At 66.9% G+C, this 115343-nt stretch carries 104 protein-coding genes, 1 tRNA gene, 3 pseudogenes and 1 riboswitch (2 of these 109 running past the window's edge); of the genes and pseudogenes, 55 read left to right on the forward strand and 53 right to left on the reverse strand.

What is annotated here, in order from left to right; genetic code table 11:
* Together FOE78_RS08550 and FOE78_RS08555 are read left to right on the forward strand one after the other, a co-directional pair.
* Positions 1 to 1143: pseudogene (locus tag FOE78_RS08550) on the forward strand (Rne/Rng family ribonuclease); it begins 1802 nt to the left of the window's first position.
* A 9-nt stretch (positions 1144 to 1152) separates the two neighbouring features.
* Positions 1153 to 2655 carry an FAD/NAD(P)-binding protein gene (locus FOE78_RS08555; protein WP_143985908.1) on the forward strand — a complete coding sequence of 501 codons (1503 nt, stop codon included), beginning with the start codon at positions 1153 to 1155 and terminating at the stop codon, positions 2653 to 2655.
* Here FOE78_RS08555 and FOE78_RS08560 read toward each other — a convergent pair.
* Positions 2637 to 3134 (reverse strand): anthrone oxygenase family protein, encoded by a 498-nt coding sequence (locus FOE78_RS08560; RefSeq protein ID WP_143985909.1) that lies wholly within the window; start codon positions 3132 to 3134, stop codon positions 2637 to 2639. The genes FOE78_RS08555 and FOE78_RS08560 overlap by 19 nt on opposite strands.
* Positions 3131 to 4012: an NmrA family NAD(P)-binding protein gene (locus FOE78_RS08565; protein ID WP_143985910.1), complete on the reverse strand. Its 882-nt coding sequence runs from the start codon at positions 4010 to 4012 to the stop codon at positions 3131 to 3133. The genes FOE78_RS08560 and FOE78_RS08565 overlap by 4 nt, the downstream gene beginning before the upstream one ends.
* 92 nt (positions 4013 to 4104) lie before the next feature.
* Here FOE78_RS08565 and FOE78_RS08570 point away from each other — a divergent pair, with 92 nt between their 5' ends.
* Positions 4105 to 5040: an AraC family transcriptional regulator gene (locus FOE78_RS08570; protein ID WP_143985911.1), complete on the forward strand. Its 936-nt coding sequence runs from the start codon at positions 4105 to 4107 to the stop codon at positions 5038 to 5040.
* A gap of 59 nt (positions 5041 to 5099) precedes the next feature.
* Here the strand turns inward: FOE78_RS08570 and FOE78_RS08575 are convergent, their stop codons facing one another.
* A complete protein-coding gene (locus FOE78_RS08575) occupies positions 5100 to 5477 on the reverse strand; it encodes an ArsR/SmtB family transcription factor (protein ID WP_228266109.1) in 378 nt (125 codons plus the stop codon).
* A 110-nt stretch (positions 5478 to 5587) separates the two neighbouring features.
* Between FOE78_RS08575 and FOE78_RS08580 the strand changes: the two genes are divergently transcribed.
* Entirely contained in the window at positions 5588 to 6829 is a 1242-nt protein-coding gene (locus FOE78_RS08580; protein ID WP_143985913.1) for a sodium/calcium exchanger protein, read from the forward strand.
* Here FOE78_RS08580 and FOE78_RS08585 read toward each other — a convergent pair.
* Genes FOE78_RS08585 through FOE78_RS08595 form a run of 3 tightly spaced genes read right to left on the reverse strand, consistent with a single transcriptional unit; the run spans position 6816 to position 9064 of the window.
* Positions 6816 to 7847, reverse strand: a complete 1032-nt coding sequence (locus FOE78_RS08585; protein WP_143985914.1) for a phosphotransferase enzyme family protein — start codon at positions 7845 to 7847, stop codon at positions 6816 to 6818. The genes FOE78_RS08580 and FOE78_RS08585 overlap by 14 nt on opposite strands.
* Positions 7848 to 7889: 42 nt before the next feature.
* Positions 7890 to 8276 carry a DUF3037 domain-containing protein gene (locus FOE78_RS08590; RefSeq protein ID WP_143985915.1) on the reverse strand — a complete coding sequence of 129 codons (387 nt, stop codon included), beginning with the start codon at positions 8274 to 8276 and terminating at the stop codon, positions 7890 to 7892.
* Complete coding sequence (locus FOE78_RS08595; protein ID WP_228266110.1) at positions 8273 to 9064, reverse strand: HipA family kinase; 792 nt, start codon at positions 9062 to 9064, stop codon at positions 8273 to 8275. Before FOE78_RS08595 ends, FOE78_RS08590 begins: the two co-directional genes overlap by 4 nt.
* A gap of 116 nt (positions 9065 to 9180) precedes the next feature.
* Here FOE78_RS08595 and FOE78_RS08600 point away from each other — a divergent pair, with 116 nt between their 5' ends.
* Positions 9181 to 10734 carry an arylsulfatase gene (locus tag FOE78_RS08600; protein WP_228266111.1) on the forward strand — a complete coding sequence of 518 codons (1554 nt, stop codon included), beginning with the start codon at positions 9181 to 9183 and terminating at the stop codon, positions 10732 to 10734.
* An 8-nt stretch (positions 10735 to 10742) separates the two neighbouring features.
* Here FOE78_RS08600 and FOE78_RS08605 read toward each other — a convergent pair whose 3' ends face one another.
* Genes FOE78_RS08605 through FOE78_RS08615 form a run of 3 tightly spaced genes read right to left on the reverse strand, consistent with a single transcriptional unit; the run spans position 10743 to position 18651 of the window.
* Complete coding sequence (locus FOE78_RS08605; RefSeq protein WP_143985917.1) at positions 10743 to 12665, reverse strand: six-hairpin glycosidase; 1923 nt, start codon at positions 12663 to 12665, stop codon at positions 10743 to 10745.
* Positions 12662 to 15001 (reverse strand): glycoside hydrolase family 2 protein, encoded by a 2340-nt coding sequence (locus FOE78_RS08610; protein WP_143985918.1) that lies wholly within the window; start codon positions 14999 to 15001, stop codon positions 12662 to 12664. The genes FOE78_RS08605 and FOE78_RS08610 overlap by 4 nt, the downstream gene beginning before the upstream one ends.
* Positions 14998 to 18651, reverse strand: coding sequence for an ATP-binding cassette domain-containing protein (locus FOE78_RS08615; protein ID WP_143985919.1), 3654 nt, complete (start codon positions 18649 to 18651; stop codon positions 14998 to 15000). Before FOE78_RS08615 ends, FOE78_RS08610 begins: the two co-directional genes overlap by 4 nt.
* Positions 18652 to 18886: 235 nt before the next feature.
* Between FOE78_RS08615 and rplU the strand changes: the two genes are divergently transcribed.
* The 9 genes from rplU (at position 18887) to FOE78_RS08660 (ending at position 28907) form a co-directional block, all read left to right on the forward strand.
* On the forward strand, positions 18887 to 19195 hold the full coding sequence (gene rplU / locus FOE78_RS08620; RefSeq protein ID WP_143985920.1) for a 50S ribosomal protein L21: 309 nt from the start codon (positions 18887 to 18889) through the stop codon (positions 19193 to 19195).
* 10 nt (positions 19196 to 19205) lie between these two features.
* Positions 19206 to 19490, forward strand: coding sequence for a 50S ribosomal protein L27 (rpmA, locus tag FOE78_RS08625; protein WP_143985921.1), 285 nt, complete (start codon positions 19206 to 19208; stop codon positions 19488 to 19490).
* Positions 19491 to 19618: 128 nt separating this feature from the next.
* Positions 19619 to 21133: a GTPase ObgE gene (gene obgE / locus FOE78_RS08630; protein ID WP_143985922.1), complete on the forward strand. Its 1515-nt coding sequence runs from the start codon at positions 19619 to 19621 to the stop codon at positions 21131 to 21133.
* 11 nt (positions 21134 to 21144) lie between these two features.
* Positions 21145 to 22302 carry a glutamate 5-kinase gene (gene proB / locus FOE78_RS08635; protein WP_143985923.1) on the forward strand — a complete coding sequence of 386 codons (1158 nt, stop codon included), beginning with the start codon at positions 21145 to 21147 and terminating at the stop codon, positions 22300 to 22302.
* 75 nt (positions 22303 to 22377) lie between these two features.
* On the forward strand, positions 22378 to 23316 hold the full coding sequence (locus FOE78_RS08640; protein WP_143985924.1) for a phosphotransferase: 939 nt from the start codon (positions 22378 to 22380) through the stop codon (positions 23314 to 23316).
* Between the two features lie 52 nt (positions 23317 to 23368).
* Positions 23369 to 24292, forward strand: a complete 924-nt coding sequence (locus FOE78_RS08645) for an NADP-dependent oxidoreductase (RefSeq protein ID WP_143985925.1) — start codon at positions 23369 to 23371, stop codon at positions 24290 to 24292.
* 22 nt (positions 24293 to 24314) lie between these two features.
* Positions 24315 to 26459, forward strand: a complete 2145-nt coding sequence (locus FOE78_RS08650; protein WP_143985926.1) for a right-handed parallel beta-helix repeat-containing protein — start codon at positions 24315 to 24317, stop codon at positions 26457 to 26459.
* Positions 26460 to 26580: 121 nt separating this feature from the next.
* Positions 26581 to 27729 carry a mandelate racemase/muconate lactonizing enzyme family protein gene (locus tag FOE78_RS08655; RefSeq protein ID WP_143985927.1) on the forward strand — a complete coding sequence of 383 codons (1149 nt, stop codon included), beginning with the start codon at positions 26581 to 26583 and terminating at the stop codon, positions 27727 to 27729.
* A 59-nt stretch (positions 27730 to 27788) separates the two neighbouring features.
* Positions 27789 to 28907, forward strand: a complete 1119-nt coding sequence (locus FOE78_RS08660) for a carbohydrate ABC transporter substrate-binding protein (protein ID WP_143985928.1) — start codon at positions 27789 to 27791, stop codon at positions 28905 to 28907.
* 4 nt (positions 28908 to 28911) lie between these two features.
* Here FOE78_RS08660 and FOE78_RS08665 read toward each other — a convergent pair whose 3' ends face one another.
* Positions 28912 to 30402 (reverse strand): mannitol dehydrogenase family protein, encoded by a 1491-nt coding sequence (locus tag FOE78_RS08665; protein WP_143985929.1) that lies wholly within the window; start codon positions 30400 to 30402, stop codon positions 28912 to 28914.
* 85 nt (positions 30403 to 30487) lie between these two features.
* Between FOE78_RS08665 and FOE78_RS08670 the strand changes: the two genes are divergently transcribed.
* Together FOE78_RS08670 and FOE78_RS08675 are read left to right on the forward strand one after the other, a co-directional pair.
* Entirely contained in the window at positions 30488 to 31363 is an 876-nt protein-coding gene (locus tag FOE78_RS08670; RefSeq protein ID WP_143985930.1) for a GNAT family N-acetyltransferase, read from the forward strand.
* 121 nt (positions 31364 to 31484) lie between these two features.
* Entirely contained in the window at positions 31485 to 32837 is a 1353-nt protein-coding gene (locus FOE78_RS08675) for a DUF4232 domain-containing protein (protein WP_168207429.1), read from the forward strand.
* Here FOE78_RS08675 and FOE78_RS08680 read toward each other — a convergent pair.
* The 3 genes from FOE78_RS08680 to FOE78_RS24115 are packed head-to-tail and all read right to left on the reverse strand — an operon-like array spanning position 32794 to position 34716.
* On the reverse strand, positions 32794 to 34110 hold the full coding sequence (locus FOE78_RS08680) for a HAMP domain-containing sensor histidine kinase (RefSeq protein WP_143985932.1): 1317 nt from the start codon (positions 34108 to 34110) through the stop codon (positions 32794 to 32796). The two genes, FOE78_RS08675 and FOE78_RS08680, sit on opposite strands and share 44 nt — an antisense overlap.
* Before the next feature lie 6 nt (positions 34111 to 34116).
* A complete protein-coding gene (locus FOE78_RS24110) occupies positions 34117 to 34497 on the reverse strand; it encodes a winged helix-turn-helix domain-containing protein (protein ID WP_228266112.1) in 381 nt (126 codons plus the stop codon).
* Between the two features lie 27 nt (positions 34498 to 34524).
* Entirely contained in the window at positions 34525 to 34716 is a 192-nt protein-coding gene (locus tag FOE78_RS24115; protein WP_228266113.1) for a response regulator, read from the reverse strand.
* 175 nt (positions 34717 to 34891) lie between these two features.
* On the opposite strand from FOE78_RS24115, the gene FOE78_RS08690 reads away from it, so the two are divergent.
* Positions 34892 to 35374, forward strand: a complete 483-nt coding sequence (locus tag FOE78_RS08690; protein ID WP_143985933.1) for a hypothetical protein — start codon at positions 34892 to 34894, stop codon at positions 35372 to 35374.
* Here the strand turns inward: FOE78_RS08690 and FOE78_RS24120 are convergent.
* Together FOE78_RS24120 and FOE78_RS08705 are read right to left on the reverse strand one after the other, a co-directional pair.
* Positions 35365 to 36180: pseudogene (locus FOE78_RS24120) on the reverse strand (VTC domain-containing protein). The gene FOE78_RS08690 and the pseudogene FOE78_RS24120 overlap by 10 nt on opposite strands.
* Positions 36177 to 36758, reverse strand: a complete 582-nt coding sequence (locus FOE78_RS08705) for a DUF4956 domain-containing protein (protein ID WP_143985936.1) — start codon at positions 36756 to 36758, stop codon at positions 36177 to 36179. The pseudogene FOE78_RS24120 and the gene FOE78_RS08705 overlap by 4 nt, the downstream one beginning before the upstream one ends.
* A 358-nt stretch (positions 36759 to 37116) precedes the next feature.
* Here FOE78_RS08705 and FOE78_RS08710 point away from each other — a divergent pair, with 358 nt between their 5' ends.
* The gene (locus FOE78_RS08710) at positions 37117 to 38355 is read left to right on the forward strand and encodes a hypothetical protein (protein WP_143985937.1); all 1239 of its coding nucleotides are present in this window, start codon (positions 37117 to 37119) and stop codon (positions 38353 to 38355) included.
* A gap of 454 nt (positions 38356 to 38809) precedes the next feature.
* On the opposite strand, the gene FOE78_RS08715 is transcribed toward FOE78_RS08710, so the two are convergent.
* The 4 genes from FOE78_RS08715 to FOE78_RS24410 all read right to left on the reverse strand — a co-directional run bounded on the left by FOE78_RS08715 (position 38810) and on the right by FOE78_RS24410 (position 44503).
* Positions 38810 to 41512, reverse strand: a complete 2703-nt coding sequence (locus tag FOE78_RS08715) for an ABC transporter ATP-binding protein/permease (protein ID WP_228266114.1) — start codon at positions 41510 to 41512, stop codon at positions 38810 to 38812.
* A gap of 171 nt (positions 41513 to 41683) precedes the next feature.
* Positions 41684 to 42775, reverse strand: coding sequence for an ABC transporter permease (locus tag FOE78_RS08720; RefSeq protein ID WP_143985938.1), 1092 nt, complete (start codon positions 42773 to 42775; stop codon positions 41684 to 41686).
* A 136-nt stretch (positions 42776 to 42911) separates the two neighbouring features.
* A complete protein-coding gene (locus tag FOE78_RS24405) occupies positions 42912 to 43895 on the reverse strand; it encodes an ABC transporter substrate-binding protein (RefSeq protein WP_323125722.1) in 984 nt (327 codons plus the stop codon).
* A complete protein-coding gene (locus tag FOE78_RS24410) occupies positions 43805 to 44503 on the reverse strand; it encodes an ABC transporter substrate-binding protein (protein ID WP_266095030.1) in 699 nt (232 codons plus the stop codon). Before FOE78_RS24410 ends, FOE78_RS24405 begins: the two co-directional genes overlap by 91 nt.
* A 293-nt stretch (positions 44504 to 44796) precedes the next feature.
* On the opposite strand from FOE78_RS24410, the gene FOE78_RS08730 reads away from it, so the two are divergent.
* Both FOE78_RS08730 and FOE78_RS08735 read left to right on the forward strand, forming a co-directional pair.
* Positions 44797 to 45369 carry a methylated-DNA--[protein]-cysteine S-methyltransferase gene (locus tag FOE78_RS08730; protein WP_228266115.1) on the forward strand — a complete coding sequence of 191 codons (573 nt, stop codon included), beginning with the start codon at positions 44797 to 44799 and terminating at the stop codon, positions 45367 to 45369.
* Between the two features lie 135 nt (positions 45370 to 45504).
* Entirely contained in the window at positions 45505 to 48705 is a 3201-nt protein-coding gene (locus FOE78_RS08735; RefSeq protein WP_143985939.1) for a DEAD/DEAH box helicase, read from the forward strand.
* A 54-nt stretch (positions 48706 to 48759) separates the two neighbouring features.
* Here the strand turns inward: FOE78_RS08735 and FOE78_RS08740 are convergent, their stop codons facing one another.
* A complete protein-coding gene (locus FOE78_RS08740) occupies positions 48760 to 49800 on the reverse strand; it encodes a LacI family DNA-binding transcriptional regulator (protein WP_168207431.1) in 1041 nt (346 codons plus the stop codon).
* Between the two features lie 148 nt (positions 49801 to 49948).
* On the opposite strand from FOE78_RS08740, the gene FOE78_RS08745 reads away from it, so the two are divergent.
* The 5 genes from FOE78_RS08745 (at position 49949) to FOE78_RS08765 (ending at position 56628) form a co-directional block, all read left to right on the forward strand.
* Positions 49949 to 51454 carry an ABC transporter substrate-binding protein gene (locus FOE78_RS08745; protein WP_143985941.1) on the forward strand — a complete coding sequence of 502 codons (1506 nt, stop codon included), beginning with the start codon at positions 49949 to 49951 and terminating at the stop codon, positions 51452 to 51454.
* The gene (locus FOE78_RS08750) at positions 51451 to 52416 is read left to right on the forward strand and encodes a carbohydrate ABC transporter permease (protein ID WP_210414888.1); all 966 of its coding nucleotides are present in this window, start codon (positions 51451 to 51453) and stop codon (positions 52414 to 52416) included. The genes FOE78_RS08745 and FOE78_RS08750 overlap by 4 nt, the downstream gene beginning before the upstream one ends.
* On the forward strand, positions 52413 to 53330 hold the full coding sequence (locus FOE78_RS08755) for a carbohydrate ABC transporter permease (RefSeq protein WP_143985942.1): 918 nt from the start codon (positions 52413 to 52415) through the stop codon (positions 53328 to 53330). Before FOE78_RS08750 ends, FOE78_RS08755 begins: the two co-directional genes overlap by 4 nt.
* Before the next feature lie 191 nt (positions 53331 to 53521).
* Positions 53522 to 54403: a MurR/RpiR family transcriptional regulator gene (locus tag FOE78_RS08760; protein ID WP_228266116.1), complete on the forward strand. Its 882-nt coding sequence runs from the start codon at positions 53522 to 53524 to the stop codon at positions 54401 to 54403.
* Positions 54400 to 56628 (forward strand): FAD-dependent oxidoreductase, encoded by a 2229-nt coding sequence (locus FOE78_RS08765; RefSeq protein WP_143985943.1) that lies wholly within the window; start codon positions 54400 to 54402, stop codon positions 56626 to 56628. The genes FOE78_RS08760 and FOE78_RS08765 overlap by 4 nt, the downstream gene beginning before the upstream one ends.
* A 24-nt stretch (positions 56629 to 56652) precedes the next feature.
* On the opposite strand, the gene FOE78_RS08770 is transcribed toward FOE78_RS08765, so the two are convergent.
* Entirely contained in the window at positions 56653 to 57687 is a 1035-nt protein-coding gene (locus FOE78_RS08770; RefSeq protein WP_143985944.1) for an ABC transporter substrate-binding protein, read from the reverse strand.
* A gap of 683 nt (positions 57688 to 58370) precedes the next feature.
* Here FOE78_RS08770 and FOE78_RS08775 point away from each other — a divergent pair.
* From FOE78_RS08775 to FOE78_RS08795, 6 genes are all read left to right on the forward strand, one after another.
* Positions 58371 to 59114, forward strand: a complete 744-nt coding sequence (locus FOE78_RS08775; protein ID WP_143985945.1) for a hypothetical protein — start codon at positions 58371 to 58373, stop codon at positions 59112 to 59114.
* Between the two features lie 74 nt (positions 59115 to 59188).
* A complete protein-coding gene (locus FOE78_RS08780; RefSeq protein ID WP_228266117.1) occupies positions 59189 to 60442 on the forward strand; it encodes a glutamate-5-semialdehyde dehydrogenase in 1254 nt (417 codons plus the stop codon).
* 28 nt (positions 60443 to 60470) lie between these two features.
* Complete coding sequence (locus tag FOE78_RS23565; protein ID WP_168207276.1) at positions 60471 to 60629, forward strand: hypothetical protein; 159 nt, start codon at positions 60471 to 60473, stop codon at positions 60627 to 60629.
* A gap of 130 nt (positions 60630 to 60759) precedes the next feature.
* Entirely contained in the window at positions 60760 to 61428 is a 669-nt protein-coding gene (nadD, locus tag FOE78_RS08785; RefSeq protein ID WP_210414978.1) for a nicotinate-nucleotide adenylyltransferase, read from the forward strand.
* A 160-nt stretch (positions 61429 to 61588) separates the two neighbouring features.
* Complete coding sequence (gene rsfS, locus FOE78_RS08790) at positions 61589 to 61870, forward strand: ribosome silencing factor (protein WP_407662633.1); 282 nt, start codon at positions 61589 to 61591, stop codon at positions 61868 to 61870.
* On the forward strand, positions 61867 to 62502 hold the full coding sequence (locus FOE78_RS08795) for a histidine phosphatase family protein (protein WP_143985948.1): 636 nt from the start codon (positions 61867 to 61869) through the stop codon (positions 62500 to 62502). The genes rsfS and FOE78_RS08795 overlap by 4 nt, the downstream gene beginning before the upstream one ends.
* Before the next feature lie 107 nt (positions 62503 to 62609).
* Here FOE78_RS08795 and FOE78_RS08800 read toward each other — a convergent pair whose 3' ends face one another.
* Positions 62610 to 63272, reverse strand: a complete 663-nt coding sequence (locus FOE78_RS08800) for an SGNH/GDSL hydrolase family protein (protein WP_143985949.1) — start codon at positions 63270 to 63272, stop codon at positions 62610 to 62612.
* Between the two features lie 248 nt (positions 63273 to 63520).
* Between FOE78_RS08800 and FOE78_RS08805 the strand changes: the two genes are divergently transcribed.
* A tRNA-Ala gene (locus FOE78_RS08805) sits at positions 63521 to 63593 on the forward strand.
* A gap of 269 nt (positions 63594 to 63862) precedes the next feature.
* Here the strand turns inward: FOE78_RS08805 and FOE78_RS08810 are convergent.
* Together FOE78_RS08810 and FOE78_RS23570 are read right to left on the reverse strand one after the other, a co-directional pair.
* On the reverse strand, positions 63863 to 64291 hold the full coding sequence (locus tag FOE78_RS08810) for a Rieske (2Fe-2S) protein (protein WP_168207432.1): 429 nt from the start codon (positions 64289 to 64291) through the stop codon (positions 63863 to 63865).
* 311 nt (positions 64292 to 64602) lie between these two features.
* Positions 64603 to 64749, reverse strand: a complete 147-nt coding sequence (locus FOE78_RS23570; protein ID WP_168207433.1) for a hypothetical protein — start codon at positions 64747 to 64749, stop codon at positions 64603 to 64605.
* A gap of 35 nt (positions 64750 to 64784) precedes the next feature.
* Here FOE78_RS23570 and FOE78_RS08815 point away from each other — a divergent pair, with 35 nt between their 5' ends.
* The 3 genes from FOE78_RS08815 (at position 64785) to FOE78_RS08825 (ending at position 66291) form a co-directional block, all read left to right on the forward strand.
* Complete coding sequence (locus FOE78_RS08815; RefSeq protein ID WP_143985951.1) at positions 64785 to 65333, forward strand: GrpB family protein; 549 nt, start codon at positions 64785 to 64787, stop codon at positions 65331 to 65333.
* 129 nt (positions 65334 to 65462) lie between these two features.
* Entirely contained in the window at positions 65463 to 65792 is a 330-nt protein-coding gene (locus FOE78_RS08820) for an ester cyclase (protein WP_266095010.1), read from the forward strand.
* A gap of 238 nt (positions 65793 to 66030) precedes the next feature.
* Complete coding sequence (locus tag FOE78_RS08825) at positions 66031 to 66291, forward strand: hypothetical protein (RefSeq protein ID WP_143985953.1); 261 nt, start codon at positions 66031 to 66033, stop codon at positions 66289 to 66291.
* 228 nt (positions 66292 to 66519) lie between these two features.
* Here the strand turns inward: FOE78_RS08825 and mgrA are convergent, their stop codons facing one another.
* Both mgrA and FOE78_RS24125 read right to left on the reverse strand, forming a co-directional pair.
* A complete protein-coding gene (gene mgrA, locus FOE78_RS08830) occupies positions 66520 to 67548 on the reverse strand; it encodes an L-glyceraldehyde 3-phosphate reductase (RefSeq protein WP_143985954.1) in 1029 nt (342 codons plus the stop codon).
* A 53-nt stretch (positions 67549 to 67601) separates the two neighbouring features.
* Positions 67602 to 67841 (reverse strand): annotated as a pseudogene (locus tag FOE78_RS24125) (CorA family divalent cation transporter); the annotation flags it as partial.
* Positions 67842 to 67879: 38 nt separating this feature from the next.
* Here FOE78_RS24125 and FOE78_RS24130 point away from each other — a divergent pair.
* Complete coding sequence (locus FOE78_RS24130) at positions 67880 to 68425, forward strand: amidohydrolase family protein (RefSeq protein ID WP_143985955.1); 546 nt, start codon at positions 67880 to 67882, stop codon at positions 68423 to 68425.
* A gap of 490 nt (positions 68426 to 68915) precedes the next feature.
* Here FOE78_RS24130 and eno read toward each other — a convergent pair whose 3' ends face one another.
* From eno to FOE78_RS08865, 5 genes are all read right to left on the reverse strand, one after another.
* On the reverse strand, positions 68916 to 70268 hold the full coding sequence (eno, locus tag FOE78_RS08845) for a phosphopyruvate hydratase (protein WP_456082824.1): 1353 nt from the start codon (positions 70266 to 70268) through the stop codon (positions 68916 to 68918).
* A 9-nt stretch (positions 70269 to 70277) separates the two neighbouring features.
* A complete protein-coding gene (locus FOE78_RS08850; protein WP_143985957.1) occupies positions 70278 to 70988 on the reverse strand; it encodes a histidine phosphatase family protein in 711 nt (236 codons plus the stop codon).
* Complete coding sequence (locus FOE78_RS08855; protein WP_143985958.1) at positions 70985 to 72481, reverse strand: MutS-related protein; 1497 nt, start codon at positions 72479 to 72481, stop codon at positions 70985 to 70987. The genes FOE78_RS08850 and FOE78_RS08855 overlap by 4 nt, the downstream gene beginning before the upstream one ends.
* Positions 72478 to 74106 (reverse strand): MutS-related protein, encoded by a 1629-nt coding sequence (locus FOE78_RS08860; RefSeq protein ID WP_143985959.1) that lies wholly within the window; start codon positions 74104 to 74106, stop codon positions 72478 to 72480. The genes FOE78_RS08855 and FOE78_RS08860 overlap by 4 nt, the downstream gene beginning before the upstream one ends.
* A gap of 18 nt (positions 74107 to 74124) precedes the next feature.
* Positions 74125 to 74187: riboswitch (Fluoride riboswitch) on the reverse strand.
* Positions 74188 to 74196: 9 nt separating this feature from the next.
* A complete protein-coding gene (locus FOE78_RS08865; protein ID WP_210414889.1) occupies positions 74197 to 75438 on the reverse strand; it encodes an MFS transporter in 1242 nt (413 codons plus the stop codon).
* A 390-nt stretch (positions 75439 to 75828) separates the two neighbouring features.
* Between FOE78_RS08865 and FOE78_RS08870 the strand changes: the two genes are divergently transcribed.
* Positions 75829 to 76032, forward strand: coding sequence for a hypothetical protein (locus FOE78_RS08870; RefSeq protein ID WP_143985960.1), 204 nt, complete (start codon positions 75829 to 75831; stop codon positions 76030 to 76032).
* Positions 76033 to 76091: 59 nt separating this feature from the next.
* Here the strand turns inward: FOE78_RS08870 and FOE78_RS08875 are convergent, their stop codons facing one another.
* Positions 76092 to 76547, reverse strand: coding sequence for a universal stress protein (locus FOE78_RS08875; protein ID WP_168207434.1), 456 nt, complete (start codon positions 76545 to 76547; stop codon positions 76092 to 76094).
* A 538-nt stretch (positions 76548 to 77085) separates the two neighbouring features.
* On the opposite strand from FOE78_RS08875, the gene FOE78_RS08880 reads away from it, so the two are divergent.
* A complete protein-coding gene (locus tag FOE78_RS08880) occupies positions 77086 to 77283 on the forward strand; it encodes a hypothetical protein (RefSeq protein ID WP_143985962.1) in 198 nt (65 codons plus the stop codon).
* Positions 77267 to 77605 (forward strand): type II toxin-antitoxin system PemK/MazF family toxin, encoded by a 339-nt coding sequence (locus tag FOE78_RS08885; protein ID WP_143985963.1) that lies wholly within the window; start codon positions 77267 to 77269, stop codon positions 77603 to 77605. The genes FOE78_RS08880 and FOE78_RS08885 overlap by 17 nt, the downstream gene beginning before the upstream one ends.
* A gap of 141 nt (positions 77606 to 77746) precedes the next feature.
* Here FOE78_RS08885 and FOE78_RS08890 read toward each other — a convergent pair whose 3' ends face one another.
* Together FOE78_RS08890 and FOE78_RS08895 are read right to left on the reverse strand one after the other, a co-directional pair.
* Entirely contained in the window at positions 77747 to 78073 is a 327-nt protein-coding gene (locus FOE78_RS08890; protein WP_143985964.1) for a hypothetical protein, read from the reverse strand.
* Between the two features lie 445 nt (positions 78074 to 78518).
* Positions 78519 to 78893, reverse strand: a complete 375-nt coding sequence (locus FOE78_RS08895; protein WP_143985965.1) for a hypothetical protein — start codon at positions 78891 to 78893, stop codon at positions 78519 to 78521.
* Between the two features lie 312 nt (positions 78894 to 79205).
* Here FOE78_RS08895 and FOE78_RS08900 point away from each other — a divergent pair, with 312 nt between their 5' ends.
* On the forward strand, positions 79206 to 79712 hold the full coding sequence (locus FOE78_RS08900) for a flavin reductase family protein (protein WP_210414890.1): 507 nt from the start codon (positions 79206 to 79208) through the stop codon (positions 79710 to 79712).
* Positions 79713 to 79721: 9 nt separating this feature from the next.
* On the opposite strand, the gene FOE78_RS08905 is transcribed toward FOE78_RS08900, so the two are convergent.
* Both FOE78_RS08905 and FOE78_RS08910 read right to left on the reverse strand, forming a co-directional pair.
* Positions 79722 to 80045, reverse strand: a complete 324-nt coding sequence (locus FOE78_RS08905) for a CDGSH iron-sulfur domain-containing protein (protein WP_143985966.1) — start codon at positions 80043 to 80045, stop codon at positions 79722 to 79724.
* On the reverse strand, positions 79979 to 81022 hold the full coding sequence (locus tag FOE78_RS08910; RefSeq protein ID WP_143985967.1) for an iron-containing redox enzyme family protein: 1044 nt from the start codon (positions 81020 to 81022) through the stop codon (positions 79979 to 79981). The genes FOE78_RS08905 and FOE78_RS08910 overlap by 67 nt, the downstream gene beginning before the upstream one ends.
* A gap of 145 nt (positions 81023 to 81167) precedes the next feature.
* On the opposite strand from FOE78_RS08910, the gene FOE78_RS08915 reads away from it, so the two are divergent.
* Complete coding sequence (locus FOE78_RS08915) at positions 81168 to 81899, forward strand: methyltransferase (protein WP_228266118.1); 732 nt, start codon at positions 81168 to 81170, stop codon at positions 81897 to 81899.
* On the forward strand, positions 81884 to 83251 hold the full coding sequence (locus FOE78_RS08920) for an ADP-ribosylglycohydrolase family protein (RefSeq protein ID WP_143985969.1): 1368 nt from the start codon (positions 81884 to 81886) through the stop codon (positions 83249 to 83251). Before FOE78_RS08915 ends, FOE78_RS08920 begins: the two co-directional genes overlap by 16 nt.
* A 192-nt stretch (positions 83252 to 83443) precedes the next feature.
* On the opposite strand, the gene FOE78_RS08925 is transcribed toward FOE78_RS08920, so the two are convergent.
* The gene (locus FOE78_RS08925; protein ID WP_168207435.1) at positions 83444 to 83734 is read right to left on the reverse strand and encodes a DUF3040 domain-containing protein; all 291 of its coding nucleotides are present in this window, start codon (positions 83732 to 83734) and stop codon (positions 83444 to 83446) included.
* Positions 83735 to 84019: 285 nt separating this feature from the next.
* Here FOE78_RS08925 and FOE78_RS08930 point away from each other — a divergent pair, with 285 nt between their 5' ends.
* A complete protein-coding gene (locus tag FOE78_RS08930) occupies positions 84020 to 84259 on the forward strand; it encodes a hypothetical protein (RefSeq protein WP_143985971.1) in 240 nt (79 codons plus the stop codon).
* 81 nt (positions 84260 to 84340) lie between these two features.
* Positions 84341 to 84868, forward strand: a complete 528-nt coding sequence (locus tag FOE78_RS08935; protein ID WP_143985972.1) for a DMT family protein — start codon at positions 84341 to 84343, stop codon at positions 84866 to 84868.
* Positions 84869 to 84919: 51 nt separating this feature from the next.
* Here FOE78_RS08935 and FOE78_RS08940 read toward each other — a convergent pair whose 3' ends face one another.
* Entirely contained in the window at positions 84920 to 85804 is an 885-nt protein-coding gene (locus FOE78_RS08940) for a phytanoyl-CoA dioxygenase family protein (RefSeq protein ID WP_143985973.1), read from the reverse strand.
* Between the two features lie 66 nt (positions 85805 to 85870).
* Between FOE78_RS08940 and FOE78_RS08945 the strand changes: the two genes are divergently transcribed.
* From FOE78_RS08945 to gvpC, 4 genes are all read left to right on the forward strand, one after another.
* Positions 85871 to 86725 (forward strand): helix-turn-helix transcriptional regulator, encoded by an 855-nt coding sequence (locus FOE78_RS08945; RefSeq protein ID WP_143985974.1) that lies wholly within the window; start codon positions 85871 to 85873, stop codon positions 86723 to 86725.
* Between the two features lie 255 nt (positions 86726 to 86980).
* Positions 86981 to 87337: a YciI family protein gene (locus tag FOE78_RS08950; protein WP_143985975.1), complete on the forward strand. Its 357-nt coding sequence runs from the start codon at positions 86981 to 86983 to the stop codon at positions 87335 to 87337.
* Positions 87334 to 87828, forward strand: a complete 495-nt coding sequence (locus FOE78_RS08955; protein ID WP_210414891.1) for a DinB family protein — start codon at positions 87334 to 87336, stop codon at positions 87826 to 87828. The genes FOE78_RS08950 and FOE78_RS08955 overlap by 4 nt, the downstream gene beginning before the upstream one ends.
* Before the next feature lie 158 nt (positions 87829 to 87986).
* On the forward strand, positions 87987 to 91067 hold the full coding sequence (gvpC, locus tag FOE78_RS08960) for a gas vesicle protein GvpC (protein ID WP_143985976.1): 3081 nt from the start codon (positions 87987 to 87989) through the stop codon (positions 91065 to 91067).
* A 64-nt stretch (positions 91068 to 91131) separates the two neighbouring features.
* On the opposite strand, the gene FOE78_RS08965 is transcribed toward gvpC, so the two are convergent.
* A complete protein-coding gene (locus FOE78_RS08965) occupies positions 91132 to 91560 on the reverse strand; it encodes a hypothetical protein (RefSeq protein WP_143985977.1) in 429 nt (142 codons plus the stop codon).
* 152 nt (positions 91561 to 91712) lie between these two features.
* Here FOE78_RS08965 and FOE78_RS08970 point away from each other — a divergent pair, with 152 nt between their 5' ends.
* The gene (locus FOE78_RS08970; protein WP_143985978.1) at positions 91713 to 93104 is read left to right on the forward strand and encodes an MFS transporter; all 1392 of its coding nucleotides are present in this window, start codon (positions 91713 to 91715) and stop codon (positions 93102 to 93104) included.
* Here the strand turns inward: FOE78_RS08970 and FOE78_RS08975 are convergent.
* Positions 93037 to 94701, reverse strand: a complete 1665-nt coding sequence (locus FOE78_RS08975; RefSeq protein ID WP_210414892.1) for an MFS transporter — start codon at positions 94699 to 94701, stop codon at positions 93037 to 93039. The genes FOE78_RS08970 and FOE78_RS08975 overlap by 68 nt on opposite strands.
* Positions 94702 to 95030: 329 nt before the next feature.
* Here FOE78_RS08975 and FOE78_RS08980 point away from each other — a divergent pair, with 329 nt between their 5' ends.
* Together FOE78_RS08980 and FOE78_RS08985 are read left to right on the forward strand one after the other, a co-directional pair.
* On the forward strand, positions 95031 to 96209 hold the full coding sequence (locus FOE78_RS08980; RefSeq protein ID WP_210414893.1) for a glycosyltransferase family 39 protein: 1179 nt from the start codon (positions 95031 to 95033) through the stop codon (positions 96207 to 96209).
* A 137-nt stretch (positions 96210 to 96346) separates the two neighbouring features.
* On the forward strand, positions 96347 to 97432 hold the full coding sequence (locus tag FOE78_RS08985) for a COG4280 domain-containing protein (protein ID WP_228266119.1): 1086 nt from the start codon (positions 96347 to 96349) through the stop codon (positions 97430 to 97432).
* A 16-nt stretch (positions 97433 to 97448) separates the two neighbouring features.
* Here the strand turns inward: FOE78_RS08985 and FOE78_RS08990 are convergent, their stop codons facing one another.
* The 3 genes from FOE78_RS08990 to FOE78_RS09000 form a co-directional block, all read right to left on the reverse strand.
* Positions 97449 to 98021, reverse strand: coding sequence for a Chromate resistance protein ChrB (locus FOE78_RS08990; protein WP_210414894.1), 573 nt, complete (start codon positions 98019 to 98021; stop codon positions 97449 to 97451).
* A gap of 49 nt (positions 98022 to 98070) precedes the next feature.
* Complete coding sequence (locus tag FOE78_RS08995; RefSeq protein ID WP_168207437.1) at positions 98071 to 99381, reverse strand: chloride channel protein; 1311 nt, start codon at positions 99379 to 99381, stop codon at positions 98071 to 98073.
* A gap of 156 nt (positions 99382 to 99537) precedes the next feature.
* Complete coding sequence (locus FOE78_RS09000) at positions 99538 to 99894, reverse strand: VOC family protein (RefSeq protein WP_143985982.1); 357 nt, start codon at positions 99892 to 99894, stop codon at positions 99538 to 99540.
* 32 nt (positions 99895 to 99926) lie between these two features.
* On the opposite strand from FOE78_RS09000, the gene FOE78_RS09005 reads away from it, so the two are divergent.
* From FOE78_RS09005 to FOE78_RS09015, 3 genes are all read left to right on the forward strand, one after another.
* Positions 99927 to 101051 carry a flavin-containing monooxygenase gene (locus tag FOE78_RS09005; RefSeq protein ID WP_143985983.1) on the forward strand — a complete coding sequence of 375 codons (1125 nt, stop codon included), beginning with the start codon at positions 99927 to 99929 and terminating at the stop codon, positions 101049 to 101051.
* Positions 101052 to 101266: 215 nt separating this feature from the next.
* Positions 101267 to 101554 carry a hypothetical protein gene (locus FOE78_RS09010; protein ID WP_143985984.1) on the forward strand — a complete coding sequence of 96 codons (288 nt, stop codon included), beginning with the start codon at positions 101267 to 101269 and terminating at the stop codon, positions 101552 to 101554.
* 151 nt (positions 101555 to 101705) lie between these two features.
* The gene (locus FOE78_RS09015; RefSeq protein ID WP_168207438.1) at positions 101706 to 102512 is read left to right on the forward strand and encodes a helix-turn-helix transcriptional regulator; all 807 of its coding nucleotides are present in this window, start codon (positions 101706 to 101708) and stop codon (positions 102510 to 102512) included.
* A gap of 3 nt (positions 102513 to 102515) precedes the next feature.
* Here the strand turns inward: FOE78_RS09015 and FOE78_RS09020 are convergent, their stop codons facing one another.
* Positions 102516 to 104012, reverse strand: coding sequence for an alpha-L-fucosidase (locus FOE78_RS09020; protein WP_168207439.1), 1497 nt, complete (start codon positions 104010 to 104012; stop codon positions 102516 to 102518).
* Positions 104013 to 104139: 127 nt separating this feature from the next.
* Between FOE78_RS09020 and FOE78_RS09025 the strand changes: the two genes are divergently transcribed.
* Positions 104140 to 104481: an L-rhamnose mutarotase gene (locus FOE78_RS09025; RefSeq protein ID WP_143985987.1), complete on the forward strand. Its 342-nt coding sequence runs from the start codon at positions 104140 to 104142 to the stop codon at positions 104479 to 104481.
* A gap of 43 nt (positions 104482 to 104524) precedes the next feature.
* Here the strand turns inward: FOE78_RS09025 and FOE78_RS09030 are convergent, their stop codons facing one another.
* The 9 genes in view from FOE78_RS09030 to FOE78_RS09070 are tightly spaced (at most 32 nt apart) and all read right to left on the reverse strand, a layout consistent with a single transcriptional unit that may run on beyond the window.
* Complete coding sequence (locus FOE78_RS09030) at positions 104525 to 105496, reverse strand: sugar-binding transcriptional regulator (protein ID WP_210414895.1); 972 nt, start codon at positions 105494 to 105496, stop codon at positions 104525 to 104527.
* On the reverse strand, positions 105493 to 106155 hold the full coding sequence (locus FOE78_RS09035) for an aspartate/glutamate racemase family protein (RefSeq protein WP_143985988.1): 663 nt from the start codon (positions 106153 to 106155) through the stop codon (positions 105493 to 105495). Before FOE78_RS09035 ends, FOE78_RS09030 begins: the two co-directional genes overlap by 4 nt.
* A gap of 16 nt (positions 106156 to 106171) precedes the next feature.
* Positions 106172 to 108160 carry a glycoside hydrolase family 127 protein gene (locus FOE78_RS09040; protein ID WP_168207440.1) on the reverse strand — a complete coding sequence of 663 codons (1989 nt, stop codon included), beginning with the start codon at positions 108158 to 108160 and terminating at the stop codon, positions 106172 to 106174.
* Positions 108160 to 109434: a four-carbon acid sugar kinase family protein gene (locus tag FOE78_RS09045; RefSeq protein ID WP_143985990.1), complete on the reverse strand. Its 1275-nt coding sequence runs from the start codon at positions 109432 to 109434 to the stop codon at positions 108160 to 108162. Before FOE78_RS09045 ends, FOE78_RS09040 begins: the two co-directional genes overlap by 1 nt.
* Entirely contained in the window at positions 109434 to 110678 is a 1245-nt protein-coding gene (locus FOE78_RS09050) for a RuBisCO large subunit C-terminal-like domain-containing protein (RefSeq protein WP_143985991.1), read from the reverse strand. Before FOE78_RS09050 ends, FOE78_RS09045 begins: the two co-directional genes overlap by 1 nt.
* Before the next feature lie 32 nt (positions 110679 to 110710).
* Positions 110711 to 112384 carry an ABC transporter substrate-binding protein gene (locus tag FOE78_RS09055; protein ID WP_143985992.1) on the reverse strand — a complete coding sequence of 558 codons (1674 nt, stop codon included), beginning with the start codon at positions 112382 to 112384 and terminating at the stop codon, positions 110711 to 110713.
* Positions 112381 to 113445 (reverse strand): ABC transporter ATP-binding protein, encoded by a 1065-nt coding sequence (locus tag FOE78_RS09060; protein WP_143985993.1) that lies wholly within the window; start codon positions 113443 to 113445, stop codon positions 112381 to 112383. The genes FOE78_RS09055 and FOE78_RS09060 overlap by 4 nt, the downstream gene beginning before the upstream one ends.
* Complete coding sequence (locus FOE78_RS09065; RefSeq protein WP_143985994.1) at positions 113445 to 114530, reverse strand: ABC transporter ATP-binding protein; 1086 nt, start codon at positions 114528 to 114530, stop codon at positions 113445 to 113447. Before FOE78_RS09065 ends, FOE78_RS09060 begins: the two co-directional genes overlap by 1 nt.
* Positions 114527 to 115343, reverse strand: partial view of an ABC transporter permease gene (locus tag FOE78_RS09070; protein ID WP_143985995.1) — the 3' portion only. The gene runs 134 nt beyond the window's last position; 817 of the gene's 951 nt are visible here — the last part of the coding sequence; the start codon falls outside the window, past its right edge; its stop codon occupies positions 114527 to 114529. The genes FOE78_RS09065 and FOE78_RS09070 overlap by 4 nt, the downstream gene beginning before the upstream one ends.

Consider the following 115343-nt stretch of genomic DNA (forward strand, 5'->3'; position numbering starts at 1 on the left):
GGCGCCAAGGGCGCCCGGCTCACCAACCACGTCTCGATCCCGGGCCGGTACGTCGTCTACGCACCGGGCGGTCACCTGTCCGGCATCTCCCGCAAGCTGCCGGAGAACGAGCGCAAGCGGTTGAAGGACATCCTCGACGGTGCGGTCGCCGAGTCGGCGAGCGTGATCGTCCGGACCGCTGCCGAGGGAGCCTCCGAAGACGAACTCACCCGCGACGTCAACCGGCTGCAGGCGCAGTGGGAGGACATCGAGAAGAAGGTGAAGAGCGGCAACGCCCCGCAGCTGCTCTACGCCGAGCCCGACCTGACCCTGCGGATCGTCCGCGACCTCTTCACCGAGGACTTCGCGGAGTTGATCATCCAGGGCAACGGGTCGATGTCGGATGCCTACGACGCGATCGAGGCGTACGTGCAGCATGTCGCGCCACATCTGGCGCAGCGGATGAAGCACTGGAATGCGGAGGCCGACGGTGATCTGTTCGGTCACTACCGGCTGGACGAGCAGATCGCCAAGGGGCTGGAACGCAAGGTGTTCCTGCCGTCCGGTGGATCGTTGATCATCGATCGCACCGAGGCGATGACCGTGATTGATGTGAACACCGGCAAGTTCACCGGCTCCGGCGGCAACCTCGAGGCCACCATCACCTCCAACAACCTGGAGGCGGCGGAGGAGATCGTCCGGCAGCTGCGGCTGCGCGACATCGGCGGCATCATCGTGATCGACTTCATCGACATGGTGCTGCCGAACAACCGGGAGCTGCTACTGCGCCGCCTGGTCGAGTGCCTCGGCCGGGATCGGACCCGGCATCAGGTCGCCGAGGTCACCAGTCTCGGCCTGGTGCAGATGACCCGGAAGCGGATCGGAACCGGACTGCTCGAGGCGTTCAGCACCGAGTGCCCGCACTGCCACGGCCGCGGGGTCGAGCTGCACGACGTACCGGTGGCCGACGCGAAGCTCGCCGACGGCGGCGCCCGCGATGATCACGGCGGCGGCCGCAAGCGGCGCAACCGTGGTGGCCGCAAGGGCAACGACAAGTCCAGCGACAACAAGACCGGCGACACCAAGGGCGGCGACACCAAGGGCGGCGAGCACAAGGGCGAGGATCACAACAGCGAGGAGAGATCCGAGCAGCCCGCCCTCTAGATTGGCCCCATGAAGCCACTGGTGGTTGCAGTCGTCGGAGCCGGGCCGTCGGGGATCTACGCCGCCGAGGCGTTGACCCAGCAGAGCGAGATCCCGGTGCAGGTGGCGGTGATCGACAAACTGCCGGTGCCGTTCGGGCTGGTGCGGTACGGGGTGGCGCCGGACCATCCGAGCATCCGCTCCATCCGCAACACCCTGGAGCGGACGCTGGATCGCGACGACGTCAGCTTCTTCGGCAACGTCGCGATCGGCCGGGACCTGAGTGTCGAGGAGTTGCGTGGGGTCACCGATGCGGTGATCTACGCGTACGGCGCGGCCAGCGATCGGCATCTGGAGGTGCCGGGTGAGGAACTGGTCGGCAGCATCGCCGCCCCGGACCTGGTCGCCTGGTACTGCGGCAATCCGGACGTCCATCCGGAGACGTCGCCGAGCGGTCGGCAGTCGGCAGCCCCGATCGCCGAACACACCCGGTTCGCCGAACACAACCCGATCGAGGACCTGATCACCGACACCACCCAGGCCGTGGTGGTCGGTGCCGGCAACGTGGCCCTGGACGTACTCCGAGTGTTGATCAAGAACACCGACGAGCTTGACAGCACGGACATGGCCGACGAGGTGCTGGGCGTGCTGGCCAAGAAGTCGATCACCGACGTGCACCTGCTGGCGCGCCGTGGTCCGGCCTGGACCGCCTTCACCACCAAGGAACTACGCGAGCTGGGCAAGCTGGACGACGTCGATCTGATCTTGGACCCGGCCGAATTCGATCTTGATCCGGCCAGCCAGGACAAGATCAACACCGACAAGATCGCCACCCGGAACCTGGCCGCGATGCTGGACTGGCTGCAGCGCACGCCGAGCGGCGCCGGACGTCGGATCCACCTGCACTTCTGGACCCGGCCGACCAAGATCATCGGCACCGATCGCGTCGAGCGGGTCGAGCTGGAGCGGACCGAACTGAACGCCGAGGGTCGACTGGTCGCGGCGGGCCCGTTGTCGCCGATCGACGCTCAGTTGGTTGTCCGCTCGGTCGGCTATCGGGGCACCCCGCTGGACAGTGTCCCGTACGAGGCTGCGACCGGTCGGGTGCCGCACGCCGGCGGGCACGTGATCCGCGACGGCGAATTCTCGCCGGACGAGTACGTGACCGGCTGGATCAAGCGCGGCCCCACCGGGGTGATCGGAACCAACAAATCCGACGCGGTGGAGACGGTGCACGCGCTGCTGCGGGATGTCGCCGACGAGGCACTGGCCGCCGATCACGACATCAACGAGTTAAGGGACCTGCTGGCCGCCCGCGGTGTGACACCACTCGATCTTGTGGCTTGGCATCGGATCGACGCCGCCGAGCTGGCCCGCGGTCAGGGTCACGGCCGCGACCGCACCACCATCGCCCACCGCTCCGAACTCCTCGCCGCCGCCGAAGGAGCCGACTTGTCAGTCGGTGGTTTGCCTATAGCCAAACCACCGACTGACAACTCGGCGGAGGACGCGGGTCAGGGGCGGATACGGTAGGCGAGTAGCGCGATGCAGCCGGCGACGAAGGCGGCGGTGTGTAGCCCGGCGCGGATCACGTTGGCCTTGTTCCACGGCGCCTCGAAGTGTGCCCGGGCGGCTGCCAGGGCGCCGGGGTCAGCGGTCGCGGCAACGGTCGCCAGGCCGTTGTTCAGCGGGACGTTGATCACCGAGGTGACGATCACCGCGGCCAGGAAAAGCACCGCCGAGGCAATGGCCCACGGCATTGCCGCGGTGTTCCGGGAGATCAGCACCATGATCATCGCGATCACCGCGAGCGCCAGTCCGCCGCCGAAGCAGAAGCCGAACCAGCCGTTCAGGATCACCACGTTGATCTTGTTCATCACGGTCACGAAGGTCTTGTCGTCGACCGTTCGCAGGGCCGGCATCACCGAGTAGGCGTAGCCCCAGAACAGACCCGCGGTCAGGCCGGAGGTGATCGCGGCCAGCACCAAACTGATCTTGGTCAGCGCGTTCATCGGGCCACCTCGTCCCAGACGCCGGTGCCAGCGGTACGACCCGCGAAGTCGGCGAAGCTGGTCGCCTCCCGCCCCAGCGCCTGGCGGACGCCGTCGACCGGCTCAGCGTTGCGGCCGTCCAGCACGGTGCCGAACAGGTAGCCGAGCAACTGCCCGACCTCGTCGGGTACGCCGTACGTCGCCAGCTGAGCAAGGTAGTCGTCCAACGGCACGGTGATGTAGTTGATCTTGCGTCCGGTGGCCCGGGTTGTCTCCCGTACGGCTTCGGCGAACGTGATCGACCGCGGCCCCGTCAGCTCATACAACTGATTCTTGTGGCGATCCTCGAGCAGGGCCGCTACCGCGACGTCGGCGATGTCGTCGGCGTCCACGAACGGCTCGGGCACCTCCGTCGCCGGCAGCACCACCTCGCCCGCCAGCACGCCGTCCAGCAGGTAGTCCTCGCTGAAGTTCTGCATGAACCAGCTGCAGCGCAGGATGGTGTGCTCGATGCCGGACTGCTCGACGACCTGCTCGCAGGCCCGAGCCTCCGGCTCACCCCGACCGGAGAGCAGCACGATCCGGCGGACACCTGCGAGCTTGGCCTGCCGACAGAATTCGGTGATGTCACCGACCGAACCCGGCACCGCTAGATCGGGTTGATAGCTGAGGTAGACGGCGTCGCAACCGGCGAGGGCTGCGGCCCAGCCGGCCGGCTCGGTCCAGTCGAAGGACGGTTCGGCCCGCCGGGACCCGATCCGTACCGTGAGGTCGTCGTGGCGACGGAGTCGATCGGCGACCCGGCGACCGGTCTTGCCGGTGCCGCCGAGGACGAGGACGGTACGGGTCGCGGTCGAACCGGCGGTGCCGGCGGTATTTGTCGTGGTGGTGTTCGTCATGGCCCTAACTCAACCAAGACTCCGAGCGTTGCGACATGGTTGTGCCGCTCAGCTTCATCATCGAAACGCTCACTTGCGGTAGGGTGGCGCTCATGGATGCCTTGAGCAGTCTGTTGAACGGCCCGCGGGCGCGGGGCGCCTTCCTGCTCCGGTCGATGATGAGCGGGCCGTGGTCGATGCGGATCGAGGACGAGGCCCCGCTGACCGTGGTGGTGCTGTTGACCGGCTCGGCCTTCCTCACGCCGGAACGAGGTGAACCGGCCCGCCTGGAGCCGGGGGACGCGGTGGTCGCGCTCGGACCGGACCCGTACCTGGTCGCCGACCGGCCGGACCGCAGCCCGCAGGTGAAGATCCTGCCCGGGCAGCGCTGCGTCACGCTGGAGGGTGAGGATCTGGCCGATCAGCTGAGCCAGGGGATCCGGAGTTGGGGCAACAGTGCCGACCCGGAAACGATCATGATCACCGGCACCTACACCAGCGCGGGCGAGGTGAGCCGCCGGTTGTTGGACGCGCTGCCGCAGTTGGTGGTGCTGCCGCGGACGCAGACGCCGAGCCCCATCGTCGACGTGCTGTCGGCGGAGATGATCAAGGAACGGCCCGGCCAGGAAGTGGTCCTCGATCGGCTACTGGACCTGCTGTTGATCGACATCCTGCGGAGCTGGTTCACCGCCCAGCACGATCACGCGCCGGGCTGGTATCGCGCCACCGACGATCCGCAGCTCGGCCCGGTGCTCGGGCTGATTCATGATCATCCGGCCGAACCGTGGACGGTGCCCGGTCTGGCCGCCGCGGCGGGCATGTCCCGGGCGGCGTTGGCCCGGCGATTCACTGCCCTGGTTGGAGAATCACCGATGAGTTACCTCAGCGGGTGGCGACTGGCGCTGGCCGCCGACCTGCTGCAGGAGTCCGACCGGACCCTGGAATCCATCGCCCGCGAGGTCGGCTACGGCAGCGCCTTCGCCCTCAGTACCGCCTTCAAGCGCCACCACGGCCTCAGCCCCCGCGACTACCGCACCCAAGCCGCATAACCCCGCCGACTTGTCAGCGTTAGAAGGCGCCATAGCGCGTCCTAACGCTGACAAGTGGGTCAGCGGGAGCCGTCGGAGGGACGGGACTCCGATTGGGTGAGCATCTGGCGCAGCGGCATCGGCGGGTCGGGGGCGAGGGTGCCGTCGGGGGCGATGTGCTCGAAGATCTGCTCGACCATGGTGATCACGTGCGGGTCGTCGACGGTGTAGATCTGTCGGCGGCCGTCCCGGCGGCTGCTCACCACGCCCGCCAACCGCAGCTTGGACAGGTGCTGGCTGGCGGTGGCGATGGAGACGCCGACCCGCTCGGACAGGGTGCCCACGTCGTACTCGCCCTCGGAAGCAAGGGCGACCAGATGCAGCCGCACCGGTGCCGACAACAACGCGAAGGTACGCGCCGCGGTGTCGAGTTGCGGGCCGGTCGGGTCGGGGATCACCGGGTCATTCTCTCTTGAGTACGGCGACCGCGGGCCAAGGTCCGCACCGTGTCCGACGTTTCGGCACTTCCTCATTTGCGTAACTGACGAAATAACGGCAGGATGGCCCGGTGCAGCGAGCTCTCCGGCCGGTCCTGATCTGTCTCGCGGTTGCCGCCCCGGCGGTGATCGTGCGGCTGGTCGGCGTCCACATCCCGGCACCGCTGGCGCTGGTGCTCTTCGGCGCGGCGGTGGTCGGCGCGTCGTTCATGCTCGCCTGGGCCGCGGAGGCCGCCGAGCACGACATCTCCGGCGGACTGGCGATCGCCATCCTGGCCGTGATCGTGGTCCTGCCCGAGTACGCGGTCGACCTCTACTTCGCCTACACCGCCGGCAGCAATCCGGCCCACGTGGCCTACGCCGCGGCCAACATGACCGGCTCCAACCGCCTGCTGCTCGGCGTCGGCTGGGCGGTGGTGGTGATCGTCGCTCTGGCCGTGGCCAGCAAGCGGACCGGTCGGCCGGTTCGGGCGGTGATCCTGGACGTCGGCTACCGGCTGGAACTGGGTTTCCTGCTGATCGCATCCCTGTTGTCGTTGATCATCCCGATCACCGGCGAGATCAATCTGCTGCTCGGCGTCGTGCTGCTCGCACTCTTCGTCTACTACCTGGTCCGGGTCGCTCAGGGCGAGGGCGACGACGACCCGCAGCTGATCGGTCCGGCCGCGCGGATCGGTGACCTGCCGGCCGGCCAGCGGCGCCCGCTGGTGATCGGCCTGTTCGTGGTCGCGGCCGGGTTGATCCTGTTCTGCGCCGAGCCGTTCGCCAACGGGTTGGTGGAAACCGGGTCGGTGCTCGGCATCGATCAGTTCCTGCTGGTCCAGTGGCTGGCTCCACTGGCCTCGGAAGCGCCCGAGCTGATCGTCGCGGTCATCTTCGCGGTACGCGGCAAGGCCGGTCCGGCGATCGGAATGCTGATCTCGGCCAAGGTGAACCAGTGGACGCTGCTGGTCGGGAGCCTGCCGATCGCCTACCTCGCCGGGGGCGGTTCGACCGCGCTGCCGATGGACGGCCGGCAGATCGAGGAGTTCCTGCTCACCGCAGCCCAGACCCTGCTCGGCATCGCCGCCCTGCTTGATCTGAAGTTCTCCCGCTGGCTGGCCTGGACGCTGCTGGGACTCTTCGCGGTGCAGTTCGTGGTGCCCGGTACCGAAGGCCGATTGATCCTGGCCGCCGTCTACGCCGCGATGGCGATCGGCGCGATGGTCTACAACCGGCGCCAACTGCTGCCGACGCTGACGGCGCCCTTCCGCCGACACGCCGTGATCACCGCCTCGGACACCGAACGCACCCGCCAGCTCACTTCTCGGTGAGTGCCCGCTGCCAGTCGTCCAGGTCGGCCAGCACCTTGGCCGCGACCGGGAACTCCCGCGCCGACGACCGGGCATGCGAACGGGCTTGATCATCGTCGAGGCCGAGCACCCACCGGCCGACTGACCAGGCAGGCTGCCGGGCGATCGCCAGCGGCAGTGCCAGGCGCTCGGCGCGGGACAGCGGCAGCTCGGTGCCGGAGTCGTATGCGTCGACGAACGTTCGAGCCTGTTGTTGATCATGCTCGTCCGGCAGACCGCGTCCGGGCTCGAGCAACCAGAAGTAGATGGTCAGCGCCAGGTCGTCGATCCGCCAGCGGGACGCCATGAAGTCGAAGTCGATCACCGCGGCCAGTCGATCACCGGCGAAGAGAACGTTGTTGTCCCAGAAGTCACCGTGCGCGAGCTGGCGGAGTTGATCATCGGCCAGTTCGGCTTCCCGTGCAGTGACCTGGTCGATGTGCCGGACCACATCGTCGGCGAATCGGTGCAGCTCATCGTCCTGCCACCAGTGCATCCGGTCGGCGCCGAGCTGGGTCAGCTCCGCCGCCCGCCAGGAGTGCACGTGGTTGGCGTAACGGACCGACTCCGCGGCCTGCGGCACCGGCGTCGTACGCAGCACGTCGTGCACCCGGCCGAGCACCGGGAACCCGATCCGGAACAGCTCGGGCGTGTTCATCCGAGTGTCCCAATCCACGTAGGGTTCCAGCTCGACCAGCCGATCCTTGCCCAGCCGGTTGAAGGTGTTTCCCCGCTGATCTCGGATCGGCAGCACCGTCGGCACTCCACCGGCGTGGACCGCCGACCGGGCGACCTGCAAAGCGTGCAACCTGCTCGCCGAGGTCCAGTGCCGATGGATCCTCGCCACCACGACCCGGTCCGCCGTGTCGATCTTGATGTTGGTGGTCCAGCTGCCGCCGAGGTCGGCCGAACCGCGTACTTCGCCGAGGCGATAATGGTCGGCGATCTCAGCCACCAGCTCGTCGGACGGGGTGCAACGCTCGTACGGATCGTCGATCATGAACCGGAGGCTACGAGGCGGCCAACCCGGCCGGCCACCGGATTAATCCGGCGGTAACACCAGTCGCCGCATCAGTTGATCAAGGGTGGCCGCCGGATCGGAGGTCAGCCCGACGTGGACGGGAGAGGGCTGCAACACCGTGCTGCGCGGGGCGGTGAGCATGCCGAATCTAATCACCAGACCGCTGTTCTCCCGGTTGCTGCCGACCGGCTGCTCGCAGGCGTCCAGCACCGCCCGGGCGGCGTGCTCGATCAGCTCGACGTTGGCTCCATGATCAAGTGCGCGGATCCGGCCGGTGTCGATGTGCACCGCAGTCCGGAGGAAGTCAAGGTCCTGACAGTAGATGATCACGCCGACGTTGACGAACTCGCCGCGTTCGACGCGCGGGACTGCCCGCAACACCGCATAGCTGTACGGATACAGGGTCACGGCAACCACTCCGATGCCGCGTCGAGTCGGGCCAGCAGATAGTCGCGATAGGCGATCCGAGCGGTGGCGGCATCCGCGGACGCGGCCGGATCGGGTCGTTGATCATCGGGCGTCAGCCAGCGATCGGGGACCAGCGCGGTGATCGAATCGAGCAGCTCGGCGGTCACCCGACCGGCAAGTTGATCATGAACCCTGCGCGGGTCGCCGATCCCGGACAGCACGTGATCGTCGTACCGATAGCCGGAGCGGGCGAAGCGTTGCGGATCGCCCCAGGCGTGATGAAAACGCAGGCAGGCACCATGATCGATCGCCCACAGGTCGCGGTGCCAGACCAGCAGGTTGGTGTTGCGGGCGCTGCGATCGACGTTGGCGACGAGCGCGTCCAGCCAGACGATCCGAGCTGCCTCGTCGGCCGGCACCGGATAGCTCGGGTCGAAACCGATCGAACCCGGCAGGTAGTCGACGGCGAGATTCAACCCGGCACTGGCCAGCACCAACTCCTGCACCTCGAAGTCCGGTTCGGAGCGGCCGAGCTCGCCGGCGACCTCGATCAACGCGAGATCCGGCGTGCGGATGTCCAGCGCCCGAGCGAGTTCGCCGACGATGATCTCGGCGACCAGTGCCTTGGCGCCCTGGCCTGCGCCGGTGAACTTCACCACGTACGTGCCGAGGTCGTCCGCCTCGACGATCGCCGGCAGCGACCCGCCCTCCCGCAACGGCGTCAGATAGGTGATCGCGCGGATGCGCGGCAGCGACGACTGAACCGGCAGTGCGCTGGCAGAGATCACCGGCTCAGCCTATCGGTGCCCGTGTTCCGGCCGAGATCGTACGATAGCGTGCCGACCGCAGCCGGACCGGAACAGCGATCCGATGATCTTTCCTCGATCATGATCACCGGCCCACGATGACGCGAGTAAGGGAGCCGCAGCGGATGTCGAACCCGTACGGAGTCAACAGTCGGGCGTCCGGTTCGAGGAGCCGACGTCTCGATCGCCCCAACATCATGTTGATCTGCGTTGATCAGATGCGCGGCGACGCGTTGTCGGTGGCCGGGCATCCGGTGGTGAAGACGCCGCATCTGGACGAGCTGGCGGGGCAGGGGACGCGGTTCTCCCGGGCCTACTCGGCGACGCCGACCTGCGTGCCGGCCCGGGTCGGACTGTTCACCGGCCAGTCGCACGAGCGGCACGGTCGGACCGGCTACCGCGACGGCATCCCGTTCACCGACGCACATCCGGTGACCATGCAGGGAGTGCTGCGCGAGCACGGCTACCAGACCCAGGCGATCGGCAAGATGCACGTGTTTCCGGAGCGGTCCCGCTGCGGTTTCGACGACGTACGACTGCACGACGGCTTCCTGCACTTCGGCCGCCGGTTCGGCGGCCGCAACCTGACCGCGAACGACGACTACCTGACCTGGCTGCGCCGGCAACCCGGGATGGATGCTCACGCGGACTACTTCGACGACGGTCTGGGCTGCAACTCGATGGTGGCGTTCCCGTGGAACCGGGACGAGTATCTGCATCCGACCAACTGGGTGGTGCACGAGACACTGGACTGGCTGCAGCGACGGGATCCGACGGTTCCGTTCTTCAACTACGTCTCCTTCCACCGTCCGCACGCGCCCTTCAACCCGCCGCAGTGGGCCTGGGATCAGTACTACAACGGTCCGCGGCTGGAGCCACCGCGCGGCGAATGGGTCCAGGACTTCGAGGAGTTCCGCCGGGACAACTACCACCAGACGGTGCTCGGCCGACTGGACCCGGAGTCCCACCATCGGACCACCAGCGGCTACTACGGCCTGATCAGTCACATCGACGTGCAGTTGAACCGGTTGTTCGAGGGGCTGGCCGATCTGGAGCTGCTCGAGGACACCATGATCATCTTCGTCTCCGATCACGGCGACATGATGGGCGACCACGACATGTACCGGAAGTCGGTGGGCTACGAAGGCAGTGCTCACGTGCCGATGATCGTCCGGGCGGCGCCACGATTCAGCTCCGGTGCCCCGACGGGAGCGGTGGTCGACTCGGTGACGGAGCTGCGGGACATCATGCCTACGGTGTTGGACGCGGCCGGCGTAACGATCCCCGAAACGGTCGACGGCATCAGCCTGATGCCCTTCGTGAGCGGCAATGCGCCGTCCGACTGGAGCCGCGACATCCATGGCGAACACACGCACTTCGGGCAGTCCCTGCACTGGGTTACCGACGGGCGGCGGAAGTACCTGTGGGCTTCGGGACGGGGGATCGAGCAGTTCTTCGATCTCGAGCAGGATCCCCGCGAGTTGGAGAACTTGATCAACGAACCGTCCCGGCAGGCCGAGATCGACCACTGGCGGCAACGCTTGATCAACTACCTGGACGGCCGGGAGGAAGGCTACGTCGCCGACGGCAGGCTGATCACCGGCCGACCGGCGCAGACCGAGCGTTCCGACATCTCGGCATTGGTCAGCTGACGGACGCTCTAGGCTCCGACAGTCGCTGCTTGCAGCATCCGCAGGTGCCGGAGCGCGAACACCAGCGCCCAGTCCTGGTCGTTCGCGTACGGGTCGTAGAACTCGGCCCGAGTGCCGTTCACGCTGTACGGGTAGACGTAGCCGCAGGACGCGCGCCCGTCATCGAAGATCAGCGGGAGGACGGCTCGCAACGCCGACTCTGCTCGACGTAGGTAGCCGGGATCGTCGGTCGCGAACCCGTAGCGGGCGAACACGGTGCCGGTCAGACCGCTCCAGTAGTGCGGGAACGTGTCTCCATACAGGCCGTGTTTGCCGAACCAGAAGCCGTCCCAGTGGCGGATGGCGACCTCGTTCAGGTGGTAGTCCGGCTGCACGCCCTGGAACTGTTCCAGCACTGTCAGCTGCTCCAGCGCGGCGGTCAGCAGAGCCGCATCACCGGTGAGGGCGTGGACCTGTAGCAGGATGTCCGCGGCCGGTGCCACGATGCTCTGCTCATAGTTGACCTCGCTGGCCGGATATCCCTTGCCTGCTTGGGCGATTCGCTGCGCGTGGGCGGTGAAGGCTGCGGTGGCTCGCGCGAGCCGATCGTGATCACCGATCCGCCCCAGAGCTCGGCACAGGGGTAGCACCGGCAGTTCGATCGGGTAGAACCGCTCGCCGCCGTCCTGGTAGTAGCGATCGATGATCTTGGCGGCAGTCAGGACGTCGCCGGGACGGCCGTCGAGCTCGTACATCTGCAGAAAGAACGACGCGAACCACGGTGCGTTGTAGAGCCGGCGATGGGTGCGATCGGGAGCCACGTCGTCGTAGACGATTCCCGTCTCGGCGTCGATCAGTTCACGGCGTACGAAGTCGGCGTAAGCGTCCAGGCTGGATCGCACCAACGGCGGTACGGTCGGGTCCGCTACCTTGATCAACTCGTCTCGGACGCAGGTCAGATACTGGGCCAGCAGGATGCCCATGCCAACCCGTTCTCGTCCGGCGTTGAAGTCGCCGGATCTGTTGTAGAACAGGTGATCCTCTTCGTTGTCGAAGATCAACAAGGCACCGTCGAGTCGATCCCGTGGGCCGCGATACTGCTGGCGTCCGGCGATGAAGGCGACCCGGCGTTCGAGCAGCAGCTCGAGCGGTTCCTTGACCAGAATCCGGGTCCGGACCGTTCTGCCGTCGGCAGACACGGTGACGACGTGTTCACCGGATGAGTCGGCCACGACCTCGGTGCGGTAGCAGCCGTCGTCGTCGCGGATGAGTTGCTCGCCGTTGGCCGTGACGACATCGGCTTCGAACGCCGGTTCGATCCGCAACCTGGCGGTCTCACCGCGGAAGAGGACGTAGCGATCCCAGCCGGTGCGGACGAACCGGCTGTACTGCCCGGCCCGGCGGAAGAAGTCGTCGGTGTCCCGGCAACCGAAGATCGTCCAGGCGATCCGGGTCGATTCACCGGGCTGCAGCACCAGCGGCGAGGGGTGCAGGAGGAAGCAGCCGCGATCGTTGCTGCTGCGGTCGAAATCGCGCTCGACGCTGTAGTTGTCCAGGCTGCCCTCGGTCAGCACGAGGCCGAGATGCGGCGCCTCACCGCCCATCCTGCGGGCGTAGACGTAACTCGCACTGCCGGCACAGAACAGATGCGCGTGGCAGCGCTGGGTCTGGCAGGTGATGGCGTCGTCGTAGCGATCCGGGAGCGGCAGGGTGATGCCGATGTCGCCGACGCCGGTGAACTCCGGCTTCGGTCCGCAGTTGGTGATGACGATCTCGGTACGGACCAGGTCACCGTCCTGCCGAGTCGTGACCTCGGCTCGAAGATCACGGGGACGCGGGTCGGCCGGGTGGCCTCGCCGGAATCGGACCTCGGCGTAGGAATAGTCCGCCCGCAGCCAGTTCATCGCGTGACGGTCGTTGGAGAAGACGATCTGCACAGCAGATTTGATCATGGACGGGCGCCGGACGTCCAGGCGCCCCCGCTGGCGAAACGGCCCGCTGCGACGTCTACTGTGACGGCTGCCGTGCCCAGGGTGGGATGGGTTGCCGTGACGGCGACCTGACCGGGCTGCCGGCCGGCACGCAGCCACACCGCGCCCTGGCCGGGGGAGTCGGCGAAGGCGAACGGGTTGTCGCCGACCAGCTCAGCGGGACCGTCGATGCGGAAGGTGACCTCGCCGTGGCGGTGCGCTCGCCAGTTGCCGTAGCCGTCGACGGCGCCGAAACGCAGCCGGGTCAGGTCCGAACCGTCAGCGAAGATGATCTTGTCGTCGGTGGCCAGCAGCAGGTGATCACCGGCCGGGTCGGACGCGAACCGGCGGCTGCCCACCCGCGTGTCGCCGACATAACCGTCGATCCGTAGCTCCGGCATCGTGGCCGGATCGCAGTGCAGGGCAACGAAGAACGGCGGATGGGCAAGATTCGGGAAGCTCTGCCGATCGGGCAGCGCGGTGGTCAGATGTTGATCATCGAGCAGCAGCTCCAGCCGGTCGCAGTTGGACCAGATCGCTGCCCGTTGCCCAGGTCCGCGCGGCGGCCAGCCGGGTGCGAAGCCCCAGCAGAAGGCGGGCTCGATCACCACCCGTTCGGTCGGCGGCAGCTGGCTTCGGTAGAAACCGGCGGCGTACTTGCCGATCCGGAAACTGTCGGCCACCCCGGGCGTCTTCACGTTGTGGTGGATGCGCCCGTTCTGCGATCCGTAGTCGAACGCCAGCCAGCCCAGCACGCCCGCGTAGCACGGATCGGTGCGGGCAGTGTCGTGCACCTGGGCATGCGCAATCGCCTGCTGGGCAAGGATTCCCGGCGGGTCCGTCCAGCGATAGAACGGTTGGGCGGAGAGCGCGCCGACGCATTCGGACACCAGATAGGGCACGTCCAACGGCGGCCGCAGGAAGGCGTTGACCCGGTCACCGGAGTAGTCGTCGTAGCCGAACACGTCCTGCACCCAGTCGTCGGTGGCGTGGAAGATCATCGAGCCGGTGGTCGGCCTGGAATCGTCGAGTTCGTTGATCACGGCCTTGGTCCGGCGGTAGAAGTCGGGCAGGTTTCGGGTCTCGTTGAGCCGGGCTGCCCAGAGCACGATCGACGGCCGGTTCCGGTCCCGTACGACCATCTCCCGGACGTCGCGCAGCGCCAGCTCGAGCCAGCGCCGGTCGTCGGGCAGGAACTGCCAGCCCGGCGGTTCCTCCCACACCAGCAGGCCGAGCTCGTCACAGGCGTCGAGGAAGTGCCGCGACGGCGGGTAATGCGCGCACCGGACCATGTTGCAGGCCAGGTCGTGCTTGAGGATCTCGGCGTCCCGGCGTTGCGCCCGGGCCGGCATGGCGTGACCGACGTACGGATAGAGCTGGTGCCGGTTCAGCCCGAAGATCTGCAGTCGCTCACCGTTGAGAAAGAAGCCGTCCTTGCGCCAGCGCGCCTCCCGGAAGCCAATTCTGGTGCGGTGCTCATGCGCCGCGACGCCGTCGATCATCAGGGTGCTCATCACGTCATACAAGTGCGGGTTGTGGATGTCCCAGAGCGTCACCTCGCCCGGCTCGAGTCGACCTCGTACGGTGAACGCCCCGGCCCCCGAGATCGCAACCGGAATCGTCGTGCCGGCAACGATGTCCGACCCGTCCCGCAACTCGGTGATCAGCTTCGCCGGCCCGGCCGGCCGCTGCGCGGCGTCGATCGTCAGCTCAAGATCAACTCGGCGATCCGGTCGCAGCACGTCGACCGGCTTGGCGAACACGTCGCTGATGTACGTGTTCGGTAGCGCCCGCAGCCGCACCTCGCGGTAGATTCCGGCCGGCTGGCCGTAGTCGACCGCCGGCGGACCGTCCGGATGGCCGTCCGGCGGCACCGACTGCCAGCTGCCGTCCACGATCACCGACAGCACGTTGTCGCCGTCCCGGACCAGGTCGGTGATCTCGTGCTCGAACGGGAGGTAGCCGCCCAGGTGCTTGCCCAGGTCGGTGTCGTTGACGATCACCGTCGCGCCGGTCAGCACGCCCTCGAACTCCAACCGCAGCCGCCGACCCCGCATCCCGGCCGGCAGCCGGAAGTGCCGGCGATAGATCCACTCACCGTCCCAGCTCGCCGGATCCCAACCCTGCCAGGACAATTCGGCAACACAGTGCGGCAGGGTGACGGCCGAGAAGCCGGAGTCGTCGTGGGCCGAGCCGTCGATCCCTTCCGGGATCGCTGTGTGGGAAGGGACATACCGGCCGCCGAACAGCCAGCCCGTGCAGAAGTCCGGATACTCCTGCACGGGCACGGGCACGGCCACGTCGGCTCGATCGGTCATCCGGCCAGGTAACTCCAGTCGGGCACCAGCTCGTGCCACGGCCCGACCGCGGCAACCTCGCCGTCGACCAGGACCACCACTCGATCCGCCTGCGCCAGCGCGGCCCGCTTGGAGGTGGCTCCGATCACCGTCGCGTGGCGCTGTTTCAGGGCCGTCCAGAGCTCGATCTCGGTGCTCGCGTCCAGTGCACTGGAGACGTCGTCGGCCAGCAGCACCTCGGCGTCCGTGGCCAGGGCGCGGGCCAGCGCGACCCGCTGCACCTGACCGCCGGACAGCCGCACACCGCGATGACCGACCAGGGCGTCCCGGCCGCCGGCGTCGGCGATGTCGCTGTCCAGCCGGGCATCGGCGACCGGCTCGTCGAAGGCGCGCTGATGGCCGAGCTGGATGTTGTCGGCGAAGGTGCCGGACAGCACCCGCGGCACCTGAGCCACGTACGAGACCTGGCCGGGACGCAGGAAGAGCTGCGCGTTGTCGACCCTCCGCTCGTTCCAGCGGATCTGGCCGCCGTGTTCGATCAATCCGGCCAGGGCCGACAACAGGCTGGACTTGCCGGAACCGACCCGGCCGACCAGCAGCACCAGCTCGCCGGCGTCGACGGTCAGGTTCACGTGCGAGACACCGATGGTCCCGTCGTCGTGGACGGCGGAGAAGTCGGACAGCTCGAGCCGGCGTAGCGGGACCCGTTCGGCCGGCAGCGGTTCCGGCGCAGCACCGGTGACCAGGTCCACCCCCGCAGGCACCGTCATCAGATCGATGCCGCCGGCGAACTTGCTGGTCTCTTGCTGCCAGGCCCGGGTGCCGGGCGCCTCGGTGACGACCGAACCGGCGACCCGGCCGAACCAGCCGAAGCCGCTGACCGCGTTCGCGACCAGGAGGGCGATCGCCAGGCTCCAGATGCCGCCCATGTACGCAGCCCAGGCGGCAACCATGCCGACCTGGACCATCACCACCGGCACCCCTTCCAGGAATGCCTGCACCCGATGCTCCTTGATCGCCGCCTGGACGCGACCGCTGTCGACCCTGCGCAGGTGCGCGTGGACCTGCGGGGTGGCCGCGGCGAGTTTCACGGTCCGGGCCGCGTCGAGCGCCGACACCAGCGTTCGGCCGAACCGTGCTCGGGCGGTGGAGGCTGCAGCGGCGGACCGACCTGCGATCGGCCGTCCGATCGAGGACGCCAGCGCGGAGGAGACCATCACCGCCAGCAGTACGGCACCGGCAAGCCAGGTGCCGCCGAGGATCGCGGTGAGCACCGCGAGCACCAGGCCGTTGATGAAGTCGACCCAGCGATCGGCGTAGCGGGCGAACCGGTCGGCATCCATCGACCGGGCGACCACCTCGCCCGGCGGCGTACGGGTCAGCCGCTGCTGCTTGGTCTGTCCGTACAGCACCGCCATCCGCACCCGCAGCAGCACTTCGATCCACCACAACGGATAGCGCCAGAAGGCCTCGGCGAGCATCAGCGGCGCGGCGATCACGCAGAACACCAGCGCGACGGCCAACCACCACGGGGCGCTGCCGTGCTCGAGGGCTTCGACGATGTGCCCCCAGATCAGACCGGTCAAGGCACCTTGGGCTCCGGTGATCGACGACGCCAGGAACAACAGCGCGCCGATCACGCCCCAGGCAGGCCGGATCAGCAGGGCGTGGGCGATGCCGCGGGCCAGGCTCGGTCCGGTGCCGATCTCGGGCAATTCCGGCGGCGGTCCGGTACGCCGCGGGCCACCGACGGTCTGGGTGTCCCAGCGATGCGCCGGTCCGACCGCAGCATGGCCGCCGTTGTCGTCGGGGAACTGATGAGCAACAGATGCATGATCAACAGATGCATGATCAACTTCCGTATGCTCAACAGCCGGACGTTCGACGACCGGCCGCGGGGCGGCGTGCCCGTCGACGGCGAGCGCGTGCTCGGCCCGGCCGGCCGTCAACAGGTCCTGGAACGGACCCGGCCGCAGGGCCAGCTCGGACCGGAGACCCTGTTGGACGATCCGTCCGTGATCCAGCACGGCCACCAACGGTGCGCGTTCGATGGTCGACAGCCGATGCGCGATCAGCACGCCCGTACGGCCGGACAGCAGCCGATCGGACGCGGCAATCACCAGCCGCTCGGTGTGCGGATCCATCCGTGCGGTCGCCTCGTCCAGCACCACCACCTGGACGTCTCGAACCAGCAGCCGGGCGAACGCGACCAGCTGCTCCTCCCCGGCCGACAGTGAAATGCCGCCCGGTCCCAGGATCGTGTCCAGACCGTCGGGCAGCCCGCTCGCCCAGGTGCCGATGCCGAGCTCGGCCACCGCGGCCTCGATCACCGATCGGGGAAGGTCGTCGTTGAACAGCGCGATGTTCTCTGCCAGCGATCCGGCCAGGATCTCGGTGCGCTGGGTCACCACTCCGACCGCGGATCGCAGCTGGGCCAGATCGAGGTCGCGGACGTCGCGGCCGGCCAGGAAGACGGTGTCCGGCGGTGGCTCGACGGCCCGGGACAGGAAAGCGGCCAGCGTCGACTTGCCGGACCCGGTCCGTCCGACCAGGGCGATCGTCTGCCCCGCCGGGACGCTCAGGTTGATGTCGCGCAGGGCGAAGGTGCCTTCCGGATAAGCGAAATCGAGGCGGCGGATGTCGAGGTCGGCGGCCGGCGCCGGCGGCAGGTCGTCGCCGCCCTCGGGCTCCGGCTCGACCGCCAGCATCTGCCGCAGCCGGGTGATCGCGCCGAGCCCCGCCTGCAGGTCGGGCAGGTTGTTAGCCAGCATGGCGATCTGCCCGACGAAGCTCGAGGTGACCAGGAACAGGGTGACCAGCCGAGCCACGCTGATGTCCCCGTGCACCGCCAACGCGACGCCCGCGACAGCGACCGCGATCAGCAGAGCGTGCAGCAGCACGCCCGCGCGTCGTCCGAGTCTTGCCTCCACCGCGACCACCGCACGGAGCCGCCGATGAATGACCGCCGACAGCTGTGCCAGCCGAGCGACCACGTGACTCTGGCCGAGACTGGTGCGCAGGTCGTCGCGTCCGGCGATGCCCTCCTCGAGCACGGCGGCGTGATCGGTCCAGGCCATCTCCTCGATCACCTTCAGCCGGGAGATCTCGCCCAGCAGCTTCCTGATCGAGAACCAGGTGAGGGTGCCCAGGATCGGGAAGAGGAAGAACGCCGGCCACCAACTCAGGCCGGCGACGATCCACATCGGGACCGTCTGGAACAGGGTGCGACACAGCATCCACAACTGCCAGCGGACGAGGTTGCCCACCTCGTGGGAGTCGTCGTCGACCCGATCCAGGATCTCGCCGACCGCCTGCTCGTTGAGCACCGCCAGTGGTTGTCGCATGGCCGCCCGCAGCACGTCGCCCCGCAGCGTGCCCTCGGCGCGATCGGAGACGCCCACCCAGGCGATCTTGCCGCCGGCCTCGATCACCGAGGCCCCGATCACACACAGCGCCAGCAGGGCGACCAGCCGCCAACTCGGATGCTCGGCCAGGTCGCCGGCGATGACGGTGCCCAAGGTGGTGGCGACGGCGGCGATCGCCGCGGTGGCCAGGGCGGCCGCGGACACCGGCCCGCGCAACCGTCGCCAATCCACCCGCCGGCGATGGTCGGCCGGCGGGGGAGCGGTCGTCTGCGGCGCAGAGGAGGCAGGCGTGAGGATGTCGGTCATCACCCCTGACCCTAGGACGGGGCACTGACAGCCTTCCTCTGGTTTTCTCCTCCGCCGGTTCGGTAGGGTCCACGTACGCCGGTTTGACCGGCTCGGCGTGCCCGCGTAATCTTGACCCTCGGTGCGTTGACGTGTTGCGCATCAATCCCGCGGTGATGCTCCGCACCGGATCGATATCGACCGGTCGCCGGTAGCGCACCCGAGCCCGAAGAACAGCGAAGAGAGTAGGTCAGGCGTGTACGCGATCGTGCGGAGTGGTGGCCGCCAGCACAAGGTCGCCGTCGGTGATGTCATCGAGATTGACAAGACCGGCGACGAGGTCGGCTCCAGCGTCTCGCTGAGGCCGTTGCTGTTGGTCGACGGCGAGGCCGTGACCAGCGACAAGGACAAGCTCGACGCTGCTTCGGTGACCGCCGAGGTGCTCGGAGCCACCAAGGGCCCGAAGATCAAGATCATGAAGTTCAAGAACAAGACCGGCTACCGCAAGCGCCAGGGGCACCGTCAGAAGTACACCCAGGTCAAGGTCACCGGGATCGAGAGCTGAGGTAGACGAGATGGCACACAAGAAGGGCGCATCCTCGACCCGCAACGGTCGGGATTCCAATTCCCAGCGGCTCGGTGTCAAGCGGTTCGGCGGCCAGGTCGTCAACGCCGGCGAGATCATCGTCCGCCAGCGCGGCACCCACTTCCACCCCGGCGACGGCGTCGGCCGTGGTGGCGACGACACCCTGTTCGCCCTGGTCCCGGGCGCGGTGCAGTTCGGCACCAAGCGCGGCCGTCGGGTGATCAACATCGTCAGTGCCGAGAAGCCGGCCGAGGCTGTGGCCGCGGCTGAGTAATCAGCGAGACTTCTTCGAGGGTGGCCCGGACCGCGAGTCGGGGCCACCCTTTCTTTGTTTCCACGGGTCCTGAGCAAGACGCAAGGACCGAAGCGCAACCTACACAGCACAGATGAGGACGGTGGAGCATGGCGATCCCCAGTTTCGTCGACACCGTCACCTTCGAGGTGGCCGGCGGGAACGGCGGCCACGGCTGCGCATCCGTACACCGGGAGAAGTTCAAGCCGCTCGGCGGTCCGGACGGCGGCAACGGCGGCAACGGCGGCTCGGTGATCCTGCAGGTCGATCCCGGCCTGACCACACTGGTGGAGTATCACCGGCAGTCCAAGCGGGTGGCCACCAACGGCCAACCAGGCAAGGGAGATCACCAGAACGGCTCCAACGGCGACGACGTCGTGCTGCCGGTGCCGGAGGGGACCCAGGTCACCGACGCCGACACGGGTGAGCTGCTGTCCGACCTGACCGGCGCCGGCGCGACCATGATCATCGCCGAGGGCGGACGCGGCGGCCTGGGCAACGCGGCGCTGGCCTCATCCGCCCGGAAGGCTCCCGGTTTCGCCTTGCTGGGCGAAGAAGGCCAGACCCGCACGATCCGGCTCGAGCTGAAGGTGGTCGCCGACATCGGCCTGGTCGGCTTCCCCAGCGCCGGCAAGTCGTCGCTGATCGCGGCCATCTCCCGGGCCCGGCCGAAGATCGCCGACTACCCGTTCACCACCCTGGTGCCGAACCTCGGCGTGGTGGTCGCGGGCGAAGTCACCTTCACCGTCGCCGACGTGCCCGGACTGATCGAGGGCGCCAGCCAGGGCCGCGGCCTGGGCCACGAATTCCTTCGGCACATCGAACGCTGTGCCGCGATCGTGCACGTGATCGACTGCGCCACGTACGAGCCCGGCCGAGACCCGGTCAGCGACCTGGACGTGATCGAGTCCGAGCTGGCCGCCTACGGCGGTCTGCAGGACCGGCCGCGGATGGTCGCACTGAACAAGATCGACATCCCGGACGCTCATGATCTTGCCGAGTTGGCCCGCGCTGAGTTGGCACGCGCCGACGTCGAGCAACGTGGCTGGCCGGTGTTCGAGATCTCCACCAAGAGCGGCGAGGGTCTGCAGAAGTTGATCTTCGCCTGCGCCGAACTGGTCGCCGAACGCCGGGCGAACGCGCCGGCCGTCGAGCCGCCACGGATCGTGTTGCGGCCCGAGCCGGTCGGCGGCGGTCCGGAGTTCACCGTCAAACGCGAGGGCGAGCTGTGGCGGGTCCGCGGCGCCAAGCCGGAACGCTGGGTGCGGCAGACCGACTTCAAGAACGACGAGGCCGTCGGCTATCTGGCCGATCGGCTGAATCGGATCGGGATCGAGACCCGGCTGCTGGAGCTGGGCGCGATGCCCGGTGACGGGGTCGCGATCGGCGGCGAGGACGCGGTGATCTTCGACTTCGCCCCGCAGGTCGACGTCGGTGCCGAGATCCTCAGCCGGCGCGGCGAGGACCACCGGCTGAGCAGTGAACGACCGGCCGCCCAGCGCCGCAAGGCGAAGGATCAGGAGTACCACCGGGCCATGCAGGCCGGTGAGCTCACCCCGTACCGGATGCCGACCGGTTTCGACGACGACGAACCCGCCCAGAGCAGTAGCGACGACGAAAGCTGATCAGACCCGACATGACCGAGCAGGCGGATCGCACAGTTGATCTTGATCGCGCCGAGGTGCGTGCTGCCCGGCGGATGGTGATCAAGGTCGGCTCGTCGTCGCTGACCACCGCGGCCGGCGGATTGGACGCGGAGCGGGTCGGTGCCCTGGTGGACGCGTTGATCTCGGTACGGAGTTCGGGCCGGGAGATCGTGCTGGTCTCCTCCGGCGCGATCGCAGCGGGCCTGGCTCCGTTGGCGTTGAAGGCCCGGCCGCGTGACCTGGCCACCCAGCAGGCGGCGGCCTCGGTCGGTCAGGGACTGCTGGTCCAGGAGTATGCCGGCCGGTTCGCTCGGGCCGGGTTGACCGTCGGCCAGGTGCTGCTGACCGTCGACGACGTCACCCGCAAGAGCAACTACCGCAACGCATCCCAGACCTTCGACCGGCTGCTGGAGCTGGGCGTGGTGCCGATCGTGAACGAGAACGACACCGTGGCCACCCACGAGATCCGGTTCGGCGACAACGATCGGCTGGCGGCGCTGGTCGCGCACCTGGTGCACGCCGACGCGTTGATCATGCTCAGCGACGTCGACTCGCTCTACACCTCGAATCCGAGCAAGCCCGGCGCGCGCAGGGTTGCCGAGGTCTTCGGTTCTGACGATCTTGCTGCCATCGACACCGACGGGGCCGACTCGGGGCTGGGTACCGGCGGCATGGCGACCAAGATCAACGCGGCCCAGATCGCCACCTCGGCAGGGATCCCGGTGATCCTGGCCAACGCGGCCGTTGCTGCCGACGCGCTGGCCGGCGATCCGGTCGGCACCTACTTCCATCCGACCGGAAAGCGACGGCCGGGCCGGCTGCTGTGGCTGGCGCACGCGACCGACGCGTACGGCGAGTTGATCTTGGACGCCGGCGCGGTCGATGCCGTGCTGCGCCGCAAGGCGTCGCTGCTGCCGGCCGGGGTGACCGCGGTCCGCGGCACCTTCAGCGCCGGAGATCCGGTCAATCTCGTCGGCCCGGACGGGGTACGGATCGCCCGCGGCCTGGCCAACTACGACTCCGACGAGCTGCCCGAGCTGCTCGGTCGCAGCACCTCGGAGTTGCTGGCCGAGCTGGGTGAGGGCTACGACCGCACCGTGGTCCATCGCGATGCGCTGATCGTGCTCGACGTCGCGACGGCCACCTGAACCGGTCGGGAACCCGGCTCGCGCTGGATCGACTCGCGGTGGATCGGGTCGCGGTCGGCCGTTAGTCTGGCCGCGATGCGTACCGCGCCGCAGGACCTCACCGATGCGGCGGTCGCCGAGACGGTGGCCGCGCACTGGGGAATCACGGCCGCTGCGATCGAGCCTGCACCGGTCGGATTCGGCAGCCATCACTGGGAGTTGACCGGGACCGACGGGAGCCGCTGGTTCGCCACCGCCGATCGGGTCGGCGACAGCGGGCATGCGCTGACCACGCTGGCGGCCGCGCTGCACACGGCGTACGCGTTGGAGCACCGGTGCGGATTGGCGTTCGTGGTCGCACCGACGCCGGGTGCCGATCATCGACTGCTGGCCAAGGCCGGCGACTACGCGGTCGCGCTGTACCCCTTCCTGGAGCGGGTCGGAGCCGGTGTCGCCGATCCGGAGCAACTGCTGACGATGATCATCGCGGTGCACAAGATCAGCCCGGCGCTGGTCGGCGTGGTGCAGGAAGATGATCTTGAGATCGAGCAGCGCCGCACGCTCGAGGCCGTGTTGTCGAAGCAACGTCGGGGCAGTGGACCGTTCGCCGAGGACTTCGCCGAGTTGGTGATCCAGCACCGACAGCCGATCGAGAAGGCCTTGCAGGGCTGCGATCGGATGGCTGCAGAGCAACGTGGCGACAAGGGATCCTGGGTGATTACTCACGGCGAGGCGAAGATCAACAACACCATGATCACCGCCGACGGCCCGGTGCTCATCGACTGGGACACCGTACGCGTCGGGCCGCCCGCTCGGGACGTCTGGATGCTGCCGTCGGCACAGGAGTACGCCGCTCGGACCGGACGATCCGTACCGCAGCAGCACCTTGACCACTATCGGCTGGTCTGGGATCTGAAGGACCTGTGCAGCTACGCCGGCTGGTTCGCCGGTGATCATGAACGCACCGCCGACACCGAGCTGGGCTGGCAGGGTTGTCAGTTGATCTGTCAGCGGTTGGCGGACGAGTTCGGTTGATCTTTTTGCGTGACAGGGAATATTCGGTCCGCAACGGGGAGTTGGCAGCGACATGAGAGCTATCGCGTACGAGAAGTTCGGCTCCGCCGACGTGCTGCAGCCGGTCGACCTGCCCAAACCGCACATCGGCCCGGACACGGTGCTGGTCAAGGTGAAGGCGGCGGCCGTGAACCCGGTCGACTACAAGATCCGCGAGGGCTACCTGCAGGGCCTGATCGACGCGCAGTTCCCGGTGGTCCCGGGTTGGGACGTGGCAGGTGTGGTCGAACAACCCGGTCTGGACACGCCGGAATTCCAAGCAGGCGACGAGATTCTCGCCTACGCCCGTGCCGATGTCGTGTCCGGCGGCACGCTGGCCGAGTACGTCGCCGTGCCGGTCCGGACGGCCGCGCACAAGCCGGCCGAGCTGAGTTTCGAGGAAGCCGCGGCGCTGCCGCTGGCAGGTCTGACCGCGTTGCAGTCGGTTCGTCGTGCCGGAGTGGACGCAGGATCGACCGTGCTGGTGCACGCCGCCGCCGGCGGCGTCGGGTCCTTCGCGGTTCAACTGGCCCGACACGCGGGCGCGCGGGTGATCGGCACCGGGTCACCGGACAATCACGACTTCCTCCGGTCCTTGGGCGCCGAGCCGATCGACTACCACGGCGATCTGGTCGCCTCCGCGCGGGAGCTGGCACCGGACGGCTTCGACGTGATCTTGGACTACGTCGGTGGCACCGCCATCGACACCGTGCCGCAGTTGCTCAAGCAGGGCGGCGTTGTGGCGTCGATCACCGACGCCCGAGCTCGGGACGAGTTCGGCGGACAGTATGTCTGGGTGCGTCCCGACGCGGTGGATCTGGCAGAGTTGGCCGAACTGGCGGCCCGCGGCGTGGTCAAGATCGAGATCTCCGAGGTCTTCGATCTCGATCATGCCGCCGACGCTCATCGTGCGGTCGAGTCCGGTCACACGCGGGGCAAGGTGGTTGTCACAGCCTGAGCCCGAGCGAGGAGGAGTCCGGATGACCGACCGGATCGAGATCTACGCCGGCCCGACCGGATCGGTGTACGGGGACGGGTCGCGCGGCTACCCGGTGCAGGATCTGCAGGCGGCGATCACGATCATCCGGCAGCGTCGCCAGCCGGGTCAGCGTGCCGTGGTGTGGCTGGAAAGAGGCAATTATCCGCAATCGGCACCACTCGTCCTGCGGCCGGAGGACTCGTACACCTCCTTCTGTGCAATGGATCCTGCGGACCCGCCGGTGATCGAAGGCGCGGTCCGGGTGACCGGCTGGCGCGAGATGATCATCAACGGTCGGCCGGTGCTGGCCGCACCGGCGCCGGCCGACCGCGGCCGGGCGCTGTATGTGAACGGCGTACGAGCACCGCGTCCCCGTCATCCGCAGAACGGATTTCTCCGGATCGCCTCGGTGGACGGACTCGATCCGGCGGCGGGGTTCGTGGAGACGCTGTTCGACGGCGCCGACCGGTTCGGCTTCGCCGACGGCGACGTGCCCGAGCTGGCCGAGCCGCAGCGCGTCGAGGTGGTGGTCCCGCACTACTGGGTGCAGGAACGGATGCCGGTCGCCGCAGTTGATCATGAACGCCGCGAGATCCGCAGTTCGCTGCGCAGCGTCTTCGCACTCCGCGACGACGCGGTGCAGCAGTTCGCCCGCTATTACCTGGACAACGTCGCCGAAGCGTTCGGCGAGGTGCCGGGGCAGTGGTATCTGGACGTGACCGGGCGGCTGTCGGGCGAGCACGGCCCGCAGCTGCTGTACGCACCGCGTACCGGGGAGACCGCTGACACGCTCGACGTCCGGATGCCCGTGCTCGACCAGTTCCTGCGGCTCGACGGCACCGGTGATCATCCCGTCCGCGAGGTCCGCCTCGAATCGGTGATCTTCGACTTCGCGGACTTCGCCGACGTGCCGCCGGCCACGGCACCCTTCGGGATCCGGGAGGATCCGATGTTGCCGACCGACGTCGGCTATGCCGCCGACGTTCAGGCGGCCAGCACGGTGCCGGCGGCCCTGCAGTTCGACGGCGCCCGGTCCTGCGTCCTGCTCGACTGCACGGTCCGCCGGGTCGGCGGTTACGCGGTCAGTCTGGGACCCGGCAGCCAGGGCAATCTGGTCAGCGGCTGCCGGTTCTCCGACCTTGGTGCCGGTGCCATCCGGTCGGGCGGATCGATTGATCGCACCTCGGCGGATTTCAACTCCGACAACGAGATCAGCGACAACGAGATCGAACGCGGCGGTCGCAGCTATCCGAGCTGCGTCGCGGTCCTGCTGCAGCACGGCGCGCACAACGTCGTTGCTCACAACCACGTCCGTGACTTCTACTACACCGCGATCTCGGTCGGTTGGGTCTGGGACTACGCCGACAGCCCGTCGCACAGCAACCTGATCATCGGCAATCACCTTCATGATCTTGGTCAGCGGCTGCTGAACGACATGGGCGGCATCTACCTGCTGGGAATCGCGCCCGGCACCATCGTCCGCGGCAACCACATCCACGACGTGCACTGCGCCAACTACGGCGGCTGGGGCATCTACACCGACGAGGGATCCTCCCACGTGGTGATCGAGTCCAACGTGGTGCACGACGTGTCCAGCCAAGCCTTTCATCACCACTACGGCCGCGAAGTCACGCTGCGCAACAACATCCTCGCCTTCGGCGGCGAGGGACAGATCGCGATCACCCGACCCGAAGATCAGCCGGCCCTCACCGTCGAGCGCAACATCCTGATCGGCAATCACAGCCCGGCCTTTTCCGGCGCCGGCGGTGCCCGGGACGTGCGGAACTTCCGGCTGATCAGTGACCTGAACCTGTTCCATGATCAAGACCCGCTGCCGGGCGGCATCCGCGCCGGCAACCTGCGGACGTCGCCGAATCCGCAGGATCCGCAAACACCGCTGGCCTTGGACCGGGAGTGGGCGGCGCTGGGTCATGATCGGCATTCGATCGACGCCGACCCCGGATTTGCCGATCTTGACGCCCGCGACTTCCGGATCAGGCCCGATTCGCCGGCGTACCAGCTCGGCATCGCTGTGCCCGACGTTTCGACGGCGGGTCCACGGCCCGCCACAGAGCGCCGGCACCCGCTCGCGGCCAGGACCGTCGCCAACCAGTTCGCGCGGATGCGGGCCGCCCGGGCGCGCTGAACCGCATCGCGGACGCGACAGCACCCGGGCGGTCAGTGCTCGATAGGTTGATCATCGCCAACTCAACTCATCCCGGCTCGACGCCGAGGCCGGGCCAGCACCGACGACGGCGAGGGCGCTCATGGTGATCACCGGATACCGGAAGCTGTCGACCCAGTTCCGCTGGCAGCGAGCGATCGGCGACGCCAACGGCTCGATCGCGGATGCGGTCACCGAGATACCGATCGTGATCTTGCAGACCGACGACGGCCTGGAGGGCATCGGCATCGGGTCGCACGCCGACCTTGATCGACTCTTCCCGGCGATCGAGGGTGAGGATCCACGCGGTGTGTCCGCCCTGTTCGACCGGATGCTGGCGCAGGTGTTCAAGTCCGGGCATGCCGGTGCGACGTACGGCGGCATCGGCGCTCTGGATGCCGCGCTCTGGGATCTCAAGGCCAAGGCGGCGGGGGAACCGCTGTGGCGTCTGCTCGGCGGCCGGGATCGGTTCGTCCCCGGCTACGCTTCCGGTCTCGACATCGCCCTGGACGACGAGCAGTTGTACGCGTGTTACGCCAGCTTCGCCGAACGCGGCTACGTCGCCGGCAAGCTGAAGGGCGGACGTGATCTTGAAGCCGACCTGCGGCGACTCGGGATCGTCGCGGACGCGCTGTCCGGCGGCAGCCGACGGCCGGGACTGATGATCGACGCGAACGAGTCCTGGCAACTCAAGCAGGCCGTCCGTCACGTGTCCGCGCTGGAGCAGCACTACGACCTGCTCTGGGTCGAGGAACCCTTACGGCGTTGGGATGCCGACGGTCACGCCCGGCTCAGCGCCGCTGTCCGGGCCGCGGTCGCGACCGGTGAGAACCTGACCGGGATCGATCAGTTCCGGCCGTTCTTCGCCGCCGGTGCGCCGGACATCGTCCAAGCCGGCGCGGTCTGGGGTGTCACCCATCTGCATCGGCTGGCGCTGGCGGCCGATCTGCACGATCGGCCGATCAGCATCGTCGGCCACAACGCCAATCCGGCGGTGGCGCACGTCGCGGCGGCCATCCCGAACCACCTCACCACCGAGGTCCAGGCCCTGCACACCGCGGCCGGCATCGAGGTCGATCAGGAATTCGCCGACGGCGGCATCGTGCTCGGTGATCAACCGGGCAACGGGATCAGCGTCGACGAGACCTTGATCATCTCCGACGGTGGCGGCGGCTGGGCCGATCCGGCAGGCCCGCACCGACGTCCCGAGCGAGCCGGACTGAGACTGCTGCTGGACGGCGCCGAACGCTGACCGATCGTCGACCACGATCGCGAAGGAGTCGACCACGATCGAGAAGGAGAACGGCATCCATGTTTCGTGGACTCACCTGGGATCATCCCCGCGGTCGGCACGCCCTCGAACGCGCCGCAGCGGCGAGCCAGGGCAAGGATGGCAGACCGCTGATCCAGTGGGAGGTGCAACCGCTGGAGGGATTCGAGTCCGCGCCGATCGAACAACTCGCAGCGCAGTACGACGTCATCATCCTTGATCATCCGCACCTCGGCGATGCGCTGCGGCATCATGCCCTGCGACCCTGGGATGATCTTGTGCCGTCATCGAAGCTGGACGCGCTGGCTGACGACTGCGTCGGACCGAGCCTGGCCTCGTACCGGATGAACGGGCGGACCTGGGCGCTGCCGCTGGACGCGGCGACCCAGGTGTCGGTTCGGGTGCCGGAGCTGGTCGGCGACTCTCCGGCCGATTGGGCGCAGGTGGCGAGCCTCGAGGTCCCGGTCGCCGTCTGCCTGGCCGGTCCGCATGCGCTGATGAACTTCACGTCGCTGTGCGTCGGACTCGGCGTCGAGCCGAACCCTCAACCAGGACAGGGATTCGTCGACAAGCCGGTCGCTCTGGCGGCCTACCGGTTGCTGGCGCGACTGGTGTCGGCGATGCCGGCAGACGTGGGTGCACTGAACCCGATCGCCATCCTGGAACGGATGCGCCGGCGCCGCGACATCGGCTACCTGCCGCTGGTCTACGGCTACGTCAACTACGCCCGAGATGATCACCGCGATCCGCCGCTGATCTTCGACGACGTGCCGAGGCTGCTGCCGGGAGGTCGGCTGGGTTCGACCATCGGCGGCACCGGGATCGGGATCTCCGGTCGGTGCACGCCGAGCCAGGAGTTGATCGATCACCTGCTCCGGCTGCTGTCGCCGTCGGTGCAAGCCGGCTTCATCCCGGACAACGACGGGCAACCGAGCCTGCGGAGCGCCTGGACCGACGGCCGTGTCAACTCCGCATCAAGCGACTTCTACCGGCGGACGCTGGCCAGCATCGAGGACTCCTGGATCCGGCCCAGAATGGCCGGCTACCCGGGCTTCCAGACCGACGCCTCGGCATTGCTCCGAAGCGCCCTGTTGGAGCGGAAGCCGGCCGGGCCGACGATCATGGAACTGAACCGGCGCTACGAAGAGCTGGGCAACTGACAACTCAGCCGTTGGCGAGTCGCTTCACCGTCGCCTTGGCGCCGTAGGTGTGCAACGAGCGCAGGGTTTCGACGTAGGGATCGGTGAAGCGTGGATCCTCGATCAGGTCGCCGAACAGTTCGCGGTTGGTGAGGAAGCCGAGTTCGTCGGCGTCCGGCCCGACCTGCTTGGCCGCGTACGCCTTCAGGGCGTCGGCGATCCGGTCGTTGATCTCGATCGGCTCGCCGTCCTCGTCGACCGCCTCGCAGTAGCGGGCCAGAGAGGCGATGATCGCGGCGGCCAGCCGGACCTCGCGGCCGGCGTCGAGCTGGGCCCGGACCACCGGCAGCACGAACTTCGGAATCCGGTCCGATGCCTCCAGGCAGAGCCGCTGAACCTGATCACGGACGTACGGGTTGGCGAACCGCTCGATCAACGTGTCCTTGTAGTTCTCAAGATCAACTCCGGGCACCGGCCGCAGTGTCGGGGTGCCCTCGTTGTCCATGTAGGCACGGACATAGCGGGCCAGGTCGTGATCTTGCGCCGCATCGTGCACCAGCCGATAGCCGGACAGGTAGCCGAAGTAGGCGAGCGCCTGATGGCCCGCGTTGAGCAGTCGCAGCTTCATCAACTCATACGGCAGCACGTCGTCGACCACCTGCACGCCGGCGTCCTCGTACGGTGGCCGGCCGAGCGGGAAATGATCTTCCAGCACCCACTGGTCGAAGTCCTCGCAGACCACCGGCCAGCCGTCGACCACACCATGATCGCGTTCGATCGCGGAGATGTCGTCGGGCGTGGTGGCCGGGGTGATCCGATCCACCATCGAATTGGGGAAGGCGACCTCGGTCTGGATCCAACGGGCAAGATCAGAATCAACCATTGCGGCGTACGAGCTGAAGGTGTGCAGTGCGGTGGATCCGTTGCCCTGGATGTTGTCGCAGGACATCACGGTGAACGGGGCGATCCCGCGGTCGCGCCGCCGACGCAGCGCCTCGACCACCAGACCGTAGACGGTGTGCGGCAGTTCGTCGGAGGACGTCTCGGCGACGATCTCCGGATTGCTGCGGTCGAAGCTGCCGGCCACCGCGTCGATGTTGTAGCCGCCCTCGGTGATCGTCAGTGAAACGATCTTGGTCTGCTCGCTCGCCAGTTTCTCGATCACCGCATCCGGATCGTCCGGGGCGAACAGATACTCGATGATCGAGCCGATCACCTTGACCTGCTCCTGCCCGTGCGGTGGTCGTTCGACCAACGTGTACAGGCAGTCCTGCGCCGCCATCACGTCCCGCATCCGGGCGTCGTGCGGCAGCACCCCGACCCCGCAGATCCCCCAGTCGGTCCTGCCCTCGCGGAGCAGCCGATCCAGATACATCGCCTGGTGCGCTCGGTGGAAGCCGCCGACGCCGAAGTGCACGATGTGCGGCTTGAGCTTGCTTCGGTCATAGGCCGGCAACTCGACACCTTCCACGCTCGCCGGCAGCGGCTCGGTCAGACTGATCGCGGGTCCGGGCATCTGGACGTCATCCTCCTCGAGACGGAACTTGCTTCATCGTAGGACGTCGTCTGTTCTCAGTGCATGGGCGAGTAGGTTCACCACCATGGCATCGCTGCCGGTCGATTTTCACATTGATCAACTTGCCGCTCGTCCCGAGCTGATCGAACAGGTCGGCACGCTGCGCTGGATCGAATGGGCGTACGGAGACAGCGATCCCGCCCGCTTCATCGACGTGACTCGGGCGGAATCCGGCGACGGGGTGAGCCTGCCGATGACCTTCGTGGCGATCGACGCGTCCAAACGAGCCGTCGGAGTTGTCGGGCTCGGCGAGATCGACGACGAGCTCAGTGCCGACGAGCGATCGGGCCGTACGCCGTGGATCCTCGGCATGGTGGTCGCGCAGGATGTGCGCGGACGCGGTGTCGGCCGCCTGCTGCTCACCGGGCTGCAAGCGACGGCCCTGGACCTCGGTCACGCCCACACGTGGGTCGCGACCGGCAACCAAGCCGTCGGGTTCTATCGACGCTGCGGCTGGCAACCCGTCGAACGGTTGCGTCTGCAGTCGACCGGGATCATGACCACGATCTTGTCCAACCCGACCGCGATCCAAGGGGTCGACGAGGACGCGTCGACGTCGATCCGGCTCGAGTTGGATCGACCGGTCGCCGCGGCGGGCGAGGACGTCGAGCACGTCGTCGTCAACGACACCGACGACGAGTTGGTGTTCGGTCTCGAATACGGTCTGGAGCAGTTCACCGGCGAGGGCTGGCAGCCGATCACGATCACCGACGTGTTCTCCGCAGCCGCGCTCGGCGTCGGTCCGCATCGGCGGAGCCACCCGATGACGGCGACGATTCCGAGCGGCGCCGCACCCGGGCGGTATCGGATCCTGAAGACGGTTCAGCCGCCCGGCCCGGACGACTCTCCGGTCGGTGGGATCCGGATGCGCATCCAGGCGGAACTTGCAGTTCGCGGTTGATCATGGTGTGCGGTTGATGATCTTTGGCGGTCGCCTCACGAGTTGATCAAGATCTGGTTGCGCGGCGGTCACGTTGTCGCTGCGACCGTCCAGAGTTCTGTCGGTCTGTCAGCATGTCCTGGTGTCCCGACGTCTGTTGATCTTGCTGGTGGCAGCACTGGTCGTCGTGGCCGCGGTGCTGATCGTCTGGCGTCCTTGGGATGGCTGTGACGCACCGGACGAGTTGTGCAACGCCGTGGACGAGGTCGAGAAGTCCTCCGACGTTGTCGCCGCGGCGGTCAGCTACGACGTCACCCGGGCGGATCCCAAGGACGGCGACGGCGCCATCGCCGGGTGGACCGTACGCCTCGCCGACGACCTGACGCCGTACCGGGCAGGTGCGGCCGCGCAGCGGGCCGACGCGATCATTCGTCGCCAGCACGTCCCGGGTGTCGAGCTCCATCACTTCATCGACCTCGTCGCCGGCGAGCCCGAACAGCGCACCGGGAAGGTGCTGATCTATCCCGTGGACGTCAACCCCGGTAGCGATCCCGCGGACCGGACGACGCGGGCGTTCGACCTGTGGCAGCACGGAGCAACCCGGGTATCGACCGGTGCCGCCGAAGCCGCCGATCTCGACGGCTTGTCTGCTCTTGCCGCCTACGCCGCGGCGCGTGGCTATCCGACGTCGCTGGCCACGACCGACGGATCGGTGCGGTACGAGACCACGGCACCGGTGGCGGTCGAGCAGGTACAACTCGTGCTTGATACCGCCAGGTTGAGCGACGTGGCCACCGTGGTCCGCTACAACACCGGCCAGCTCAGCGTGCACACCACCTCGCCCGACGGCTCGACAGGCACCGAGGCAATCAAACGCTGGATCGAGCAGCGCCGTCCACCGGGCGGCGATCCGATCCCGTACACGCTGACCTCACCCGGGTACGCCGACGTGCAGGAAGGCTGGGTCGGCAACGTGCGCCCGCCCGCGCCGAAACCGCACCCGGTGCCCCTGCCGGCCGGTGTCCGTCCCTGGCCGAAGGGCGCATCGGCTCCGACCTGCACCGGCACCGATCTGAAGATCACTCTGAGCGGTCCTGACGCCGCCTCAGGGAGGCGGTTCCTGGCGCTCTTCGCCCGCAACGTCTCGGACCGACCCTGCGCGGTCAAGGGCGTGCCGACCGTTCGGTTCTTTCAGGCCGACGGGGCACAACAGACCGATGTGACCACCGTCGATTCGACTCCCGGCGTGGTTGCGACGCGCGTGGTGGTGCCGCCGGGAGAGGAACTGATCGCGACGCTGGAGTGGGGCGCAACGTCGATCATCGACGATGCCGACGCGACCGCGTCGCTGCGGGTCACCGCCGTACCGCACTCGCGTCCGACCCGTCTGGTGCCGCGAGACGACCGCGGCCCGACCACGCTGGACCTGGCCGACGGCGCCCGGGTGCAGATCAGCCCGTGGGCCCAAGCGGCGGAGGGTTGGACGAAGCGCTGACCTGCTCCGGGATCGGGAACGTCAGCGTCACCTGCGCGCCGCCGGTCGGAGAGCTGCCGAGCTGCAGCTCACCGCCGACCCTGACGGCGGCGCTGCGGGCGATGTCCAGACCCAACCCGGACGAGCCCTTGCCACCGGTGCCGCGATCGAGCAGCGCGTCCGGATCGGTGGCGAAGCCCGGGCCGTCGTCGCTGACCTCCAGCCGGACCCCGCTGGTGTCGCGCCGAAGCTTGACGGCGAAGGCGGTTCCGTCCGGGGTGTGGGCAAACACGTTGCCCAGCAAGGCATCGACGGCCGCCTCCAGCTCATCGGCCGGCAACGCGACCGTGATCGGTGCGTCGGGCAGGTCGACGCTCATCCGGCGGTCGGTGTCCTCGGCCAGCGCGGACCAGAAATCGAGCCGGGTACGAACGATGCGGCCGGCCTCGCAACCGGCCGCCGGCTCATCGGGCCGCCGGGTTTCGGCGATCACCCGGGAGACCGCGCGTTCCAGGCGGTCGACGTCGTCGCGGATCCGGTCGCCGTCCGGGCCGGCAGGCAGCGCCTCGGCGTCCAGCCGCAGCGCGGTCAACGGCGTACGGAGTCGATGCGACAGATCCGCCGCGGACTCGCGTTCCTCCCGGAGCAACTGGCGGATCCGTTCGGCGAGGTGGTTCAGCGCCGTCGCGACGTCGCGGATCTCGGACGGCCCGGCCGGGGTCGCCCGGGCGGAGAGGTCGCCGCGGCTGAGCCGCAGCGACACCCGGGACAGTTCGGTGATCGGCCGGACCATGCTGTGTGCGAGCCGATCGGCGACGAGCACGCCCGCCCCGATCAGCAGCAGGCCGAGACCGGTCAGAATCAGCCAGGCATGCAGCACACCGCGATGCAGGTCGTGATCGGTGACGAACGCGGCAATGAGCGCCGGACCGTCGGGTGCGCCCTGGACCGAGACCAGGACCTGGCGGCCGTTCGCCGTGTCAACGCTGAAGCTGCGTCCGGCCAGGCCGAGCTCGACCGCCGCGTTGGGCCGAGCCGGTCCGGCCTGGGTGCCGTCGGACCAGAACACCGTGACCTCGGCGCCGTTGCCCGCGCTGACCTGATCGACCGTCAGACCCACCGTCGACCGGTCGCTGGCAGCGACCACCGACACCAACGACTCGGCCCGCAGGGTTGCCGCGCTGACCGCTCGATACTCGGCGACCATCTGCACCAGCAGCGCGAGGGGGATCAGGAATGCCAAAGTCACCAGCGAGGTGGTCGCGACCACCAGCAATGCCAGACGCTTGCGCACGATCGGCTATCCGTCCTCGCCCTCGGGCATCGGGGCAGTGAGCTTCACCCCGACACCCCGGACGGTGTGCAGATAGCGCGCGGTCGCAGCCGTCTCGCCCAGTTTGCGCCGCAGCCAGGCGAGGTGGACGTCGACGGTCTTGTCCGCGCCGCCGTACGGAAGTTGCCACACCTCGGTCAACAACTCGCGCTTGCTGACCACCGTGCCGGCCCGCTCGGCCAGATAGTGCAGCAACTCGAACTCCCGCGGCGTGAGCTCCAGCCTGCTGCCGTCCAACCGGGCTTCCCGCGATCGGGCCTCGATTCGCAGCCCACCGACCTCGATCGGAGCGTCGCGATTGGCTCCCTCTGCGGCCCGCCGGAGCACCGCCCGGATCCGTGCATCCAACTGGGCGGCACTGAACGGTTTGGTCAGCTAGTCGTCGGCGCCCCGGTCGAGCAGGTCGACGATGTCGGTCTCGGTGTCCCGGGCGGTGGCCACGATCACCGGTACGGCGCTGACCGCGCGCAACATTCGCAGCATCTCGCTGCCGTCGACATCGGGCAGACCGAGATCGAGGACGACCAGATCGGGCCGGTCCCTGGTGGCCAGTTCGAGTCCGCTCATCGCGGTCGCGGCCGAGGGATTGCATGACCGCGTTCGGACAGTCGACGGATCAGCGCCGACCGGATCGTCGCGTCGTCCTCGATCAGCAGCACCTGCGCCATCGGTGGCACTCCTGTTCGGTGGTCGAATGGCTCCTTAGTGTGCCGTTAATGTCCGGCCGGGCATACTCGCACCCGTGGCTGCTCCCCGATTTCCGCGTACGCCCCGGTCGCGGTCGTTGCTGACGATCGGCGGCTGGTTGGTCGCGGCGTCCGCCGCGACCGCGGTGGGTGCGCTGGCCGTTGAGGCGATCGGCTCGGGCATCGCGGGGACAGGTGCCGAACCGTTGAGCATGGCCGAGATCGAGCAGCAGCTGGCCACCGCGCCGGCGGCTGCCAGTCCGATCCCATCGCGTACGCCGTCGCCCGGGGAGGGGGCGTCGTCCGACGTCAGCCAGGTGATCGGCACCGACGGCGGAACCGTGCTGGCGCGCTGTTCCGACGGTCTGGCCGAGTTGATCAACTGGAGCCCGCGACAGGGGTACGAGACCGATGACGTACGACGTGGCCCGGCGACCGTGGCGAACATCCAGTTCGAAACCGATGACCTGGAGATCAACGTACGGGTCAGCTGCGTGAGCGGTGTGCCGACCGGCCGGGTGACCAGGGTTCACGACTGACACAACCCGAAGTAGCGGCGAACGACCGGCTGCCAACGGCTCGCGTTCCGACCGTTGAGCAGGGCCGCCCCGATGCAGTACTTGCTAAACTGCACGGGCCGGATTCCCAACCTGGACAGGGAATCCGTCGCCGGATTGCGACCGGTCGGCGACTTGACCTCGACGATCAGATGATCTTGTGGGCCGACCGCGCGGCCGGCGGCGGAGACGTATTCGAGTCCGGCGTCACAGGTGATCCGGGCCGGCACCTCGGGCAGCACCAGCGTCGTACGCCGATAATGCAGCCGCTGCACGGCACGCAATCCGGTCGGGATCACAAGATCATGGTCGAGCAGCACGTCGGCCAGTCATCGCCGTGCCGCATCCGTCAGACGGTCCCGGAAGTCAACGGGGTAAGGCATCCGCTCCTTCACAGTGGTGTCCCGGCGGCCCTCCAACTTCACCTCGAAGACGCACTCGTCCGTGTCGGTGTAGGTCCGCGTTCTGATCTTGAAACGACGGCGCCGGCCCTGCCGGTGCTGCCGGAACGTGAGCAGATCGGCGGTGTCGAAGTAGGTCGACTCGTAGCCGAACGTCCGGCGTCCCGCGATCTGCAGCACCTGTACGGACCCATCGAGAAGGTGCAACCAGTGATCGAATCGCTGCACCGGCAGGAGATACTTCCGATCGATCCGCTGTTGCAGTTCGGCGGTTGCTTGTACCTCGGCGAGGGTGATCGGCGGCAGGTCTGCTACTGCCGCACCGACCGCATCGTCGTGGCTGTTGATCGGAAGTTGGATCGTCGCGTCGGACGAGCGGGCGATCATCGGACCGGTTCCATCGCGCGACTGGCGTGCGAGGCCGTACGGAAGCGGACCTCGCAGACCGTCACCTCGCGTACGTAGTCGACCTCGGTGATGGTGCAATCGACCAGTTCGGCGCCGAGCCGTCGCTCCAGGTCGGCGCACAGACTCGGCCGGTCGAAATGCACCACGTCCAGCACCACTGTTTGGGACTGGATCCGCCTTCTGGAGGGGCGATCCAGCGCAAACATCACTCCCACCAAGATCAGGTCGAGGGTGATCATGATCGGCGGTTCGCGGATGCCCAACCCGTTGACGAGCCCCAGTGTCAAGGCGATGAAGTAGTAGCCGACCTCGATCTGACTGATCGCGCTCGACCGCAGCCGGACGATCGACAGGATGCCGAACAACCCGAAGCCGAGCGCGATCCCGCCCTGTTGAACGGAGAGCATGCTGACCGCGGCGAACACGCCGACGTTCAGCGCGACGAATGCCAACGCCAGATCCCGCCGCCGATGCCGGCGGTAGTAGATCACGTAGCTCAACGCGGCGATCGCAATAGCGTCAATTCCTAATGCAGCAAGAAGATTGGCGTACGACATGGTTGGCTCCTGATCTCGACGACAGTGCCCCAACCGTGCCGCGCCGGCCGCTAGCGCTGCGCTGTCAGCCGGCTAACAGCGCGCTAAGGCCTGGCCAGATGCCGGCACCGTCGCAGAGCACCGCGTGCCTGGTGCATGGCTCGTTCGGTGGCAACCCCAGCGTCCTGAGCCTGTCGAAGGACCGTGAGCGTGCCCACCAGCAGGGAAGGCTACCGGCCCTTCGGCAGCACATGGCGTCGCCGATGTCCTCAGATCGTGCGGACTGCCCGAGCCGGTGGTGGTCACCGGAAAGTGTTACGAATCTTCTTGCAGGGTTGGAGTTTAGGGCCATGTTCTGTCGGACCCGGTCTGTCTCAGTGTGGAGCAGGCCGGCCTGGTCGACGCCGCCGTCGCCGACTATGTCGGTCGGTTGGGCCGGGCGGCCCTGATGCGCCTGGTGGAAGCGAAGATCATCGAGGTCGACGCCGACCGGATCGCCGCCGAGGCCGAACGCCGCCAACGCGAGAAGGGCGTCTGGGTCGGCCAGGCGACCGAACACGGTTGCAAGACCGTGTTCGCCCGGGCCGATGCCTGTGATGTGATCTGGTTCGACGCCATGGTCGACCGGTTCGCCGACCTCCTCGGACGCCGCGGTGACGACCGGACCAAGGACGAACGCCGCGCGGCCGCGATCGGGATCCTGGCCAACCCCGCCTACGCCCTGCGGCTGCTGGCCGAGGACGAGGCACCCTCCCTGTTCGACCCCGCACTGGACGATGAGGAGCTGCCCGAGGGTGATCATGATCCGGTCGTCGAGGGTCTGCCGGTCGAGTCGGGCGCGGATGGTCGGGTTGACGGTCCTTCGACAAGCTCAGGACCCTGGGCCGGCTCATCCGACCGGGCCGAGTCCGCCACCGATGATCCGGCCGGCGAGCACCCAGCCCAGCCCGCGGGTCCTGAGCTTGTCGAAGGACCAGAGACCCAACCCGGCCGCGATCATCCGGTCCGCTATCCCCGGTTCGATCATGATCACAACCTGGCCCGGGCCGCGATCCGGGCGATCAGCCAACTCGACCCCGCGAAGTTGCGGCCCGACGCCACCCTCTACCTGCACATCGCCCACGAAACCCTGCAACACGGACTCGGCGTGGTCCGGGTCGAGGACATCGGGCCGGTCGTGTCCAGCCTGGTCGCCGACTGGCTGCACGGCTGCCAGGTCACCGTCAAGCCGGTGATCGACCTGAACGCCGACCTGCTTCCGGTTGACGCCTATGAAATCCCAAGGCCGATGCGAGAACGGATGTTCCTCAAACGCCCCGGCAGCGACTTCCCGTTCTCCACCTCCACCGGCCCACATCTCGACCTGGACCACAGCGACCCCTACCGACCCGGCCGCACAGGACAAACCCGAGAGAACAACCTCGGCCCCGAAGCCCGACCCGAACACCGAGTGATCACCCACGGACTGTGGAACCGACGACAACCCGAGCCCGGAACCGTCCTGTTCCGGGCGCCGTACGGCAGAGTCTTCCTGGTCAATTCGACCGGAGCCCACGATCTCGGCGAAGGACCCTTCGCCCACCACATCTGGCAAGCCGCCGCGCCCACACACGACTGACCCACCACGACTCAGGCACGACACTGATCAGCGGCCATCAGCAGGTGTGCCGGATCCCGCTTGGTGTTCGGTGCTGTGGGGAATGTGCCGACGAGATGGCTGCAAGTTCGGCGGGTCATGGTGCATCTCGCCGGCAGATTTCTGGGTGAGCCGTGTCGGGAAGAACTGGAAAAGTCACCGTGGATCGGTTGCGTTATCGCCCTTCGACAGGCTCAGGGCCCTTCGGACGGGTCCTCGAATCGGCACGGCCGCGTTGCCCTCCAACATGAAGGGCCTGGTGCCGATCATCGACGGCCCCGACCGGACCGCACCCGACTCTGCAGCCGTGCGACACAGTCAGGGCCTTGCGTTGAGTTGCGCGGTCGGGCCACGGCCCCGACCGCAACCAAGTCGGCCCGTCGACAGGCTCAGGGGCCTTGCAGCGAGTCCGTGGAATCGGACAAATCGGACCGGGTCAGCTGACGTCGGTGAGGAGCTTTCCTCTCGCTTCGCGGCGGTGACGTTGTTCGACCGGGTCGGGGACCGGGACGGCGGCGATCAGCCGCTTGGTGTAGTCCTGTTGCGGGTCGTTCAGGACCTGGTGCGCGGGTCCGATCTCGACGATCTCGCCGTACTGCATCACGGCGACGCGATGGGCCAGCGAGTCGACGACGGCGAGGTCGTGACTGATGAACAGGCAGGCGAACTGCAGCTCGGACTGCAGCTCGTCGAACAGCTCCAGCACCCGCGCCTGCACGGACACGTCCAGCGCCGAGGTCGGCTCGTCGGCGATCAGCAGCTCCGGATCGAGCGCCAGCGCCCGCGCCAGGCTGACTCTTTGTCGCTGCCCGCCGGACAACTCGTGCGGATACCTGTCGGCGTAGTTGCCAGGCAACTGCACCCGATCAAGCAGTTGGCGCACCTTGGCCCGCTGCTCGCCGGCCGACAGCCGACCTTGTACGTGCAGCGGTTCGGCGACGCAGTCGGTGATGGTCAGATGCGGGTTGAGCGATGCTGCCGGATCCTGGAAGACGAAGCCGAAGTGCCCGCGATGCGTACGGAGCTGGGCGTCGGTCAGCTGGGAGATCTCGGTACCGCTGACGGTCACCGACCCGGACGTCGGCTTCTGCAACCCGACCGTGGTCCGGCCGACCGTCGACTTGCCCGAACCCGACTCGCCGACCAGGCCGAGCACCTCGCCCCGTCGGATCTCGAAGCTGACCCCGTCCACCGCGCGGAAGGACGGCTGCCCGAGCCGGCCGGGGAATTCCACCACAAGATCATCGACGGTGAGCACAATCTGCTCTTGTGTCTGGGCGGCCGGTGTAGCAGCGACACCCCGACCCAGATGCGGCACGGCGTCCAACAGCCGCTGAGTGTACGGATGCTGCGGTGCAGCGAAGAGCGCATCGACCGGCGCCTCCTCAACCACCCGGCCCTGGTACATCACCACCACCCGGTCGGCGACGTCGGCGACCACCCCCATGTTGTGAGTGATCAACACGATCGCGGTGCCGAGCCGATCTCTCAACGACAGCAGCAACTCCAGGATCGCGGCCTGCACGGTGACGTCCAGTGCGGTGGTCGGCTCATCGGCGATGATCACGTCCGGTTCGCAGGAGATCGCCATTGCGATCACCACCCGCTGCTTCTGCCCGCCGGACAGCTGATGCGGGTAGTAGTCGACCCGGCGCTCCGGGTCCGGCAGCCCGACGAGCTCCAGCAACTCGATTGCCCGCTGGCGCGCCTCCTTGCGGCTGATCTTGCGATGCGCCCGGATGCCCTCACAGATCTGCCAGCCGACGGTGTAGACCGGGTTCAGCGCGGTGGACGGCTCCTGGAAGATCATCGAGACCTGATCACCGCGAATCGGCCGCAACGCTCGCGGCGACAACCCGAGCAGCTCGCGGTCCCGTAACCTGGCCGAGCCGGTCGTATGCGCGGTCGACGGCAACAGCCCGAGCATCGCCCGGCTGCTGACCGACTTGCCGGAGCCGGATTCGCCCACCACGGCGACGACTTCGCCTTCCTCGACAGCAAAGCTGACCCCGTTGACAGCGTGCACGATGCCGGCGTCGGTGTCGAAGCGGACGGTCAGATCCTGCAGGCTCAACGTCGCCACCCGTTGCCGCTTCTCCGCATCGACGACCACCGGTTCGGTGATCTCGGCCGGGTCCTTGATCTTGGTCGCAGCACCACCGGCGGCATCAGCGGCGTCGGGTCCGGCAACCGAGTCCGTCGAGACCGCCGCCTCGAACTCCCCGGCCACCTCCTTCTCGTCGGCCGACGCACCTCCGCCGGCGCGGGTCCGCAACAGGGGATTGAGCACGTCGTTCAGGCTCTCGCCGACCAGGGTGACGCCGAGCACCATCAGCACGATCGCCAGCCCGGGGTAGAGCCCGGTCCACCAGATCCCGTTGGTCGCATCCGACAGTGCCCGGTTCAGGTCGTAGCCCCACTCCGCGGCGGCCGACGGCTCGATTCCCAGCCCCAGGAATCCCAACGCAGCAAGGGTGAGGATGGCCTCGGAGGCGTTCAGGGTGGCGATCACCGGCAGGGTGCCGGCGACGTTGGAGAGGATGTGCTTGAACAGGATCCGCGGGGTTCGGGCGCCGACCACTCGGGCTGCATCGACGTACGGTTCGACCTTCACCGCGACGGTCGCGTTGCGGACCACTCGGAAGTACTGCGGGATGAAGACCACGGTGATCGAGATCGCCGCCGCCATGATCCCGTTGACGGCACCGCTCTGGCCGCCACCGATGATGATCGACACCACGATCGCCAGCAGCAGCGAGGGAAACGAATACATCGCGTCCATGATCAACACCAGGCCACGGTCCAGCGCACCGCCGATGAAACCGGAGATCAACCCGATCGGAACACCGACCACGATCGAGATGATCACCGCGACGATGATCACGATCACCGCGGTCCGGGCGCCGTAGATCACCCGAGACAGCACGTCCTGCCCGCCGACCGTGGTGCCGAACCAGTGCTGCGCCGACGGATGTTGCAGGGTGCCGAAGACGTCGTTACCGACCCGGTCGGCGTTGAACCCGTACGGCGCCAGCAGCGGCGCGAAGATCGCCAGCACGATGAAGAACAGCACGATCGCGAAGCCGGCGAACAGCATCACCCGCTGCAGACCACGGGTCTTCCGGATAGTGGAGAGCATGATCAACTCCTAGGAGGGTCGTGCCGAACGACGGCCGTAGCGAGCGGCGTCCGGGTGCGTGCTGTGGCGTGGCGGAGGCGGTGCGCATGCCGGGTGCATGTAATCCGACGACAACGCGGCACAGTGCGTGCCCGGGCGTCGCGCAGTAGGTCGGCGTTCGACACGACCCTCCTAGAACCGGACCCGCGGGTCGACCATGGCGACGATGAAGTCGATCACCACCGAGGCCACCGCGACGATCAGCGCGAACACGGTGACAATCCCTTGTACGGCGATGAAGTCGCGTTTCAACAGGTACTGACCCAGCGTGTAGCCCAGCCCCTGCCACTCGAACGTGGTCTCGGTCAGCAATGCACCACCCATCAGCATCGCGATCTGCATGCCCATCACCGTGACCACGGGCACCAGCGCGTTGCGGAACGCGTGCTTGGACTGCACCCGCCGCTCGGGCACACCGCGAGCCCGGGCGGAGATCACGTAGTCCATCCGTAACGTCTGCAACAGATTGACTCGGACCAGCCGCAGGAACACACCGCCGGTCAGCAGGCCGAGCGCGATCGCCGGCAGCACCGCGTGCTGCAGCACGTCCAAGATCAACTTCGGATCACCCCAGAGGATCGCGTCGACCAGCATGATGTTGGTCTTCGGGTGCACGTTCTGCAGGGTCAGCTCGGTCGCCGTACTGGCTCGACCGGCCACCGGCCAACCGAACGGGGAGAAGATCAACTTCAGCAACAGGCCGACGAAGAACACCGGTGCGGCGTAGACCAAGATCGCGAACAGCCGCAGCGCGACGTCGGGAAGACGATCACGGTAGCGGGCCGCCAACCGGCCCAACGGAATGCCGATCAGGAACGCCACGATCAACGCGTAGATGGACAGCTCCAGGGTGGCCGCACCGTTGACCTTGAGGATGTCGGAGATCTCCCGGTGATCGGTCAGCGTGGTGCCGAAGTCCAGATGCAGCACACCCCACAAATACTGGCCGTACTGCACGATCAGCGGCTTGTCCAGCCCGGCGGCAGCCTTGCGTACGGCAATCTGCTCCGGACTCAGTCGGCCGCCCAGGGCGGCACTGATCGGATCGCCGATCACCCGCATCAGCAGGAAGACAACGGTAAGCAGGATCCACAGCATCGGGATCACCAGTCCGATCCGGACCAGCATGTAGCGAAGCAGCGGCGGCATTGACCCACGTCGTGCCCCAGCCGGGGCCGCAGAAGTGGGCGGTTCGGCGGGAGCCAGTAGTTCCGTGGTGGCCATGGAAATCTCCTCCACGCAGCCGACGGCGGGCCAGGCTGATGATCGCCGGCCCGCCGTCCTTGCTGCTGTTGATCGGGACTGCTGTCGAACTGGACTGCTCAGCGTCCGGGGCTGCCGATCGGCTCGGCAGTACCCGCTACTTCGACAGCGACGTGAAGCGGAACTTGAAGCTCGGATCCAGAGTGTTGTCCACGCCCTTGATGTCGTTCTTGGCGATGGCAACCTGGGCGCCGGTCAGCAGCGGCAGGATCGGGATCTGCTCGGCGGCCAGCTTCTGAATCTTGGCCAGGGTCTTGAGCCGGTTGGCTTTGTCACTGTCGGTCCGCTCGGAGTCCAGCAGCTTGGTCATCTGGGGATCGGAGTAGTGAGCGTGCACGAAGTTGTCCGGCGCGAAGAACGGGGTCAAGTAGTTGTCCGGGTCGGGGAAGTCCGGGAACCAGCCGAGCTGATAGATCGGGTAGCTGTCCTTGACTCGTTCGGCGTTGTAGGTGGTCCACTCCGCCGACTGCAGATTGACCTTGAACAGCCCGGTCGCCTCGAGCTGTCGCTTGACCTGGTTGTACTCGTCTGCCGAGCTGGAGCCGTAGTGATCGGGGTTGTACCAGAGGTCGAGTGAGACCGGGGTGGAGACGCCCGCGTCCTGCAAGTATTGGGCCGCCTTGGCCTTGTCGGGTTTGCTTCCGTACAGGTCCTTGAACGGCGTGGTCGCGCCCAGCTGGCCTTCGGGGATCGGCGAATACTCGGGGGTGAAGGTGCCCTTGTAGACCTCGTCGGCGATGGCCTGCCGATCCAGCGAGGACGCCATTGCCTTGCGGATGGCGAGCTTCTGCGCGTCGTTCTTGCCCGGCATGGTTTTCAGGTTGAAGACGATGTAGCGGGACTCGCCGCCCGGCCCGGTGTGCACGGTGATGCCCTTGACCGTCTTCAGATTGTCGATGTCGGTCGGAGTGAGCGAGCGGTAGGCGACGTCGATGTTCTTGTTCTGGATGTCCAGCTTCAAGTTGTTCGGGTCGGTGTAGTACTTCATCGTCACCGTGTCGATCTTGGCCGCGCCGTAGGTGCCGTTGTAGTTCGGGTTCTTCTTGAACTCGGCCAGTTGATTCTTCTGGTAACTGCCGATCGTGTACGGGCCAGAGGTCCCTTGGACTTGACCACCTCGTCGTCGCTGAGCACCTTGTCGGCGGGGTAGACCTCCTCGTCCACGATCGGGCCGGCGGAGGTGACCAACACCTGCGGGAAGGTCTGATCGTTGGGCGCCTTCAGGGTGAAGACGACCTTGTTGCCATCGGCCTTGACCGACTTCATGTTGCCCAGCAGCGATGCCGGACCGTTCGGGTCGTTGATCTTGACGATGCGTTGGAAGGAGAACGCGACGTCGGAGGCGGTCAGGTCATGGCCGTTGGCGAATTTCAGCCCGTCCTTCATCACGCAGGTGTAGATCGTCGGCTTCGTGAAATCGCAACTCTTTGCCGCGTCCGGAGTCGGCGTCGTCGACCCCTCCGGGAAGTTCAGCAGGTACTGATACACCTGCGTCTGCACATTCAGCGAGCCGTTGTCGTACGATCCCGCGGGGTCGATCGAGACGACCTTGTCCGTGGTGCCGACGATGATGCCGTTCGAACTGTTGCTGGCTTTGTTGTCGGATCCGGTGCCGGGGTTTCCGGCGCCACATCCGGCGATGACGACGGACAAGGCACCCAGCCCTGCAACGAGGGCGGCTGCGCGCATGCGTTTCAACTCACGTCTCCTGATGTCGATGTGTCCCCGACGGCGGATCCGACGGCCCCGGCGATCGCCCCGGTCGGTGCGTCGCTGCGGTCATCGGCAGTGCCAAGAACCCCGCGGAACGGGTGTTCTGCAGCACGAAGTTGCTCGAATTGTCCCGGGGACACTAACACTTTGCTCTAACGGCGATGCCCGGGTTGATTCAGTCGTAACCATCCCGCGACGTGGGATTGAGCCGTTGCTGCGGCAGAAACGCGATGTCCGATCGCCGCCAGGTTGTGTCCGAGGATCGCGCCATGATGGTGCCCATGACCACCAAGCTGTCGACCGCATCCGCTCCGACCGACGACGGAAGAATCGCGCGCGGAGCGTTGCGTACGCCGGTCGGGGTGATCGGCGTGGAAGCCTCCGACATCGGCCTTCGCCGGGTCGGCTGGCGTCGCGACCGGACTCCGTACGAGGTCTCCGGCGAGGACGCCGCCGCACAGTTGGCGCACCGCGCGCTCAATCAGCTGAGCCGCTACTTCGCCGGCGAACTGACCGAGTTCGACCTGCCGCTGGACCTGCCGGAGCTGGGCGTCTCCACCCGGGCGGTGCTGATGGTGCTGAAGGACACCGTCGGCTACGGCCAGACCATCACGTACGGGGAGTTGGCCGACCGCAGCGGCGCGCTCGAGGATGCCGCGGTGCCGGCCCGGGCCATCGGCTCGATCATGGGCAGCAACCCGGTGCCGATTGTCATCGCGTGTCATCGCGTGGTCGCCTCGGACGGGCTCGGCGGCTACTCCGGCGGCGAGGCGGGCCGCGGTCGCGAGACCAAGACCTGGCTGTTGGAGCACGAAGGTGCTCTGCCGCCCACCCTGCTCTGATTGCCCAGCTCTGATTGCCCTGCTCTGGATTGCCCCGCTCTGGATTGTCGGTGCTGCTCTCTAGGATGCGAAGCGGGCCGGAGCACCGGCCCGATCGACGTCCGGCCCGGCACCGGGCAGCAAGGGGTGCGTTGCATGATCGATCTGTCCGACGACGCGATCGGCAACCTGGTCGGTTGGAATTCGCTCTTCCACGGGCTGGAGTATGCGGAGTCGGGCCGGGTCGAGAGCGTTCGGTGGTCGCAGGGGCAGAGTGTGCTCGACGGCGTGGTGTACGGCACCGCCAGCAAGCCGTATCGGGTCAACATCCTGTTCAACGGCGGCCAGGCCTCTCGGCCGACCGTTGGGGTGTGCTCCTGCCCGGTGCATCTGAACTGCAAACACGTCGCGGCCACCCTGGTGACTGCCCGGCAGCCGACCATTGTCGACGACGCGACGGCCACGATCGACGCCCGGCCGCCGTCCTGGGAGCAGCTGCTGGAACCGCTGGTCCGGGCGGGCGGTGTGCCGAGGACGAGACTCGCGCTGCAGTTGGACTTTCGCCCGCGCGCACACGAGTCGCTGCGCGGCCGGCCGGTGTCGCGGGGCAAGAGCGGCCGCTGGATCCGCGGCGACACCGGCTGGCACCAGTTCTCCGCGATCCCACCGCTCGGCGACGTGGATCCGGTCCAGCATCAGGTGCTGGCCGCGATCCGTGGACTCGGCCGGGATCAGTGGAGCAGCCAGCAGAACTGGAAGCGGCTGGACGACGTCTCCAGTACGGCCTTGTGGGCGCTGCTGGCGGATGCGCGACGGGCCGGGCTGACCATGATCAGCGACGAGTCGGGCGCGCCGGTGATCATCGAGGACAACCCGATCACGGTGCATCTTGAGGCCCATCGGGATGATCAGGAGTTGGTCCTCGAGCCGGTGTTTGATCACGGGCTCGGAGTGCTCGATCCGACCAAGATCAACATCGTCGGGCTCCCTCAGCAGCTGACCGTCCGCCGTGACGACGATGGTGCGTTGCGACTGGCGCTGTTGGCGCAGCCGCTCCAGCCGGCGCTGGCCCGGCTGATCACCACCGGCCGGTCGCTGGTGGTTCCGGCCGGCGACGAGCAGAAATTCCTCGACGACTACTTCCCGCAGCTGCGCACCTCGATCGCCGTCCGTTCCAGTGACCACAGCTGGCAGCCGCCCGCGCCGCGGGAACCGGTGCTCGCACTGGAGTTGCGGCCTCGCTCGGATCACCGGATGGAGCTGCGCTGGGACTGGTGGTATCGGCGCGGACCCGACGACCCGGGCGAGCGCTACTCACTCCTGATCGGCGCCGGGGCCCAACATCGGGATCTCCCGGCGGAGCAGGAGATCCTGCACCGCCTCGACCTCAAACGCTTCGACGTGCTGCTGGACAAGTCGGTGTCCCGATCGCTGCTGGCGCGCAATCTGCTCGGGCCGGACGACATGATCGAATTCGTCTCCCAGGTGTTGCCGCAACTGGATGATCAGCCCGGACTGGTGATCATCTTCGAGGGTCAGCTGCCGGACTACGCCGAGGCCAAGCGTCCGCCGTTGATCAAGGTCCGGACCGAGCACATCCGCGGCGAACGGGACTGGTTCGAGCTGTCGGTGACGATCGAGGTGGACGGCGAGAAGGTGCCGTTCACCGAGCTGTTCAAGGCGCTGGCCAAGGGCGACGTGACGATGATCCTGCCCGGTGGCACCTACTTCCGGCTGGACAAGCCGGAATTCCGTGAACTGGCCGAGCTGATCGCCGAAGCGCGCGCGATCGGTGAGCCGCGGGCGGACGGGGTCAAGATCAGCCGCTACCAGGTCGACTGGTGGGAGGAGCTGGAGAAACTCGGCGTCGACCTCGAGCAGGCGGCCGAGTGGCGGTCCGCGGTGGCCGGGTTGGGGCGCGACGGAATTCCGGAGCGGATCGAACCGCCCGCCGGGTTCACCGCGACCCTGCGGGACTATCAGCGCGACGGCCTGGACTGGCTGGTCTTCCTTCATGATCATGGCCTGGGCGGGGTGCTGGCCGACGACATGGGGTTGGGCAAGACCCTGCAGGCGTTGGCGCTGATCTGCCATGCGCGGGAGCGAAGGACGGGGTCGCCGGCGCCCTATCTGGTGGTGGCGCCGACCAGTGTGGTGGGCAACTGGGCCGCCGAGGCCGCCCGGTTCGCGCCCGGTCTGCGGGTGGTCGCGATCACCGAGACACAACGCAAGTCCGGGGTGACACTGCGGCAGCAGGTGGCCGGCGCCGACGTGGTGCTCACCTCGTACACGTTGCAGCGGATCGATCAGGAGAACTACGCCGCGCTGGACTGGGCCGGATTGATCTTAGACGAGGCCCAGTTCGTGAAGAATCATCAGTCCCGTGCCTATCAATGCGTACGGATGCTGCAGGCGCCGTTCAAGCTGGCGATCACCGGAACGCCGATGGAGAACAACCTGATGGAGCTGTGGTCGATGTTCTCGATCACCGCGCCCGGGCTGTTTGCTGGACCGATCGCCTTCCGCGACGACTACGCCAAGCCGATCGAACGCAACCATGATCAAGTTCTGCTCGATCGGCTGCGCAGCCGGATCCGGCCGTTCATGCTGCGCCGGACGAAGGATCAGGTGGCCGCCGAGCTGCCGCCGCGGCAGGAGCAGGTGATCGCGCTGGATCTGCTGCCCAAGCATCGAAAGGTCTACCAGACCCATCTGCATCGTGAGCGGCAGAAGATTCTGGGCCTGCTGGATGATCTTGACGCGAACCGGTTCGAAGTGTTCCGGTCGCTGACCCTGTTGCGGCAGCTCAGCCTGGACGCGTCCTTGCACGACGACGCGTACGCCGACATTCCGTCCACCAAGTTGGAAGCGTTGGGCGATCTGGTGACCGAGATCCTGGCCGAAGATCATCGGTTGTTGATCTTCAGCCAGTTCACCGGATTCCTGACCAAGGTCGCAGAGCAGCTTTCTGCACAAGGGATTCCGTACGCCTACCTTGACGGCCGGACCAAGGACCGGGCGCGGGTGATCGACGGCTTCAAGCAGGGGCAGGCGCCGATCTTCCTGATCAGTCTCAAGGCCGGCGGGTTCGGGCTGAACCTGACCGAGGCCGACTACTGCATCCTGCTCGACCCCTGGTGGAATCCGGCCTCCGAGCAGCAGGCGATCGACCGGATCCATCGGATCGGCCAGACCCGCAGCGTGATGGTCTATCGGCTGGTGGCCAAGGACACCATCGAGGAGAAGGTGATGGCGCTGAAGGCGGACAAGGCCAAACTGTTCGCCAGTGTGATGGACGGCGCCGCCACCGGTGGCAGCCGACTCAGCGCCGCCGAGATCCGCGAGTTGATCGCTTGAATCTCCGAGTTGTCAGCGTCAGAAGGCGCTATAACGACGTGTAACGCTGACAAGTCAGCTGCTCTCTCGGACGATGAGTTCGCTGACGATGCCCTGGCAGTCGCCGGCCGCCGTGCCGGAGAGCTGCGCGACGAGTTGCCGGGCGACCGCGGCGCCGTAGTCGAAGGCGTCGCGGGCCACGGCGGTCAGGGTCGGGGTGGTGATCTCGCAGACGGGCGCGTCGTCCCAAACGACCAGGGCAAGGTCCTCGGGCACGGGGCGTCCGAGATCCTTCAACGCGAGCAGGGTTTGGCAGGCCCGGTCGGCGCTGTCGCAGATCAGTGCCGTCGGCGGATCCGGTTCGGCCAGCAGCACGCGAAGTTGTGCCGTCGTCTCGACCCGGTTCGGTGCGGCGGTGAGGTTGCCGTCGGCGCGCAACCCGTGCTCGGCCAGATAGTCCTCGAAGGCCGCTGCCCGTTGCTCCGCGTGCAGATAGTGCGGGTTGTCACTGAACCGGACGATCCGTCGATGTCCCTTGCTCAGCAGGTGATCCAGGGTCATCGTCATCGCCGCGGCATCGTCGGTCCAGACGCTCGGCACCGGCGAGTGGCCGCGTACGTCGCCGGCGATCACGGCCGGGATCTCCAGCTTCTGCACCAGGTCGAGACGTGCGTCGTCGCGTCGTACGTTGGTGATCACGAAACCGTCGACCCGCCGCTGGCTGGCCCAGGACCGGTACACCTCCAACTCGCTCTCCGCCGAGTCGACCGTGGTCACCAGCATGGCCCGGTCGTCGGCCGCGAGCTCGGTGTTGATGCCGTTCACGAAGCGCATCATGTAGTCGCTCAGACTGCGCTGTGCGGGCCCGTCGACGGCGAACACCAGTCCCACCACCCGGGTCCGCTGGCCCTGTAGTGCCCGCGCGGTGTGGCTGGGAACCCAACCGAGCTGCTCGGCGGTCCGCACCACCAGGGCCCGGGTCGCCTCGCTGACGCCGGGTTTGCCGTTCAGCGCGTACGAGGCCGCGGACAGCGAGACCCCCGAGGCGCGTGCAACGTCGACGATAGTGGCGCGGCGCTGCTGCCGCGGTCGCCGCTTTCTGGTCTGATCTGCCACGGGCGTCCTTGATCTTGAGCTCGGTCGGCCGACGGGTGTCGGTCGCTGTTCGGTTACGGAACGATTTTCGGTCTTGCCAGCGGAGACCACCGTCGCTAAGGTCCATTAAACGTTTCAGCATCGTGGATTGCAACGAAGGAGTCTGCACATGTCCGGACGATTGAACCGACGACTCTTCATCGGCGGCGGGGTCGCATCCCTGGCCACCTTGGCCGCCTGCCGGGGCCCGGCCGACACCGGTAGCGGCGGCGCCGGATCCGGCGGCGGTGGCGGTGGCGACGGTGCCAAGGGCACCATCAGCTACTGGGACTTCTGGCAGTCCCAAACCCCGTGGGTCGAGAACGAGATCAAGCTGTTCCAGCAGAAGAATCCGGGCCTGACCGTTGATCGGACCCAGCAGCAGACCGGTGCCTACACCAACCTGCTGACCCTCGGCGCGAAGAGCGGCAACCTGCCGGACGTGCGCTTGCTCGGCAACGACCCGACGATCAACGTCCAGGTGTCCAACGGCTGGCTGGCTCCGCTGAACGACTACCTCACCGACGACTTCGTGAAGGGGCTGCCGCCGTACACGTTCGTCGAGGGGAACAACATGTTCGACGGCAAGATCTACAGCATGCCGATCAGCGGCAACACCGATCCGGGCTTGTTCCTCTTCGTCAACAACAAGGTGTTCAAGGACGCCGGCGTCGTGGATGATCAAGGAAACGCCAAGGTGCCGAAGACCTGGGACGAGGTGACCGACGCTGCGGCCAAGATCACCGCTGCGGGCAAGGGCAAGGTGCACGGTCTCGGCTTCGGCAACTCCGCTTTCGACCTGCTCAGCTGGTGGGTCTCGGTGTTCTGCCAGGCCGATTCGGTCACCCACGGCCTGGCGATGGACATGCGGACCGGCAAGTACACGATGGGAAGTGATCAAGTACTGGCCGACTTCTGCAACCTGATGCGGCAGTGGAAGCAAAAGGGCTACATCTTCCCGTCGGCGATGTCGATCGACGACGAGACCGCCCGGGTGCAGTTCGCGCGCGGGGCGTTCGGTATGACGGTCGGCGGTGCCTGGAACATCCCCGGCTGGAAGACCGACGGCTTCACCGACTACACGATGACCACCCGGCTCAGCCAGGCCGGCAGTCCGAAGTACTTCTACTACAGCGCTCCCGGCGGCACCACGTTGGTGCTGAATTCCAAAGCCAGCAACAAGAAGAACGGTGCCGAATGGCTCACCTGGCTGAACGGTCCGGAGGCCGGCAAGCGCTGGTCGTTGGAATACAACAACGCCATCTCGATCTATCCGGAGGCCAATGATCCAGCCGGTGCGAAGGATCCGAACTTCAAGAACTACCTCGAGGTGATCCAGGGCCAGACCCTGCCGGGCCCGTCGGCCGGTGTCAGGAATCCGGACACCGCGAACGTTCAGCCGGCGCCGGTGACGCCTGCCGCCGGAGACGTGCTGGCGGGCATCTACACCGGGCAGTTGAAGGACATCGGCAAGGCGTTCTCCGAGCTGGAGAAGCGGTCCAACCTGACCCAGACCAAGGCGATCGCGGCGGCCAAGAAGAAGGGCGCCAAGGTCTCCCAGGACGATTACGTCTTCTCCGACTGGGATCCGACCAAGCCGTACAAGTACGACATCCCGGAGTATCCGACACTGTGACCAGCACAACGGTTCCCGGCCGTGCGACGCGCCGCAACGCGTCGCACGATCGCCGGCGGGTTTCTTCGCACGGCTGGAAGGTGCGCTGGTCCTACATCTACCTGCTGCCGTTCATGATCTTGGTCGCGTTGTTCACGATCTATCCGATCATCGCCTCGATCGGCTACTCGTTCATCAAGTGGGACGGGCTGACCGCACCGGACGGCTTCGTCGGGCTGCAGAACTTCGTCCAGATCGCCACCGATCACTTCTTCTGGCTGTCGGTCGCACATTCCTTGTGGTACGCGGCTTTCGTGGTGCCGATCCAGTTGTTCATCGCGCTGATCCTGGCGTTGATCTTGAACCGGCCGAAGTTCAAGTTCACCTCGATCTACCGATCGCTGTTCTTCCTGCCGGCGGTGATGTCGCCGGCGATCCTGGCGGTGGTGTTCCGGTTGCTGATCTCCGCTCTCGGCGTGGACTGGCTCGGCGATCCGGACGTGGTGATGTGGGTGATCATCGTGATCGGCATCTGGCAGACGCTGGGGTACAACCTGGTCTACTTCCTGGCCGGGCTGCAGACCATCCCGTACGAGTTGTACGAGGCCGCCGAGGTCGACGGCGCCGGTTGGCTCGGCCGGTTGCGGCACATCACCCTGCCGGGGTTGAAGAACATCTCCGTGGTGATCCTGCTGATGGCGATCCTCGGCTCGCTGAACGTTTTTGATCTTGTCATGGTGCTGACCGGTGGCGGACCCTACTTCGCCTCCAGTGTGACCAACACGTACATCTATCAACTGGCGTTCGGAAACTTCTACTCCGGCGCCGGTGCGTCCAGCAACGTCGAGCAGAACGTCGGCCTCGCCTCGGCCGGTTCGGTGTTCTACGGGATCATGCTGCTCGGGTTGACGTTGATCCAGTTCGTCGCGCTGGCACGGATCCGGAAGAAGACCGCCGAGCAGAATCAGGGGGCGATCGGATGACCGCGAGTACACTCTCGGCGATCAGCACCGCCGCCGATCAAGATCAACTCGGTGCCGCTGCCGGTGCCGGCGGGCGGCGATCCCGCAAGTGGGTGCGCCATCTGCCGGTGCACGTCGTGATGGCTGCGCTCGGGCTGGTCTGGGTCTATCCACTGTTGTGGGCGCTGACCAGTTCGTTCAAGACCAAGATGGACATGTTCGGTGACGGGCCGTCGGTACTGATCCGCAGCATGCCGCAGTTCCAGAACTACCTCGACGCCTGGACCCAGGCGAACTTCGGCCGCTACTTCTTCAACAGCGTGGTGATCACCGTGCTGACGGTGGTCTTCACCGTGGTGTTCACCGCAATGGCAGGTTATGCGCTGGCCCGGACACACTTCCCGGGCCGGAAGGTGATCATGGTCGTGGTGGCGATCACCATGTTCCTGCCGCGCGGCTACACGCTGATCCCGGTCTTCGACCTGGTCTATCAGCTGTACCTGCTGAACACGATCTGGGCGGTCGTGGTGGTGCAGGTCGCCGGCGGAATGATCTTCAGCACCTTCCTGTTCATGGGGTACTTCATGAGCGCCAACAAGGAGTTGGAGGAGGCTGCTCGGGTCGACGGCGCCGGCTTCAACCGCACCTTCCTGTACGTGATGTTGCCGACCGCGCGACCGATGATCGCCACCGTCGGGCTGTTCAGCTTCATCAGCTCCTGGAACGACTTCATCATCCCGCTGGTGTTCACCCTCGGCCGTCCGGATCTGCGGACGATCCCGGTCGGCGTCGCCGCGCTGACCGGCGGCAGTGCCGGCACCGACTGGCCGGTGTTGTGTGCGGCCAGCGTGATGGCCCTGCTGCCGATCGTGATCGTCTTCGTGGTCGCGCAACGGCACATCATCGACGCATTTGCCGGCGCCGTGAAGGGCTGAGGCACTATGAAACAAATTTGCAGGAATGGTCGTGGATCTCTGGAAATGCGGTAATCTCTTGCGAGTCGCCGTCGATCAGCCCGGTGCCGATTCGGGCTCGAGCTGTGAAGCGACGGCGGCAGAGGGAGTACGACGTGGTGGGCCGGAGTGCGGACCGAACAGCCCGGGGCCTGCGCGCGGCAGAGCACCGGGTGCAATCGCGCGATCCGCTGCAGTTGGTCAGCGATTCGATCCCGCGGTTGCGGGGCGCCACCGCGAGGGTGGCCGAGCTGATCCTCGCGGCGCCCGATCGCGTCGCGTCCGGCTCGATCACCCGGTTGGCCGCCGACGCCGAGACCTCCCCGGCGACGGTGACCCGGTTGGCGAATCACCTGGGCTTCGACGGCTTCCCGGCCCTGCGAACCGCGATCGCGATGGAGACCGGACGGGCCGCACAAGCAGGCTGGCAGCGCGACATCGGCTCGGCGATCGCGGTCGGTGACTCGCCGGAGCAGGTGCTGAACGTGCTGGCCGCGACCGAGGCCAACGCCTTGCGCAGCGCGCTGGCAGCTGTTGATCTTGATGCCGCAGGTCGGGCCGCGGACGCGATCGCCGCGGCCGGTCGCGTACACATCTACGGCGAGTGGGGCGACGCGCCGCCGGCCCAGGAGCTCTACTTCCGGCTGCTGCGGATCGGGGTGCCGGTCTGGTTTCACGACGGCCCCCGGTCCGCCCAGGTCGGCGCCCGGCAGCTGACCTCCGGTGACGTCGGCATCGTCGTGTCCCGATCGGGCGACAATCCGGCAGCCGCACAATTCCTCGAGACTGCCACGAACGGCGGCGCACTCGGCGTGCTGATCACCGGCGAACCCGATTCCACGGCAGCAGGACTGGGCGCCGTCGTCCTCTACACGGGCACCCGCAACGGGCCGGACTGGACCGGCTTCTTCGCCGGCCGCGCCAGCGACGTACTCACCGCAGGACTGCTCTTCGTGCTGGTGGCGCAGCGGTTGCCGCTGCGACCGGCCGCCACCGGAGCTGAGCCCGATCACCCGTTTTCGACCGATCACCCACAGAACGGAAGCCCGCGATGAAGATCGAATCCGTACGCAGCGACGTCACTGTGATCGGCGGCGGCCTGGCCGGGGTCTGCGCCGCGATCGGCGCGGCCCGCAACGGCGCCGAGGTCGCGCTGATCCAGAACCGGCCGGTGCTCGGCGGTAACTCCTCCAGCGAGGTCAGGGTCTGGGTCTGCGGTGCGACCGCGCACGGCGTTCAGCACTACGCCCGGGAGACCGGGATCATGGGCGAGCTGTTCGTGGAGAACCAGTTCCAGAACCCCGACGGGAATCCGTACTACTGGGACTTGGTGATCACCGAAGCGGTCAAGGCCGAGCCCAAGATCAAACTTTTCCTGAACACCGACGTCCGTGAGCTCTCTGCGGACGGGCCTGGTGACGATCGCAAGATCAGCTCCGTCACCGGCTGGCAGATGGGGTCGGAGAAGTTGATCACGTTCAGCAGTGATCAGTTCATCGACTGCACCGGCGACGGGCTGGTCGGTCTGCTGGCCGGCGCCGAGTATCGCACCGGTCGCGAACCGCGATCGGAGTTCGGCGAGTCCTGGGCTCCGGAGGTGCCGGACAACAACACGTTGGGCAGCACGATTCTGTTCTACAGCAAGGATCTGGGCCGGCAGACCAAGTTCGTACCACCGCCGTTCGCCAAGGACATCGTGGCCGCCGGTATCCCGGAGCATCGGGTGATCCGCACCGACCTGAACGGTTGCGCCTTCTGGTGGATCGAGTGGGGCGGTGAGCTGGACGTCGTCGACGACAACGAGCGGATCCGCGACGAGCTGCAGTCGGTGGTCTACGGCATCTGGGACTACGTCAAGAACTCCGGCAACTTCGACGCCGACAACCTCACCCTGGAATGGATCGGTTCGGTGCCGGGCAAGCGCGAATACCGCCGATTTGTCGGTGATCATGTGCTGACCCAGCAGGACGTGCTCGGCCAGACCGAGTTCGATGATCGGATCGGCTTCGGTGGTTGGTCGATCGACCTGCATCCGCCCGGTGGTGTCTACGCGACCGAGCACGGTTCGAAGCACTGGCATCCTGACGGCAACTACCACCTCCCGCTGCGTTGCCTGTATTCGATCAACGTCGGCAATCTGTGGATGGCCGGCCGCAACATCAGCGCATCCCACGTCGCCTTCGGCACCACCCGGGTGATGGCGACCTGTGCAGTGCTCGGCGAAGCCGCCGGCGTGGCAGCCTCGATCGCTGCGCTGCAAGGGTTTTCTCCGCGCCAGCTGGGACACGAGGAGTTCGACCGGGTCCGGCATGCGCTGGTGCGCGCCGACGCGTCGGTGCTCGGCGTGGAGAACACCGATCCCGATGATCTTGCTCGCGCCGCGACGGTCAGCGCCTCCTCGACGCGGCGCCGCGTTGCGGTCGAGGAGCCGGCCGATCGCCGGCGACTCGATGATGCGTTCGGCATGGTGTTGCCGGTGCGCGGTCGGCTGGACGGGCTGGAGGTCCTGCTGGACGCCGATCGGGCCGGCGAGATGATCTTGGAATTGCACGACCCGGTGAAGCCGCAGAACTACCTGCCGCTGAAGTTGATCAAGACCGTCAGCGCGGCGGTCGAGGCGGGGGAGAAGCAGCGGATTCGATTTGACCTGGACTGGGCGCCGGAGCAGCCGCAGAACGCGTTCCTGGTCTTCCGTGTCGACCCGGCGATTTCCCTGCATACAGCCGATCGCTCCACTGTCGGCACGATCTACTTCGACTACCGTGAGCCGGCTCCGGACGAGAAGTTCGCCGAACAGTTCCGGCACTGGAAGCAGACTCTGCAGCATCAGGGGTTGTGCTTCCGGCTGACCGAGCCGACCGACGTGTACGCGGCCGATCAGGTGGTCGGCGGCTATGCCCGGCCGTACGGGGGACCGCAGCTGTGGTCCTCGGAGTCGCTGCTGGTCGATCCGGAGCCCTGGTTGGAGTTGACCTGGGACGAGCCGCAGACGATCGGCGAGCTGTCGTTGATCTTCGACGACGACCTGGACGAGGACCTGATCAACCTGCATCACCACCGGACGCCGTACGAGGTGCTGCCGAGCCTGGTCCGTGACTACCGGGTCGAGGCCATGATCAACAACGACTGGCTGCCGATCGCGTACGGACGGGACAACCGGCGGCGCCGCTGCGGCCACCGACTGGATCATCCGGTGACCACCGACCGGATCCGGCTGGTGATCACCGCCACCAACGGCGCCGCGGAAGCGCACGTGGTCGCGGTACGCGCCTACTCCTGATCTGTTGCCGGTACGCGGGAGGAGTCAGAGGCGCTGGAGGTAGGGGCTCAGGTCGTCCAGCAGGGAACCGATGCTGAGCGCGGTCGGGATGTTGTACGCGGTCACCCAGGTCAGGTCGACCTGATCGGCGGTCTTGTTCTTGACCGGAGTGAGCTGGCGGAAGATCGGATCGTCGGCCAGCTTGCCGGCCAGGTCCTTGTCGCTGGAACCCATGATCACCAGGTCGACGTCGTTCAGATCGGTGAAGCGTTCCTTCGACAACACCACGCGCGGCTCGGAGCCGGCGCCGGGCAGTTTCGCCAGCTTCAGCCCGAGGCTGCGCAGGAAGAGTGCGGACGAGGTCTGATCGCTGTTGGTGCAGACGAACTCGGACGCACTGAGGAAGTTGCCCAACTGGAACGTCTTGCCGGCGATCTGCGGGTTGTCCTTCTTCACCTGTTCGATCTTGCCGTTGACCGACGTGATCACCTGCTCCGCCTGCGCGGCGTGGCCGGTGGCCCGGCCCAGGTCGCGGGCGTTCGACTCCCAGGCAGGAGTCTGCGAATCCGGATCGGCGTTCACCGCGAGCACAACGGTCGGCGCGATCTTGCTCAGCTTCGCGTACGTCGCCGTGTCGACCAGATAGTCGCTGCCGACGATCAGGTCCGGCGTCAGTGCCGCCACCTTCTCCGCCGGTACGCCGTCGGCCATCGGGATCGAGAAGACCGAGCTGTCCTTCTGATTGATCTTGCCGTCGGCCCAGGGGCCCAGCGGCGTGGTCGGGGTCGGCGCGCCGACCGGCGTGACGCCGATCGCGGCCGCCGTCTCCACCAGCTGATCGGTGAGCAGGACCACCCGCTGCGGCTGCTTCGGGATCGTCACCGCCCCGTTGATCGTGTCCACGGTCGTCGGGAAGGCGGCTGGGTCGGAGCCGGCGCGGGAGCCTGAGGTCGCGTTGGGCCCGGCCCCCGATTCCGAGCCGGCCGCCGGCTGTGCGGATTCCGGTGTCGATCCCGCGCCGCTGCTGCACCCCGCGACCAGCAGCAACACACCGAGCACCAGCACAGCGAGTCGATCCATCTGCGCCCCCCCTCAATCAAGATCAATTTAGGTTGCCCTAACCTAACACAAGCGTTGTTGGTGCCTCGGGCAGATCCCACGCCACCCGCACGCGTCCGAAGCCGATCTCGTTACCTCAACCGTCCCGGCTACATCAGCCGCACGCGCTATCGACTGCCGCGCGCGAAATACCCGGTGCGGGAGAAGATTTCCCGCGCGGCTGTGGTCGGGCCGGGCGATATTGGGTGCGGGAGTAGATCTTGCGCGCGGCTGGGCCGGACCGGGGGATGGATGGCGCGGGGGTAGTTCCTCGGGCGCTGCTGTCGAGGTGGTTGGCGCCGCAGCAACCACGGCCCCAGATCCCAACAGACACAGGGATTCAGGGGCCGATGTGATCTGCGTGACAGTGGCCGATCCCAGCTTGATTCGTCAACTATTTCGCCCCTAACATTTCGGCGTCGAGATCGATCGCACCTCTGGCGAACACGGGCGACAAACTCCCGGCCGCAACGCCGGTTTCACCACCGCCTCCGGGTCGCCCGGAGAACCACACACCGAAGCCCGATCGGGCAGCGCGTACTCCTGCGCCGTCCTTGCCTGGGTGCGCACTTCTGCTGCGCCCACGCGAGTCACGGTGCGGATCAGTGCGCCCTGCTCACCATGATCAACTTCACCACCGTGTCCACCGTTCGTCGGCCACCAACGTGGCAGAAAGCAAGATCGAAGTGATCGTCGATGTCCTCGGCTGGACGGCCGCCGTCTATGGCGCCGTCGTCGCCGTACCGCAGATCGCACGCGTGCTCAAATTTCGCAGCACCGCCGGCATCTCCCGCCTCGCCTGGCAGTCCAGTCTGGCCAGCAACCTGTCCTGGGTCTCGTACGGAGTGATGACCCACCACCTCAACCTGTGGTTCCCGTGCCTGCTCGTCGGCCTCTGCGCAGCCTGGATGCTGATCATGATCGAACGCGATCGCCGGCCGGGACACGACCCGTTACGGGACCGGCGCGGCACCTCGATCACGCTGCTGCGTACGTTCGCGTTGCCGATGGTGGTCGCGACGCTGGCGTTCACGATGGCCGCGACGATCGGCTCGCTGGCCTTCTCGGTGTTGGTCTTCATCGCCGCCGCCGTCGCCCAGCTGCTGCAGCTGCGCAGCCTGATGACCTGCCGGGACATCTCGGCCGTCTCGGTGCCGTACCTGGCGATGGGCGTTGTCGGGCAGGTGCTCTGGTTCAGCTGGGGCATGCTCGCTCACGACAGCTCCAACCAACTGGTGGCCGGTTTCCTGATCGTGCTGACCGCAGCCAACCTCGGCTGCTACACGTTGCGCCGGTCGGAGTTGCTGCAGCCGCGGCGGATCGACATCGCCTTGCCCCGTTGGGTTCCGGCGCCGCAGCCGCGTCCGGTGCGGATTCGTACCCGGCCGATCGACCCGAACCGCTACTGATCGGTAGCCCGATGGCCGATCGGCGTTTGCGAGATCGATGCCCACGGCCGGATGCCGCCCGCGATAATCGTCGGGTGAGCGAACAGATCCCGACCCCCGTCGCCGAACTGGCCCGACGTTCCCGTACTGCCGGTCGCACCCTGGCCAAGGCCACCCGCGACGTCAAGGATCGCGCCCTGGAGGAGATGGCCAACGCGCTGGGCAAGGCAGAGGACCAGGTGCTGGCCGCCAACGCCCAGGACGTCGCCGCGGCCGAGGAAGCCGGCACTGCGCCGGGGATGATCGACCGGTTGCGACTGACCTCTGACCGGGTGGCCCAGATGATGGACGGCCTGCGTTCGCTGGCCGGGCTGCCGGATCCGATCGGTGACGTCGTACGTGGTTGGACCAATCCGAACGGCGTTCAGGTCCGGCAGATCCGGGTGCCACTCGGCGTGGTCGGCATCATCTACGAGGCCCGGCCCAATGTCACCGCGGATGCGGCCGGCATCTGTCTGAAGTCCGGCAATGCGGCGCTGCTGCGGGGATCCTCGTCCGCGGCGCATTCCAATGCCGCGATCGTGGCTGCGTTGCGGGCCGGGATCGCGGCCGCCGGACTGCCTGCCGACGCCGTACAACTGGTGCCGGGACCGCGTTCGGTGACCGACGAGTTGATGGCCGCCCGAGGCCTGGTCGACGTGCTGATCCCGCGTGGCGGCGCCGGACTGATCGATCACGTCGTCGGCAACAGCCAGGTGCCGGTGATCGAGACCGGAGTCGGCAACTGTCACTTGTACGTGGACGCCGACGCCGATCCGTGTACGGCGCTGGAGATCATGATCAACGCGAAGGTGCAGCGGCCCAGTGTCTGCAACGCGATCGAGACGCTGCTGGTGCATCGGGAGATCGCGGAGGACTTCCTGCCCGAGGCGATGCGGCAGCTGGCCGCAGCCGGTGTGACCGTTCACGGGGACGAGCGCGTGGCCTCGTACGGAGACGTGGTGCCGGTCACCGAAGCCGACTTCGCCGCCGAGTACAACACGCTCGACCTGGCCGTGGCGGAGGTCGACTCGATCGACGCAGCGCTCGAGCACATCCACCGCTACAGCACCGGACACTCGGAAACGATCGTCACCGATTCCCAGTCGGCCGCGCAGCGGTTCGTCGCCGAGATCGACGCCGCAGCCGTGCTGGTGAACACCTCCAGCCGGTTCGTCGACGGGGGAGAGTTCGGCTTCGGTGCGGAGATCGGCATCTCCACCCAGAAGCTGCACGCCCGCGGTCCGATGGGGCTGCCCGAGATGACCAGCACCAAGTACGTGGTCAGCGGCTCCGGCCAGATCCGCTGATCAAGAGCAGGTCCGGTAGGCTGCCGCCATGATGCTCGGCCTGGTGACTCCGATCGCGCAGCAGATCGCGGCAATGGAGACCGAACTGCCCGTTCCTCCGATCGTGTTCGGGATCATCGCCTTCTGCTGCCTGCTGGCGATGATGGCCATCGTGCTCTCGATCGGCAAGGGCCGGCCGCACAGCTGAGCCCATCACGTGCCCTGTGCGGGCCGATGGTGCTCTGAGAAGGAATGCACGAATCGACGTGACCGAACGCAGCGCCGGGCTGGCGCGAGATCCGCGCCGGCGGCAACGGCGTCGCTACCGCCTCGGCGTGATGGGCGGCACCTTCGATCCGATCCACCACGGTCACCTGGTGGCCGCCAGCGAGGTGGCCAGCCGGTTCGAATTGGACGAGGTGGTGTTCGTACCCACCGGACGGCCGTGGCAGAAGGGGCATCGCGACGTCTCCGCGCCGGAGGACCGTTATCTGATGACGGTGATCGCCACCGCCTCCAATCCGCGTTTCACGGTCAGTCGGGTCGACATCGACCGGCCCGGCCTCACGTACACCGTCGACACCCTGCGTGATCTGCGGCGCGAACGCGGCGAGGACGTCGACTTCTTCTTCATCACCGGCGCCGATGCGCTGTCCCAGATCCTCACCTGGCGTGGATTCGAGGAACTGTTCGAGCTGGCGCATTTCGTCGGGGTGACGCGGCCGGGTCACGATCTGAACGAGCCGCCGATCGGGCAGTTGCCGGCCGGCAGCCTGACCCTGATGGAGGTGCCGGCGCTGTCGATCTCGTCCACGGGCTGCCGGGATCGGGTCGAGGCGGGCGAGCCGATCTGGTACCTGGTGCCGGACGGGATCGTGCAATACATCGCCAAACGCGGGCTCTACCGCGAGGAACACACCGAGGAGTCCATCACCGGTGCCAGTTCGCTGCCGGCAAATCGGCTTCCCGACATCAGCAAGTTCGTCGAAGATGACCTGTACGACTGACGGGTCCGCGTGATCGATCCGACGCTGTAGGTTCGACTACAGCAGCAAGCACCAGAGGGAAGAGGACATCCTGACTGCCACCGAACGTGCCATCGCACTGACCCAGGCAGCCGCCGAGGCGGCATCGGACAAACTGGGCACCGACATCGTCGCTTACGACGTGTCCGATCAACTGGCGATCACCGACGTCTTCCTGGTGGTCAGCGCGACCAACGAGCGCCAGGTCGGTGCCGTCGTGGACGGTATCGAGGAACGGCTTCGTGATCTTGATGCCAAACCGGTACGGCGTGAGGGTGACCGGGAACTGCGCTGGGTGCTGCTGGACTATCTCGATCTGGTGGTGCACGTGCAGCACACCGAAGAACGCACTTTCTACGCCCTGGAACGGATCTGGCACGACTGCCCGCAGATCGACCTCGATCTGGACGAGACGGCGCGATGAGCGCAGAGCGGTTGATTATCTGGCGGCACGGCCGGACGCCGTGGAATGCGACCGGCCGCTATCAGGGTCAGGCCGACATCGGTCTTGATGATCTTGGACGCCGGCAGGCCGAGGCGGCCGCGAAGATGATCAAGGAACTGAAGCCGACGGCGATCATCGCCAGCGACCTGTCCCGGGCAGCCGACACCGCGGCCGCGCTGGCGGCCCAGACCGGGCTGGAGGTTGCCTACGATCAACGGCTGCGGGAGATCCACGTCGGCGGTTGGGAAGGACTGACGGTCGAGGAGGCGCGCGAGATCGATCCGGATCGGGTCGATGCGGTGGCCGCCGGGATCGACGTACGGCGTTCGGAGACCGGTGAGCTGACCAGTGAGGTCGCGCACCGGGTAGCCGAGGCCTTCGCCGACATCGTCGAACGGGCCGAGGACGGCGCCACCGTGGTCATCACCATGCACGGGCTGGCCGGCCGAGTCGGCATCGCCGAGTTCCTCGGCGTCGAACACACCGCGCTCGGCGGTCTGCGCAACTGTGCCTGGGTGATCCTGGACCGTCATCCGCGGGGCCACTGGTACATCGGCGGCTACAACCTGCAAGCCGAGCTCAGCGTCCCCGACGACGACCGCGTCGCCTGACCCTGCCGCAGCCCCCAGCTTGGTCGGCCCGGCGGCAACGAGGGCCCCGAGCTTGTCGAAAGGCAGTAACCGAACCCCGGGGCCTTGGGCTCGTCGAAGGGCGGACGCTACTCGCCGAGAATTGATCGCACCTTGTCGGCCAACGCCGTACCAAGATCACGATTGTTCTGCTCGGTAAAGTGCACCCCGTCCACGCCCAGGTCGCTGATCAGGCTGCCCGCATCGAAGAACTCGACCCCGGTGAAGTCGGCGAGCGCCGAGTAGGCCGCGGCCAGTTGCCGGGACTTCTCTCGGCCGCCGGCCCAGGTGAGCTGCCACCACGGATGGATGACCTCGGTGATCGGCGGTGGTGCGACCAGCAGCAGCTTCGGTGCCGGGTAGAGGGTGCCGACGCCGCCGGCGGATCCGGTGACCTGGCCGACCAAGATCGACATCGCGGCGCCGATGTCTGCCGGATCCCTGTGCAGGAAGGCTTTCGTGTCGTTGGTGCCCAGCATCATGATCACCAGATCCAGCGGGAGATGAGTCGCCAACGCAGCCGGTAGGTAGTCAGCAGCGGCCAGCCGGGGATCGGTGTAGTCGCCGCCGACAGTGCGGCCGCTGAGCCCTTCTTCGATGATCACGTGATCTGAGCCGAGGACGTCGGCCAGCACCCCCGTCCAGCGAATATCTGCGGCGTATCGCTCGCTCGGCGCGCCACCCTCGACCGGGATCCACCCCCAGGTCAACGAATCCCCGAAACACAAAATCCTGCGTACCTCGCCCGGCATCCGGCTCCTCCTTGTGCGTCGTCGCAACGCCCCAGCGGCGCTGCTCGCACGCTAGCGGTAAAGATGTCGGACGGGATCGCTCCCACCCGCGCTATCGACCGGGTTCGGGCCATCCCGTCCGACGTTCTTACCGCTCGGATCGCCCGCCGCGACCCGCTGCAGACCCGATTTCACATCCGCCGCCCGGGCACGCTAAGATCGCATCCGCTGTTCACGACAGGGACACCTGAGGCGGGCAGCACCCATTTGGGGCTATGGCGCAGTTGGTAGCGCGTTTCCATGGCATGGAAAAGGTCAGGGGTTCGAATCCCCTTAGCTCCACCGATCTGACGAGGGCTTTCGTCTTCTGTCCGCTTCTCGGGTCTGACCCTGGGTGAGTACGACCGCGGATTTTGATCTTGGAACAGCCGATCCATCACCGTTGCGCCGGTCTGCATCACCGGCCTGAGCTGATGCCGATACACGACCTCCGTCACCGTCGTCCCGCGGTGTCCGACCAGTCGCGAGATCTCCTCGAGCGGCACGCGCTCCTCGCCTTGAACCTGAGGGGTCCCAGCTCGTGACTGACGTTCAGCGTTCAGTCGGCTCAACTACGTCTGCGTCGTCAGTCGCGGCGCCGCGGTGTGCGGGGTGAGCAACCTCGCCGGGAACTGGCCGGGCGACGATCGAAGATGCAGGAGGACGATGCCCTCAACGACCTCAGTTGGGTAGCTGCGCAGACGGGCCGAGGATCCGGGCGCGAGATGGCGCCCGGCCTCGAGGTCGAACTCCCAACCGTGCCATGGACGTTGCAGGATCTCACCTTCGCGGCCGTACTGGTATTCGTACACGTTGGTGGTGAGCATGGTGCCGGTGATGTTGCCGCGGCAGACGGATGCGGCCAGGTGCGGGCAGTGATTGCGCCACGCTCGAACGGTGTCGCCGACACGGTAGAGGCCGATTTCCAGGTCACCTAGGGTGACGAGCAGGACGCCGCGGTCGGAGACGTCGGCCGGGCGCGCGATCTCGTAAGCGGTCATTCGGCTTGGTCGGCGGGTAGCACGCTGGCAATCGTCCGAGGGTGAGCTGGATGGTAGAGCTCGGCTGCGGTGCGTGATCCGCCGGCGCATTCCGGGCTCGAGCCGCCGCGGTATGAATCGCGGCCAGTCGTCGGACGAAACTGATCATGGCCAAACGCCGAACGAGATGAGCCTGCCCGCAGCGGCCGGACCGACGTTGCCTCGGTGCCGAGGTCATCAAAGATCATCGGACCGGTCCGCTGGTCGGCGCCCCAACAACCTGGCGTGTGCTCCCCGGTGCCAGCCTTGTGAGCAGGGTGGCTGCCGTGGCTTCACGGAAGAACCGGAGTCGATTCTCCTCGCTGGTTGTCGGGACTGTCGAAGCCGACGGTCTGTTTGGCGACCAGTGTCCTGCCCGACTCCGCCCCGGAGGTGACTCGGAACCATGCGACGGCGTTGCGCCGGCCTTCTTCGGACATCCGGGTGATCATCTTCTGGGAGGAGATAATCGATCGTGCGCTTGGATCGAATTCAAATCGAGGACTACGACCCGAACTGGCCGCGGCTGTTCGAGCAGCAGGTGCGGATTGTGACGCCGACGTTGGCTGACTGTCTGCTCATGCCGATTGAGCACATCGGTAGCACTTCCGTTCCCGGGCTACCGGCCAAACCGATCATCGACATGCTCGGCGTAGTCGACAGCTACGACGCCGTTGCAGCGGCCCTGTCGGGGCTGGCCGATGTCAACTGGCTCCTCGCTCCCGAGCCGGGAGACGAGACTGCTCGCAAATACTCGCTGTGCTACCCGTCCATCGAGTTACGCACCCACCACCTACACATCGTTGAATCGACTTGGGGTTGGCAGGACCTTCTGGTCTACCGGGACTACCTGCGAACCCACCCGGATGCAGTTGCCGCCTATGCCGGACTCAAGCGACGTCTGGCTGCGGCCAACGACCAGGACCGCCCGCGGTATCGAGCGGCCAAGGCGCCCTTCATCCAAGAGACCCTCGTCGCGGCGAGACAGTGGCACGCAGCAGGTGCCAATCCCACGGATCAATAGGCAGGTGCCCGGATATGGATCCCTCTACTATGCATCAGTGACATACCCTGAACAGGTCGTCGCCCAGTTCCTCACGCGATCAACCGGCGCGGAGTCGATCTACTACCAGACTGGGTCGCCGACGACGTCGTGGACCACAACAAGATCATCCATGGCGAGCCGGACAAGCCTGGCGCTGCATTTGCCGCATTCGAGCAGCAGTTCGCGGCGTTCGATCCGCTGCAGGTGACGGCCGAACAGACGATCACGCCGGGTGACGTCGTGGTCGAACGACTCCGCGTTGCAGGCAGGCACAGCGGATCGCATCCGCGAATGCTCGAACCCACGGGCAAGTCCTTCGACGTGAAGCAGGTCTGGATCTTCACTGTCCAAGACGACAAGATCACCGAAATCCGTGCAGTCAGTGACCGACTCGGCATGTTCCTTCAGCTCGGCTGGGACTGGCCGACTGGCGACTGAGACCCACACCATTCACCAGGGATGGAGGACACTGCGACAGTACTCGGCGCAGCTGCGCCAGCTGTCCCGACAGATTGCGGCCGACGTCATCCGACCGTCCCGATGCGATCCCTTGCAGATACGGTCGGAACGCTCCGCTCGGTATCCGGTGAGGTTGTCTGGCGGGCCTGGTGCAGGTCTAGTGCGGGCGTTGGAATATTGGCAGCGTCGCGTTCTGCCCGACCGTGGACGCCGGGTCGTGGTACGTGCCACCGGTCTGAGCGAGGTCGAGCAGCGGTATGCGGAGGTGTTGGCCCGCGGTGCAGTGACTCGATCCGACTCCGGCCGGGGCAGCCCCAAGCCGCGGCCGACGTTCGATCTCGGTGATCTGATGGGTCGCCTGGTCCGGCTCGAGGTTGTCGACCCCGCAGGCCGTACGCTGGCCTGGATCGCAGTTTCGTCGTTTGCCTGGAACCACTTCGGTGTCCCTGACGCGGCGGAGGCGCTGCGCTACCGATAATGGCTCCGTCCTCAGCTGCACTTCACGACTCAGCAGTGGCGCTGCGGGCCTCGTTCGCGACAAGTTGCGCATCATCGGCTCACGGTTTCTGCTGGGACGATGATGCGCGGCAACGGGGAACCGGGCGCCGGCCGACCGCGGACGGCACATCATCCACACGGGTGGCGATCACGCCTCCCGCCTGCAGCTACCGGGAAGCCCTGCGGTCAGGTCTCGGCGCCCAGAGCCTCAGTGCCAGACCGTGATGCCTGCCTCCTCGGCGTACCGATCGATTGTCGTGAGTTCGTCCTGGGTGAAGTCGAGGTTGTGGGTGGCGGCGACGTTGGCTTCGAGTTGGGCGACGCTGGATGCGCCGACCAGTACCGAGGTGACGCGTTCGTCGCGTAATGCCCAGGCAAGAGCCATCTGGGCCAGTGATTGGCCTCGGTTGCGGGCGAGATCGTTCAGCGAGCGAACATGCTGCATCGTCTGCTCCGACAGCGAACCCGGATCGAGAGACTTTCCTTGGGTGGCGCGGGATCCTTCGGGGATGCCGTTGAGGTAGCGGTCGGTCAATACGCCCTGGGACAGCGGTGAGAAGGCGATGCAGCCGGCGCCGCTGTCGCCGAGGGCGTCGAGCAGGTCTTCTTCGATCCAGCGGTTCAGCATCGAGTACGAAGGCTGGTGGATCAGCAGCGGCGTACCCAGGTCGCGCAGAATCTGTACGGCCTCTCGGGTCCGGGCGCCGGTGTAGGAGGAGATGCCGACGTAGAGCGCCTTGCCCTGACGGACGGCGGTGTCGAGGGCGCCCATGGTTTCTTCAAGTGGTGTGGTCTCGTCGAAGCGGTGGCTGTAGAAGATGTCGACGTAGTCCAGCCCCATGCGTTGCAGCGACTGGTCCAGCGAGGCGAGCAGGTACTTGCGTGAGCCGCCGCCTTGTCCGTAGGGGCCGGGCCACATGTCGTAGCCGGCTTTGGTTGAGATGATCAACTCGTCGCGGTAGCGGCGGAAGTCTCGGTTCAGGTGGCTGCCGAAGTTTCGTTCGGCGGCACCGTAGGGCGGTCCGTAGTTGTTGGCGAGGTCGAAGTGGGTGACACCGAGGTCGAAGGCGCGTCGCAGGATCGCGCGTTGACGATCGAGCGGTGTGTCGTCGCCGAAGTTGTGCCAAAGTCCGAGCGAGACGGCGGGCAGGTCGAGTCCGCTGCGTCCGCAGCGGCGGTAGGGCATCGAGTCGTTGCGGGAGCGGTCGGCGGTGTAGTCGTCGGCATGCAGCGTCATGGCTCCATCCTGCCGGAAACCCGCTCGGTGGATTCAGCCGGGCGGCACTCGAACTACATCCACTTGCGGCGTTTGAAGATGACGTACAGGCCGATTGCGAAGGCGACCGTGAGGGCGACCGCGAGCGGGTAACCGAACACCCAATGCAGTTCGGGCATGACGTCGAAGTTCATGCCGTAGATCGCTGCGATCAGGGTGGGTTCGAAGAGGATCGCAGCCCAGCCGGAGATCTTCTTCATGTCCTCGTTCTGCCGCTGGGCGACGAGGGTGGCGTTGACGTTGAGGATCTGCGTGCGGTCACCCAGCTCGGTCTGACGACCGCCGCTTCGACGTGCTGTGGGATCGCGCCCAGTCGCTCGACGTACCGCTCTACCTGCATCCGTCCAACGGTGTCGATGTCGCCGACGTGCTTTCCGGCCACCCCGAGTTGATCGGACCGATGTGGAGCTGGGGCATCGATACGTCCAGCCATGTGCTGCGGTTGATTTTCGGCGGAGTGTTCGACCGTTTCCCGACGGCGAAGCTACTGGTCGGCCATATGGGGGAGGGGCTGCCGTACGCGTTGTGGCGGTTGGACTCGCGATGGGACTTCCACCATCACCACGGTGTCGAACTGTCGCTCGGTCATCCGTCGGCCTACCTCCGCAGGAACCTGTGGGTCACCACCGGCGGCGTTTGTGACGTGCCACCGCTGCGCTGCGCGATCGACGCCCTGGGTGCCGACCGGGTGCTGTTCGCGACCGACTACCCGTTCGAATCCATCCCGGTGGCCACCGAATTCCTCCGCTCGGCGCGCATCTTCGAGGCCGAACGGGAGATGATCAGCCACGCAAATGCCGAGCAGCTGCTGCAGATCGACCCCGTTCCGGTCGGCTGAGACGCAGGGCTGCGCCGGCCAGTGGGCCTCGGCCCTCGTCGACCTTGCGGCTCAGCCGGAGGTCGAGTCCGCCGGATTGCCGACCGGGCGGAACAGGTCGGCGTGAAACCGGTACGTGTCTGGTTGGGAGGTCTGCCGGCGCACGGGTGTGTGAACTCGTACCAAGGAGGCAGAAGATCCCCAAGCCGGTGGACGACTGAGGCGGTCTGGCCAGAGACCACGACCTGCGGCTGCTCGCCGATCGGTCGGCTGTTGGTGGCCGGCCATGCCGCGCGCAGATATTGCAATGGAGTAATTCCCGCGAAGGGGAGTGAGTACACGCCGTGGCGGACTCGTTGGAGCGTGCCTCCGGTCGCTTGCTGTACCGCGCGGCTTTGTACCGACGGCTTCGCGGGACCAGCTGTAGGGCCGTTGGCATCGGTCGACCGGCCGGGGCAACCCAAAGAGCCGAAGACCGTCATCGGGTGATCGATGGTCGCGCGGCCCAGTCCTACGCCGTACGAGTCGCGCGGCCGGCTCGACGGGTGACCGGTGGCGGCCAGGCGGCGAAGGTGGCGGTCGCTGATTCGTCGGCGGCGATTTCCAGTAGCCGGTTGTATTTTGCGGTCCGTTCGCCGCGTGCCGGGGCGCCGGACTTGAGTTGGCCGCAGCCTGCGCCGACGGCGAGGTCGGCGATGAAGGTGTCGTCGGTCTCGCCGGAGCGGTGCGAGACCATGGCCCGCCAGCCGGCCCGATAACACTGCGCTATTGCTTCCAGAGTTTGGGTCACGGTGCCGATCTGATTGACCTTGATCAGGGCGGCGTTGGCGGTGCCGTTGCCGATGCCGCGTTTGATCAGCTGGGGATTGGTGCAGAAGATGTCGTCGCCGACGATCTGGATCCGGCTGCCGAGCCGATGGGTGAGCAACGACCAGCCGTCCCAGTCGTCCTCGGCCAGGCCGTCCTCGACGCTCCAGATCGGATAACGCTCGATCAGCGATGCGTAGTAGTCGATCAATCCGCCCGCCTCGTAGTGCTCTCCACAAAGGTCGTATCCGCCGCCTTCGTGGTGGAAGCCGTTGGCGGCTGGGTCGAGTGCGATCGCGATCTGGTTGGGCCCGGGTGTGTAGCCGGCCGCCTCGATCGCGCGGACCAGCAGGTCCAGGGCCACGGTCGGATCATCGATCCGCGGGGCGAATCCGCCCTCGTCGCCGAGTCCGGGCGGGTCGCCGGACTCGATCAGAATCGCGTGTAGTCGGTGGTAGATCTCTGCTCCGGCTCGGACCGCGTCGGCGAAGCTGGGCGCGCCGAGTGGGGCGATCATGAACTCCTGGAAGGGAAGGTCGTTGCTCGCGTGCGCTCCGCCGTTGATCACGTTGAAGTGCGGCACCGGCAATCGGGGTGCGTGCTCGGCGGCTCCGATCCGGTCCACGCGTTCATTGAGCACGTCGTGCAGCAGCTGCCACAATGGCTGCTTGTGGAGGGTGGCTATGGCGCGAGCGGCTGCCATTGAGACACCGACGGCCACGTTGGCGCCGAGGTGGGCGAATCGATCGGTGCCGTCGAGGGTCGTCAGTTCGGCGTCCAGTGCCGCCAGATCCGATGGTTCTTGGAGTGGGCGTCCGGCGAGTCGGTTGTTGAGCTCGGCTTCCGCGTTGTGGGCGACGGTCCGGACGCCGCGGCCCAGGTAGCGGTGCGACTCGTCGTCGCGGAGTTCGACGGCTTCCCGCCCGCCGGTCGACGCGCCGGAGGGGACCCGCGCGATGGCCGTGGTGCCTTGGTCCAGCCGCAGATTCACCTGGACGGTCGGGTTGCCTCTGGAGTCCAGGATCTCGATGATCTTGATCCGTTGCAGTTGCGCCACCATCGCCGATCACCTCGTCGTCTGCGGTGGGCTGATCACCGCGTCGGCGGTGTCCTCTCCCTGTTCGTCGCTCGTCGACCACGTCGACACCCGGTCCGATTCGGCCCACCGATACCGGTTGACCGCCACCGGCCGCCATCGGGACGGCTCGAGCAAGATCAGATTCCAGCACGCCGTGTGTTGCTCGATCGGTCCGTCGTCCGTTCCCTGCAACAGATCCGCCAGCAGGGTGCGGTTGACCGCGTCGTGTGACACCAGCACCACGCACCCCTCACCGAGCAACGGGCGTTGATCCTCCAGCACCCGCCGAGCCCGCCGGCTGACGGAGGCCGACGGTTCGACGTCCGGCACCCGATCGAGGCTGCCGTAGTGGTCGATCAGTTCCGCTTCCCGGTGACCGGACCAGGAGCCGTAGTCGCGGTCACTCAGGCCGGCTGCGGTGCGGACGCCGGCCTCGGCCACCGAGCCGCCGTGTCGGTCGACGATCATCCGGGCCGTTTGCTGCGCCCTGGTGAGCGGGCTGGCCAGCACCCGAACGATGTTCTTGTCGGCCAGGAACGCGGCCAGCCGGCTGACCTCTCGTCGGCCTTCATGATCAAGTTCCGGATCGAGCCGGCCACGGATCCGGCCGTCGGCGTTCAGAGCAGTACGGCCGTGCCGGACCAAGATCACGGCATTGGCGCGTGGGATTCGCACGTCAGCAACCGCTGGCTGGATCATCGCAGGCTCCCTTCCATCACTCGTTGGTAGATGTCCTTGCCGAAGCTGGTCGGCAGTGGTTCGCCGGGAAGAACCCGGTAGGTCCGGGCGCCGTCGTCGCGGCGCTGGGCGCGTAACGCAATCGTGTCTGGCAGCTCGGCGCGCAGCCGGCGGGCCAGGTCGTAGTTGTGCGTGACGAACACGAAGCCGACGTCACGATCGGCGAACGCCTGCAGGAATTCGGTGCCGAGATCGGCGGCTTCGCGAGCGTCGGTGGAGGCCAGCGATTCGTTCATCAGGATCAGCGCTCCGGGACCGATCGCGTCCACGATCTTGCCCAGTCGGATCAGCTCGTCGTCGAACCGACCGCTGGACATCGTACTGTCCTCCTCACGGATGAAGTGACTGCACACATCCGTTCGCACGGAGCAGCAGAAGTCGTCGGCTGCCACAAACATGCCGCACTGGGCCATCAGTTGCGCTGTTCCCAAGGTACGAAGGAAAGTTGACTTGCCGCCGGAGTTGGCGCCGGTGATGATCACGCCATTGGCCGAATCAGCGTCAAGATCATTCGGCACCACCTGCGCAGGGTGATCGGACAACGCCAAGCACGGCTCGTAGAGCCCGTGGCCGTGCCAGCGGCGCCGGTCGTGTTCGGCGACCTCGGGCATCACCACCGAACGGCCGCGGTCGGCCAGTCGGCGCCGCAGGTTCAGGCAGCCGAGATAGAAGCCGGTCTCGCGACGCAGGGCACGGAAGTAGTCGACCAGGAAGTCCGCAGCCTGGCCGGCCGCGTCGGCCACGTGGTTGACGGCCCGATCACGCAGGTCCTCCAGCGCCTGGGCGCCGGCGTCGTCGCGGGCCGGGATCTGGACGGACACCGAGGAGCCGTGCGACAACCCGACCCGTTCCAGCAGCGGTTCCTTCTCCGACGGGTGCAGCAGGTCGTCGACGCCGGTGTTGGCCTGACCCAGGTGCTTGCCGATGATCACTCCGTCGGGGAACTGCAACAACCGCAGTTGCTGCCGGGCCGCGGCGAAGAACTCGTCGTCCAGGTCGGCCAGGATGCCGCGATGCAGGGCAGACAAACCGGGCGAGGTGACTGAGTCGACCTCCGTGGCGGCGATGTTGTGTAGTCGATCAAGGAACGGCAACAAGGCCGACAGGACGTTGATGGCACGGTGCAGCACCAGGCTGGGGTGGTATCGGACGAAGCCGACGTAGATCTTGCGCTCGGCCGCGACAGCCTGGCCGGCGAGGGTGTAGATGTCGGCGATGGCGTTGGGTCGCCGGATGCAGTCGTTCAGCACCTGCTGGCGGTGTCGGATCTCGGCGACGCTGCGTAGGGGTGCCAGCAGCGCGGAGCGGACCACGTTGTACAAGAAGCGGTCGTCGCCACTCATCGCCTCGAAGATCGTTTCCAGTTGCAGATCCTGGACCAGATCGTCGGCCAGCAGCGAGGGGTACGGGGTGATCGGAAAGGACCGATCGGCGAACATCAACTGAACCTTCATGCTTCGGCTCCTCGGCTCGGCGCGGTGGACTCTTGGCGGGGCGACGGCTCTGGTTGCGCGGGCCGGCTCAGGCGCCGGACGATCTCGGCGCGTGTGAGCCGGTGTTTGGCCGCCAGTGCCAGCGCGTGGGCGGTGCCCTGCGGCGGCATCCGGTCCACGTGAAAGGTGCGTACGGCAGGATCCTCCGGCAGCGTTCGACTCACCATGCTGACCGCGCCAGGTGCCGAGGCGAGTTCCTCGACGAAGGTGACGTAGACGGTGATCGTGTCGGACCTGCCGATCTTGGCCAGCACCGCACCGCCCAGATACTGGGCGTCGTCGATGGTGGTGGAACTGAACATCTCGTTGATCACCAGCACCGAGCGGCCGGTGGACTGCTGCAATATGTCGCGGATGCGAATCACGTCGTCTTCCAACTTGCCTCCCTCGGTGTCCCGATCACGATCCTCGACCCGTTCGAAGTGGGTGAAGATCCGATCCATCAGATGGAGCCGCGCATGCGACGCCGGTACCGGAAATCCCAACCCAGCAAGGTAGAACACCTGTCCGACCATCCGGGCGAACGTGGTCTTACCGCCCTGATTCGGACCCGACAGCACCAGCGCCCGTTCGTCACCTTCGAGCGTGGCGTCGTTGCAGACGAGCCGCCCGGGATCGATGTTCAGTCCGAGCGCCAGGTCGAACCCGGACCGGACGTCCAGTGCGGGCGGATCGGTGAATTCGGGCAGCGCGAACCGCAGGCCCGCCGCCCGGAGCGGATCGGTGATCGCCAGATATCCCAGGCACACTTGCAGTTCGCGATCGAACCGGCTGATCACCGCATCGATGAAGGTGGCGTGTCTGCGGCAATGTTCGGCGAGCCGGCCGAACAGGTCGGCGTTCAGCTTGGCCAGGCAGCCGAGGATCTGTTCGTCGACGTGGGTGAAGCTCGGCGGCCCGAGCTTGATCAAATGGGAGTCGACGTCCGATTGCTGAAACCGCTCGAAGGTCGCCGTCACCACCTTGCTGAAGTCCTGATCGCTGCGTTCGCTGGTGACGGTGACCTTGGGGCCGCGGATACGTACGGCATAGTGCAGCGACGCCAGCTCGTTTTGGAGTCGACGATTGTCCTTGCCGAGTTCGACGAACCGCTCGGAAGCGACGTACTCGTCCAGGTATTCCATGATCGACTTCAGTGCGTTCGATCGCGGCCCGACCTGTTGGAGCAACTCACGCAACGAAGCCAGCGCGGTCAGGTAGCGGTGGATGGCCTCCAGTCGGCAGCCCTGTCCGTAGCGGCGGTACGAGGTCTTCTCCGCCGCCGACTGCCAGCGCCGCATGACGCGCATCGCCTCGGCGAACTCCTCCAGGCCGTGCCGAAGTTGATCATCGGCCAGGTCATCGAAGACGGCTTGTCGATAGCGAACCGCCGCCACCGTCGGAAGCGGGGTCCACAGATACGGCGCGAGGTCGTAGGGCTCGCGTTTCGCGGTGAGGGAGGCGACGATCTGATCAAGATTGAGATCGGCGAACGCGTCCGGAGGTCGGTCCGCAAGCTCGATTGCCGTCAGCTCGGCGGGGAACAGCAAGCTGGGTTGCCGATGTGTCTCTTTGCTCGTCGGCCGGATCGGCAACGTGTCGGTCATGGTACGGCTCCTGTCGTGTGATCAACAGGAGCCATCAGCCCGTGGGCAATCGTGCCGGCGAGCCCCATCGCCGCCGCCCATGTTACCCGATCAGGCCTCGCCGCCACTCGAATCCGCCTCCGACGGTGTGAGACGACGGCGGGCCGCCAGGATGAACGGGATCGCGGCCAGTTCGGCGGCGATCGCGAAGACGACCACGGCGATCAGGGACAGGTTGAACAGGGCACCGATGGCGGTGCTGCCGGCGAACCAGGCGATGCCGTAGACGCTGGTGAACAGGCCGTACGCCCCGGCGCGGCGATCGGCCGGCACCATCGGCGCGACGGCGGCCGGGATGATCGATTCGTGCACGCCCATGCCGAGTCCCCAAATGCAGACGCCGATCAGGCTCGGCCAGAATCCGCCGAGAAACGCCAGCGGCGCATAGGCGGCGCTGACGACGGTCAGCGGGATCAGCAGCCCGATCCCGGTCCGGTCGAACAGCCGACCGAACGCCAATGAGCCGGCTCCGGAGACGGCCATCGCCGCGGCGTAGAACACCGGCACCAGGTCGGCCGGCACCGTCGTGCCCTTGCTGAAACCGAACGCGATGATCGGAAAGTCGGCGAACCCGGCGGCCACCAGGGCGGCGGCGATCAGATAGATCCAGAACGCCCGCGGGTAACGCGAACGCCGACTCGGCGACGGCGGCGCCGGCTCGAGATCCTGCGGCCGGGGGTAGAGCAGGCGGGCAACCACCAGCAGGCTCAGCATGATCGCGGCCGGGATGGCCAGCGCGGCGAAGGCGAGTCGATAGTCGTCCTGGTGGGTCGCGAGGATCACCGCCACCAACAGCGGGCCGACCATGGCACCGAACTGGTCCAAGGCCTCGTGCACGCCGAAGCCCCAGCCGTACCCCATCTGCTTGGCGGCGTGGGACAGCATCGCGTCCCGGGGCGGGTTGCGGATCGCCTTGCCGATCCGTTCGGCGATGATCAACACCGCCGCGGCCGGCCAGTTGCCCGCCAGCGCCAGCAACGGCACCACCGACATCTGCAGGACGTAGCCGCCTATCGTGATCGGCCAGTACAGCCCGGTCCGGTCGGCACTGCGCCCAGAGACCAGCCGCAGCCCGTAGCCGACCAGTTCGCCGAATCCGGTGATCATGCTGATCGCCAGCGCACCGGCTCCCAAACTGGCAAGGAACGGACCGATGATGGAGCGCGAGCTCTCGTAGGTGAAGTCGGCGAAGAAGCTCATCACACCGACCATCAGGACGAACTTCAGCGCCGTCGATCGGATGCCCGTTCGTCCGTCGTCACCCGTCGACGCATGGTCGGCGTCATCGCTCACTGGTCCACACCTCGGATCGGCCGACAGCCCGTTGAGTGTCCATCGTCACGTTACTGCAATAACGGTCGTTATTTTGGTGGGCCGTGATCCGTAGGTCGTCCTACGTGGGGACCTAGCGAGCGACGAGGCGATTACGGTCGGGGCCATCTGGCGGAGCCCGCTCGAACCGAACGACCATCAGGTCGGGGAGCTGCTGGACTCTGAGCCGATCGGTTTGAGACCACTGGCGCTCTTGCGGTTCGCTCCGAATGATGGACCCGCGGCTGGCTTCCGGCACCAAACGGGGCGCCTTCGCCAGCGTCGATCCGGTGCTTGGCCTCGACCTCCGCCGACTCGTCGGAGACCTGTGTCGAGCTGACGGCCCCTGCAGACCAGCAACGGGAGCCGATCATGACCGCTGCACCTCAACACCACGCGGCCAACGGACATCGCTACGGCAGAGCGTTGCCTGCCTACACCGCGTCCGCCGACCGCACGGCGGCGGCGCGATGGCGAATCTGGCTCGGCGCGAGCACCTACGGTGCCGCTGCCTCCGTCTTGTTCCAGGTGATCCCCGAACTGACCGAACGCCGTGGCGAATCGATCATCTGCTGATATCGGCCCGGCAACAGCGAGCGCTTGTGCCGGTTGCAGCGATCTTGATCCTGCGGAGATCAGGCTTGGCTCGCCGCTCTCTCCCACGGCAGCGGACGGTCCGGGGCAGTTGGTGAAGTAGGGACGACGACCACCGGGCGCCACTGTCGATGAGCGAGATGGACGGCCACAGATGTGCCGAGAAAGTCTTGGATGTTGGCGCGTAGCCCGCCCGCGCGGCTGCCGACCACGATCACTTCGGCGTTGAGGATCTCTGCCTCTTCACGCAGCGCGATGGAGGTATCTCCCGCCAGTTGGCGGAAATCTACCGAGAGATCCGCCGGTACGAGAGCGAGAATGTGGTCACGTAGCTGCGGATCGAAGTCGTCCGGATCGTCGGCAAGGTCGGGGTCTATGGGTTCCGATTCGAACGTGCCGTCAGGCAACTCGCGGATGGGGAAACGGCTGGTGTCAACATGAGCGCAGATCAGCGTGACCCCGAACAGTGCGGCCAGCTTCGCGGCCACCAGAATCACGACGTCCTTCTGTTGCGGCTTGACGCCGACCAACACACACGGCGACGGCGCCCCTGGGGCAGGTATTCCCGATTCGGTCATCTCGTACTCCCGGGATCAGTAGGGAGCAGGAGTCGTCAGCCGGCCGGCGGTTCGAGAAGGTTCTCTCGGGCGGACGCCGTCGCCCAACCGATATTCAACCGTGCCGCGGCATCGACGACAAGTGCTGAGGCGACCCGTGCGTTGGCTCCCATAACGGTGTCCGCAGTACGGCGATGGGACTCGCCGGGCCCGAGCGGGCCGATGTGCTGAGCGGCTGATGGTCCCTGCAATGTGAGGCAGGTGATCGTCGTGACACGTTCCGGCCAGGTGAGGTCGCTCCTCTTGATCATCGAATCGGACCACGGCCACCCGCCGACACCAGCCACCGACCGGATGAGGTCACTCGCAGACGTGATCATCGGGCAGCTCCATCGGGCACCAGCCTCAACGCGCAGCCGGGTGCCGGGCACGCACTTCGCTTGTAGACTGATGAATCTACAGAGACTACGATGGTGCCATGTCCGACACGACAACGATCCGGATCAGCCGGACCACTCATCACGAGTTACGGAGGCTCGCCCACCAACGGCACCAAACAGTCGCCGACACGGTCGCTCGAGCTGTCCGACTGCTGCTCCAAGACGACATCGGCCACGACCTCTCTGCACCGCTGACCGACGAGGAAACTTCCTGGCTCGATGCTGACGCAGGGTGATGTCGTCGAACTCGATCTCGGCACACCATCTGGGTCGGAGGCCGGACTGTTCCGGCCGGCTGTCGTCGTGACCGCGGCCCGGATCCTGCGTGGCGGCCCGAACGTGGTGCAGGTCGTCCCGCTGACCCGCACGCTTCGAGACAGCGGTGCCGAAGTGGTGATCGAACCGGATGATCGAAACGGACTCCGCGCACCGTCGTCCGCTCAATGCCAGCACGTGCGCGCAGTGGCCACCGGCAGGATCGCAGCGCACACCGGCAACGTCGGCCCGGTGGTGCTCCAGCAAATCCGCAACGTTCTCGCAGCCATGTTCGACCTCTAACGGTGAGCGCGGATCACTTCAGCCGAACGGTGCGGCGCGGCCGAGCGGTCTGATTCGATAGAGGTTGGGTTCGGTCGATGCGGCGGCTGTGGTTGCTATCGACGATGCTTTCGGCGCTACTCTCATGATGTTCGAATCCCCTTAGCTCCACGGCTCGATGACGGCGCCTTGTGAGATGTCGGCGATAGGCAGGTGTGACAGGCCCGTCGAGCGTTCGGCGCCGCCGGTGGTGTTCGCCAACTCGCGGTGAACGTGTACCAGTGTCCCCGGACGTGAGTGAATTCCGGTTTCGAAGTCGCTCGCATCTACGTTTGTCGGGATGCCCTCGGGTAGGTATGCGAACCCGGCATTGTCGAACAGACCCGAGCCGAGAGCGTCGTAGAAGACGTACCCGTTCGGAACGGTGCCGCAGAGTTCGACGCGGTAGCGACCCAGGACCGAAGGGCAGTCGGCCGGGAAGTCTTCCATGCCCGTTGGGGTCGGAGGACCGGCAACGCGGACTGCGGCGTCGAAGGTTGACTGGCTCAGTCGGAATCGGCGCGGCCCGCGCAGGTCTGATCATGCGACCTGTCGACCACCGCCCATCAGCGATCGTCCGGGAACTGCCCGGTCGCCGGATCTTGCCGCATATCAAGGGCAACGCGCTCCACTGCACGGGACGGTGATCCGAGTTCGTGCAGAAGGTTGTGGGCGTGTTGGTCGACCTCAAGGACGTGTCGGGCGCGTCCTACCGGTTCGGGTTGCTCGTGCCATGCCACTGAGAGGCCGGCCCAGGCGACGGTCCACTGCAGCAGCCGATCGATGCTGATGCCTGTGCTGTCACTGATCCCGCTACCCGCAAGCCCGGTGAATGCTCCTGCTGTGCGACGGGAAGTGGCATCGGGCGCCGGTGCCCCTTCCCGTCGACCATGGGTCAGGGCTCCAAGCTGATCGAGTTGATCGGAGTCAGGTTGTAGTCGGTGTAGTAGTACTGGTTGATCCGAAAGACCGGGGAGCGACCGTTGTAGCCCTTGTTGAGGGTGGCGTACCAACCGCCGTACTGGTTGTTGAACACTCGGTGTACGCCGTACTGGTTCGACAGGTTGTGCGGGCCCCGGCTCCAGAACACTCCGCCGGATTCGGGATGACCGCCGTTCCAGCCCTTGTTCGCCGGGTAGACGCAGACCGCGCCGTACGGACAGCCTTCGTAGGTGCCGCTCGCGTGTGCCGCGGGGGCTGTGATCAGCGAGGTGCCGACTGCCGCCGCCACGGTTGCGGCGCCGATGCCGATTCTGGTGATGTTGCGCATTCTTGGATGTCCTCCTAGATCGATGCCGTTGCCGGCCGGTGATCGCGAATCGATTCGCACCCAATTGGTTGTGATGTTCAGCGCGCATCAGTGAGTTTGCTCGCGCAGCAGGTCACCGGACCCGTGTCTCTGGCTCGACAGAGTGCCGATCGACCCGTCCGGATCAGGCCGCATTCAGGCCGGTGGACTCGCAACGTGATATCGGCCCGGTGCACATTGCACCAGCACTCTGAGCACGGTGGGCGCGTTGAGTACGCCGGAGAACAACAGCTCCACGTTCCCGGACGGCGGCCACGCTGGCAGTATCAACGCATGACGATGCGACCGCTTTCGACCGAGGAGTTCGACGAATTCGTCGAGGACTTGGACTACCCGCTGTTCGTTGTCACCGCCGACGACGGCACGGAGCGCGGCGGCTGCCTGGTCGGGTTTGCCACCCAGGTCAGTATCGATCCTCCGCGGCTGCTGGTCTGTCTGTCCGAACAGAACCACACCCTGCGGATCGCAGCGGGCGCGGAGTTCTTGGCCGTACATACGCTGGGCGACGACGACCACGGGCTGGCAGAGTTGTTCGGCGGTGAGACCGGTGACGAGATCGACAAGTTCGCCCGGGTCCGTTGGCATCCGGGTCCGGGCGGAGTCCCGTTGTTGGACGACCTGCCACGGTATGTGGTCGGCCGAGTGCTGCAGCGGCTGCCACTCGGTGATCATGTCGGCCAGCTGCTGATGCCGGTCGCTGCGGAGGCTCGCAAGGGCGCCGACGATGAAGCCCTGACGGTGCAGGACGTCGAGGACCTGGAGCCGGGTCACCCGGCCTGAAAGGACCGGTCAGGGCGTTGCGGTGTCGCGGTCGCGGCGCTGCAGCAGCTTGTGCATTCCGTCGCACCACGGTGGATGAGTTGTCGTGCCACAACGGCAGACGGCGACAACGGGCCGCAGAACAGAGTGTTCACGTCCCTGATCGTCGATCAGGAGTTCGGCTCCGCGGACCAGCAACGGACCGTCCGGACTGAGGATCAATTCAATCCTGCGCGAACCGATGCACCGAAAGCACGCGTCGGAAGCGTCGATCCGACGGGAGTTGATCACGGGGTCACCGCGAGCGCTCGATCGGAGGCGGGCGGATCGACCAGATGGCCGCCACGCTTCCATGTCTCCAGAAGCGGGACGGCTGCACCGGCGTCGAACCTCAGGCACGCCGCGGCGCCGATCGCGATGTCGCGTTGCAGCGTACGGTCTTCGGCGAGAAGGGCGGCACAGATTACGCGTACCGCGAGCTGCTCGTGAACGGCGTCGGCCTCGACGTGTTCGTCGAAGTACTGTGCGACGGGATCGCCCAGTCCGACCCGTCGGATGCCGGCCGCATAACGCCGGCAGGGCACCGAGCTGGTGGCCTCGAAGGCGGCGAGGTGGCCCATCGCCGCTCCCCTGCGGCGGCGATGCAGACCGAACAAGGACATGACGTTGCTGATCGCCAATACCTCGGCCGGCACGACTCCGACATGGGCGCCATAGCTGGGATCCAGATCCGCTGCCTGTAAGGCCTTCGCGAACAGGCGCTGATGGATCCGATCGCCGTCGCCGTCGCCGTACTCGTCGTACTGGAGTTCGACCAGCCCGGCCTTCGCGGCACCGTTGAGCCGGGGGAGGACGAAGCTGTGCGGATCTGCCTCCTTGAGGTGGTAGATGCTGCGGTGCATCAGCAGCTCTCGAACCTGATCGCGGTCGGCGTGCCGCTGCACGTACTCGGCCAGCGATGGTCCGGGGTACGTGTCGACGAACTCGAACAGACGGTCGGGTACATCCTGTGGGGCGGCCGTGGCCAGCGGGCCGATGAGATCAGCGCACGCCTGCTCGACGCCGGCGTCGAACACGGCCTCCAGACGTCGCCGTACCGCCAGTAGTTCCGGCGACCATTCGGCGTCGTCCGCGGCGTCTTCGAAGGATCGATAGTGGAGCTCGTACAACATCCAGAGACTCAATTGAAGATCAACATCGGTCAGCGTCTCGGCCGGTTCAGCCGACGAATCGATCAGGTCCGCGGCGAGCTTGCTGTCTGCGGCCTCCGGTGCCCGCAGCCAGGCGCCCACGGCGCGACTCAGGTCCCCCCGCGGCTGTGGTATCAGCATGGGTGACTCCTCTGGGCCGGGCCGGTGGATCCGGACGACGATGCTGGATTACCCGAAATCGCCGCCCGAAAACGTCACACTCCACCCCTGTCGGGCGCGTGCTATACGTACACCGGTGAGGAAGCGTTGGGCCCGGTTCGGGCCGTTGACGATCGAGTTCAGCGACGAGGTGTTGCAACCGCGGCCCTGGACGCTGGAGCAGGCACGCTGGGCGGCCGAGCTGGCCGATACGGCCCCGGACGGCCGGATCGTCGAACTGTGCTGCGGCGTGGGTCAGATCGGATTGGCCTTCGGGCGGATGTGTGTCGATCGTGGGCGTCCTCGGGACCTGGTGTTGGTGGACGCCGACACACAAGCCTGTGGTTTCGCGCGGGCCAACGCGGCTCGTACCGCACTGGGCACGGACGTCGAGGTCCGAGAATCCCTTGTGCAGAAGGCGTTCCGGCCGGATGAGACTTTTTCCGTCATGGTCGCCGACCCGCCATGGGTGCCGAGCGGCAGCACGGGCCGCTACCCCGAGGATCCGCTCTGGGCCATCGACGGTGGACCTGACGGGCTGGATATCGCGCGGAGCTGTCTCGCAAGCGTCGCACGCCATCTACAGCCCGGGGGATCGGCTGTGCTGCAACTCGGAACCGACGCGCAGATCAATGCCCTCATACCTGAGCTCGATGAAACGCTCGAGGTCGCAGAACGCAGGAGCATCCCCGGCGCGAATGGGATACTGGTCCGGCTGGTGCTCCGACCTCCGGCCGATCAGGGGCCGCACTCTTGGCAGGCCCCGGAGGCTGGTCCGCCGGGTGACAACAGATCGCGACCGATCGGTCCCAGCACGTTCGATGACGAAGAGGCGGACACTACATGCACGGATCACTGAACCAGCGAGATCTGCTCCGGGCCGAGCTCAGCCAGCGCGATGAAAGCGGCTTCGAGACCTCGGGTGTGCGGGTCCAGATCGAGCGGTTGGGCGGCTTGAACTCCCTGGATCCGGCCGGTGCAGATGGTCTGTTGGCGGAGCTGGACGATCTTCCCAGGTCAGCGGAGTGGCCGTTCGTCGAGCCGGAGGGTTTGGACGAGATCAGAGCGGCCGGCGACTGGCCCGAACCGGTGCCGTTCGACCTCGACGACGGCTATGCAGAAAAGATCAACCGGGCCTGGACGGGACGGATCGCCGGCAACATGCTGGGCAAACCGGTCGAGTCGGGTGACGAGTGGACACCGAAGGCAATCCGAACCTTCCTCGAGGCGAACGCGGCTTGGCCGCTGGTCGACTACTTCCCGGCGATGACCGACACCGGTGCCGAGCATCCGGATTATCGCGAGAACTGGGTGGAGTCCACGGCCGGGCGGGTCGACGGATCGTCGCGTGACGACGACGTGGACTACACGATCCTCAACCTGCACGTGTTGCGTCGCGTTGGTCCGGCCTTCAGTACGGGCGACGTGGCGACGGCGTGGCTCACGATGCTGCCGTTTCTGCAGACCTACACGGCCGAGCGGGCCACCATCCGCAATCTGATCAAGGGCATTGCGCCCGGTGGAGCGGCCCGGCATCGCAATCCGTACCGGGAGTGGATCGGCGCCGCAATCAGGGCTGACATCTTCGGCTACTGCTGCCCGGGTGATCCCGGACGAGCGGCCGAGCTGGCCTACCGCGACGCGGTGCTGTCCCACACGGCGAACGGGGTCTACGGCGAAATGTGGTGTGCCGCGTTGATCGCCGCCTCGTTCACCGCACCCAGCGCCGCTGCCGCTCTGCAGACCTCGTTGCAGGTGGTGCCCACGGGATCTCGCTTGTCGAAGGCGATTCGGGACACGATTGCGTGGCATGCCGAAGGGCTGACCTGGCAGCAGACGCGGGATCGGATCGAGGAGGCATTCGGTCATTACGGCTGGGTACACACGATCAACAACGCTGCTGTGTTGGCTGCCGGTCTGCTGTATGGGGACGGCAGTTTCGACCAGTCGATCGGGCTGACTGTTTGTGGGGGCTGGGACACCGACTCCAACGGCGGCACGGCCGGCTCGGTAGCTGGGATCCTGGCGCAGCGTATCGATGATCACTGGGTCGCGCCGTTGCATGATCATGTACGCAGCGCGGTGTTCGGCTACGACGGGACCTCCATCGGATGGCTGGCCGACCAGACCGTCCAGGTGGCGCGGTCGCTCCGTGCCGGCTCGAGCGAGCCGATCGATCCCGCGCCAGGCATCCCCTTGGATTCCTGGTGAACAGCGGATCGTGAACCTGTATGGGTTTGCTCAAACCGAGAGGTAAAGATTGTGGGGCGGCGGCATCGACCACGGCGATGCAGCGAAAGCCGTCCCACTCCGCGTCTGGAGCGCCGGCTGCGCCCGCGGGAAGAGGTGTACACGATGGCGATCCTGGGTTGCAGGCCGCGGTCCGGGGAGAGTTCAGACGAGCTAACGCCGATGTCGCTGGTGCCCACGGCGCACCACCCACACGATTGCCACCGCCAGGATCAGCACTCCGGCAGCGATCGCGACGGCCGGCGTCAACCAGAGGATCGCCGTCAGCAGGATGGCGGCCGGGATCCAGACCAGGGCCAGGACAACCCGCCGCAACCAGGACCGTCGTCGCCGCTCGGCGCGTCCAGTCCGAGCCAGGCTGGAGGCCAGGCGGAGCAGGGTCGGATCGTCGGCCAGTTCACGCTCGATCTCGACGAGTCGGCGTTCCTCGTGCGGCGTCAGCATGGCCAACTTCTTCCCACGTGAGCGGATTCGAAAGCATGGGTCACCGTCGTGGCTCATCGGTGGCATACCCCCGCGCGCACTGTTGCAACCGGCAATCCGGCGATCGCGTCAGCTCGGCGGCCGGCGTCCGACGACTGGAGCTCGAGCCGGCCGGCGATCGGCGTGGTTTCGGCGCCGGGTGCTGGGGTACGGCGGCCTCACAACAGGGCCATCCGGGGCGCGCACAAGTGACCGTCTGACTGGGCGGGCCGACCGGTCTGCTCAGCGACCGAAGGAGAGCGTTCGATGATCAACAAGCTACGTGAGATCGGCGTCAAGAGCGACTACGCCTACATCGGCGCGGTCGCGTCGATCGGGCTGGCCTACCTGAGCCACTACAGCAGTCGACTGCGCAAGAACAGCGACAAGGCGCAGGCCGACCGCTGGGGAATCTTCGTCGGCACCTGGGCGCCGACCCTGTTCGGACTGGGAATCGCTCTGCGGCTCGAGGAGCTGCACGACGATACGCCGGCTGCCAAGAGTTAGTGGGGCCGGCAGACCCGAGACCGGCACCGTCGGGCGGCTCGATCGCTGGTTCTGCCGGTCTGCCGGGCGTACCGAAGCTCGATGAGAAGCGGATCGAGGCCGTACGTGCTGTTGGTCTCGGCGAGTGTCGGCTCCGGGCACGGTCGAGCGACCGCTGAGCCTGGCCGTCGGCTCCGCGAAGCCGGCTGTCGTACCAGTTCGGTCGACGTCGTCCACTCGGGCGCCGGCGACGGTCGCCGACTCAGCCACCGTTACGCCTGGATGCTGCGCTATGCGCCTGTTGTGTACGACCTGGCGATGCGATTCTGGGAACGCTGGCCGTCACCGTTGGAACACCTCGTCGCGGCCGGTGCACACGGGGTCGTCTTCGTCCTGCAAGCCGGCGCATTGTCGACCGGTGAGGTTTCCGAGGCGCAGCCGTTGCTGGCCCTGGAACTGCCCGTCACGCTGCTGGTCGCATCGCGGGTGTTTCACCGGCATCTCCACCGTCGTGACTGGGCGGCGATCACCGCGATGGCAGCAGGGATGAGTGCGTTCCTCTTTGCGGTGCGGCCCAGTGGTGGGCATCCGGCAGCGGTGAGTGCGCTGGCCCGGATCCTGAGCATCTGATCTCCTTCGGCGAGAAGACTCAGGTCGTACCGATGCTCTGCACTGCGGCGACTATCGCAGGCAGCCGCCCTCCTTGTCCGGTCGCGAGTGGGCGCGGTGCAGATCCTCGATTCCCTTGTACGCGTAGGGATCCTCGCCGGCGACGAGCACGATGTCTCGGCTGTCATGTTCGGCGACGCCGACTCCGTCGGGCACCCGATGCCAGGGCAGCAGCGATTCTGCGCTCATGTAGTGATTGGCCAGCGCCCGCCGATACCCGTGCTGTCCCGAGTTCTGCAGCGATCGGTGCAGCAGGTAGCCGTTGAAGATCAACGCCGTGCCGGCCGGGATCTCGACCGGAACCGCATCCTCGTCCCGATAGGGGAATCCGTACGCCTCGGTGGTGCAGTCGAAGCGTGGATCGTCCTGTTCGCGATCGGGGTAGAGGACACCGCGGCGATGCGAGCCGGGCAGCACCCAAAGGCAGCCGTTCTCGACGGTCGCGTCGTCCAGGGCGATCCACACAGCGGTCAGCGATCGGTCCCGGGTCGGGATGAAGTGTTCGTCCTGATGCCAGGCCTGGCCGGGCTTGCCCTCGGACTTGATGAACAGCATCGATTGCATCGCCTTGACGTTCGGCCCGATCACCGTGGTCAGCACGTCCACGATCCGCGGAGCGGTCAACGCGTCGTACGCGAGTTGGGAGATCTTGTGCGGGAAGTGGATGCACAGGAAGCTGCGCAGGACGTCGGCATCGGCGGCATCGGCGGCGAGGTCCGCACCGCCGGAGACTGCGCCGAGTTCACCGCGGCAGATCCGTACCGCCTCGGCGTTCAACCCGGCGACCTCGTCGGCGCTCAGCGCATCGGGCAGCACGACGAAGCCGTCGCGTTGGTAGTCCTGCCGGACGAGCTCCGGGTCGGTGATCGACGGTTCGACGGCGTTCAAGACGGTCATGGCAGAAGTCTGTCGGCTCCGGCCGCCGTCGGGCCATGCCCCAAGAGAGCAAGCTAATATCCGATTGTGACATCCGGCCGAGCCGACGTCCCGTACGCATCGCGTTTTGCGACCGTCGCGACATATCCGTCTGCTGCATCGTACGGACCTCGAACGCTGGTTGACGAGTACGAGTTCGTCTGGCTGATCGAGGGCACTGCCGACTGGCGGGTCCGCGACGCCGCCGGGCTGTCCTGGCGGACGTCGCTTCCGCCCGGAAGTATCGCGTTGGCGCGACCCGGTGATCGTGATCAGTTCGGCTGGGATCCGCGGCGGAGGACGCGACATGGCTACGTGCACTTCCGCCTGGCGAATCACCCGGACAGTTCGTTATGGCCACGGGTCCGGGACAGCATGGCGACGCCGCTGTTGCGGTCGTTGTGCGACCATCTGGTCGGTCTCGGTCTGGAACAGGAACGGTTGGCCGAGCACAATCGACTGCTCGGGGTGCTGCTCGAGGTGTTCCTGGCCGATCCCATCAGCCGGGTCCCGGACTGGCCGCAGCCCCTGCTGGCCATGGTCGAGCACATCGCGACGCGCTGGCGTCGGGACGGATTGTGTCTACTCCCGGTCGCGGAACTGGCGGCCGCGGGCCACGTCTCGGTCGGTCACGCGTCCCGGCTGTTCCACAGCCAGTTCGGAATCGGCCCGGCGGCCGCCCTCGAGCGCGTCCGGCTGGCGCGGGCGGCGACCGCACTGCAACGAACCAACTCGACCCTGGCCGAGGTTGCCCTCGCGACGGGCTACCACAACCCGTTCCATCTGTCGCGGCGCTTCAGCCAACTTCACGGGCTGCCTCCGGCCCAGTTCCGGCGCTCGGCGGCCGATCCGTTGGCACCGCTCAACGGCAACCTGCGAGTCCTCGCCGAGCGGATTCTCTGACCGGCCGGCGTGCGCTTCTGCAGGCACCGTGCGGCCGACCGGCGATCCGGCCAGGCCAGCTGGTTCGAGCTGGTCGGTCCGTGCCGCCGACCACTCGTCGTTCACGCTGCGGCGCTCTGACTGTCCGCCGTCGTGGCGGGTGCCCGGGCCGTTGCGGAATTCTCTAGGATTCGGGTCCCGGACGTGTCGAGATCGAGTTGTCCGCTCCGTCCTGGGGGTGTAGGAGACATCGGAGTTCAACCAGGAAGGCTGATCGTGGCCCAGTTCGGAGTTTTGATTTATGTCGGCGATTCGGCTCACGCCCCCGGGGCGTCCGGGGATGACATCGCCGAGTGCGACGAGCATGCCGACGAGGTGACCGCCGCTGACGCGATGGTCGGCGCGTGGGCGTTCACGCCGCGGAACCTGGCGACGTCGGTCCGCAGTGGCGGGGTGACCGCGGGCCCGTTCGTCGACGCCGCGGACATCGTGGCCGGTTTCTACATCATCGAGGCACAGGACCTGGACGCCGCGGTGGCGATCGCTCGCACCAATCCCGCGCTCCGCGCCGGCGGCGGGGTGGAGATCCGGCCGATCCATTCCGGCGGCATGGTGGAACGGTCGAGCAAGTGAGCGAGCCAATGCGGGACCTGCTGCTGCACCGGCTTGCCGGGCAGCGTCGCCACATCCTCGATCAACTGGACGGCTTGAGCGAGGAACAGTTGCGACAGCCGGTCCTGCCGTCGGGCTGGTCCTGTCTGGGTCTGGTGAAACACCTGACGCTGTCGGACGAACGGTACTGGTTCGAGGTCGTGATGGCCGGCCACCCGTTGGACTTCTGGCCCGAGGGCGACAACGCCGACTGGCAGGTCCCCGATGACGTCCCTGCGGAATCGGTCATCGCCGAATATCGAGCCGCGATCGATCGCTCGGACAGTTATATCGCCGATCTCGAACTCGATGATCCGCCGGCCCGGCCGGAGGATTGGTGGCCCGAAGCGGGCCTTTCCTTTCCGGACCTACGAGCCGTCCTGGTGCACGTCATCGTCGAGACCGCAACCCATGCCGGTCACCTCGATGCAGTACGGGAGTTGCTGGATCGCAAGCAGTACATAGTGCTGTGATCGGGACGGCGCTGCCTTGACGGACCTTGCGTCGCCCGGAGATCGATATCTCCTCGATCGACGGACGACGCCGCAGGCGTGCGCCGCCCGTCCGGCGTTGAAATTAGGTGCAGCCGGGACGGCTGTGTGACGCGCCGCCAGGTGCGACAATTCCGTCCATGGCGGCAGGTCGGCCCCGGCAGATGTCGGTGCCCGAGACGAAGATCCCCCCGGCTGCCGCGCGGTCCATGCCCGCCGACGCGATGGGCGGCCCGCAGCGGCAACTGCCGGTACCGCTGACTCCGCTCGTCGGACGTGAGACGGACATTGCCGAGGTGTCGGGGCTGCTCGAGGACGGCCGACTGGTCACCCTGACCGGGCCGGGTGGCGTCGGCAAGACGCGAGTGGCGATCGCGGTCGCCGAACACCTGCCGTCCAGCCTCACCGGCGGCGTCCGATGGGTCGGCCTGGCAGCGGTTCTGGATGCCGAGGGCATCGGCACCGCCGTTTGCGAGGCGCTCGGCGTACGTGGCCGCTCGGTGCAGGGCAGCTTCCAGGACCTGATCCAGCAGCTGAAGGACCGGCGGATTCTGCTCGTACTGGACAACTGCGAGCAACTCGTCGCCGGCTGTGCAGACCTGTGTGCGGACCTGCTGATGTGGTGCCCCGGGCTGCGGGTGCTGGCGACGAGCCGCGAGCGCCTCGGGCTGACCGGCGAGCGCGTCTGGCCGATCGCGCCGCTCCCTGTTCCGCGGTGCAGCAGGCAGCCGGCAGACGTGTTGCACGAGGCCCCGGCGGTGGACCTCTTCGTCGCGCGGTGCCGTGATGCGGTGCCGGACTTCGCGCTGACGCCGGACAACGCCGACGCGGTGCTGCGGGTCTGTCGACGGATGGACGGCATCCCGCTCGCGATCGAACTTGCCGCCGCACGGATCCCGGTGCTGGGGGCGGCCCAGCTCGCCGAGGCGCTGGACCGATCACCCGACCTTCTCGGCGATCGTGGTCGAGGACCCCAGCGGCACCGAACGCTGCGAGACACCCTTGCGTGGAGTTACGACCTGCTGAGTTCGGCCGAGCAGGATCTCTTTCGCCGGATCTGCGTCTTCGGTGGGCAGTTCGACCTCGACGCCGCGACCTCGGTCGCGGCCGGTTCGGACGCCGAGAACGTCGTCGATCTGCTCGGCCGTCTGGTTGACAAGTCGCTGGTGCAGGTGTCGCGCAGTCGCGGCGCAGCCCGCTACCGGCTGCTCAGCACCGTACGAGATTATGGCCGCCGCCGGCTGAGCGAGTCCGGGGATCCGGATGCGGTGGCGCTGGCACATCTGACGCACTTCACCAGACTCGCCGAGGAGGCCGAGCCGCGGCTGACCGGCGAGGGTGGGCCGGCCGAACTCGACCGGCTCGAGCTCGACGGCAGCAATCTGCGTGCCGCCCTGACCTTCGCAAAAGCGCACGGCGAGCACGTCCTCGGGGCGCGGCTTGCCGCGGCGCTGTGGCCGCTGTGCTATCTGCGCGGCCTCTACCGGGAGGGTCGCCGGTGGCTCGACTGGGCGGTGGAGGCCGGCAGTGACGCACCGGCGCCGGTGCTGGCGAAGGCGTTGCGTGGCAGCGGCACCCTCGCCTTCCTGCAGTGTGACTACCAAGCCGCCGTGGACCGCCTGGAGGCCAGCCTGCACTGCTATCGCGAGCTGGACGATCATCGGGCAGAGGCCGAGGTGCTGCTCACGCTCGGCAGCGTCGCGCGCGAACAGGCCCGATATCGTGACGCGCAAGGACTGTACGCCGAAAGTCGCCGGCTGTCCGTACAGGCCGAGGACCGGCGCGGTGTTGCCCGGGCCGACAATTATCTCGGCTTCATCGCTTGGTTGCAAGGCGATCTGGACGCAGCGGACGATCTATGTGCCGCCACTCTGCCGACGTTCCGCGCGGTGGGTGACAGCGAAGGCATCGCATGGTCACTGCTGAGTCAGGGGGTTGCCGCGCAGTATCGCGGAGACCTCGCCACGGCGACGCGGCTGCTCGCCGAGTGCAACAGCGTTGCCCGAGCGGACGGCTACCGCGAGGGCGTCGCCTGGTCCGAGCACGAGCTCGGCATTGTTGCCCGCCGCGAGGGTCGCTACGGCGAGGCCCGGGATCGTCTGCTCGAGGCGCTGGCGTCCCACCGGTACCTCGGAGACCAGTGGCGCACCGCGGCGGTGCTCGAGGACCTGGCCGCGACGACGGCCGAGGAGGATCCTTTCCACGCTGCGACACTGCTCGGAGCGGCTGCCGCATTGCGCGACGCCATCGGCGCACCCCTGGCACCGGTCGAGTGCCCGGATCACGATGCGACCGTGCACAAACTCCGACAGCTGACCGGCGACCGCTTCCAGCGAACCGTCGCCTGGGGTCGGCAGCGGTCGGTGGACGACCTGGTGATCGGCACGGCGCACTCCTCGTCGGGGACCGGCCGTGATGACAATGCGTGGGCTGCCGCGGCCTCTTCGGACAGCGACCCGTCGCCTGACGGGCGGTCACCGAGCGGTACGTCCGCCGGCGACCCGTGGTTGCGGATGCAGGCGTTTGGTGGCGCTCGGGTGCAGCTGGCGGGTAGGGAGCTGTCGTCGCCGTGGTGGTACGCCAAACCGAGAGAGCTGTTGTATCTGCTCGCCGACGGCGTGCCGCGCGCGAAGGAGCAACTCGCTGACGCGCTGTGGCCCGAAGCGTCCCCGTCGCAGCTGCGGAACTCGCTGCATACCGCGTTGCGCGATCTGCGCCGAGCGGTCCAGCGTCCCGACTGGTTCGTGTTCCAGGACGGCAGCTACCGGTTCGTGGCCGACGAAGAGTGCCGTTATGACGTCGCCGAGTTTCTCGCCGCGCTCGCCGCGGCCCGGGCCGCGACGGGCGAGGAGCAGCGACACCAGTTGCGCCTGGCCACCGACCTCTACGCCGGTGACTTCCTGCCCGAGCAGACTGCTGCCTGGGTGGTCGATCGCAGAGCAGAACTGGCGGCCCGCAACCGGGCCGCGCTGATGGCTCTGGGCAGGTCGCTGCTCGAAGCGCGACTTCCCAGCCAGGCCGTACCCATATACCGTCGCGCCATCGCACTGGATGCATTGGAGGAGAGCGCGTACCGCGGGCTGATGACGGCCTACGGTCGCACTGGGGACCATGCCCGCGCGGCGAAGTTGTACCGCGAACTTGCAGAGCGCTTGAGAGCTGAGCTGGATGTCGACCCAGCGACCACCACGACCGCCCTGTATCACAGGATCGTCGACTGAATTCGACGCCTGCCAGGATCCCCGGCGACCCGACGTGCGTCGGGGATCCTGCCGGATCTGACCCTCAGTGTGCCGCTGCCTCGGACCGCTCGAAGAGGCGGTCAGTCGGGTTCCCCGGCCGACGTTCGAGGTAGCGATCAGTCCCACTGTGGGTCCGGCGCCCGCGGTAGCGACCAGTCGTGATCTCCGGTCGGCGCTCGAACAGCTTGTCGGTGGCGATGTCGGGGCGTCGCTCGAACAGCTTGTCGGTGGCGATGTCGGGGCGTCGCTCGAACAGCTTGTCGGTGGCGATGTCGGGGCGTCGCTCGAACAGCTTGTCGGTGGCGATGTCGGGGCGTCGCTCGAACAGCTTGTCGGTGGCAATGTCGGGGCGTCGCTCGAGATAGCGATCGGCCGCAGTCTCCGTACGACGCTCGAAGAGTCGGTCGGTCGAGGTGCCGGGCCGAACCAGGTCCGGATCCAGCATCGTCGATGCCAACTGTCGATAGCACATGGTGTTCCTCCGTTGATGTCTCTCCGGACCCCCTGCCCGGATGACACCACCGTCCGGCGCGGCGCAGGGGAGTGCGCAAGGGAGTGCGGGGGAACCAGTGCCCCCAGCGCCGTCCCCCGCAGGTGCGCGCACGCTGACGGCATGCGATCGAAGTGGATCCCCGGCCGGCCGAGCACGACCCGGCAGTCGACATGCCCGCGGTGACCGGCGCGGTCCGGGCCTCGTTGCGACAGCCGCTGTTCCGCAGGCTGTTGGCCGCACTGGCCATCTCCCAGGCAGGCAACTGGCTCTACAACGTCGCACTGCTCGCGGCGGTCTACGAACGGACCCACTCCGCCGGCTGGCTGGCCGCGACGACGGCCGCGCGGATCATCCCGATCGTGGTGTTGGGGCCCGTGGGTGGCGCGGTTGCCGACCGCTTCGACCGACGGCGGGTGATGATTGCCTCCGACCTGGCCCAGGCGGTGACGATGCTGGGCCTGGCCACCGTTGCGGTGGCCGATCTGCCGATCGTGCTGGCACCGGCCCTGGCGGCGCTCTCCACCGCCGCGTCTGCTCCGTACCCGTCCTGCGTCGCGGCCACGACGCCGCGGCTGGTCGAGCCGGAACAGTTGGCTGGCGCGAACTCAGCCCGGTCGGCGGTCAACTCGTTGTGCGTCGTCGCGGGACCTGCCCTCGGCGGTGTGCTCCTGCTGCTGGGATCACCCGCGGTCGCCTTCGGCATCAACGCGGCGAGTTTTGCGTTCTCCGCGCTCCTGGTGGCCACCATGCCTCGCGGCGCACTGTTCCGCCCGGCCGATCGGCTCGACGGCACCTCGCAATCAGGCCGTGCCCGCACGCATCAGCTGTTCGCCGATCTCGGTCGCGGCCTTGCTGCGTTGCGATCCAGCCAGGTCGCGATGCGGCTGGTCGCTGCCGACACCTCGTGCAGCATCGTCTACGGCGCGCAAACGGTGTTGCTGGTCCTGGTCGCCCGCAACCTGGGCCACGGTGGTGAGGGTTACGGCTGGCTGCTCGCCGCCTGCGGGCTCGGTGGAGTGTTGGTCGTCGGCCTGGGCCCCAGGGCAGCCGGCTCCGGCCGTCCTCGCGTCGTGCTCGCCGCCGCTCTGCTGTGTGTCGCCGTGCCGTTGCCCGTGCTGGCGATGACGTCATCGACGGTCCTCGCTCTGGTCGTATGCGTGATCGGTGGCGGCGGCGCCATCCTGGTGGAGATCCTGGCTGACACCGGGCTGCAGAAGTCCCTCGACGAGGAGGTGCTCGGTCGGGCGTACGGGATCGCGCTCCCGGCGGCGGTGGCTGGGATCGTGGTCGGTTCCCTCGTCGCAGCGCCGATGGTGAGCCTGCTCGGCTGGCGAGGAGCCCTTTGGGTCTTCGGCGCGCTGGCTATGGGCCATGCTCTGTTCCTGCTTCGCCCCGGGGTCGGCGCCGACCCGGCACGGGCTCGGCACCGCCGGCCGGCGCGGCGTGCCGAGCGCCTCAACCTTCTGCCGCGTGGACGGCGTGTTCCGATGCGACTGCGCTCGCCACGTCGGGCGGATAGGTGACCCGGGCCCTGATCAACAGCAGCAGTCCGGCCACCAGCAGCGGCACCAACATGATCAGGAACGTCTGTTCCAGCCCGCTCTGGCCACCGCCGGAGGCGGAGGACTCGCCGAATCGGCCGCTCTGGCCGCCGAACAGGGTGGAGACGTATCCGAACAGCAGCGGGGCTATCGCCTGCAGGGCAGTGCTCAACCCGGTACGTACGGCCTCGGCCCGGCCCCACAGCCGTGAGTGCACCAGATCGAGCCGGGCGGCGTTCAACGGGGGATTGGTGCCACCGAGCCCGGCGGCTGCCACGAACAACAGCGGGGCCGCGACCAGCAGCGCGCCGGCCAGCAACGCGGGCACGAACACGCCGACGGCAACGATGAACGAGACGCCGGCGAGAATGGGCCGGGCGGTGATCCAACCGCGGTGGATCAATCGGTCGCTGGACCAGCCGGTCACCAGCACGCCGACGATCGCACCGCAGCCCAGCACCACCAGCAGCGAGCTCGCGGTGGACTGACTCAGCCCGTACCGGCTGCGCAGGTAGACCACGAAGAAGGTCTCCAGCCCTTGCAGGAAGAAGTAGCCCAGCCCGGAGGCGACGATCAGGATCAGGTTCGTCGGGATCGACAGCGTGTAGCGGACCGCCCACCACAGTGACTTATGGGTGGGGTCCTCGTGCAGTACGAGGTGATCGCGGGCGGGAACCTGCTGCTCCTGGATCTTCTGCTCGACCTCGCCCTCCTCCACATCGTCCGGGTCGACCGCGTCCCGCCCGATCTCGTCCGGCTCGGCCTCGTCTGTTCCGGGCTCGTCCGGTCCGCTCCGTGCGGCGTTCCGCGAGCTCCGTCCCGGACTTCCCGCGTGATCCTGCTCCTCGCGTTGAACCTCCTCGGCTGATCGGATTTCCGCATCTCCCGCCCGGAGTCGGCTCTGCCCGCCGCGGGCCGGTTCGGGCAGATAGCGGCGGATCGCCCAAGCCAGCAACAAACTCGGCGTCGCGAGCCAGATGAATCCGGCCCGCCAGGTGAGGACCGCGGCCAGGTCACCGGAGACCAGAAATCCGATGCCGGTGCCGACCAGTTCACCGCTGAGGATGTAGCCGTAGATCGCGCCGCGCTCGCTCGGGGAGAACAGATCACCGGTCAGCGAGGCCGATGCCGGATATGCAGTGGCGATCACCGCACCCAGAGCCAGACGGGTGACCAGCAGCATCGGGAAGGACATCGCCAGTCCGCTGACGAGCATCGCCACCGCCCACACCAGGACACTGATCCACAGCAGCCTGGTGCGGCTGAATCGATCGGCCAGTACGCCGGCCGGCAAGGTCGCCACGGCTCCGACGCCGACTGAGACGGTCACCATCAGCCCGACCTGGGTGTTCGTCAGGTGCAGCGAAGACTCCAATTCGCCGGCGATGGCGCCGACCGTCGCCGTGTCCGCGGTGGACAACGCCAGCACACCGGCAAGCAGCACGATCACGCGGAGTCGCGCCGGACCGCCCGCGGTCGACTCCAGCCGATCTCGTACGTCGTTGCGGAACCAGTGCCGCAACTCCGCTGCGACGTCACCGACCGAACCGGCTCCACGACCCGAGAGACCCACCTGCACCGCGCTCCTCGTCGTCGCACCCGTCCGTCCGGGTGCGAGCTGCGGCGGAGACCGGCTTCGCTCGGCTAGGTGGCCCCCGGGCAGGCACGCACTTGCTTCAGACGCTCCCATACCCGCGCGTCGAGCCGTCAACAGCGCAAGCTGCGATCGAGGCCCGGATCGCGGTTGTGGAGCCGGCAGCCGGGGCCCTGGACTGCACGGGCGAGCAAGCCCAGCCGGACCGATCCCGGCTGCAGTTGAAGCGCACGTTCTGAGTCCCTTTGGGAATGCTGAGGGGAGCGGGTTGCGGCCGGACGAGCTACTACGAAAACAGTAGTACCGTCGGATCGGTGTTGACCGTGCTGCGGAGCGGGTCGGTGGGCCAGGCCAACCAGAGTGCCGAGTCAGGCAAGCGATCGCCGGTCGGTCTGGATCGGGCGTTGGTCGGGCCGGTGTTGCTGTTCCACGTGCTGACTCGCGGCGTCGTGATCGTCGGTTTGTGGCTGGCTGCGAAGTGGAGTGGGCGATCCTTTGCGGCGGTCGCAACCCGGTGGGACGGCCGCTGGTACCTCAGACTGGCCGCGAACGGCTACCCGAGTCAATTGCCGATGCAGGCCGGCCAGATCCGGCCGAGCACTGCCGCGTTCTTCCCGTTCTTTCCCTGGCTGACCAGACCACTGATGTCGATTGGGGTGCCTTTCTGGCTTGCCGCGATGGTGCTCAATTTGCTCGCGTCGAGCGCGGCCGTCGTCGTGATCGTGCTGGTGTCCAACGAATACCTGGATCGGCGCAGCGCGCAGTTGCTCGGTTGCCTGTGGACCGCATTTCCCGTGTCCGCAGTGCTGTCGACCACGTACAGCGAAGCAGTGTTCACGCTGCTGGGCGCTCTCTGTCTGCTGTTTGTGCTGCGTCGCCGGTGGATTCTCGCCGGTCTGGCCGCGGCATTGGCCGGCGCAACGCGCCCGCCCGGAATCGTCTTCGCGGGCGCAGTCGGGGTGGCGGCGATCGTGGCAGTCGTGCGTCGGCGGGAGTGGCGCAGTTTGATCGGCGCCGCGATCGCACCGGTGGGCTTCATCGCCGCGGTCGGCTACATCGGTTGGCGGGTCGGACGTCTCGACGGCTGGCAGGCTACCGAGCACGGGGGATGGCACTCCCGTCTCACCTTCGGGCGAGGCTGGCTCTCCTGGTTGAATCCTTCCTTCTGGACGACTCGCACCGAGATCCACTTTCTGATCGCCGTGTTGGCGGTCGTCCTGATCGCCCTGTCGATCGCGGCGCTGGCGCTACGGCCGCCATTGCCGATCGCAGCGCTGATCGTCGCGGGTGCGTTCTTGGCCTTTGCCTTCGGAGGGGTCGAAATGGACTCCGCGCCGCGGGTGATGATGGCCTTCTTCCCCGTCCTCGCACCGCTGGCCGTCCTGTTGTCGCGAGGTCCCAGAGCGGTCCGCTGGCCGATCCTCGGGCTCGGATCGGTGCTGGCCGCGGTGGTCGGCGGCTACTACTTCGCGTTCGCTCCGATCTCGCCCTGAGTCGCTGAGGACGGCATGTTCGGCAGGAGTGCGTCCTTCAGGTGGTGTCCGAGCAAGCTTGTTCGAGCGCCTGCTACACACGAGAGCTAACGACTGTTACAGTCGGCAGCACCTGTCGGGCGAGGAGGTGAGGACCGATGACTGCGGTCGCGTTGTTCGTTGCGGTCTTCCTGGCGTGCATCGTCGAGTCGGTCGAGGCGACGACGATCGTCGTCGCGGTCGGAGCGACGCGCAATTGGCGGTCGGCGCTGACCGGGACCGTGGTTGCGTTGATCGCGCTGGCCGCGATCGTGGCTGTCGCCGGACCGGCGATCATGTTGCTCCCGCTCGGCATTCTGCGACTGGTGGTCGGTGCGCTGTTGCTGGTGTTCGGCCTGCAGTGGCTGCGTAAGGCGGCCTTGAGGGCGAGCGGCTTCAAGGCACTGCATGACGAGGACCTGATCTACCGGAAGCAGGTCGCGGCAGCTGCCGCAGCGGAGCGTGAACATCGGTTCGGAGTCTCCGACTGGTACGCGTTCACGCTGGCATTCAAGGGCGTGTTGTTGGAGGGTCTGGAGGTCGTGTTCATCGTGCTGACCTTCGCCACCAACGAAGGCAACCTGCCGGTGGCGGTCCTGGCGGCGGTGGCTGCCGCGGTGATCGTGGTGATCCTCGGCGCGGTGATCCGTGGGCCACTGTCTCGGGTCCCGGAGAACACACTCAAGTTCGTGGTCGGCATCATGCTGACGACTTTCGGCGTTTATTGGGGCGCCGAGGGAGCAGGTGCGGTCTGGCCGGGCGCGGACGTCGCGCTGCTGCTGATCGCGCCTGCGGTCGCCGGCTACTGCCTGCTGCTGGTGGCTGTCCTCGTCCGCCTGCGCCGGCGAAGGCTCGTCGCCGACTCCGCGAAGACGCAAGCAGCGGCCACCGCTGGACGCGACCGTCAGCTTCCTGACAACACCGGCACCGCGGAAGCGCCGGCTTCCACCGAGCCGGCCACCGCCACCCACACCGGGACAGCGCCGGACGTCGTCGTGGTCCCGACGGTGAGGCACAGGCTGAAGGCGTTCGGCCTGTTCTGGTACGACTTCGTCATCGGCGACGACTGGCAGGTAGCGGTCGGCGTTCTGGTGATGCTGGCAGCGATCGCGCTCGCGCATACGGCGTCGGCCGCCTGGCTGATCGCGCCGGCCGGACTGGCGATCCTGATCCCGTACGGGACCCTGCGCGCGGCCCGCTCCTGACGGCTGACGCCGGCGGTCAGTGGCCTTCCGGCTCCTCCGCATAAACTCTGGTCGCGTAGTCCTCCAGGACCTTCTCGCAGTTCGCCACCGCGGCCTCGGCCTCGGTGCGACCGGGAGCCCCGAAGACGTCGCGATCGCGCACTTTGGCCAGCCAGTTCACCAACTTGGTGTGATCGACCTCGTTCTCCTCGAGCTCGGCATAGCTGAAATGTGAGCTCGTGTACTCCTTCTCGACCTCGGCCACGAATCCCTGACAGCGGTCGATGATCTCCTCGTACTCGTCGGATCGGGCCGCCTGGAACGCGGCCATCACGGTCTGTTCGCCGGCCAGCGGCGTCGACCGGAACAACGTGGCGGTGCCATCCAGGCCGAGAATCTCCCGCTGCAGCTTGCGCATGGCGCGCTCGTTTGCGTTGTTCAGCGGCAGCGTGGCGACCGAGTTCTGCAGATAGACGGCACCCAATGCCTTCAGCCGACGCCAAACCGTCGCCCGCAGCCGGGTCGGCTCGGACGGGATCCGGTAGACGAGCACCAGCCAGCTGATCTGCTGCCCCTGCCCATCGGTGCCAACCCGATCGGTGTCTGCCACAGCGAAATCCTAACGGCCTGAGGCGCCGAGGATCTCGGCGCACCCCGCATCACCGCGGCTGATCCGCGATCTCTGCACCGGCCGTTTCCGGTCGGTCTCGCGTCGTCCTCGCTGCGAGCAGGTATCGGGCTCCCGCTACTGCCAGAAAGGCCGTGATCACGGCGATCAGCACCGGGGCGGTCTGCAATGCGCCGAGTCTGGTGAAGAACACGGCCATCAGAACCAGTGAGAAGGGCGCCGCGATCAAGGCCCCGGGCACGGCGACCAGCAGGCAGGAGAAGGCCAGTCCCAACGGCACGTCCGGGAAGAGCAAGTGCACGGCGACGCCGGCGGTTCCGCCGATGAAGAGGGCCGGGAAGATCGGACCTCCGACGAAGCCGCTCGCGACGCTGACCGAGAAGGTGAACATTTTCGCGACGATCAGCACAGCGATCAGCGCAAAGCCCAGCGCGGCCTGATCGCTGATGACCACGGAGAGCTGCTCGCTGCCGTTGAACATGCTGAGCGGCAGGGCGACGCCGACCACACCGAACAGGACGCCGCCGATCGTGGACTTCACGAACGTCGGCAGCTTGAGCCGACCGAACAAGGCGGTGGCTGCGGACATGAAGATGCCGAGCACGAGCACGATGACCGCGGCCAGCAGGCCGAAACCCACGCCGGCAGCCAACTCCCAGTCGTGATATGCGAACGATCCGACGTCGTACTTGTCGAGGAACACCGAGCCGGCGATCAGGTAGTAGATCGCGAACGAGATCGCTCCGGCGATGATCGTGGCGGGGAGCACCTTGCGGTAGAGCTTCTCACCCGGACTGGCGATCTCGCAGATGAACGCCACCACGATCAGCACGCTGGAGAACAACCCGCCGTACGCCCCGGCAAAGCCGGCCAGGGTGTTGACCTTCGTGTCATCGACTGTCGCCCCGCGCCGCCGGGCGGTCCAGCCTCCGGCCCAGCCACCGGCCGTGCCCAGAGCCTGTTCCGGACCGAGGCTCGCGCCGCCGATCAGCGAGATCGCCGACACCGCAAGAATCCCAGGCACCACCGCGGGCTCGATGTGTTGGGATTGAAGATCATCAACCAGCGTGGGTGTCTTCGCGGGCAGCTTCGTCAAGTGCCTCAGCAGCCCCACCGCGACGCCGGCGGCAGTCGTGACCGCCAACCACCACCAATGCCCGCCCCACCAGCCGTGGTCCGACGACGTGTACCACTTTCCACCCACGCCGATCACTCCCAGAAAGGCGAGGCTGAAGAACGCTCCGAAGACGCCGAGACCGACCGCATGGCCCATCAGTGGCCAGAAGCCTCTCGTTCGGGTCACCGGCATTTCGGTCGACGTTACTGCGCTGGTGTCGGTCATGCGGACCTCCTCCCCGATGACATCGGGCCCGGGCACGCGTGTGCATCCCCGGTCCACGATCGGGCCAGATCCCACGGTCCGCATCCTCCGGACCGGACGACATCGCCAGAGGCTGTCGGCGGGTGAGCGCGCGGCGATGACGGTCCGCGTGGCCGCCTACGTCGTCGTCGGCGCAACCAGGCAGAGGATGTGGCCGTCCACGTCGCGCAGCACCGACTGGCGTTCACCCCACGGCTGGTGCGACGGCGGGTCGACCACCGTCGCACCCGCAGCCACTGCCTGTCGGGTGGTCCGGTCGACGTCGGTGACGGCGAAGCTGACAGCGACGCCGGCATCTCCTGGCGTGGGCGGGCGCTGATGCAACAGCACCTCAACCACCGGATCCTTGGTTGCGAGCAGGGTCAGTTCGTCGGTGGCGTAGCGCCGGTGAAGGCCCAACACCTGCTCGTACAGGACTCGTGCGCGGTCCAGTGAGGCGACGGAAACGGTGACGCGAGCAACAGTCGTAGGCACGTGCCGACAGTAGCGGTGCCTACGATGCGGCTATGACACGGCGCAGCGAAACGCTCGTCATCGGTGCTTCGGCGGCAGGCCTGGCCACCGCGGCCTGCCTGCAGCGGGCGGGGCAGCGGACCGTGCTGCTGGAGGCCGCCGACGACGTCGCCGCCAGCTGGCGAGGTCGTTACGATCGGTTGCACCTGCACACGCCCAGAGCGGCCTCGGCGTTGCCCGGTCTGGAGATGCCAGCGGGATGGCGGCGCTATCTTGCCCGCGATCAGGTGGTCAGCTATCTGGAGCAGTATCGAGACCATCACCGGTTGGCCCCGCAATACGGCCAGCGGGTGCTTCGGCTGGAGCGGGAGGGCGGCGACTGGGTCGCTACGACTGCCGACCGGCAGTGGCGAGCCGGCACTGCCGTCGTCGCGACCGGGTTCAACCGGCGTCCGGTGTTGCCGTCCTGGCCCGGCATCGAGGACTTCCGCGGTGAGATTCTGCACTCCAGCGCCTACCGCAACCCGACGCCGTGGCACGGAGAGCGAGTACTCGTCGTCGGGTTCGGCAATTCGGCCTGCGAGCAGGCGGTCGACCTGGTCGAGGGCGGAGTCGAAACACACCTGTCGGTACGCTCACCGGTCAACGTCATCCCGCGTGACCTTCTCGGCGTACCGGTGCTCCGACTCGGGGCCGCACTGCATCATCTACCGGCCAGGGCCGCCGATGCCTTGGCCTGGCCGTTGGTCCGGCTGACGGTCGGAGACATCCGCCGGCTCGGGCTGGACAAACTTCCGTACGGACCGATGACCCAAATCGCTCGGACCCGGCGCATCCCCTTGCTCGACAGCGGTGCGCTCGACCAGCTCCGGGCCGGTCGTATAACGCTGCACGGCGCAATCTCACGGTTCACGCCGGAGGGTGTGGAGTTCATCGACGGGACCAAACTCGAGGTGACAGCAGTCGTTCTGGGCACCGGGTACGTCCCCGCACTGGCGGAATTCCTGCCCGAGTGGGCCGCCGTATGCGACCCCTCCGGAGTCCCGTACGAATCCGGTCGGCCGACCGCCCTGCCCGGATTGTTCTTCTGCGGATATCGCGTCTCGCCGGCCGGCATGCTGCACGACATCGCCCACGAAGCCCGCCTCCTGGCCGCACAACTCAGAGGCCGGCCGTAGCGTCCGGCGCTGTGTGCGGACCGGCTTGGCCGGCGACGCAGGCACAGTTGCCCGCCCTCGTCAAGGCCCCTGCCGGTTCCGGCAGCACTGCCTCGCGGCGTGGCCGCTGCCGAGGTCGAACTGATACTTCTTGGTGCGTCGAAAGTCACGCAACAGGAAGGAACGGAGTGCAGATGAGGACTTCACGAGTCGGCGCACTGGTCGCAGCATCAGCTGTGGCAGCGGCGTCGTTGACAACGCTTGTCTCGGCACCGGCGCAGGCCGTGACCGCGGCCGGCAGTCACCCGGTGTGCAGCTATCACTTCAGGGTCAACACCAACATTCGTGGCGGCGCCAGCACGGCCTATCCCATCAACGGCGTCGGCCTGCGCGGCCAGACCTGGACCAGCAACCCGCTGACCGTCAAGGGCAACTGGATCGAGGGCTTCGACGCCCAGACGGGCAAGAGGGGCTGGGTGGTGCGCGGCGGCCTGACTGGCGGCAGCTGCGGACACCAGCTCTAGTCATCACGATGTGGGCCTCCGATTGAGGAGGCCCACAGATCGCACCACCCCCGCGGGTCGTATGGGCCGGTCGCGCGGGCGGAAGGCAGGATGAGATCAGCATGAGAGCGCCGTCGGCCGAGCGACACCGATGCTGGCTACAGTCGGCGCCATGCCGTCGAACAGTCGAGCAGGACGACATGCCCCCTGTCTGCCGAGCGTCGCTGTCGCTGCGACCCTGCGGACCGTCACGGAACAACTGGAGAGGCAAGAAGCCGATCTGCTGAGCGGATTTCCCCAATGGATCTGGCATCCTGCCAGCCGGAACGCACCCGACGTACGGCTGTTCGCGACCGGCCACGAGGAGTCCGTACACGTACTGGGGCAGATTGCCGAACTGTCGCAGCGGCAGGTCATCGGCTGCACCGACCGCGTCGTCGGATGGCCGCCGGCGCCGGTCACCTTCGACATCTCCGCCATACCCAATGCTCGGCAGGTCGAGGACCACACAATCCTGCGTGGCGTCGATCCACGCTGGTTCTCGATCACCAGCACACCACGCGACACCTTCAACATCGCGTCGTCGATACCGCTGAACGTGCGGGTCGTGGATCGACGAATCCTGGCCATCACCGAGCGCGATGACGTGACGCATCGCGCCCACCGGATGCTGGTGACCACGGCAAAGAATGCCGTGCTGGAGGCCGAGCGTTATCTCGACAGCTTGATGGCAACGTCGGTGCCGCTGCAACCGAACTGGCGTGATCCGTCCATTCGGCTCACTCGGCGTCAGCTGCAGATCCTTCGCCTGATCGCCGGTGACCTCACCGACGAACGCATCGCGAAGGAGCTGCAGCTCTCCCAACGCCAGATCCGGGCCGAGATCAGTGCGCTGTATCAGGTCTTCAACGTGCACAGCCGATTCGGCCTCGGGCTTGCTTACGGCTCCTGGGCCGCAGGCAGCAGCGCCGAAGTCTGACGTTCAGGAGGTACTGATCCGTAGCGCATAGAGATCGGCAGCATGCTGCTCGGGCAGCTTGATCCGGAGGGCGTCGGCGTCCTGGCTGCACCCGAGCCGACCGTGACCGAGCAGGGTCACCGAGGAGATCCGCCGGGTCAGAAGTCCTCGATCGGTGCCGAGGCTGGTGATCACCGCAACGCCTGCTGACGGCCGGGCCATGCCGAACGCATAGACCTGCTCGCCGACCTGGGTGAAGCGATAGTCCTCGGCGGTGTACGTGTCGATGTCCTTCTCGTCCCGCGACGCCGACTCGAGGACGTTCGGACCTTCCCCGTGGCGCAGCCACGGCCGGCTTCCGTAGATGCCTTCGCCGTTGGTCCGCAGCCAATCGCCGATCTCGGTGACGAGCCGGCGGGCGTGCTCGTCCAGGGTGCCGTCGGCGAGTTGCGGCACGTTCAGCAGCAGGCTGCCGTTCTTGCTGACCACGTCGATCAGCATTCGCAACACCTCGGGGGCGTTCTTGCGCGGCCGGAACAGTCCGGTGTCGTCGGCGCAGTCGAACCATTCGCCGTCGCTGGTGTCGAGTTGCCAGCCGATCGTCTCGATCTCTGCCCGTTGCCGTCGCTCCGAGTCGAGCAGGACGGCGGTGCGATCCTCGTCCGGTACGTCCTTGATCGCGGCGATTCCGGCCGGCACCCGACGGTAGTAGTCCGACAGGAACTTCAGCCCCAGCTGCGACGGGGGAGCAGTCTCGACGGTGCTGCCCCGGTCGAACGGCATCCGGGAGTCGTCCAGATAGACCAACTCCGGCTCGTACTTCGACACCGCATCCCAGAGGCGGCGATAGAAGTCCTCGGCCACTTCGACCGGCGCCGGTCCGTGGCCGCTGCGAATCGGGCCGTACAAGCGGATCGGATCGAGCCCTTCCCACCACGTCCCGACGCCGTCAGCAGCGGTCAGTCGACCGTCGAAGGGCTCGCCGGTCTCGGGATCGTTGCCGGTGGCGACGTTGAGCCACCGCCAGGTCCAGTTCTGATGAAAACTGAGCCCGAACGGCAGATCTCGCCGACGCGCCGCCTTCGCCCATTCGGCCACGATGTTGCGGCCGGGGCCGACCCTGGTGGTGTTCCACGGATGTTGGTCGGAGTCCCACAGATCCACGTTGTCGCAGTGGCTCGCCATGCTGACGAAGTAGCGGGCGCCGTTGTCGGCGTAGAAGTCGATCAAGGAATCGGCGTCGAAATGCTCGGCCTTCCACAGATTGACCAGATCCTTGTAACCGAACTCGGTCGGCGGACCGTAGTGCTCCCGGTGGTAGGCACTCTGCCGCTTCGGCCGTCTGACCTCCCAGTCCTCCAAGTGAGGTTGCAGACCGTACAGGTGGCGTGCATACCAGTCACCGGAGCGAGCAACCGACTGAGCACCCCAGTGCGCCCAGATACCGAACTTGGCGTCTGTGAACCAATCGGGGATCTGGTGCTGCCGCAACGACTCCCAGCTCGGCTGATAGCTGATCATGATCATCCTGTCTGGTCGGATCCGGCATCTGTCCGCATAACGTGACGTTGTTGATCACCGTCGGGCGGAATGCTAGCTTTGCTCAAACGATTGCTCAACAGTTGGCCGAGTTGAAGGAGCAGCTGGTATGCGCGTGGCGTTGCACTCGATTCTCAAACCCGAGACGGAAGACCGGTACCGCACCGATCATGCTGCGATCCCCGACGACCTGGTCGCCTCGTTCGACCGGTTGGGCATCGTCGACTGGACGATCTGGCGCAGCGGCCGGGACCTGTTCCACCTGGTCGACTGCGAGGATTTCGACGCCGCCTGGACCGCCCTCGCCGACGATCCGGCGAACAGGCGCTGGCAGGCCTTCATCGGCCCGTTGGTCGAGGGCTTCCGTACGGACAACGAGGGCAGCACCGGACTGGAGCTGGAACGGATCTGGTCCTTGGCCGGCCAGTCCCACGCGCACACCCGGGCCTGACGAGATGGGTGCCTTGGCGACCGGGATGCCCGCCAGGTGTTGATCATGCCAGCAACCGCCGCGCGGTGTAGTTGTCGGTGACCAGGATGTTGATCCAGCCGCCGCGCGCGGCGGCCCGGATCGCGTCGACCTTCGGTGCTCCACCGGCGACACCGATCCGCCGGGGCACGGCCAACAGGTCGTCGGCGCCGATGCCGATCACGCGGTTGCGCAGATCCCCGTCGACGGGCGCGCCGTTCCCGTCGAAGAAATTCAGGCAGACGTCGCCGACCGCGTGCATCGAGGACAGCCGATCGATGTCGGCCTGGGGCAGCGCAGCACCCCAGGAGGTCCGGAGCGGAGTCGCCGCGCCGATACCGGTGAGGACCACGCTCAAGGTGCGCCACGCGGCAGCCGCATCGGCGATGTACGGGTCGGCGAGCAACCCGTCCCGGACATCGCGGTTGGCGACCACTCCGGGAGCAGCGAGATAGATCGGGTCAGCACCGGTCAACTGCGCCAATCGATCGGTGAGCCGGGTAGCCTGCGCCCGCATCGTCGGGTTCCCGACCGCTCCCAGGGTCTGGACCACGACCTCGGCACTGCCCGCCACGATCGGGGCCAGCGACTCGACCATGGCCAGCAGGGACGCGGAACGAGACGAGATGCCGACCCGCTCGCCGGAGGCCAGAGTCGACTCGAAGTAGGAAGCTGCAGCGGCCCCGATGGCTGACAGCACCCCGGCGTCGTCGTCCGAGGCGGCTTCGGAGACGACCACGTCGCGCAGCCCGAGTTCGGCAGCGATGGCCTGCTCCAGCTCGGAGAAGAAGCCCGGCGGGGTCACCACCGTGGTGCGTACGACACCAAGACGCTGAGCGTCCTTCAACAGCCGGGAAACCCTTGACTGGCTGAGATTCAGCCGCTCTGCGATCTCCGGCTGCCGGATGCCTTCCTCGTGATACATCCGGGCGGCCTTGATCAGCAGTGCCAGCCGACCACGTTGTGGCTGATGGGTGCCGTTGGACGGCTCGGTCACCTGCTCGCCTCGCTCCGGGCGAGCAACTCGGCGACGCGCCGGATGCCGAGCTCCGGGCTGGTCAGCACCGGTACGTCGACCTGGGTCTTGGCTGCAGCGGAGGCCATCGACGCCTGGGCGAGCACGATCACGTCGCTGCGGCCGGCCTGGTCGGTGATGGCCTGGGCGACCAACGCGTCGTGCCGGTCCCGATCGCCGCCGGTAACCGCTTCGAAGGCGCCAGGGACGACGACTTCGGTGATCTCCGGTTGTTTGCCCTGTCCGGCCGCCCGTTCTCGCAGCAACGCGGCCGTGGGCAGCAGCGTCGTTTCCAGAGTGGCGATCACGCTGATCCGCTGAGCGCCGCGGACCGCTTCGTCGGCCATCGCCTCGTCGATCCGGAAGACCGGCAGGCCAAGATCATCTTCCAGAGCGGCGGCGTAGCCGGAGATGGACGAGCAGGTGAAGACGATCGCGTCGGCGCCGGACGTTTTCGCCGCCCGTCCGAGTGCGGCCAACCGGGTTGCGATGTCGGTTCTTTCCGCGCCTCGGCCCAGGTCGGAGACGATGCGATCATCCAGCAGGTGTTGGATCTCAACCGTCGGCAGCTGGTGCGCGGCCAGCTCGGTGAAGGTGGGGATGACGACGGCTCCGGTGTGGAGCATGGCAAGCCGGGTCATGGGTCGGTCCTTCCGGTCAGCGGAGCAGTGGGAGCCAGACAGACATCTCGCCGGATCCGCGGTTTCCCCACAGAGCGTAGGGAATCAGCCGCAGGTCCAGCGGTGTCGGCGGACTGGGATCGAGTTCGGCGTACAGCCGGCCGTCCGGTACGGGGTCAGGCAATCGGGCAGCCGTGCCGCGCAGCAGGACGTGGCCGCCGAAGATGCCGTCGCCCGGCTCCTCGGTCCAGTCGATCGTCTGCGGGATCGCGACGGAGCCCACGGTGACGTCGTCGGGCAGGTCGGCCGACTCGACGCAGTAGACGACTGGACCGCGTACGACGCTGACCTGGTTGGTCGCCTCCTCCAGGAACCGATGGGCGACCGTCAGCCGGACCGACAGGTCCAGGGAGATCTCGACGGTGTTGTGATCCCACTGTTGATCAAGGACGGCATAACCGCTTTCGAACCGATCCACCGGTCGACCGTCCACCGACACCTGCGCGTCTTTGCTCCAGCCGGGAATCCGCACCCGCAGCTGACCGTCGACCGGCCGTTCCGCCTGCACGCCGAGGCGAATGATCCCGGTTGCGGGGTAGTCGGTTTCCTGGCGCACCGTGACGGCAACTCCGTCGAAGTCGGTGGTCGCGGTGCCGGTCACGAACTGGTGCACCCAGGCGGTCCGGTCCTTGTGGCTGTAGGCGTAGTAGGGGAGTTCGGTGATGACGCGGGCGATGTTGGGTGGGCAGCAGAAGCACGCGGTCATGTACTCCTGGCGTCCGCGCTCATGCGACGGCGGCGGCACGGAGTCCTTCGGGTTGCCCGCGCGCCGCAGCGGGAAGGGCAGGTCTCTGACCTGACGCAGCGGGTTGGTGTAGAAGTAGCTCGTGCCGTCGGCGCCGATCATCGCCGGCAGCGCGTTGTAGATGACTCGCTCGATCTCGTCGGCGTAGCGTGCGTCTCCGGTCAGGGTGAGCATCCGCCAGGCCCAGAAGATCAAGCCGAGCGATGCGCACGATTCGTTGTAGGCGGTGACATTCGGCAGTTGGTAGGGGCGGCCGTAGGCCTGATGCACCCGGGTGATCGCCCAGTAGTTCTGCCCGGCGTCGGGTGAGGCACCGTCGTACAGCGCGCCGCAGCCGCCGGTGATGTAGAGCTTGGAGCCGACCAGATCATCCCAGATGCTCTGCAGCGCGGTGATCAACTCCTGGTCGCCGGTCTCCAGCGCGTAGTCGGCCATCCCCGCATACAGGTAGTTGGCGCGCACGGAGTGTCCGACAGCCTGCCGCTGTTCTCGAACCGGCAGTACGTCCTGGTTGTCGTCGCTGCCGTCGGATCCCTTGCCACCATGGAGATCCAGCAGCTTGCCGGCCAGTTCGAGGTATCGCGCGTCGCCGGTGGTGCGATAGAGCTCGATCGAGCCCATGTAGTGGGACGGGCAGATGTTGCAGTCGGCCAACCGCTCCGGGTGGTCGATGGTGAGGCCGATCAAGTAGCCGGCGGCCCGCTCGGCCACCTTCAGATAGGAGTTGTCTCCGGTCAGCCGATAGTGAACGCAGGCGAGGTTCATCAGGTGGCCGAGGTTGTAGGTCTCGAAATTGAGCCGCTCGTCCAACGGCAGCACGTCGCTGCCCGCCCGCTGCGCGATCGTCGTCTTGGTGTGGAGGTAGCCGTCCGGCTGCTGGGCTCGCTCGATGGCGATGGCGGCCTTGGTCAGGTAGTCGGCCAGATCGGTGTCCGGCGACTCGGCCGCGGCAACGGTTGCCGATTCCAGCCACTTGTAGAGGTCGCCGTCCATGAACGGCGGTCCGTGATGTTCGCCGGCGAAATCACCCGCGGCGACCAGAAAATTCTCGTAGGCATGCGCGATCGACGAGTCGAACATGATCTTGCCCATGGTCGGAACGGTGACCTCCACCGTCCGCGCCCGCAGCCGCGCGACCGGGCCGGGCCCGGTGATCGTGCAGCCCTTGGCCGGCAGACAGGACATGACCGCGTACGGGCTGTTGCTCGTGTCGGTGAGCATCATTGCCTTTCAGAACAGGACGATTTACTGGTTGCTGAGGCGGCGTTGACCGATCCGCCGGTCTTGATCTTGGTGAACAGGTCGGCTTCGCCCATCTGTCCGCCCTTGAGGACGAACTCGGTCCGACTCAGGTGCTGCTCCTGCCCATCGCCGTGGCACAGGCAGACGTTTCCCCACGGTTGAGCGGCGACGCTGAGCGTGTTGACGCCGAGGCGACGCAGCACCCGCCCGGAGGTGTCTCCACCACAGATGATCACACGGCCGTGGTCGGCTCGACGAAGCCAGGCATCGCCGATCTCGGCCAGCCGATCCGGGATCTCCTCGGCGGCAACGGTTTTCGACGACTCGGTGGAGCTGACGATGACGTCGGCGCCGTCGGACTGCAGGTCCAGTGTGCGGCGCAGTGCGTCGTCGTCGAAGAGATCCAGCCGCGGCCATCCCGATGTCGCGACTTGCTGCTGAGTACGCGCCGAGGTGCTTCCGCTGAGCACCAGGATCGGACCGTCGGCCGGCTCGGCCGTTGTCGGCAGCGGCGGCATCGTAGCGGTCCGGGGCGGCGTCGCGGTCCGGCCGAGCGCGGCGCTGATGCCGCCGGACCCGATCACGAACGCCGGCGCAGCACCGCGATCCATGATCGTCCGTGCCAGCAGGTCGAGTTGCTGATCGGTGAAGGCGTCGCAGAGCATGCCGGCCTCGGGCCCGGACAGGGCTGCGGCGACCGTGTCCGGCTGGTCGTAGGCGGTCCACGGCAGCAGTCCGATGGGCAGCTTCGTCTGCCGGCCGAGGAAGAGCCGCAGGTCGGATTCGGTGGCTGGCGTGACCGGGTGGTTGATCATGGTCGGCTGCCGGTCCAGCCGGAACACCTCGGCCCCGTCCCGGGCGAAGTGGTGACCGAAGAACGTGTAGCGGCCGAAGTCGGGCTGGGCGAAGACCAACGGGATGGGTCCGGCTCCGAACAGCCTGGTGCCCAGTTCAAGCACCTGACCCAGGCTGCCGATCTCGGGCGAGGAATCGACGGTCGAACAGGCCTTGTACTGAATCAGATCCGGCTGCAGCCTGTGCAGCCGGGACAGGGCGGGGAGAGCCTCCGCGGCCATCTTGTCGGTCGGCAGGGATCGTGCGGTGCCGGCGATGCCGACGACGTCGTGCCCGTCGGTGGGCAGCTCGACGGCTGCAGAGGTCGCCAGCACGCCACTGAGGCCGGCCCGGCGGAACTGCAGCAGCACGTCCACCGAACCGGTGAAATCGTCACCGTAGAAGGCGAAACGAGGCATCAGCGCCGGCCGAACTTGTCGATCGCGGCGGCAAGCTCGGGCACCCGCGCCGCCCGGGCGTCCAACGACTCGCCCTCGATCGCTGCTGCCCAGGCCTCCCGCATCGACCGCACCCCGGCTGCCGAGCCGTGCGGATGGCCGTGGATGCCGCCACCGGCGAGCACCAGCAGGTCCTCGGTGCCGGTGGCGGCGTAGGTGGCGTGGGCCAGTCCGGCCGACTGGCCCGACGACAGCACCGGCAGGATGTGGTAACCGCCCAGGAACGGACGCCGGACGGCCTCGATCGAAGCCAGCACCTGCTCGTCGGACTCGTAGAACTTGTTCGCGATTCCGTTGGTGTGCAGATGATCGACGCCGGCCAACCGAGCGAGCTTCTGGAAGGCCGTGAACCCGATCCCGAGCTGGGGAGAGCGGGAGAAGGCGCCGAACATCGCCCGGTGACCGTGGATCGGCAGCTCGGATCGTTCCCGCAGGTAGTGCACTCCGGCCAGGCCGACGAGATTGACGCAGACCATCACGCAGCTGCCGCCGGCCTCCAGCACAAGATCATGATTGGCGGCCAGCCGGGAGATGTCGTCGGTGATGTTGAACGCGTACATCGGCATCCGGCCGGTCCGGTCGGCGTACGGCTTGAGCACCGACATCACCGCCCGGACCCGTTCGGCCAACGGCAGACACGGGGCGCTGCCCTGCAGCTCGTCGTCCTTGATGAAATCGATGCCGGCCTCGACGATCTCCCGCACCAGCGCCGCCAGTTCGTCGGCGGACAACCCGATGCTGGGCTTGACGATGGTTCCGATCAACGGGCCGGACTCGCGGCCGACCAGCTTGCGGGTGCCCTGCACGCCGAAACCGGGACCCGGGTAGGCATCGGCAAAAGCCATCGGCAGGTCGAGATCGATCAGCCGTAGCGCACCGACCTCCCTTAGCTCGAACAGGTTGCCCGCGACCGCGGCCAGCAGGTTCGGCAGCGAGGCTCCGAAGTTGTGCAGCGGGAACGCAATCCGCACCCGGGCCCGCCTGGCGACGCTCCAGTCACCCGATGCGCCCGGCAGTGGTGGCCGGCCGCTCGGCGGAAGCTCGTCGATCGATTCCACCGTCGCGGCGTGCCGAGCGGTCAACCGCTCGGTCTCGCCCCGCACCGCGACGAAGGTGCCGGTGGACTGCTCTCCCGCAATGGTGGCGACGGTCGCCTCGAGCGGGAGGGCAGTTTCGATCTCGTACGTTGCCCGTACGACATCCATCGCTGTCTCCTTATGTGGGACGTGGCAAGCGACTAGCGCGCGGCCTTCTCCGGATTCGGCTTCAGGTGCTGGATGGTGATCGTCGCATCCACCGGCTGGGTGATGTGCGGGATGTACTCGGCGCTCTTGGGATCCGGCCAGCCGATCCAATCGGTGGAGTTCACGTTGACGTAGTAGGTGGCCGAGTGCAGCGGGGCGTACGGCACCTGATCGACGATGATCTTGGAGATCTCCGCGGTGCGTTGCTTGAGCGCGTTCGTGTCCAGTGTCTGGGCCATCTGGTTCAGCAGCTTGTCCACCTGCGGATTCTCGAACCGACCCTGGTTGGCCACCGCGGTCTTGCCGATCGGCACCACGTAACTGCTGTTCAGCTGGGCGTTGAGGCTGGCCCAGATGTCGTCACCGCTCAACAGGTACTGCTGGATCATCTGGAAGTCACCGTTGCCGAGATCACGCGACCAGGACTGGCCCGGCTCCGCGTTCAGCTTCACCTTCAGCCCGAGCACCTGCTTGAACTGCTCCTGCACGGCCGGCCCGTAGGTGTTCCAGGTCGAGTCGTCGGAGTTGGTGATCAACGTGATCGGGTAGCTCTTGCCGCCCTTGGTCAGGGTCCCGTTCTCGACGGTGTAGTCGCTGGCCTTCAGTTCCGACTTGGCCAGTTCGACGTTCTGCTGGTGCCGCACGTTTGCCAGATCCGACGGCAGGTAGCTGCCCCAGGTGTCGGGCTCCAGACCGGTCGGGTTGGCGGTCTTGGTGCCGGAGTTGAACAGCTTGGACAGGTCGTCGGCGTTGATCGCGGCGTAGAGGGCACGGCGGATGTGCACGTCGGTGGTCGGGCCCTTCTTCATGTTGAAGAGCAGGCCGGTGGAGAAACCTGCCGGATAGGTCCAGTAGTGGTTGTGCTGCGGGTCGGCTCCGACGAAGTCGGTCTGGTAGTTCTGCCAACTCATCCCGGCCCAGGTGATCTGGTTCTTCAGCAGCATCTGCTTGCCGGATTCCTCCGACGCGAACGGCTTGATCTCGACATGTTTGACGCCGTTGAACTTGCCGTTCCAGTAGTTGTCGCGCACCTTCAGCCGGATGGACTGCGGACTGAACGATTCCAGGGTGAACGCACCGGTGGACACCGGCTCCTTGTTCGTCCACTTCACCGGATCCTGTTTCTCCCACAGGTGCTTCGGCACGATCGCTCGCGGGATCTTGCTGTAGTTGGTCAGGTCATGCAGTTCCGGCTTGGTGTAGTTGACGACCACCGTGTGCTCGTCCGGTGTCTCGATCGAACCGAGGTCGGGGATCGGTGCAACTGCCAGGCCGTTGGTCGTGGTCGGCAACTCGAGGGTGTACTTCACGTCGGCGGAGGTGAACGGCTGACCGTCGCTCCAGGTGACGTCGTCGCGGAGGTGGAAAGTCAGTTTCTTGCCGTCGGAGGAGAACTCGTACGACTTGGCCAGCCACGGCTCGACCTTCATCGCGTCGGCGCGGTTGACCCGGATCAACGGCTCGAAGATCAGGTTCATCAACGGGCTCTTGTTCGCGGCCGGGGAGAACGGGTTGAAGTTCTGGGTGTACGAGGTCGCGCCGCCCATCGCGAGCTTGAGGGTGTCGACGACCTGCCCGGTGGGGCTCTTGGTGCGTTCCGTGGAGCAGGCAGCGCCGCTCACGATCAGTGCTAACGCCAGCACCACGGCGATGATTCGGCTTTTCATGATGGGTCTCCCAGCTCCTGCGTCTTCGGGGTGTCGGTGGGTTTCTCGGCATGGAGCCAGCAATGCGTCCAGTGATCGGCACTGAGCTGGCTGCGAGGAGGGAACGTGGTCTTGCAGATGTCCATGGCGAACGGACAGCGGGGGTGGAATCGGCATCCGGCGGGCGGATCGGCCAGATTGGGCGGTTCGCCGAGATCGAGCGCGGCGCCGGCGTCCAGCGAGGTCTCCGGATCGGGGGAGGACTCCAGCAGCAGTTGGGTGTAGGGATGCTGCGGGTTCTGGATCACCGATTCCGTCGGTCCGCCTTCGACGGTCTGTCCGGCGTACATCACCTGCACCGCGTTGGCCAGGTAGCGTGCGCTGGCGATGTCGTGGGTGATGTAGAGCATCGCCAGGTCCTGCTCGTCGCGCAGTTTGCGGAGCAGATTCAGGATGTCGAGGCGAATGGACACGTCGAGCATCGAGATCGGCTCGTCGGCGAGGATCACCTCGGGATCGACCGCGAGCGCCCGGGCGATCACCAGACGCTGCCGCTGGCCGCCGGACAGCTGGTGCGGGTAGGCGTCGACCAGGTCTGCGGCCGGGGTCAGATTGACCCGCTCCATCAGCTGGAGGATGCGCCCCTGCAGTTCGGCCCGGCCGGCGAAGTCGTGATGCAGCTTGAGCGCCCGCTCCAGGTTGTGTCGTACCGGTTTCTGCGGGTTCAGCGCGCCGAACGGATCCTGGAAGATCAACTGCACCCGGCTGTGGAACTCGCGATTTCCGAAGCCCAGCTTGGCATCGACGGGTTCACCGTCGAGTCGGATCTCCCCGGAGGTGACCGGGTAGAACTGGGCGAGCAGTCGGGCCAGGGTCGTCTTGCCGCTGCCCGACTCGCCGACCAGCGCGACGATCTGACCGCGCCGCAGTTGCAAGCTCGCGTCCTCGACGGCGTGGATGACCGAACCGCCGCCGAACGCACTGTGCACGTCGAAGTGTTTGCTGACGTTCTTCGCCTCGAGCACCACGGGTGCATCGCGGTCCACGGTCCGAGTCTCGGCGGTCACCGGCTGGGAAGTCATCACACCGACCTTCCGGATGGTTCTGCCGGCACTCCGGCGGGGGAGACGTCGTGAAGATGGCAGGCGACCTGCCGATCGCCGATCGGCGACAAGATCGGCAGTTCGGAGGAACACCGGTCGAAGCGGTGGCTGCAGCGTGGATTGAAGGGGCATCCGGACGGCGGATGGCGCAGGTCCGGCGGGTTGCCACCGATGCCGGACAGCTCCGTCAGCGGTGCATGCAGGGACGGGAAGGCGTCGCGCAGGCCGCGGGCGTATGGGTGCAGCGGATCGTTGTAGATCTGCTGGGCGGACGCTTCCTCGACAATCCGACCGGCGTACATGATCGCGATGCGATCGGCCAACTGCACCAGCAGGGACAGGTCATGGGTGACGAAGACGACCGCGAACCCGAGTTGCTCCTGCAGGCTCAACAGTTGCGCCAGGATCTGCCGCTGCATGACCACGTCCACTGCTGTGGTCGGCTCGTCCATCACCACGATGCGTGGCTGGCAGGCCAGCGCCAGCGCGATCAGCGATCGCTGCCGCATCCCTCCGGACAGCTCATGGGGATAGCTGCGGGACCGGTTCGCCGGCACCCCGACCATCTCCAGCAACTCGGCGACCCGAGCCTTGACGGCCTGCTGGCCCATGCCTCGGTTGTGCTGCCGCAGCGCGTCGGCGAACTGGTCGCCGAGCCGCATCACCGGATTGAGGCAGTCCATCGCCGACTGCAGCACGATCGCGATCTCGTTCCACCGCAGCCGTCGCAGCGCGGCGTCGCTCAGCGTGGTCAACTCGACCGTGCCGCTGTCCGGTGAGTGGTAGGTGATGCTGCCGCCGACGGTGACGGCCGGTGGCCGCTGCAGCCGGGTGAGCGCGGTGATCAGCGTTGACTTGCCCGAGCCGGACTCGCCCGCGACCCCGACGATCTCGCCCTCGTGCAGGGTGAGGTCGACGTTGTTGCACGAGCGGACCGGGCCGCGTTCGGTCAGGTAGTCCACGGTGAGCCCGGAGACCTCCAGGATCGGACGGCCTCGCCGGCGTTCGGACTGGGGAACGGTGCCGGTCGGTGCGAAGCGTTCCCGGACGAGATTCTCAGTCATCGAGCCGCCACCTTCTGCCGGCTGCTGGGTTCGGCAACATCGCGTTGGCCCTTTCGGAAGTTCTTCTTGCGCAGCTTGTCGAATTGCCGTACGAGGGCACGCTCCTTGCCCTGCAGCCGGGGGTTGCTGAGTTCGTCGATGCCGAAGTTGATCAAGGCGGTTGCGGTGCCGATCAGAGCCAGACACAGACCCGGCGGCAAGTACCACCACCAGTAGCCCAATCGGATTGCCGACTGATCGCGCGAGTCCTCGATCATCGTTCCCCAGCTGATCGTCTCGGCGCTGATGCCGAGGAAGGCCAGACCGGCTTCGGCCATCACGCCGGCCACCATGGCCCGCAGGAACATGGCCGAGATGATCCCGGTCAGATGCGGCAGGATCTCGGAGAAGATCAGCCGGCTGCGGGTCTCGCCCAGGGCGCGCATGGCGACCGCGAAATCCCTGTTGCGCAACGACAGGGTCTGGGCCCGCAGGTAGCGTGCGCCGGCCGGCCACTCGAAGATGCCGATCAGGAATGCGACCACCACCCAGGTGACGCCCTGCACGTAACCGGCCACGATCAGGATCAGCGCGAAGCTCGGCAGCGTGATGAACAGGTTGGTCAGCACCGTCAACACCCGGTCGGACCGGCCGCCGAGGAAGCCGCCGGTGACGCCGACCAAGATCGCCAGCACGGTGGCCAACACGGCCGACGTGACACCGACCGCGACGCTGCTGCGTGCCCCGACCAGGACCTGAGACAGCACGTCCTGGCCGCTGTTCGTGGTGCCGAGCGGATGACCGCCGCCGGGAGGCTGGTGCAGTGCGTTGTAG

It is taken from the genome of Microlunatus elymi (assembly GCF_007362775.1).
Taxonomy (GTDB): domain Bacteria; phylum Actinomycetota; class Actinomycetes; order Propionibacteriales; family Propionibacteriaceae; genus Microlunatus; species Microlunatus elymi.

Coding starts and splice junctions, on each gene's coding strand:
- FOE78_RS09015 (WP_168207438.1), top strand. CDS start 101,706: ATGCCGTCGAACAGTCGAGCAGGACGACATGCCCCCTGTCTGCCGAGC.
- FOE78_RS08885 (WP_143985963.1), top strand. CDS start 77,267: ATGCTGACGCAGGGTGATGTCGTCGAACTCGATCTCGGCACACCATCT.
- FOE78_RS08770 (WP_143985944.1), bottom strand. CDS start 57,687: ATGGATCGACTCGCTGTGCTGGTGCTCGGTGTGTTGCTGCTGGTCGCG.
- FOE78_RS08920 (WP_143985969.1), top strand. CDS start 81,884: ATGCACGGATCACTGAACCAGCGAGATCTGCTCCGGGCCGAGCTCAGC.
- FOE78_RS08910 (WP_143985967.1), bottom strand. CDS start 81,022: ATGCTGATACCACAGCCGCGGGGGGACCTGAGTCGCGCCGTGGGCGCC.
- FOE78_RS08640 (WP_143985924.1), top strand. CDS start 22,378: ATGCGTACCGCGCCGCAGGACCTCACCGATGCGGCGGTCGCCGAGACG.
- FOE78_RS08995 (WP_168207437.1), bottom strand. CDS start 99,381: ATGACCGACACCAGCGCAGTAACGTCGACCGAAATGCCGGTGACCCGA.
- rpmA (WP_143985921.1), top strand. CDS start 19,206: ATGGCACACAAGAAGGGCGCATCCTCGACCCGCAACGGTCGGGATTCC.
- FOE78_RS08720 (WP_143985938.1), bottom strand. CDS start 42,775: ATGGCCACCACGGAACTACTGGCTCCCGCCGAACCGCCCACTTCTGCG.
- FOE78_RS09065 (WP_143985994.1), bottom strand. CDS start 114,530: ATGACTGAGAATCTCGTCCGGGAACGCTTCGCACCGACCGGCACCGTT.
- FOE78_RS23570 (WP_168207433.1), bottom strand. CDS start 64,749: ATGTCCGAAGAAGGCCGGCGCAACGCCGTCGCATGGTTCCGAGTCACC.
- FOE78_RS09035 (WP_143985988.1), bottom strand. CDS start 106,155: ATGACCCGGCTTGCCATGCTCCACACCGGAGCCGTCGTCATCCCCACC.
- FOE78_RS08645 (WP_143985925.1), top strand. CDS start 23,369: ATGAGAGCTATCGCGTACGAGAAGTTCGGCTCCGCCGACGTGCTGCAG.
- FOE78_RS08560 (WP_143985909.1), bottom strand. CDS start 3,134: ATGAACGCGCTGACCAAGATCAGTTTGGTGCTGGCCGCGATCACCTCC.
- FOE78_RS08650 (WP_143985926.1), top strand. CDS start 24,315: ATGACCGACCGGATCGAGATCTACGCCGGCCCGACCGGATCGGTGTAC.
- FOE78_RS08795 (WP_143985948.1), top strand. CDS start 61,867: ATGAGCGCAGAGCGGTTGATTATCTGGCGGCACGGCCGGACGCCGTGG.
- FOE78_RS09025 (WP_143985987.1), top strand. CDS start 104,140: ATGCGCGTGGCGTTGCACTCGATTCTCAAACCCGAGACGGAAGACCGG.
- FOE78_RS08670 (WP_143985930.1), top strand. CDS start 30,488: ATGGCATCGCTGCCGGTCGATTTTCACATTGATCAACTTGCCGCTCGT.
- FOE78_RS08930 (WP_143985971.1), top strand. CDS start 84,020: ATGATCAACAAGCTACGTGAGATCGGCGTCAAGAGCGACTACGCCTAC.
- FOE78_RS08935 (WP_143985972.1), top strand. CDS start 84,341: ATGAGAAGCGGATCGAGGCCGTACGTGCTGTTGGTCTCGGCGAGTGTC.
- FOE78_RS08940 (WP_143985973.1), bottom strand. CDS start 85,804: ATGACCGTCTTGAACGCCGTCGAACCGTCGATCACCGACCCGGAGCTC.
- FOE78_RS08870 (WP_143985960.1), top strand. CDS start 75,829: ATGACCGCTGCACCTCAACACCACGCGGCCAACGGACATCGCTACGGC.
- FOE78_RS08965 (WP_143985977.1), bottom strand. CDS start 91,560: ATGTGCTATCGACAGTTGGCATCGACGATGCTGGATCCGGACCTGGTT.
- FOE78_RS08925 (WP_168207435.1), bottom strand. CDS start 83,734: ATGCTGACGCCGCACGAGGAACGCCGACTCGTCGAGATCGAGCGTGAA.
- FOE78_RS08880 (WP_143985962.1), top strand. CDS start 77,086: ATGTCCGACACGACAACGATCCGGATCAGCCGGACCACTCATCACGAG.
- FOE78_RS08610 (WP_143985918.1), bottom strand. CDS start 15,001: ATGACCGATCGAGCCGACGTGGCCGTGCCCGTGCCCGTGCAGGAGTAT.
- FOE78_RS09040 (WP_168207440.1), bottom strand. CDS start 108,160: ATGCTCACCGACACGAGCAACAGCCCGTACGCGGTCATGTCCTGTCTG.
- FOE78_RS09055 (WP_143985992.1), bottom strand. CDS start 112,384: ATGAAAAGCCGAATCATCGCCGTGGTGCTGGCGTTAGCACTGATCGTG.
- FOE78_RS09050 (WP_143985991.1), bottom strand. CDS start 110,678: ATGGATGTCGTACGGGCAACGTACGAGATCGAAACTGCCCTCCCGCTC.
- FOE78_RS08585 (WP_143985914.1), bottom strand. CDS start 7,847: ATGATCGACGATCCGTACGAGCGTTGCACCCCGTCCGACGAGCTGGTG.
- FOE78_RS08855 (WP_143985958.1), bottom strand. CDS start 72,481: ATGAAGGTTCAGTTGATGTTCGCCGATCGGTCCTTTCCGATCACCCCG.
- FOE78_RS24410 (WP_266095030.1), bottom strand. CDS start 44,503: ATGCGCGCAGCCGCCCTCGTTGCAGGGCTGGGTGCCTTGTCCGTCGTC.
- FOE78_RS08570 (WP_143985911.1), top strand. CDS start 4,105: ATGGATGCCTTGAGCAGTCTGTTGAACGGCCCGCGGGCGCGGGGCGCC.
- FOE78_RS08660 (WP_143985928.1), top strand. CDS start 27,789: ATGTTTCGTGGACTCACCTGGGATCATCCCCGCGGTCGGCACGCCCTC.
- FOE78_RS08655 (WP_143985927.1), top strand. CDS start 26,581: ATGGTGATCACCGGATACCGGAAGCTGTCGACCCAGTTCCGCTGGCAG.
- FOE78_RS08615 (WP_143985919.1), bottom strand. CDS start 18,651: ATGACCGACATCCTCACGCCTGCCTCCTCTGCGCCGCAGACGACCGCT.
- FOE78_RS08755 (WP_143985942.1), top strand. CDS start 52,413: ATGACCGCGAGTACACTCTCGGCGATCAGCACCGCCGCCGATCAAGAT.
- FOE78_RS08565 (WP_143985910.1), bottom strand. CDS start 4,012: ATGACGAACACCACCACGACAAATACCGCCGGCACCGCCGGTTCGACC.
- mgrA (WP_143985954.1), bottom strand. CDS start 67,548: ATGACGCTGCATGCCGACGACTACACCGCCGACCGCTCCCGCAACGAC.
- FOE78_RS08600 (WP_228266111.1), top strand. CDS start 9,181: ATGACGCGAGTAAGGGAGCCGCAGCGGATGTCGAACCCGTACGGAGTC.
- gvpC (WP_143985976.1), top strand. CDS start 87,987: ATGGCGGCAGGTCGGCCCCGGCAGATGTCGGTGCCCGAGACGAAGATC.
- FOE78_RS08745 (WP_143985941.1), top strand. CDS start 49,949: ATGTCCGGACGATTGAACCGACGACTCTTCATCGGCGGCGGGGTCGCA.
- FOE78_RS08890 (WP_143985964.1), bottom strand. CDS start 78,073: ATGGAAGACTTCCCGGCCGACTGCCCTTCGGTCCTGGGTCGCTACCGC.
- FOE78_RS08860 (WP_143985959.1), bottom strand. CDS start 74,106: ATGACCGACACGTTGCCGATCCGGCCGACGAGCAAAGAGACACATCGG.
- FOE78_RS08800 (WP_143985949.1), bottom strand. CDS start 63,272: ATGCCGGGCGAGGTACGCAGGATTTTGTGTTTCGGGGATTCGTTGACC.
- FOE78_RS08895 (WP_143985965.1), bottom strand. CDS start 78,893: ATGCGCAACATCACCAGAATCGGCATCGGCGCCGCAACCGTGGCGGCG.
- FOE78_RS09060 (WP_143985993.1), bottom strand. CDS start 113,445: ATGACTTCCCAGCCGGTGACCGCCGAGACTCGGACCGTGGACCGCGAT.
- FOE78_RS08900 (WP_210414890.1), top strand. CDS start 79,206: ATGACGATGCGACCGCTTTCGACCGAGGAGTTCGACGAATTCGTCGAG.
- FOE78_RS08555 (WP_143985908.1), top strand. CDS start 1,153: ATGAAGCCACTGGTGGTTGCAGTCGTCGGAGCCGGGCCGTCGGGGATC.
- FOE78_RS08850 (WP_143985957.1), bottom strand. CDS start 70,988: ATGATCCAGCCAGCGGTTGCTGACGTGCGAATCCCACGCGCCAATGCC.
- FOE78_RS24115 (WP_228266113.1), bottom strand. CDS start 34,716: ATGAGCGGACTCGAACTGGCCACCAGGGACCGGCCCGATCTGGTCGTC.
- FOE78_RS09045 (WP_143985990.1), bottom strand. CDS start 109,434: ATGCCTCGTTTCGCCTTCTACGGTGACGATTTCACCGGTTCGGTGGAC.
- FOE78_RS08905 (WP_143985966.1), bottom strand. CDS start 80,045: ATGGAAGCGTGGCGGCCATCTGGTCGATCCGCCCGCCTCCGATCGAGC.
- FOE78_RS08705 (WP_143985936.1), bottom strand. CDS start 36,758: ATGTCGTACGCCAATCTTCTTGCTGCATTAGGAATTGACGCTATTGCG.
- FOE78_RS09005 (WP_143985983.1), top strand. CDS start 99,927: ATGACACGGCGCAGCGAAACGCTCGTCATCGGTGCTTCGGCGGCAGGC.
- FOE78_RS08715 (WP_228266114.1), bottom strand. CDS start 41,512: ATGCTCTCCACTATCCGGAAGACCCGTGGTCTGCAGCGGGTGATGCTG.
- FOE78_RS08810 (WP_168207432.1), bottom strand. CDS start 64,291: ATGACCGCTTACGAGATCGCGCGCCCGGCCGACGTCTCCGACCGCGGC.
- nadD (WP_210414978.1), top strand. CDS start 60,760: ATGGGCGGCACCTTCGATCCGATCCACCACGGTCACCTGGTGGCCGCC.
- FOE78_RS08765 (WP_143985943.1), top strand. CDS start 54,400: ATGAAGATCGAATCCGTACGCAGCGACGTCACTGTGATCGGCGGCGGC.
- obgE (WP_143985922.1), top strand. CDS start 19,619: ATGGCGATCCCCAGTTTCGTCGACACCGTCACCTTCGAGGTGGCCGGC.
- proB (WP_143985923.1), top strand. CDS start 21,145: ATGACCGAGCAGGCGGATCGCACAGTTGATCTTGATCGCGCCGAGGTG.
- FOE78_RS08985 (WP_228266119.1), top strand. CDS start 96,347: ATGACTGCGGTCGCGTTGTTCGTTGCGGTCTTCCTGGCGTGCATCGTC.
- FOE78_RS08730 (WP_228266115.1), top strand. CDS start 44,797: ATGATGGTGCCCATGACCACCAAGCTGTCGACCGCATCCGCTCCGACC.
- FOE78_RS08665 (WP_143985929.1), bottom strand. CDS start 30,402: ATGCCCGGACCCGCGATCAGTCTGACCGAGCCGCTGCCGGCGAGCGTG.
- FOE78_RS08735 (WP_143985939.1), top strand. CDS start 45,505: ATGATCGATCTGTCCGACGACGCGATCGGCAACCTGGTCGGTTGGAAT.
- FOE78_RS08605 (WP_143985917.1), bottom strand. CDS start 12,665: ATGATCAAATCTGCTGTGCAGATCGTCTTCTCCAACGACCGTCACGCG.
- FOE78_RS09020 (WP_168207439.1), bottom strand. CDS start 104,012: ATGATCAGCTATCAGCCGAGCTGGGAGTCGTTGCGGCAGCACCAGATC.
- FOE78_RS23565 (WP_168207276.1), top strand. CDS start 60,471: ATGATGCTCGGCCTGGTGACTCCGATCGCGCAGCAGATCGCGGCAATG.